The sequence below is a fragment of the Croceivirga sp. ABH4_376 genome (genome assembly GCF_056160685.1).
This window is the reverse complement of the sequence record NZ_JBSWXQ010000004.1, coordinates 1-115,343: the sequence shown is the minus strand read 5'-3', so window position 1 is coordinate 115,343 and position 115,343 is coordinate 1. Positions and strand designations below refer to the sequence as shown.

Below are 115,343 nucleotides of genomic sequence, written 5' to 3'. Positions count from 1 at the left end.
TAATTTGCCAACCTTTTACGTCATGGGAGAAGAAGATTATCTTTTTTTACCTGCTGTAAGAAAAATGGTGACACAGCATAAGCAAACAAAACTAGAAGTTTTTCAAGAAACAGGGCATGTGGTTAATATAGAAAGACCAGAAAAGTTTAATCAGGTTGTTTTGGCTTACCTTACAGCATAAAAACAAAAACCGGTGTATTACACCGGTTTTTAAACTAACTAACTCAAAAAAATGCTAACTCAAATAACTCGAGACAAAATTCAAATTTCTATTACGGTTTAAGGTTAATTAAACTTTAGCAATATGTTATAATTGTTTTGTCTAATAAAGTAACGCATTAATTTGGTTTATATTGTTGATAATCAGGCTAAAATTGAGTAAAAAGTAAGATTTTTTAGGTTTAGGTAAAAATTACGGTCTTGTTGTTGTAGACCATTGTCTTGTGCTTAAGGTGTAGCTTAACCGCTCTTGCCAAAACTATTTTTTCCAAATCCCTTCCTTTGGCTATAAAATCTTTAATTGTATGGGTATGGGATACAGGTACTACATCTTGTTCTATAATAGGGCCAGCATCTAATTCTTCAGTTACATAGTGGCTAGTTGCCCCAATTATTTTAACCCCTCTTTCAAAAGCAGCATGGTAAGGTTTTGCACCTGCAAAGGCAGGCAAAAAAGAGTGATGTATGTTAATAATCCTATTAGGATACTTTGCAATTACCGTTCTACTAACAATTTGCATATATCTAGCCAATACAATAAAATCAACCTTATGTTCTTTTAAAAGTTTTAATTGTTCTGCCTCTGCCTCTTCTCTGTTTTCTTTAGAGAAAGGAACATGATAAAATGGAATACCAAATTGTTCTGCAATAAATCCTAAATCATTATGGTTGCTCAAAATAAAAGGAATATCCGTTTCTAATTCGCCAGAATGGTATCTACTCAACAAATCGTACAGGCAATGATTGTATTTAGAAACAAACAGAGCCATTCTTGGTTTTATCTTTTTAAGATGGCTCTGCCACTTCATATTAAAACGAGGAGCCAGTGTCTCTTTAAATTCAGAATCAAAAAGTTGCTGTGTATATCCGTTTTCAAATTCAGCTTCTAATCGCATGAAAAAAATTGCTGCCTGTTTATCTACGTGTTGGTCTAAGTAAACCACGTTACCACCTTTTTCATGAAGAAAATTGGTTACGGCACTGATGATGCCCTTTTGGTCTGGACAATGTATAAGTACGGTTAAGTTCATTCTTTTTCTGAATAAAATTGCGGTATTCTAAAAACGAACCCACATATTTAAATGATTATTGGATATATTTGAATAAAATTGGCGTTAAATTGAATTTATCGTAAATCAATAGCCAGCCTATTTATTCTTTAATTATGGAGCAAATTACGGCATATTCGCCCAACAATAAAATTAGAATTGTTACAGCTGCCTCTTTATTTGATGGTCATGATGCGGCCATCAATATCATGAGAAGAATTATACAAGCAACTGGGGTAGAAGTGATTCATTTAGGGCATGATCGCAGTGTAGAAGAAGTGGTTAATTGCGCTATACAAGAAGATGCGCATGCTATTGCAATGACGTCTTACCAAGGTGGTCATAATGAGTATTTTAAATATATGTTTGACTTACTGCAGGAAAAAGGAGCCGAACATATTAAAATTTTTGGAGGCGGTGGTGGTGTAATTTTGCCAGAAGAGATTAAAGATTTGATGGATTATGGCATAACGCGTATCTATTCCCCAGATGATGGTAGGCAGCTAGGTTTACAGGGAATGATAAACGATTTGGTTCAAAAATCAGATTTTTCGGTACCCGATTTAACCGTGCAACAAACAACGGAACTAACGCAAAAGTTAAAAGACAAAAATGTTAATGTTATTGCCCGTTTAATATCATTGGCAGAAAATAGACCAGAAGCTTTTGAAACTGTTTTTACCAAAAGCATGATTAAAGATGAGGTACCTGTGCTTGGTATTACCGGAACCGGAGGAGCGGGCAAGTCTAGTTTGGTAGATGAACTTATTAGAAGATTTCTTTTAAACAACACCGGTAAACAAATAGCAATAATTTCTGTTGATCCCTCCAAGAAAAAAACCGGTGGGGCACTATTGGGAGACCGTATTCGAATGAATGCGATTAATAACAATAGAATTTATATGCGTTCTTTGGCTACCAGGCAAGCCAACTTGGCGTTATCTAAACATGTGGATGATGCCATCCAGGTACTAAAGGCGGCGGAGTATGATTTAATTATTTTAGAAACCTCCGGAATTGGCCAGTCAGATACTGAAATTTTGGATCATAGTGATGTATCGCTTTATGTAATGACACCGGAATTTGGGGCGGCAACTCAATTGGAAAAAATTGATATGTTGGATTTTGCTAACGTTGTTGCCATAAACAAATTTGATAAAAGAGGAGCAAAGGATGCCTTAAGAGATGTACGCAAACAATACATGCGTAATCAAAACCTTTGGGATATAGCCCAAGAAGACCTTCCCATTTTTGGTACCATAGCATCGCAGTTTAATGATACTGGAATGAACAGGTTGTATTTAGCTGTTTTAGAACTTCTAAATACAAAGACCAGTGCAGAATTTGAAGTGCCAGACGCATTAATGGTGTCAGATTCTGAAAAACGTTTCATAATCCCACCTGCACGTGGACGGTACCTTTCTGAAATAGCGGAAAATAGTAGGCAGCAAGATGATATGGCTACTTATCAATCTAATATAGCACAACGGCTATATGGTCTGTATACCACTATTAAAGGTTTAATACAACAGTCTGGTAGTACAGAATCATTTATAGGGTTATCTGGTTTGCAAAAGGAAGCGTTACAGCAAGTGGTAATTTCAGAAAATGAAGAATTATTACAACTTTTATTCGCCGAATTTGATAAGGTTTTGATGGATTTGCACCCAAGAAACTGGCAATGGATATGCGATTGGGAAACAACAAAACAGAAATATGCTGGTCCAGAGTTTGTTTTTAAGGTAAGAGATAAGAATATAAAAATGGAAACGCATACCACCTCCTTATCCCATAACCAGATACCAAAAATAGCGTTGCCAAAATACAGGGCCTGGGGAGATTTACTTTTATGGAAATATAAGGAAAACGTTCCAGGGAGTTTCCCGTATACCGCAGGTATATACCCTTTTAAACGAAAGGGTGAAGACCCTACCCGTATGTTTGCTGGCGAGGGTGGGCCAGAGCGTACCAATAGGCGTTTTCATTATGTAAGTCAGGAAATGCCCGCCAAAAGATTGTCTACCGCTTTTGATTCCGTTACCCTATACGGTAATGACCCGGACTATAGACCGGATATCTACGGAAAAATTGGTAACGCTGGGGTTTCTATTTGTTGTTTAGACGATGCTAAAAAGTTGTATTCAGGATTTGATTTGAGTAATCCCTTAACATCGGTAAGTATGACGATAAACGGTCCTGCACCAATGTTGTTAGGTTACTTTTTAAATGCTGCTATAGACCAAAATTGTGAAAAGTACATTAAAGAAAAAGGATTAGAACAGAAGGTAAAAGCCAAAATAGCCGCCATATATAAAGACAAGGGAACCAAAGTCCCAATTTATCAAGGAGATTTGCCCAAAGGTAACGATGGTTTAGGTTTAATGCTTTTGGGGGTAACTGGGGATATGGTTTTGCCAAAAGATGTGTACGATACAATTAAGGCAGCCACCCTTAAGCAAGTTAGGGGTACCGTGCAAGCAGATATTTTAAAGGAGGACCAAGCACAGAATACCTGTATATTTTCTACGGAGTTCGCCATCCGTTTAATGGGAGATGTCCAAGAATATTTTATAGCCAAAGCGGTACGTAATTTTTATTCTGTGTCCATATCTGGTTACCATATTGCAGAAGCAGGTGCCAATCCAATTTCTCAGTTGGCATTTACATTGTCCAATGGCTTTACTTATGTAGAGTATTACTTAAGTAGGGGAATGGATATAGATAAATTTGGCCCTAATCTTTCTTTTTTCTTTTCTAATGGAATTGATCCAGAATATGCGGTAATTGGTAGGGTGGCACGACGTATTTGGGCCAAGGCAATGAAAGAAAAATACGGAGCTGGTCCGCGTGCTCAGATGTTAAAATACCACATACAAACATCGGGCAGGAGTCTACATGCCCAAGAAATTGATTTTAATGACATAAGAACCACGTTACAAGCTTTATATGCTATTTATGATAACTGTAACTCGCTGCATACTAATGCTTATGATGAGGCTATAACAACACCTACGGAAGAATCTGTACGTAGGGCCATGGCTATACAATTAATTATTAATAAAGAATTAGGTTTAGCAAAAAACGAAAACCCATTACAAGGTTCTTTTATTATAGAAGAATTAACAGATTTGGTAGAAGAGGCCGTTCTATTGGAGTTTGATAGAATTACAGAAAGAGGAGGGGTGCTAGGGGCTATGGAAACTATGTACCAAAGAAGCAAAATACAAGATGAGAGTCTGCATTACGAAAACCTGAAACATTCTGGTAAATATCCAATAATAGGGGTAAATACCTTTTTAAGTTCTAAAGGCAGCCCAACAGTGTTACCACAGGAGGTAATTAGGGCCACTAAAGAAGAAAAAGTACAGCAAATAGAAACCTTGAATAATTTAAAGGCTACCTATCAAAAAGAAGCAAAAGAATGGTTGTATCAACTACAGCAAACCGCAATGGATAGTAAAAATACCTTTGAAACCTTAATGGAGGTAACTAAATATTGTTCTTTAGGAGAAATAACCAATGCGCTGTTCAATGTTGGTGGGCAATACAGAAGAAACATGTAAGTAAAACCTAAATTTAAAAAGCTGCGTTTAATGCAGCTTTTTAAAATTTTTATTTTAAAATAGACTTTCGCCAAACCTTGAAAGACTTTCTAAACACTTTAAGTTCGTAACGTAGTAAATTCAAATATTCTCTTTCTTTAACGCCGTCTTTTTCCAGCCCGTTACAATAAGACAATATATTTCTGATGATTATATTTATCTGGCTGGCATTTCTAGCCCTACTGGCAGAGCAAGTTGAGTTAGCTGCGTTTTCAATGGATGCTATAATCAAAGAGGTGTCTGCAATTAAAGAATTCGCAATTACATCTCTTAGGCTTGCGGTTCTAGATAACTTATAGTTGCTATAATCTTTTGCAAAATAATGTGCTACGGCAGCGCTTAAATCTTTAAGTGCTAGCGATTTTTGGTATACCGGTAAATTGCTATACGCTTGTGAGCTCATCTTTATCCTAGTAAATTAGTATGCTAAAGATACAGCTAGATTATCGATGTATATCTTTAAAAATTAAAGTAGAATGTTTAATTTGCTTTGTAAATTAAATTTTTAACATCGTATAAGATTGGAAATTAAATTAGACCCTTTAAGTAAAGAAATTTTAAACTGTTTACAGGAAAACGCCCGAGCTTCTTATGCGGAAATTGGTCGTAAGGTAGGCCTTACCTCACCAGCTGTTGCGGAACGTATTAAAAAACTAGAAGATTTGGGTGTAATAACAGGTTACCAAGCCAAAATTGCCTACGCCAAACTAGGCTATCAGCTAAAAGCAATGGTAACTCTAAGGGCGTTTGTTGGTAAGCTGAAACCTTTTTTAGAACAAGTTAAATCTTATGAAGAGGTAATCAATTGTTATCGTATAACCGGTAATGAAAATATCATAATGGAGGTGGTAATTAAAGACCAAATACATTTAGAAAATTTTATAGACCGTTTAATTGTTTATGGCGAGGCCAGAACGCACATTGTCTTGTCTAAAGTAGCTGGTTCCAATTCATTAATTAATCCTAAAAAATCATAAATAATGGTTTGGCTAGATTTTTGCGGTTTAAAAATTATGATAAAAAACTACATCTTCTGCACATTTTTGTTGGTGCTAACTTTTTCCCTGGCCCAAGAAAATAAGACTACCTTGGTTAAAGGTAGGGTTATAGAATCTTTGGTAATTAATGATTCTTTAAATGAGTCCGTTTCATTGTATTTACCTACTTCTTTTGAAATGAATAAATCTTGGCCGCTTCTGTTGGTTACAGATTTGAAAGATGATGCGGTGGGGACGGTAAAGAGGCTTTCCGTTGCTGCAGAAAAAAACAAATACATTCTAGTGGCTCCCAATTCGTTGAGCGATACAGCATCTATATCCAACAATATTTTAAAAGTTAAGAATGCGTTGGATTTTGTCTTTACTATTTTGCCTATTGACCGTAAACGCTTTTATGCTGGGGGTATAGGCTATGGAGGGCGTTTTGCAAGCTTGGTTCCCGTATTTATTAAAGATGTTGATGGTGTGCTTAGTATCAATGGAACACTGGCTAATATGGATTTATTGAGTGTAGAAAGCAAATTCCATTTTATAGGTTTAACTACAAGGGAAAATTATAGTTATACGCAGATGTTGGTGGACGAGAAGATTCTTAATGCCCGTAAATTTCCCAATAACTTAATTGTTTATGATGGTAGCGAAGGTGCTTTGGAAGTTCAAGAAGTAGTTAGGGCCTTGACTTATTTTGATATGGCTTTGATGAAGAAAGAAGAGGCATACAAAGATTCGTTGCTAATTAACCACCAGTTTCAAGCAGATTTAAATCAAGTCTATCAAAAACAAAAAAAGGGTAACTATTTGCTTGCGCATAGAGATTTACTGGAAATGGAAGAAGTTTACCGAGACTTAGTAAATACAGATGCCGTTAAAAGCTTAAGAAAAGAACTTCGAAAAGACAAGAACTATAGGGTGTTAAAACGCATGCAAGAAGGTATTTTGTTTAATGAAGGTTTAAAAAAAGAAGATTTTGCCTATTATGTAGAAGAAGATTTGCAGACGTATAATTACAATAATTTAGGTTGGTGGAATTACAAATTGAGTGAACTAAAAAAGGATTTGTCCAATGATAATCCGTTAAAAGTACAGTCTGCAAAAAGATTAATTGGATATGTTAATGCGTTGGTAGATGATCAAGTAGATATTATCAAACACGGTTTTGCTGATGATGTAGAGGCGCTGCTTTTGGCTCATATGTTAAAAACCATAACGGCACCAGAAAATTATGATAGCTACTTAAAAGTTATTAGTATCAGTGCTAAAAATGAAGATTTCGGCACCGCTATTTACTATTTAGAAGAATTGCTAAAAAATGGATACAAGGATAAAGACGGATTTTACCAATTAGAAAATACGGCCTTATTACGTATTACTCCAGAATTTAACGCATTGTTAGAACAGTATTTGGGTGATACCATTTATTCCCCGCTAATAAAAGAATAAGCCACATTCTATTTTAAAGAGCAGTTTAAAAGATTGTATTTTTAAGGTATGAATAAAATTGTTTTAGTTTTTTTAGTGCTGTTTATTGCTTGTGGTCAAAAGAAAAAATATCATGATGTTGAGGGTAATTTGGGCGCTGTCCAGGCCGTTGATCCAGCTATCAAATCCATTCTTTCGTTTCAAGAAAACTTGAATAAAGAGTTTAAAGACCCAGATGTCTCTCCTTTACCAGATAGGTACCGTAAAGATTTTAATGGTTTGGATTTTTATGAACCCGATACCAATTACATTGTAACTGCTAATTTGGTGTTTACCCCAGATTCAGAACCTATTTTAATGCCTACAACTACAGATAGGAAAACTTTGGAAAGGTTATATGCTATCGCCCATTTTCAATTAAATGGAAAACAGCATCAACTAGAAATTTATCAAAGTTTAGATTTAATGGAAGAAGAGGGTTATGAAGATTATTTATTTCTTCCTTTTTTAGATGAAACCAATGGGTTAGAAACTTATGGTGGTGGTAGGTATATAGATTTGCGCTTACCAAAAGGAGATTCGATAATTATTGACTTTAATAGGGCCTACAATCCTTATTGTGTGTATAATAAAAAATACTCCTGCCCCTTGGTGCCAAGGCAAAATTATATGAAAACCAAGGTTGCGGCAGGAGTAAAGGATTTTAAAAAACACTAAAAGCCCGGTTATAAAGCCGGACTTTTAGCATAATGTCACTGAACGTGTTCTTGAGTTAGTTGGTTAAGTAGTTCTCAAAGATTTAGTCAAAAGAGTAGATAGCAGCAATAGCAAATGTTGCCAAGCTATTAGTAGCAGCTAAATCATTATCTGTGTAAGGCTCAATATCGTTACCCCAGCTATCTAATCTAATCTCTGGCTTAATAATTAAATTGTCAACGCTGTAGCTTCCTGTTAGAGTTAAAGCTAGTACAGGAGCATCATCACCTTCGTCTTGAGTAAATGCAAAATATTCTCCTCTTAAACCTAATGCAAAGTTTTCAGAAGTAGAGTATTGAGGGTACAAAGCAGCACCGTAAAAGCCAGAACCGTCATTTGTAGCCAAAGCAGCATTAATTCCTAAGAAGAAATCATCAGATAAGTCAAAACCACCTGTATAATCAATTTCAAATCCTAATGCTTCACCACCATCATAGTAAAGGTTAATAAACTGGTCGTAGAAACCTAATTGTGCGCCTAAAGAATAAGCTCCTGTAAGGTTGTTGTTTACATCAGTTACATTCATTACAGCAAGCATTAAGCTCATGTCATCAGACAATCCAAAATCGGCCTTTAAACCAACGTGAGAAAAAGGTCCGTTAGAGAATAAATAAGAAGTACTGTAGTTAAAGTTAGCAGCAGGAGCAATTACTTCATAACCTAAGAAAGTATTAAATCTACCCATGGTTAATGTTGTTCCCTCACTTACATTCCAATATGCATACAATTGATTTAAGTTGTAACCGCCAGTAGCATCGTCACCTCTTGGTCCAAATACTACATCTGCAACCGCACCTACGCTACCTTTTTCGTAAGAAGCAATTAAGTTTGCCATACCTAAAGCAAAACCTGTTTCGTTTGCAAAAGATGTTCCTGGGTCTACTGTACCGTCTGCATCAGAAGTAGTAAGTGCAGTTCTATAATAGGTATCTACGCTTCCACTTAAGCTTAACGGATTAGATTCTTCTTCCTGTGCTGTTGCACTAATTGCAAATAAAGCGGCAGCGGCTAAAACTGTATTTTTTATGTATTTTGTGGAAATAATCGTTTTCATAAAGTTTAATGTTAGGACCACCGTTCAATGTGGTCGGTTAAATTTTAGTTTAATGTTAAATTGAAAATGGTTAGTTCAACGGAGCGTTCTGCCAAACGCTCCGTTTCCCTTAATATTTAATCGTTAGAGTTAGAGATGTGTTCTGGGTAAGATTCCATTCCGTGTTCATGAATATCCAAACCTTCTACCTCTTCTTTTTCAGAAACCCTTAGGCCTAAAGTTTTCTTAAGGATAAACAATAGGATAAACGTGGTTACAACAGCCCATAAGATGTAGGCTAAAGAGCCATATGTTTGTACCCAAAGTAGTTTGGCGCCACCTCCGTAGATTAGACCGCCATCTAAGGCGAAAATACCTACTAGAACAGTTCCTAAGAAACCACAAACACCATGTACGGAAATTGCACCTACAGGATCATCAATCTTAAATTTCTTATCTAAAGTTTCAATGGATAGTACTACTACTATACCACAAATTAGACCTATGATAAGCGAGCCAAAGGCATTAACCGCACCACAACCGGCAGTAATACCTACCAAGCCTGCCAACGCACCGTTTAAGGTCATGGAAAGATCTGCTTTTTTGTAACGCATCCACGTAAAGAACAAAGCTGCAATTGCGCCTGCTGCTGCTGCAATATTGGTGTTGATGATTACACTACCTGCGGCAACTGTATCATCGCCACCCCAAGCTAATTGTGAACCACCGTTAAAACCAAACCATCCTAACCATAGGATAAATACACCTAGGGCACCAAACATCATATTGTGACCTGGAATTACTTGTGGTTTTCCATCTACATATTTTCCAATTCTTGGACCAACCATGATTGCGGCTACCAAAGCTGCACCACCACCAACGGCGTGTACTACGGAAGAACCGGCAAAATCAACGAATCCGGCAACGTTTAACCAAGCATCATCGTCAAATGGCCAGTACCAGCTACCAGAAATAGGGTAGATTATAGTAGTTAAGACAGCAGATAAAATTAGATACGTAGAGAATTTTGTTCTACCAGCTACGGCACCAGATACAATTGTAGCAGCCGTTGCACAGAATACGGTTTGGAAAAATAGGTTGTACCAATCATCTGCGCTAAAAAAGAAGTAGCCTTGATCAGCAGGACTAGATCTAAAAAAACCACCTAATACGGTATCACTTCCATACATAATACCGTAACCTACTGCCCAGAACATAATGGAACCAACGGAAAGGTCCATCAAGTTTTTCATGATTATGTTACCAGAGTTCTTGCTTCTAGTAAAGCCTACCTCTACAAGGGTAAAACCGGCTTGCATAAAGAAGACTAAGATAGCTGCTATGGTTATCCACAAAGCACCCATATCGCCATTAATGGCTTCTATTGCTTTGTCTAAAGTTTCTTGTTCTAATTGAGACATAATTAAATTTTTTGTTGGTTAGTAATTTGGTTAGTTGATTCCTGCGTGTCCAGTTTCTCCTGTTCTGATTCTGTAAGCTTCAGAAACTTCGGAAACGAAGATTTTACCGTCTCCTACATTTCCTGTACTTGCAGTTTTAATTAATGTTTGCACGGTTTTTTCTAAGAAATCATCAGATACTACAATCACCAAGTACCTTCTTTGTATATCCGTGGTACTATAGGTAATACCTCGGTATACGTGACCTTGCTGCTCGTTACCAACTCCTGTTACGTCCCAGTAACTAAAGAAGTTTACCTCAATTCCATGAAGTGCCTTTTTCACCTCATCAAATTTTGATTTGCGAATAATTGCCTCGACTTTTTTCATAATTGATTTTGTTAGTTAACACGTCAAATATATGTTAAAAGAGATGCAACTATATATTTTTAGGGGGAGTTATCTGGTATTTTTATGATATAATAGGTTATACCCCCTTATTGTTTAGGGGTATTAAAATTTAATACCTGTTTAATTTTGAATTCCTTAACAATAAGTTAATTGTATGTCTAGTTTTTGTGTGTAAAATTTAACATGCGGAGGTAAACATGATAAATTATATAACAAATACAGCTAGGAATTGTAAATATGTTAATTAAATGTGTTTGCTAACGTAGATGCCCACACCAACGGCTAGTACGCCAGTAATAATGCTGGATAAGAGATAAAATCCAAAATAGAGTAGCTCTCCTGTTTTCAAAAGATTATATTTTTCAAAAGCAAAAGTAGAGAAAGTGGTAAAGCCACCGCAAAACCCTGTAGCAAGTAAAAGGGTTTGATTTTGGGTCAAGATTCTTTCTTTGGCGCTAAGACCTAATAAGATACCAATTAATAAGCAACCAATGATGTTGGATAGGAAAGTACCTAGAAAAAAATTGGGGTAAAAAGAATTTAGATTTTTAGATACTATAAACCTAAGCGCACTTCCAAAGCCGCCCCCAATAAATACTAGAAGTATCTGTTTCATACCTTATAAAGGTAATAACTTATACAGCCTTCTTGTATTTAGATTCAGAAAAATCATCGGGGGATAGTTTAAGAACAGTTTGCTCTTTGATTTTCTGAAAAGGTTTTTTGATGTTCTCCATGGCTCCGTTAACACTAAATAATAATAAGAAAGCGTTGATGCCAAGTAAAACAAATAAAATGCTAAAAAATGTTACCATCTGGTGTAGGATTAACGGTTACAAAAGTACGTCTTTTCCTATATTTAACGAGAATTTGGCAGTATTTGTTGTGTAATTCTTAAAAAATGTGGTGTAGGAAATATTCTTGTTAATTTTTGAGGAAGTGTTTAACCGCAAACAAAAATATTATGAATATGATAAAGGTCAATAGAATCCATTGTACGCCCTTGTAGTTTTTTTGATGTAATTTTTTGTCTTTACGGTACATGAGAACCATAACTATTACAAAAGAAACAAAAAACAATAACGCAAATATTAACTGGCCCGTACTGAACATATTTAATTCTATATATTCACAAAATTAAGCAAATTAGAAGGTATGCAAGACAAAATTGAAGCGGTAAAATTGTTTCATGAATCTTTTGGTTTAGGTGTTTTAGAAAAACCAAAGGCAGATTTAGGAATAGGTAAAAATAAACTTCGATTCAATTTAATGGACGAAGAGAATAAAGAATATCTAGAAGCGGCAAACAATGATGATTTGGTAGAGGTGGCAGATGCCCTTGGCGATATGCTTTATATTTTGTGTGGTACTATTTTAGAGCACGGTATGCAACATAAAATAGAGGAGGTTTTTGCCGAAATACAAAAAAGCAATATGAGTAAACTAGGGGCGGATGGAAAACCTATTTATAGAGAAGACGGAAAAGTCTTGAAGGGACCAAACTATTTTAGGCCGGATATCAAAAAAATTATGGAACAATAAAAAGGCGCCAATAGGCGCCTTTTATAATTTACTTTACTTCGTGTCTCCAACCAAATTTGTCTTCGGCACGGTTATATTGAATATCTGTTATACGCTTTTTAAGCCTAGCAGAAAACGGTGCTTCCAATTCTGGTAAATCATAATCCTTGCCGTTAAATCCAAAACCAGCTAAAGGGGATATCACTGCGGCTGTACCTGCGCCAAAAATTTCTTTTAAAGTGCCATTGTTGGCTGCAGCTACCAATTCAGAAACTTTAATTTTTCTTACTTCGGTTTTTATGCCTTCGTCTTCCGCAATTTTTAAAATACTTTTTCTGGTTATACCATCTAAAATTCGATCATTGGTAGGCGCGGTCATTAGCGTATCGTTAATTCTTACAAAAATGTTCATGGCACCCGCTTCCTCTATATATTCGTGCGTATTATCATCTGTCCATATAATCTGTTGGTAACCTTTTTCTGCAGCTAATTTAGTAGGATAAAATTGACCTGCATAGTTACCTCCTGCCTTAGCATAACCAACCCCTCCATTAGCAGCTCTGGAATAGGTCTGTTCTATCAAAACTTTGACTTTGCCCGAAAAATAAGCACCAGATGGGGCACAAGCTATTATTAGTTTATAGGCATCTGCCGGAGATGCATGGAAACCAACGCCAGTTGCAAACATGAAAGGCCTAATATATAAGCTACTACCTGCAGTGGTTGGTATCCAATCTTTCTCTAGTTTTAATAAAGCCTCAAGTCCTTCCATAAAATGGCTTTCCGGTATACTTGGCATGGCCAAACGTTCGGCACTTTTATTTAAACGCGCATGGTTGTCCGTAGGTCTAAACAAGAATATTTTTCCAGCTTCATCCTTATAAGCTTTCATGCCTTCAAAAATAGATTGCCCATAATGAAAAATCTTAGAAGCTGGGTCTAGGGAAAGGTTGCCATAAGGAACAATTTTTGGAGTTTCCCATGCTCCGTTCTTGTAATCACAGACAAGCATATGATCTGTATACACGCTTCCAAAGGAGAGATTGTTAAAATCTACATCCTGAATTTTTGTTGTTTTGGACTTCTCAATTGAAATATTGTTTTCCATTACATTCATATCTATAACTTTGCAGTGTTAAAATTAGCTATTTATGGTTAGTTTTAGTCTATAGGAAATATTATTTACGATTCCTTTTTCGTTATATCTATAAAATTGAATAATTATGAGAGTTTTTAACAGTATTAGCACACTTATTGTAATGTTTTTTGTGGTTGCAGGATTTTCGCAAAGAATAGATGGTGAGGCCAGATTCGGTTCATCATTTAAAGTAGAAGAAAATCTTGCACAAAAAAATAATGTCTACGCTACCTTAGGCGCAGGAAATACGACCCAAACCCAGCTTAAGGGTACAATAAAGGAGGTTTGCCAGGCAAAAGGTTGTTGGATGCGAGTAGATTTAAGCAATGGTGAAGAAGTCTTTGTCCGGTTTAAGGACTATGGTTTTTTTGTGCCAACAGATGTTGCGGGTAACCAGGTGGTTATGAAGGGCAAGGCATTTATAGAAGAAATGTCTGTAGAGGACCAAAAGCATTATGCAAAAGATAAAGGCTTAATGACTGCAGAAATAGCAAAAATCACAGCTCCTAAAAAAACACTACGTTTTGAAGCGGATGGTGTTTTAATTACAGAAAAATAGATTGAAAAGAAAAATTATTACTACCGCGGACGGTTCTGCTACCATTCATTTAGAAGATTGGAATGAACAATACCATTCTAAGCACGGTGCAATACAAGAAGCGGAGCATGTTTTTTTGAAACATGGATTGCACCAATTCGAAAAAAAATCTAAAGTAGCTATTTTAGAAATTGGTTTTGGAACTGGCCTAAATGCACTACTAACTTTTAGGGAAGCCATGCGTATGGGTTTTTCAATTGATTATACTGGTGTTGAGGCCTTTCCTGTAGCGAAAGAGGAAATAGCACAACTTAATTATGTGCAGCTGCTAAATCAACCAGAATTGGATGCGGTTTTTAAACAAATGCATTCAATAGACTGGGGAGCCCCAAGAAATATAGTTGCCCAATTCGGCTTAGAAAAGGTAAAAACCAATTTTCAGGAAATTGCGTACCAAGAGAGATTCAATTTGGTCTATTTTGATGCTTTTGGGGCAAGGGTGCAACCCGAATTGTGGACAGAAGAAATATTTCAAAAAATGTTCAATTCACTTAAGGCTAACGGAATTTTGGTAACCTATGCCGCAAAAGGTAGTGTTAGGCGTGCTATGCAAGCTGTTGGTTTTAAGGTAGAACGTTTGCCAGGGCCGCCAGGAAAACGCGAAATGCTTAGAGCTATTAAACCTTAAAATTTAAAAAATTCCGTTAATATTTTCTGCTTAAATTTCCCAATTATAGTTAAAAGTTCAACAGCTATGTTAAATAGGTTTTAACTTCCTGTAAACAGGATAATTAAGCTGTAATTTAGATAAAAAAATTACATGAAGGTTTTAATTACGGGAGCAACAGGATTGGTGGGGGAAGCAATTGTAAGCTTGCTACAAGAGAAAGAAATTCCTGTACATTATCTTACTACCAGCAAACAGAAAATTAGTTCTAAAGAGGGCTATGTCGGATTTTTTTGGAATCCCAAGAAGAACATTATAGACAAAAATGCCTTTGAAGGTGTTACGCACATAATTAATCTGGCTGGCACAACCATTTCTAAAAGGTGGACCCCCAGTAACAAAAAGAAAATCTTAAATAGTAGAATTGACAGCTTAAAAACGTTAAGGCAGGGTCTTGTGGCGTATGGCGCTGAACAAATCAAAGGGTTTGTCTCCGCTTCGGCTATTGGTATTTATCCTAGTTCGTTAACTTCTTTGTATAATGAAACCGAAAGGGAAGTAGATGATAGCTTTCTTGGCGATGTGGTAGTTGCTTGGGAACAAGAGATAGCCAGTTTTGAGCATTTTAATTTTAATGTCGCGGCCATCCGTATTGGTTTGGTTTTATCAGAAAATGGCGGTGCACTTCCGCAAATGGCCAAGCCGGTTAAAAATTATGTGGGCGCTCCAATAGGAACAGGAGAGCAATGGCAGTCTTGGATACACTTAGAAGATTTAGCTAGAATTTTTGTGTTCGCATTAAAAAATAATCTTAATGGTACTTTCAATGGTGTAGCGCCAAATCCGGTTACCAATTCAAAGTTAACCAGGCAACTAGCTAAAACATTGCAAAAACCATTATGGTTGCCCAATGTGCCCAAGTTTACCTTAAAATTGATTTTTGGCGAAATGGCATATCTGTTATTTGCAAGCCAAAGGGTAAGTAGTAAAAAAATTGAAGACGTTGGTTTCAATTTTAATTATACGAATATCTGTAGTGCACTGAGCAAAATTTATAATCCTGAGACAGATAAAATAGAGTCCTTAGGGGCTTATGAGAATACCTATTCTTAATAGAAAGGCATTAAACAAGAGATTTAAATCCGCTTTGGCGGATTTTTTTATGGCTTGCTGTGACATTTTGACATTTTTTAAGATAATGGCAGTACTTTTGCCAACTTAAAATGCATAAATAAATATTAGATACGATGAGCAAAAAAAGTAAGGTTAAAGAAATAGATGAAGAGCTAGATGCAAAAAAATCTGTTGATGAAACTGAGCTTGAGCAAGCTGAAAATATAGATAACGAAACAGAACAAGACGAAGAACTATCTGAAACGGATAAATTAAAAGAAGATTTAGCCAAGGAGAAGGATAAGTTTTTACGTCTTTTTGCTGAGTTCGAAAATTATAAAAAAAGAACCTCCAAAGAACGTATGGAGTTGTTCAAAACAGCAGGGCAAGAGATTATGGTTTCTTTGCTGCCGGTAATGGACGATTTTGACCGTGCCATTAAGGAAATTGCAAAAACAGAAGAAAAAGAACTTCTTAAAGGTGTAGAGTTAATACATGGTAAGTTCAGCGAAACCTTGAAGAACAAGGGTCTAGAAAAGGTAGAGGTAAAGGCAGGAGACGCGTTTGACGCAGAAGTGCACGAAGCGGTAACACAAATACCTGCCCCTGACGAAAGTATGAAGGGCAAGATTATAGATGTAATCGAGAAAGGATTTAAGTTGGGAGACCGCATCATTCGCCACCCAAAAGTGGTTGTAGGAAATTAATAAGCGATTATGAAAGAGGACTTTTACGATATATTAGGTGTTTCCAAAGGGGCAACTGCGGCTGAAATTAAAAAGGCCTACAGAAAGAAGGCAATAGAATTTCACCCAGATAAAAATCCCGGAGATGCCAAAGCAGAAGAAATGTTCAAGAAAGCTGCGGAGGCTTATGAGGTATTAGGAGACGCAGATAAACGTGCCAAATACGACCAATATGGCCATGCTGCTTTTGATGGCGGTGGCTTTGGTGGCGGAGGCATGAATATGGATGACATATTTAGCCAATTCGGCGATATTTTCGGTGGTGCCTTTGGGGGTGGTTTTGGTGGCTTTGGTGGCTTTGGTGGTGGCCAAAGACGTGTAAAAGGTAGTAACCTTAGAATACGGGTTAAGCTTACTCTAGACGAGATTGCAAATGGTGTAGAGAAAAAGATTAAGGTTAAGCGTAAAATGCAGGCCGCCGGGGTAACTTATAAAACCTGTACAACCTGTAATGGAACCGGGCAAGTAACCAAGATAACCAATACCATTTTAGGTAGAATGCAAACTGCTACCGCCTGTAGTACGTGTGGTGGAGCTGGGCAAATGATAGATAAAAAGCCGTCTGATGCGGATGCACAAGGCTTAAAGGTGCAAGAAGAAACAGTATCTATTAAAATACCGCCCGGAGTAGAAGAAGGCATGCAATTAAAGGTTTCTGGTAAGGGTAATGAGGCACCGGGTAATGGTATTCCTGGAGATTTATTGGTTGCCATAGAAACTGTAGAACATGATACCCTTAAGAGAGAAGGAGACAACTTACACTACGATCTTTATATAAGTTTTTCAGAAGCAGTCTTGGGATGTTCTAAAGAGATAGACGCAGTTGGTGGTAAAGTGCGTATTAAACTAGAACCTGGTATACAATCCGGTAAAATCTTAAGGTTAAGAGGCAAAGGAGTGCAGAGTATTAATGGTTATGGTAAAGGTGATTTATTGGTTCATGTTAATGTTTGGACCCCTAAAGAACTAAATCGTGAGCAGAAAGAGTTCTTTGAACGCATGCAGAACGATGATAATTTTGAGCCGAAACCAGAAAAGAGTGATAAATCTTTCTTTGAGAAAGTTAAAGATATGTTCTCCTAAACAAAAACACTTTTTGTTTAAGGAAAAACCGTATATTTGATTTTGATACTGTTAGCGCAGTATCTAATTTTCTTTTTCATAGCAATTTTTTTCCCATCCTTAATTTATTAAGGGTGGGTTTTGTTTTTATAGGAAAAAATAAAATACGGTAACAAATTAATTAGTACCCTTTCAAAATTTTATATTTGATAAAATTCTCTGAATGAATTCAATTCTTGTTGCAGAAAATATCTCCAAAAAATTTGGAGAACACACAGCACTTAGCAACGTATCCATTAATATACCTAAGAACAGCATTTACGGACTTCTAGGTCCTAATGGCGCAGGTAAAACCACATTAATACGTATTATCAATCAAATAACTTACCCAGACCATGGGCATGTATTGTTTGATGGTAAACCCCTTGCGCCAGAGCATATTGCTACCATTGGCTATTTGCCAGAGGAACGCGGACTCTATAAAAGTATGAAAGTTGGTGAACAGGCCTTGTATTTGGCGCAATTAAAGGGTTTGTCTAAGGCAGATGCTAAAAAGCGTTTGGAATATTGGTTTGAGCGTTTGGAAATTGGTAATTGGTGGAACAAAAAAATCCAAGAATTATCTAAGGGAATGGCGCAAAAAATCCAGTTTATCGTTACGGTTTTGCATCAACCAAAATTGTTGATTTTTGATGAGCCTTTTAGCGGATTTGACCCTATAAATGCAAATCGTATAAAAGATGAAATACTCGAGCTAAAAAAGCAAGGTACTTCTATTATTTTTTCTACTCATAGAATGGAATCGGTAGAAGAGCTATGCGAGTACATTGCCCTAATACATAAGTCTGAGAAAATATTGGATGGTAAATTAAAGGACATTAAAAAGGCCCATAAGAATAATGTTTTCCAAATAGGGGTAGCACCCAATAATACGGCCCTAGATTTGGGCAAGGTATTGCAAGAACAATTTATGGTTAAACAGGCCCAATTTAACACAGAAGATAAAAATTGGGAGCTTTCTATACAACTTCCAACTGCAGATACCGCCCAATTGCTTTCTAGTCTTACAACCTATGGTAATGTAAACCATTTTGAAGAAACTATTCCATCGGCTAATGATATTTTTATCCAAACCATAAATGCCAAAAGTAATGAGTAAGCTGGGATTAATTATCAAGCGAGAATATCTGGCAAAGGTTAGAAATAAGTCTTTTGTCATCATGACGTTTTTAAGCCCTATTTTGATGGTAGGGATGATTGTTTTGATTGCCTATCTAACCAAGGTTAACGATAGTGAAAGTAGGGTAATTGCTATTTTGAACCAAAGTGATTATTTTTCTAATGCATTTACGCCAACCGAATCTATTTCTTATGTAACCTTCAAAGATATTACCCTAGAAGAAGCAAAAGATTCCACGCAAAGTTTAGATTATTATGCCTTGTTGCATATTCCTAAAGAAGATAGTTTAGAAGAAACTGCAGAAAACAGCTTTCTATATGCTAAAGATAGCCCAAACAGTAACGTTTTAAACCGTTTAGAGGGTATTTTTGAACAGCGACTAAGACAGGGTAGGTTACAGGATTTGGGTATTTCTAAAGAACAATTTGCTACGGTTGATACAAAGTTTGAAATGCACGCAGGAACCTTTAAGGGAGAGGAAAACCTAAAAGGAATCAATGAGCTTAAAGCAATAATTGGCGGTGGTTTTGGGTATTTAATAATGATGTTCATTATAATTTATGGTGGTTTTGTAATGCGAAGCGTTATTGAGGAAAAAACATCTAGGATTATTGAAGTCATCATTTCTTCTGTTAAGCCCTTTCAGTTAATGTTGGGTAAGATAATAGGAACTTCTTTGGCAGGCATAACCCAATTTACCATATGGATTATTTCTGCAAGTATTCTATTATTTGTAGCACTTTTGTTATTAGATATAGATATGGCTACTTTAACCCAAGGTCAGCAATTAGGACCTGGAGCTATGGCGGGCATGGGCGATTTTGCCGATGCTAAAAACCAAAAAATGCTCTTATATGCAGCTGAGTTCTTTAAGATACCTTGGCTATTAATAGTGGGTTCTTTTTTAATCTACTTTGTATTGGGTTATCTTATTTACAGTTCTATATACGCTGCTATTGGTGCTGCCGTAGATAACGAAACAGATACACAGCAATTTATATTCCCAATTATTTTACCACTGATGTTGGCCATATATGTTGGCTTTTTCTCTGTTTTTAGTAACCCACATGGGCCAATTGCTGTTGGGTTTTCTCTCTTTCCGCTTACTAGCCCAATTGTAATGCTAATGAGAATACCTGGTGGTTTAGGCGAAGGTGGTGTGCCAATTTGGCAATTTGTAACCAGTATTTTATTGCTAATCTTAACCTTTTTGGCAATAGTTTGGTTAGCGGCCAAAATTTATAGGGTTGGTATTTTAATGTATGGTAAAAAACCTACTTACAAAGAACTATTTAAGTGGCTTAAATACAAATAAGATGCAAGGGGCAGAGCCAGTAAAGGAAATATTGGAGAAAGATGTTTGGGGTAGCATAAAAGAGTTTATGAACCTGGGTTTTCATATACCTACAGGAGAAGGTACTATACATCTTACCATTTGGTTATTATTGGTTTTAATTCTTGCCTTTGTAGTTACCAGCTATTTCTTAAAGTTTTTAAGAAAGTTGCTTACCCGTAAAATGGATGGCGAGGATACGCTAAAGTTTATTAGCATATTTAAGTTTATTAAGTACTTTGTTTATCTGGTTGTTATTTTATTAACCATGAGCGCGGCGGGTATTAACGTTACGGTTATTTTAACAGCCTCTGCCGCACTTTTTGTTGGTTTGGGTCTGGCTTTACAAGAGCTTTTTCAAGATATTATAGGTGGTATTTTTATAATTGTAGACAAGTCCTTAAATGTGGGTGATATTATAGAGGTTAATGGTAAGGTGGGTAAAGTATTTGAAATTAAGCTACGTACCACAAGGGCAATAACCAGAGATGATAAAATCATTATAATTCCCAATCACAAATTTATTAGTGATATAATTTATAATTATACACAAAACCACAAACTAACAAGGGAAAAGATAATTGTTGGTGTGGCATATGGTAGCAATGTGCAATTGGTGACGAATTTGTTATTAGAGGCGGTAGACAAACAAAAGAACGTAAGAAAGAACCCAAAACCCTTTGTTACATTTGATGACTTTGGGGATTCCGCTCTTCTATTTTCAGTACACTTTTTTATTAACGATAGTTTTGGAGACCCAAGGATTAAAAGTGATATAAGGTACACCATTGATGCTAAATTTAGGGAAAATAACGTATCTATACCTTTTCCCCAAAGAGATATACACATTATTGGGCATACCAGTACCAAGGAACCTAATACATAGGTAATGGCAAAATCAAAAGGTCAGTTCAACATATTCTTGTTGCTTTTTTTTGTGGGTATTATGTGTAGGGCACAAAGCTCTGATTTAATGCGATTAGAATATTTGCGAATACCGGAAAACAATACTGGCGTATATACCGAACGTTATAAGTTTGCAATAAACTTGCCTTTGAAACTCTCCAAAGAAGACTATTTTGTGGTTGGTAGTGAGTATAATCAATTCAATATAAATTTTTCAAAGGATTTTGGTTTTGATACAGCGCAACTTCAAAAATTACATATTATAGATTTAAACCTTGGGTATATTACAAAATGGAACGATAACTGGCGTTTAATTGGTATACTTACGCCTAGGTTGGCATCTAATCTTACACAAGGAACAACAATAGACGATTATTTTTTTAATGCCACGGCTACCTTCTTAAAAGACAATCCAAAAGCGGACAAACCGTTTAGAATTGTTTTGGGTCTTTCTTATAATAGTACCACCGGTCTACCAATACCACTACCTGTGGTGAGTTACTACAAACGTTTTCATCCCAATTGGTCCTATACATTGGGCATACCTAAATCCAATTTTAAATATCACCCATCTGAGGACCACATATTACAACTGGCACTATTATTGGATGGTTATTTTGTAAATATTCAAAACCCTATTGCTATGCCAGAAGGTGTAGATGCTACTAGAATATCATTATCGGCAGTAGTTGCAACCTTGGGGTATCAATATAAACTAAGTAATATAACGTCCTTTTATGCCTATTTTGGTAAATCTGTTCATCAAGAAGGAAAGTTAAGGGACAACAAAAGGAATGACGTATTTTTATTGAACGGCGAATCCAACTTTTTTATAAGAGCTGGATTTAAAGTTTCCATTTTTTAAAATTAAACACATGTCTAAAATATTAGTAATAGAAGACGAAGCAGCCATTAGAAGGGTCTTGGTTAAAATCTTATCAGAAGAGAGTGATGCCTACCAGGTTTCTGAAGCAGAAGATGGTTTAAAGGGGATTGAAACGCTTAAAAAAGAGGATTTTGACCTTGTTCTATGCGATATTAAGATGCCAAAAATGGATGGCGTAGAGGTGTTGGAAAACGCGAAAAAAATTAAACCCGAGATACCGTTTGTAATGATTTCTGGTCATGGCGATTTGGATACTGCGGTGAATACCATGCGTTTAGGTGCTTTTGATTATATTTCTAAACCACCAGATTTAAATAGATTATTAACTACGGTTAGAAATGCCTTGGATAAAAAGGAATTGGTTGTAGAGAATAAAAAGCTTAAGAAAAAGGTTAGCAAAAATTACGAAATGGTAGGCAGTAGCCCGGCTATTGAAACCATTAAAGAAATGATAGAGAAGGTAGCACCAACAGATGCCCGGGTCTTGATTACTGGTTCTAATGGAACGGGAAAAGAATTGGTAGCCCATTGGTTGCATCAAAAAAGCCCAAGGTCTTCCGCACCTTTTATAGAAGTAAATTGCGCTGCAATACCGTCTGAGTTAATTGAAAGTGAATTGTTTGGGCATGTAAAAGGGGCGTTCACATCTGCTGTAAAAGATAGGGCAGGTAAATTTGAAGCTGCTAATAATGGTACTATATTTTTAGACGAAATTGGCGATATGAGTCTTTCTGCCCAAGCAAAGGTCCTTAGGGCGTTGCAAGAAAATAAGATATCTAGGGTTGGTAGCGATAAGGATATTAAAGTAGATGTTAGGGTTTTTGCGGCTACTAATAAAGATTTAAAGCAAGAAATTGCAGATGGTAAGTTTAGGGAAGATTTATACCACCGTTTGGCTGTTATATTAATTAAAGTTCCTGCTTTAAATGATAGGCGAGAAGACATACCTATGCTTATAAAGCATTTTTCACAAAAAATTGCCAAGGAACAAGGTAGTGCGGCAAAAGTCTTTTCCCAAGACGCTATAAAATTATTACAAGGCTATGATTGGACCGGCAATATTAGAGAACTACGTAATGTTGTAGAAAGACTAATAATTTTAGGTGGAGCAGAAGTTAGTGAAGACGACGTAAAATTATTTGCTAGTAAGTAAAGTAGGGCAACTTACCCTTTGTTTTCACAACCAGCTAGTTCTTTAATGGCATTATTACTAATTTCCAATACCCTTTGGTGGTAATATTTTTTAGCATCAGATAAACCGGGGTCATCCAAGGCAACATTCGTACGGTTTACCGTGGCTTGTATAAATTGTTGGGCTTTTTCACAATCTACAAGTACAATAACGTCTTTTAAAGATTTTTCGAATTTAGATAGGCTTTTTTCAATTACCGAGTCCATTTGCGTTTTGGAGTCAATAGCTATGCCACCTTGTAACTCTATGGCTTCCTTCGTATTCATCACCAAGAACTCATCTCCGTAGGCACTTAAGTGTTCTTTGGTGTACTCTGAAAGATTGGTTTTGGTTAAGTCTAAGTTTTTAGATGCAATTTTAAGAAATAGTCTAGCATCTTCAAGGTCAGCACTTTTGGTAACACTTCTTAGGTTTTTTTCTACCTGGTTTATAGTGCTCATAGCTGTTTCACATCCGCAGTCTCCAAAATTGGTTTTACTATTAAAGGTAGCTTTAAGAGCTCTAAAGGAGTGAAATTTCACCAAATCTAAAGAAGGAGCGTTTAACGCTTCTTGCGTTCGCTCTGCAATGAAAGTGGTATTCTTTTTAGCGAATTCACAAGCATTATAATTAGTAGAAGATACTAATAGGGGTAAGCTTATGATTCCTAGAAAACCAGCTACTTTAAGAAATAGCTTCCTATAGGATTTCATTTTTAATAAGATTTGGTGCTTGCAATATACGTGCTATGGTATAGTAAATAAGATAACATCGGTATAAAACCTTTTTTGTCTTTAAAAAGCAGAAAATTCTAAACCAATTTAGTCAACTATTGCTGCTTTTATTGTTGTTATTGTATCTTGGTGTTTATGGATACAATAGATATTACGTCATACAAGGTTGTTAAACCGGTAGCTTTAAATTCGGTCCCCACCAAGGATAATTTCAATAGCAGTAAAAAAGTATTGGAAAAGCAATTAAAGGTTACTAGTAAAGAACTGGCAGAGTTTCAAGATAAACTTTATGCCCATGGCAAATATGGGGTTTTAGTATGTTTGCAAGGAATGGATACCGCAGGTAAAGACAGTTTAATTCGTGAAGTTTTTAAAGAATTGAACGCCCGCGGCGTTGTAGTGCATAGTTTTAAAGTACCCACCAAATTAGAACTAAGGCATGATTATTTGTGGCGCCACTATATAGCGCTTCCAGAACGGGGCAAGTTCAGTGTTTTTAATAGAACACATTATGAGAATGTACTTGTTACCAAGGTACACCCAGAATATATTTTAGGTGAGAATTTACCAGATATTAACTCGGTAGAAGATGTGGATGAGGCTTTTTGGGAAAAACGTTACAGGCAAATAAATAATTTTGAAAAGCACATTACCGAAAACGGTACGTTGGTTTTTAAATTTTTCTTACACCTTTCCAAAGAAGAACAACGTAAGCGCCTACTAAGAAGGTTAAACTTACCACAAAAAAATTGGAAGTTTTCTCCAGGAGATTTAGAAGAAAGAGAACTATGGGATGCCTATCAAAATTGCTACGAAACAGCAATTAATAAAACATCCAAGGCGCATGCGCCTTGGTATATTGTTCCTGCAGACAATAAAAAATCGGCTAGGTTAATCGTAGCTTCCATTCTATTGCAAACGTTAAAAAAGTACAAAGATGTTAAAGAACCAGAATTAGACCCCAAAATAAAAAGTAACTTGAAAAGCTATAAAGAACAATTAGAAAAAGAAGCTTAATGAGAAAACTAACCTTTTTACTCTTATTTACCTTAATGATTACCGTGGTTAAGGCCCAAACCGAAGATGAAAAACAATTACGAGCAATTTATGACATGGCCCTGACCAAGGGAAAAGCGTACGATTGGTTAAACTACTTATCCAACCAAATAGGCGGTAGATTGTCTGGTTCCGTGCAAGCGCAACATGCCGTTGAGTATACCAAAGCACAAATGGATTCTTTAGGTCTAGACCGGGTATGGCTACAACCGGTCATGGTACCCAAGTGGGTTAGGGGAACGGCAGAGTTTGCCTATTTTGAAACTAGTCCAGGATTAACCACCAATGTACCGGTTTGTGCACTAGGCGGTTCTGTTGCTACTCCAGATGGCGGGTTAAAGGCAGAACTTATAGAAGTACAAGGCTTAGAAGAATTAAAAGAATTAGGCGAGGAAAAAATAAAGGGTAAGATTGTTTTTTATAATCGTCCTATGGACCCAAAACAAATTTCTACTTTCAATGCCTACGGGGGCTGCGTAGACCAACGTTATAGTGGTGCGGCAGAGGCAGGTAAATATGGTGCGGTAGGGGTTATTGTGCGTTCTATGAATTTACGATTGGATGATTACCCACATACCGGTTCTATGAGTTACGGAGATACTCCAGTAGAAAATAGAGTGCCCGCAGCTGCCATTAGTACCAAGGGAGCAGAATTATTGAGTGCTACGTTAAAATTGAATCCGGCTATTAAATTCTACTTTAACCAAACTTGTAAGGTTTACCCAGATGTACAATCGTATAACGTTATTGGTGAAATTAAAGGTTCTGAATACCCAAATGAAATAATGGTAGTTGGTGGCCACTTAGATTCTTGGGATTTAGGAGATGGTAGTCATGATGATGGTGCTGGTGTAGTACAAAGTATGGATGTTTTAAGATTGATAAAAGCTAGTGGTTATAAACCCAAAAGAACCATTAGGGCGGTTTTGTTCATGAACGAAGAAAACGGACTAAGAGGAGGAAATAAGTATGCAGAGGTGGCTAAACAAAAAGGCGAAAATCATGTTTTTGCTTTAGAAAGTGATGCCGGAGGGTTTACGCCTAGAGGTTTTTCTTTTGATACGGACGATGCCAACTTTGAACAGATACAAAGTTGGGAAAAATTATTTAAGCCCTACCTTATTCATCTTTTTGAGAAAGGTGGAAGTGGTGCAGATATAGGCCCATTAAAGGAAGATGCAATTGTTTTGGCTGGCTTGCGCCCAGATAGTCAACGGTATTTTGACCATCACCACGCAGAGAACGATACTTTTGAGCATGTAAATAAAAGAGAGTTAGAGTTAGGTGCCGCAACCATGACGTCATTAATTTATCTAATGGATAAATATGGGCCAATAAAACCCAAAAAGATAAAGGGTTAGCATTCAAGACATCTATAGGTAGCCAACTGTTGCACAAATAGGGTAAACACTTAAAAAGTCTTACTTTTGTGCCTTAATTTAAAATGAAAAAATGCAAGACGGAATTTACGCTAAATTCAATACTTCAAAAGGAGAGATTTTAGTAAAACTTACGCACGATAAAACACCTGGTACGGTAGGGAACTTTGTGGCTTTGGCAGAGGGAAATATGGAGAATGACGCCAAACCACAAGGAACGCCATATTATGATGGATTAAAATTTCATAGGGTAATACCAGATTTTATGATTCAAGGGGGGTGTCCTCAAGGTACTGGAACAGGTAGCCCCGGTTATCAATTTGATGATGAATTTCATGACGATTTAAAACATGGTGCACCTGGTGTGCTTTCTATGGCCAATGCTGGTCCTGGTACAAATGGGTCTCAATTTTTTATAACACACGTTCCTACGCCGTGGCTAGATGGTAAGCATACCGTTTTTGGGCATGTAGAAAGTGGACAAGAAGTTGTTGATGCTATTGCACAGGGCGATGCTATAGAAAGTCTTGAAATTGTAAGGGTTGGTGCTGAAGCGGAGAAGTGGAACGCAATTGAAGCCTTTAGAACGTTTGAAGGGGCTAGAGAAAAACGTATAGCGGAACAAAAGGCTAAAGCAGAGGCTCAAATGGAAAAATTAGCTGCTGGTTTTGAAAAAACAGATTCTGGGTTGCGTTACAAGATAATCCAAAAAGGTAGTGGGGCGCAGGCAGAAAAGGGTAAAACCGTATCTGTACATTATGAGGGTAGCCTAGATAACGGTCAAGTATTTGACTCTTCTTACAAGCGTAATCAACCTATAGATTTCCAATTGGGAGTTGGTCAGGTAATATCTGGTTGGGACGAGGGTATTGCCTTATTAAAAGTAGGAGATAAAGCTCGTTTTGTAATACCGTCTAACTTGGCATACGGTAGCAGGGGAGCAGGTGGTGTAATTCCACCAGATGCTACTTTGATATTTGATGTAGAATTGATGAACGTTAAATAGACGTTCTTATTTGCAATAAATTTAAATCCTCTTGTGTAAGCAAGGGGATTTTTTTATTTAGCCTTATTTACACTAAAAAAGATTAGGCATGCATTTAGAGCTAAAAGCATTAGCAAAATTGAAAAAAATGTAGTCATGGTTAAAGTGTTTACTATTTCTGTTGTTTTCTTACAACAATTAACAAACGGTAATCCCTACCCAGAAATTGTTAAAACTTATTCTTTATTTCTATTTACGCTCACGGCAACAAGTAAAAGGTTGACGATTAGTAAGATAGATAGTACGCTAAAAAATGTGGTCATTGTTAAGTGTTTATCGGTTTAGGTATATTACCTAGATAAACAAAGAAGTAAAGGTTGCGTATAAAATCGAATAAAATGTAAGAATTTTATTATAAACAAAAAAAGCCCTCAATTTTTGAGGACTTTTCATTTTTTTAAGAAAAAATAGCTATACTTGAGTTGCAGCGAATGGGTCTGCCGTAAATCTTAAATAAGGTTTTACTTCTTCTACACCGCCTTCTTTAAATAATTCTTTAGCCTCTTCTGTTGGTATAGAAGGGCTTACCACTACTTTTTCCCCATTTTTCCAGTTGGCGGGGGTTGCTACCTTATGGTAGGCAGTAAGTTGTAAGGAATCTAACACCCTTAAAAGCTCATAAAAGTTTCTACCGGTAGAAGCCGGATAAGTTAGGATCAACTTAATAGATTTATCAGGGGCAATAATAAAAACGGAACGTACCGTAAAGGTGCTATCTTCATTTGGATGAATCATATCATACAAATTAGAAACGGTTCTATCCTCATCACCTATAATTGGAAAATTTATGGTGGTGTTCTGTGTTTCATTAATGTCTTTGATCCAATTATGATGAGATTCAACATCGTCTACGCTTAATGCCATCATCTTGGTATTTCGCTTATCAAACTCATCTTTAAACTTAGCGGCCGTACCTAGCTCAGTGGTACAAACCGGGGTGAAATCTGAAGGGTGAGAGAATAAAATTCCCCATCCATCTCCTAGATAATCATAAAAGTTTAATCTTCCTTGTGTTGTATCTACGGTGAAATCTGGTGCTTTATCACCTAATCTTAACGTTGCCATATTATTTATGTGTTTATTATCCTATAAATTTACTAGATTAAGCTGTCTAATAGAATTAGAAAGGGTTAAATGTCTATTAAAGTTTTACCTTTAAATATGGAGAATAAAGAATTAGAAAAATTACGTTATCCTATTGGGTATTATCAGATTCCGGATACGATTACAGATGCCCAAATTAACCTATGGATAAATGAGTTAGATGAATATCCAAACAAATTGCAAGACTTGGTCAAAAATCTGAATGAAACGCAATTAGATACTGCCTATAGACCAAATGGCTGGACGGTTAGACAGGTAATTCATCATGTATCTGACAGTCACCATAATTCATATTTGCGTTTTAAATGGGCGCTTACGGAAGACAAACCGCTAATCAAGGCATACGATGAACAAGCTTGGGCAGAATTGTTTGATACAAAGTCCGCACCAATAGAACTTTCTTTACAACATTTAGCAGCTGTACATGCCAAATTGGTTTATCTGTTAAGGGGGCTAGATAAATTGTTGTTAGATAGGGAATTTATACATCCAGAAGGTAACGTAGTTACCAATTTAAAAGAAAATGTTGGTCGTTACGTACACCATGGAAACCATCATTATTTTCATATTAAAAATCTAATGGCGCGCAACAATTGGTAATTATTTCCATTTAATATTGCAACCCAAGCTAGGCTTTTGAACTTTATCGAGTGGTTTATTTATAAGTAAGGCATCCATTGCTTCTATAAGGTCTTTACCTGTCAGGGGTTTGCCATTTTGAGGTCTAGAATCGTCTAGCTGCCCTCGATAAAATAATTTTAGGTCGCTATCAAAAAGGTAAAAATCTGGCGTACAGGCTGCATCATAGGCTTTAGCTACTTCTTGAGTTTCATCATATAAATAAGGAAACGGATATTTTTCTTTTAGCGCAACCTGTTTCATAAGGTCGGGTGCATCTTGCGGATAGTTTTCAACGTCATTACTAGATATGGCTATAAAGGCAATTTCTTTTTCTTGATAGGTGTTGGCCAGTTTTACCAACATAGGATTTACATGTATAACAAATGGGCAGTGATTGCAGATAAACATGATTACTGTGCCTTTAGCTCCTTTGTGTTCGGTTAATGCAATTGTTCTGTTAGATATAGTGTCTACCAGACTAAATTTTGGCGCTGTAGTGCCCAAAGGGAGCATATTACTTGGTGTTCTAGCCATTTAAGATAGTTTTAATGATATTCAAATATAATTTGCTTAGCTTCTATGAAGCAAAAAATAAACTATGGAAAAGTCATATACTTCACTATCTATTGCAATTAGCGACTTGCAGCATGAAGGCTTTACAGAAGATTTTAATCTGTGTGATGCCGGAATAGAAAATAAAAATAGAAAAACCATACACCCTGCAGAAACCTTAGATGTGATAAAGTTTTATCGCTTTGAAGGCAAAACCAATCCTGCAGATAATACGGTGCTTTATGTAATTGAAACCAATACTGGAGAAAAGGGTTTGTTGGTAGATGCCTATGGTGCCTATTCTGGCAATATTTCATTAGAAATGGTGCGTAAACTTAAAATTGAATATCCGTAATATCCCTATCAATTTATTTAAAAATACTATCTTCCAAGACTAAGTTAAACTGTATTTTTTTTGGAAGAAATTCTGGATACCGTTAAGGTTAATTTTGATGAGCAAGCACTATGGATACTTAACATTGCCCTAGCCTTTGTTATGTTTGGCGTTGCCTTAGAAATAAAATCGTCAGATTTTAAACGGATTTTTTTAAATCCAAAACTGCTTTTAACGGGTGTGCTAAGCCAGTTTTTGGTATTACCCTTACTAACCTTTTTGTTGGTTTGGATATTACAACCCATACCCAGCGTTGCATTAGGTATGATTATGGTAGCCGCTTGTCCTGGTGGCAATATTTCCAATTTTATAACTCACTTAGCTAAAGGCAATGCAGCCCTGTCTGTTTCACTTACCGCTTTTGCTACGTTATTGGCTATATTTTTTACCCCGTTGAACCTTCAATTTTGGGGTGGCCTTTACAAGCCTACTCAATTAATTTTGCAAAATGTAGCCATTGAACCTTGGCAAATGGTAAAGCTGGTAGCTTTATTATTGGCAGTACCCTTGATTTTAGGGATGTTGTGCAATACCTATTTTCCTATTCTAGCTAAAAAGCTTGGTAAGTTTTTTAAAATAGCCTCATTGTTGTTTTTTATAGTGTTGATTGGTCTTGCTCTAGGCAAGAACAAATCCATATTTATACAATACGTTCCTTATGTTTTTTGGTTGGTATTGTTGCATAATTGCATTGCCCTATTGACCGGTTTTTCATTATCCAAATTAATGGGGCTTAATACGGAAGATACCAAAAGCATTACCATAGAAACCGGAATACAAAATTCTGGTTTGGGATTGCTTTTGATTTTCACTTTTTTTGAAGGCCTAGGAGGCATGGCACTAATTGCCGCCTTTTGGGGTATTTGGCATTTGGTTTCTGGTCTAATTTTAGGTGCGGTTTGGAGTAAAATGGATACGACTAAAAAAAAAGTTTTAAATGGATAAAGTATTGTACTATGCAATTAAGTATTGGATAAAAATTGGCTTACATACCTATTACAAGCAGATAGCGGTAGAGGGGTTGCAACACATCCCTAAAGATAAGCCCCTTCTTTTTTTAAGTAATCACCAAAATGCATTGTTAGATATTTTAATTATAGCTACCCACTGCAGTAGAAAACCTTGGTATTTAACCCGTTCGGATGTTTTTAAAGGAAAAATGCTCAAGGCGTTTTTTCAATTTCTACAGATGTTACCTATTTATAGAATTAGGGATGGTAAAGCAGCTTTAGCTAAAAATGCAGCCATTTTTGACTATTGTGGTCAACTTCTCAATAAAAATGAAGCCATTCTTTTATTTCCAGAAGCAAACCACAATCTGAAACGTAGGGTGAGACCGTTGAGCAAGGGCTTTACCAGACTCATACAAAGTGCATTTGAAGTAAATAAAAAACTGGATATTTACCTACAACCCGTAGGTCAAAATTACAAGAATGCTACCGAGTTTGGGGATAGTTGTAAAATAATCTATGGCGAGCCTATAGCTGTTACGTTAGAAGATGTAAAGGATAAATCTAACATTGAATTAGTAAAGGACAAGGTGAGTACCGCACTTAAAAACCTTACGGTACATGTGCCCGAAGAAGCCAGTTACGAGTTAATTTTAAATCATTTAAATACTGAAAAGGTAGATTACCTTTCGCCCGCTTTGGTAAATAAACGAATACGGCAAGGGTTTATTGGTACGCCTGAACAAGTTGTACGGAACAAAAAAAACAAGGTTATGAAGCTACTGCTGGTAGCTTTAAATTTACCGGTTTACCTATTGTGGAAATTTGTTGTGAAGCCAAAAGCTCCTGAACCAGAATTTATAGACACCTTTAGATTTATGTTTGCTCTTTTGGCATACACTTTAGGGTATCTTATCCTTTTTTGTGCCCTTATTTGGTTTTACCCACCCCTATCTATTCTAATGGCTCTTTTAAGTCATTATTTCCTAAATTTCGTGCTAATCAAATTAATGCCTTAGTCTTGCAAAAGATAGTTCAAAGTGGTGAAAAAATCTTCAGAAACGCTAAAAACGGTGCCATGTTTTAATCCTTCAGGAAAACGTGCCTGATCGGAAATGTCTGTCCAGTTTTCTAGGTCATTAGAACTAACCGCACCATATTTATGATTTATATATTTATCAAAATAGACATACCAGGTGTCTTTGATTTTTATCGCACTTGGCCCTTCTGCCCAGTAATCTCCTGTGATAGGTTTGCTAGCTTTGGAGTATGGCCCAGTTGCATTTTCTGAAAATGCAATTCTCAGGTTCTTTTGTGGTGGTTCCCTGGTTTCGTCTTTTAAGAACATAACATAACCGCTAGGTGTTTTTTGCAGTGTGGCATCTATTACGTTAAAACCTGGTTCATAAAATAATTGCGTTGGACTAAATGTTTTAAAGTCTTTTGTGGTGGTATAATACATTCTGTGATTGTATCCATTATCCATTTTAGACTGGGTTTCCGGAAATTTACCTGGTATTGTAGATGCCCAGTAAAGTATAAATTGTTTTTCTTTTTCATCATAAGTAATTTCTGGTGCCCAGGTATTTCTAGTACCTTTAAATTTCTCCATTACCGGAATAAATTGCTGCTGGCTCCAATTTACTAGGTCCCTACTACTAGCATAACCAATACCCTTGTCGGTCCAACTTACGGTCCATACCATATGAAAAAGTCCTTCCGGACCTTTTATAATGCAGGGGTCTCGCATTAAACTATCTTTACCAACAATTGGTTTTAATAAAGACTGGTCTTTATGCAAACTTTTCCATTCTAAACCATCTTTACTATAGGCCAAATGCAACCCGTCTTCCCCGTTGTCCTTAAAATAAGAAAACAGATAAACCTCTTTTTGGGGTAAGAAATTATTTTGTTGCAACCATTTTTCGCAAGCTTTTGGCCACTGATTATGTGTACCTGTAGTCCCCAAGCCAAAACCGTGACCGCCATCTTGATAAATTAATAATTCTGCTGGTACGTTGGCTTTTCTAAGCGCATTGTAATAGTGTATACTATTCTCTACCGGAACAGCTTTGTCATTGGTTGCATGTACTAACAAAGTTGGTGGCGTATTTTTGGTTACTTGTAGTTCACTCGAAAAATTTTCTACTACGCTTTCTGTCGGATTTTCTCCTAGCAGAGCATTCTTTGAGCCCTTATGGGTAAAGTTGTCTTTAAGGGTAATTACCGGGTAGATTAATATGCTAAAATCTGGCTTAGCACTTACATTATAAGAACTAGTATAGATTTGCTTATCAAATTGAGTGCTTAAGGTTGAGGCGAGATGTCCGCCAGCAGAAAAACCTAAAACACCAATCTTTTGCGCATCAATTTTATAATTTGTGGCATTTGCACGTAAGTAACGGATAGCTTCTTGGGCATCTTGCAGTGGTCCAATGGTTTTGTTGTCCATAGCCACATCTGCAGGCATTCTATACTTTAATACAATGGCAGTTATACCTAAGGTATTTAACCATTTAGCAACCTTAAATCCTTCTTTGTTAATAGCTAAGTGGGTATACCCGCCACCTGGTAAAATAAGTATAGATGTTCCATTTTTTAGGTGCTCTTCGGGTTCAAAAACAGTAATTTCAGGCACGGATACTTTACTTACTCCCTTAATAATACCTTGTGCATCATATTGGGTTTCTTCCTTATAACTCTTTGTTGGTATAGCGTTAGGAGCTCCTTTTGGCCAGAGTTTAAGCGTTTTTTGTGCTTGTACACTAATAGACAGGCAAAAGAAAAGTAATAATAATGGTTTGGTCATTGGTTTTTATTTGAATTATTTAAGTCTATAAACCTCACTACCTGCTAACAAAAAACATCCAAGACCGTAATCTTCAAAATCTGGAATTTTGCTTTTAGATAAGGGCTGACCGTCTTTAGGCTCTTTACCGGTAGATTGTACATACCCTAAGAATCCATTGTCTTGTAAACCATCTTTTATCATGGCGTTCCAGCCTTTTTCAATTACAGGTAAAAAGGTTTCTTTGTCTAAAATATCATTATTTACGCCATAGGCCATGGCATAAACAAAAAGCGCCGTTCCTGTTAATTCCTTTCCGCCATAATTTTTAGGGTCGTGTAAACTTACGTTCCAAAAACCATCTTTACGTTGCAAGGGTACCAAAGCATTGCTCATGGCTTTAAGGTCTTCTATGTATTCTGTCCTATGTGGTGCATTAGTTGGTATTATGGAAAGTGTTTTTGCTAGGGCACCAATTACCCAGCCATTACCACGGCTCCAATAACAATCTTCTCCGTTAGGCTCGGTATAAGGCGGGTCAAAATCTTTATCGCGCCACCAAAGGGCATCTTCTGGATTATAAAGGCCATTATCTCCATGTTGGTTTCTGGTAAACGCATACATTTGATACATTTTTTCAAAGTAATGGGTATCGTTTTCTAAAACACCCATTTTAGCAAATACCGGCATACCCATTTGTATGGCATCAATCCAAGACCAATCATCTAACTGAGGGGTATTTAATAACATGTTTAACGTTGCCTTCGTTTTTCTAAGTTTGTGCGGTTGTGGCTCTAGGTTGTATAAATCTATATAGGTCTGTGCGGCGCAATAATCATCTGCGTTTCTATTAGCGGTTCCGTATCTAAAACCCCATTCATGAAAATTGGCCCAGTCTAAGGCATAGTTATAATATGCTTCTTTTGGCCAAATCTGGTAAAGGGCCATTAATCCTTCATAATAAACCCCTCTGGTCCAAATATTACTAGGCCTTTCTTTGTTGGTTATTATGGTTTTGCCCACATCTGGCCACTTTTTCATAAAATAATCATTGGCTAAAATCATATGATCAAGTACTTCCTTTTTGTCAATTGCTTGACTCGACAATAAAAAGGGAAGTGCAAAAAGTAAACTCGTAAGAAAATATTTTTTCATCGCTATTATTATTTTAATTCGATTAAAGTAACAGGACCTAAAAGTCCAGAAGGTACCGGCTTCCATTTTTCGGTTTCTAAAGGTTTGTAATCCTTGTTAACCATATTTATTTCTTTAAAAATCTGCCATTTTTCGCCGTTAAGTGCCTTTGCCCTAATTCTATTGGCAGGTAAATTGGCAACTTCAATGGTTATGATGTTTGTACCTTGTTTTAGATTGTTTACCGGTAAGTTAAATGGTACGTGCCAAGCAGTTCCTACGTATTCATTATTAACCCAAACCTTTGCACTTTCCCTTACATCCCCTAGGTCTAGCACATAATTTTTAGCTGTTTTTCCGGTCAATTCAAATGTGGTACTATATTTGGCTACTCCGGAAAATTGAGTTGCTGCTTTGCCTAAACCGGTCCATGATTGTAGGGAATCCAGTTTTCTACTAGATGGTAAGGTTGGCCCCCCTTTGGTAAACTCGAGTGACCAATTCTTAAGCTCAATACGTTTTATTTCTTCGGTTTGATATATCCATTGAGGTACATTCTTGTCGTAATTGGTAATTGCAAAAATTGACTGACCGGGATTTAACTGAATACGAAGTTCGTTATTTTTAGATTGTACACTTCCATAAGTGTCTAACTGTGGATCATATAAAACAGTATTTTCCAAATTGTTAGAAAAAGGCACCAGGGTATCCATAGATTTATTGGTATGATTAACCAAATAGTAAATTTTCTGATTGTTATATTTTCTTCGTATAAATTTTAGTCCTGTTTGGGTAAGGGTTTCTGGTTGTATACCCTGTTTTTTTAAAGATGAGACAATACTTTCTTGTGATACCACCGCTAGTTTAGCGGCATTGATATGTTTATCTAAGGCTATTTCTCGCTGCTTATACTCATGAAATCCTGGCACAGATTCTGGTTTGCCCAAAAATATAACCGGAACTCCTTGAGCTTTTAAGTCTAATAACTTTTTTAAAGTCTCTAGGGGCATATGTTTTGTAGCTGGTACAATAATAGCTTTATAGTTTCCTCCAGGTAATTGTGCTAATTTATTAACTGCCCTAACATCTTTTAACCACCTGTCCGATATAAAATCTATACTAAAACCTGCTTTTGCAATTTGGGTGGCAGTTTGGTAAAAAGAGGTGTTTAAAAGCCATTCGTCCAAAGAATGTATTTTAAATTGAAAGAATAATTGATTGTTTAAATTTTTATGCCAAACATCATGTATGGGCCAATACACTAATACATCATTATCAGGGGAGCCTTGTTGCAACAAACGCTGACAATTCTGGATATAGCCAAACAAACCATCTGCGTGTTCCCAAATGGTGTTGTTTCTATTAAAATTTACAGAAGCATAAAACTTATAGCCGGGCCAATCTGCCTCTATGGGAGAATAGGTAGAACCGTGTAAAAAAACATGGTTAATACCATTTAAAAATAAGTCTTCCACTTCTGGTTTACAATGGGCCAAGGCGGTTTTAAAGTGGTCTCTTAACCACGTAAATGTTTCTGAAGAAATGAGTTTTTTATTGGCTATATGTCCTGCTGAAGAAGAGAATTTGAGCATCATGGGGTTTGCATCTCCTTCCCTAATATTTTCTGGCAGCCTTCTAAAATTAGGAATTTCATAAGGCATGGAACCAAAAGTTTCGCATTCAGGAATGTCCGAGGCTGCATATAGATCTAGAAGGTTACCCGGTGATCCATGTGCTTGTAATTTGGTTTTCATCTTATGGTTATTTGCCCATTTTGTCCAAGGCAAATCAAATTCCTCCAATAACAAGTCTCCTAATGTTCTTCTATAATCCGCTTTTACTCTATTAGCTATTTCGTTGTTTGTACTATCTGTTAAATAGAGTAATTGGGCTGCTAAATCATAACCTCTTCTCTTTTTAAATTCTGATAAAAAATTTGGAGTATAATCAGTACCATATACCTCATAACTATCGTTAAAAATTGCACGTGGTTTTAAAGTAATGGTATCAAAAACTGCATTAAAAGGTTTTATGTAATCCAAAAGTGCTTCATTGGCATAATGGTCTAGTGTATACCCGGCAGCACCGGGCGCTGCACGTTTCACAAATTGTCCGGTTTTGGCTTCATAAAAGGCATAAAGGGTATAAGGTTCCTTTTTAGCCTTAAAACGAACTTGATGTTTTTCATTTACTTTTAAATGGATTGTTTTTTTAGATTGTTGTCCATGGGCTATAACCGCAAGTAATTTGGTAGTCTTTTTGTCCGTTAATAATTCCGGACTTAATTCATAAGTATTCTTAGTGTTTTTTGCTATTTCGTATTTTGCGATATGCAATTTGGTGGCGGCATATTCCTTTTCTACCTGTGGTCCTCCATAAGGCCAACCAGTCCCTAGGGTAAAATCTACACCTAATCCCAAACTATCTGCAACATTAATAGTATGTTGTAAGAGTTGTACCCATTTTGGGGATAGGTAATCAATTTCTAGACTGTCTTTTCCTTGAATGCCATAAATGGGAGCTATTTCTACCCCTCCAATTCCTTTTTCTTTAAAGTCGATAAGAGACTGGGTTATGTTGGGTTTATCCACTGCGCTTCCCATCCACCACCATCGGGTCCATGGTTTAGTGGTGTCATATGTAGGGATAGGATTGGTTACCTTTTGTGCCCTGGTAGCGGAACAGAATAGGGTTAGAAAAGAAAGGATGAATATGATTTTGGTATTACCCATAAATACGATTTATCAATTATAAGGAAAGCTAAAAATAGACCTCCATTAAAATTCTACCGTCCTGCAGCATCCTGTTAGAACTAGTACCATATACAACAGGATGCACACCTAATACAGACATCTTAGTTTTAACAAGGCCACAAACTAAAAACTACTTACAAATGGTATTAAAAAAAATTAAACTACTAATATATCTGCAATTAGCACTCGTTTTTGGCAATGTGTTAGCGCAAGAAAATTTAGGTGATTATCAGAATTATCTTAAAACCAATGAATCTGAATATATATTTACAACCACAAGGGGTAAGGTAAGAATTCAAATTCTACAAGATAATTTGGTTAGAATAAGCGCTGCATGGGAGGGCAATTTTAATGAAAGTAACCCTTTAATGGTACCAGATAAAAAATGGCCTAGTATCCGAACGTCCCTTATAGAAAACGATACGTTTATGGAGCTGGTTACCAATGATGTAATTATAAGGATAACCAAAATACCTTTTCAGATTAGTTTCTTAGATACCGATAAAAATAGCCTTATGGGAGAAGGTAATTTGGCCAATGGTGTATTTAAATCTGAGGATAATGTTGGTTTTTCTAAAACTTTAGCGGTAGAAGAACATTTCTTTGGATTAGGAGAACGCATGGACGTGCTAGACCGTAGGGGCACTAAAACCAATTTAAATGTTGGTAGGGGACAAGGATTACCACACATTGTAGGGGCGTACAATATATTAGAAGCCAATTATAGTCCAATTCCGTTTGTAATGAGTACAAAGGGGTATGGATTATTTTTTAATACGGCTTACCCTACGGAATGGGATTTGGGTTATTCAGATACCTCTAAATTTACCGTTACCGCATCTGGTGGTAAGTTAGATTATTATTTTATGGCTGGCCCATCTTTTAAAACTATTTTAAGTGGTTACACCGCCATTACGGGCAGGGCACCATTATTACCAAAATTTGCACATGGTCTGCATGTAGGAACCTATAGTGGAGGTACTTGGGGGCACGAGGCAGAAACATCTGACACCTATGTAATACAATTGGCTAAAAAATTTAGAGCCAACAAGATACCGGTAGATGTGCTGCATTTAGATAGTACTTGGCGCATTTTTGGTGAAAATGGAGGTAAAGGGGCTACTTCTTTTGAATGGAGAGATACGTTTAAAAATCCGCAAGCTATGTTTGATAGCGTTTATGCACTAAATTTTAGCATGGTGGGGGTGCATCTACGGCCAAGATTTGATAATGGAAAAAACATGCGCTTATTGGATAAGGCCAGAGAGTTGAATCATGTGTATCCAGAACCCAATGGTAAAGGGGAGTTTGTTAATTTCTTTGAGCAATCTGCTGTAGATTGGTGGTGGAATAATGGTGTAATGAATGTAGCCAAACAGGGCGCTATGTTTTTAAAAACAGATGAGGGGAGTGCATTTGGGCATAAGGCCAATGAAAGCGATAAAACCGGACCACAGGGTAAAGAAATAGTACCCCTGCACAATTTATTTCCTTTGGCTTACGCTAAAGCCCCTTTTTTAAAATTTCAAGAATTTAATAAAACAAGAGGTTTAAATCTTACTCGAGAGGGTTATGCAGGTATTCAACGTTATCCTTACATTTTTGCAGGAGATTGGCCCAGTGAATGGCAATACTTTGAGCCCGTTATTCTGGCGGGTTTAAATATAGGTTTGTCCGGTGTTGGTTATTGGGGGCATTGTATGGGCGGTTTTGAGCATGTTTCAGATGTAGAGCTTTATATGCGTTGGGTACAATTTGGTATGCTAAGCCCCGTAGCACATTTATTTGGAATGGAGCACCCTAACTACAAAGAACCATGGAATTACGGGGAAGAAGCGCTGGCAAATTTTAAAAAATACGATGAATTGCGTTATAAGTTACTACCCTACATTTACAGTAGTGCTTACCAGCAATACAAGACGGGAATGCCCTTAATGCGAGCTTTGGTATTGGATTATCAAGATGACGAACAAACCTATGGTATAACCGACCAATATATGTTTGGCCCTAATTTAATGGTGTGCCCAGTTACTACTAAAGGCGCACAAACACGAGTAGTTTACTTGCCGGAAGGTAAATGGATAGATTATTGGAGCGGAGAAGAATATGATGGTAAACAGCGAATAAGCGTACTAACCCCTATGGACCATTTACCATTATTTGTAAGGTCTGGAGGTATAATTCCACAGCAAAACTTAGTACAGTACATAGGCAAAGAACCTGTAAAAACTATCTGGTTACATTTTTATGGAAACGATGCAGGTGAATTTAGCTTGTACGACGATGATGGACTGTCCTTGGCCTACCAAACTAAGAACGAATATGCTTTGGCTAATATTAAAATGACCAAATGGCAAGGAGATACAAGGGAAGTTTTTATAGAAAAGCCTATTGGTGATTATAACTTAAATGAGCGAAATTATTGGTTGAAATTCAATTTAGAAGCTGAACCGAAAGAGGTTGTGCTCAACAAAAAATCTTTATCGAATAAAATGAAAAATGATGATAAATCAGCTCATTATTTTTATGAAAACGGGGAACTACAAGTTTTTATTCCAGAAGCAAATTTAAATTCAATTAAATTGAAAATTATCAGGTAAATGGGGCTTTAAATTATTGTATAATCAATAAAATAAAGAATTTACTCAGGATAGTACAGGATAGGTGGCCAATATCAAATCTCTAGTTTCGTCTTGATTGATTAATTGTAATCGATTACACTAAAAACAAACAAATGAAAAAATTATTTAAAGCTAAACTAAGTTCATGGTCGGTTTTTCTGGCTTTACTGCTTTCTCCTTTGTGCTTAATTGCACAATCTGCAGTAACGGGTAAGGTATCAGATGCAAACGGAGAGCCAATCCCCGGGGTTAATATAATCCAAAAGGGGACGGCAAATGGCGTAACCACGGATTTTGATGGTAATTATAGCATTAACTTACAAGCTAATAGTGCTTCAATTCTTGTCTTTTCCTATGTTGGTTTTAAAACTCAACAGGTTAATGCCAACGGAAAAACCGCTGTAAATGTTGTCTTGGAAGAAGACTCACAATTACTAGATGAGATTGTGGTGGTAGGTTATGGTACACAAAAGGTAAAAGACGTAACAGGAGCAATTGCTTCTGTAAAATCTGACGATTTTGTCGATGCTTTACCGGTACAACCAGAACAGTTACTGCAAGGTAAGGTTGCAGGGGTAAATATTGTGCAAAGTAGCGGTATGCCAGGGGCATCTTCTACGGTTCGTATTAGGGGAACAAGTTCTATTTCTGCGGGTAACGATCCACTTTATGTAATAGATGGTGTGCCTTTACAATTTGGTAGTGCCAATAATAATATTTCCGTGGCAACCTCTGGTTCTTCCCCCTTATCAGAAGAAGCTACAAATCCGCTTAGTTTAATAAATCCTGCAGATATAGAAAGTATAGATGTTCTTAAAGATGCATCGGCAACGGCTATATATGGCTCTAGAGGCGCAAATGGTGTTATAGTTATTACTACCAAGAACAAAGGCAAGTTTGGTAATTTTATAACCTATGATGCCTATACAGGGGTTTCAAGTGTACGAGAATATTTACCGGTATTATCTGCAGAAGAATACAGGCAAAGGGCAACAGAGAATGATTTACCTTTCTCAGACCTAGGGGCCAATACCAATTGGCAAAAAGAAATCTTTAGAGCAGCCATAACACACAACCATAACGTTTCTTTTGCAGGAGGCTCAGAGACCACAAACGTAACAGGTTCTTTGGGTTTAAATGATCAAGAAGGAGTCTTGTTAAGTTCTAGACTAAAAAAGTATACCGGAAGATTAAATGCTAACCACTCTGCTTTAAACGATAAATTAAAGCTAGGGGTAAATATGACCTATTCTTATATTGATGAGCAACGTCCTGCTTTAAATTCCAATATAGCAGATGAAGGTGGTAATATTTTAAAAGATGCCATTCGGTGGGCGCCAACACTACCGGTTTATAATGACGATGGTTCTTTTTACCAAATAGGCGCATTGCGTATAAACCCCGTTTCTTGGAGAGATGTAACGGATGAAAGCACCAATACGTTATTCTTAGGGAATATGAATGCTTCATATGAATTAATAGATGGCCTAACCTTAAAAACCAGTTTTGGTTATAGCAATGAAAAGGTAAATAGATATTCATTTATTCCCTCTACACATCCAGCCGGAGAAGGCCAGGGAGGTTTTGGTTCCATTAACAAGTACACCAACAGCAACGTATTATCAGAAACTACCTTAACGTATGATAAAGAGATAAATCCAGATAACCAGATTACATTGTTGGCCGGTTATTCTTATCAACGTTTTGTTACAGAAAACACTTTTACTTCTGCAAATAATTTTGTGTCAGATGCTACCCAATGGAACTTAATACAATCTGGTACTATCCGTGCAAATACCTCATTTAAAGACGCCAATAGGTTGGCATCTTACTACGGAAGGTTAAACTATAAATTAAAAGATAGGTATTTAATGACCTTTACCTTAAGAAGAGATGGTTCTTCTAGGTTTGGAGCCAATAATAAATGGGGTACTTTCCCTTCTGGGGCATTGGCCTGGAATATTATTGATGAGCCTTTTATGCAAAATTCCAAACTAGATAATTTAAAGTTTAGATTGGGATACGGGGTAACAGGTAATCAAGAAATACCCAATAATCTATATTTAGAACAACTGTCAATATCCGGTTCTGCCATTTACGTTTTTGGTGGGCAAGCGGTTCCCAGTGTATTACCTACAAATTTTCAAAACCCAGATTTAAAATGGGAACAAACAAGTCAACTTAACTTTGGTTTAGACTACGGTTTGTTTGATTATAGGGTTTATGGTTCCATAGATTATTACATTAAAAAAACAGACGACTTATTGTTGTCCTTTTCTACCGCAGCCCCATCTGTAGTTACCACCCAATGGGCCAATGTTGGTGAGGTACAGAATAAGGGTATAGAGTTTAGTATCAACGCAGATATTATAGATAACGGTACTGCGTTTTGGAGTACCAATTTAAACCTATCCTCTAACAAAAACGAAGTAATTTCCTTGTCTAATGAGAATTTCCAAAGAGATGAGATAAGAACCTCAAGTGGATCTGGTGTAGTTGGCAACCAAACTTCTACAAAAATAATTAAACCGGGTTTACCCTTGAATACGTTCTACGGTTGGCAGTTTACCGGTTATGATGCAGATGGCATGGAAACCTATTTAGACGAAGATGGAGTAGAGGGAGCCGATGAGGTAGCAATTGGCGATGCCAACCCAGATTTAATTTTTGGTTTTAATAACACGTTTAGGTACAAAAGATTAGATGCCAACGTAAACTTTAGGGGTACAATTGGCAATGATATGTACAATAACACCAGAGCAGAATTTAGTTACACTAGTCAATTTCCAGGAATTAATGTGTTGCGTTCTGCATTTGATACAGGGGCTAGTAGGGAACAAGTTGCTCAATATTCCTCGCAATGGATAGAAGATGCTAGCTTTTTACGATTAGACAATGTTACGGTAGGTTACAATTTTAACACAGATTCTTCCAAGGTGTTTAAAAAAGCGAGGGTTTATGTTTCGGGCAGTAACCTATTTGTAATTACAGGGTATTCTGGTTTTGATCCAGAAGTTAGAACAAGGTCTGTTGGTATAGATTATTTGGTGTACCCAAGACCTAGAACTTTCCAAATAGGAACTAGTTTAACTTTCTAAAAAAAATATGATGAAAAACGATATAAAATTTAAAAAAGCAATTGCAAGATTTCTGGTCTTGTGCGTAATGTTGCCTTTTGCAGGCTGTTCTTTAGAAGAAGAAACGTATTCAATTTATACGCCAGAAACATTCTATGCCAATGAGCAACAAATACTTTCTTCACTTTCTGGTGTTTATAGATTTTTTGCCAGTACCACAGGTATGGGTGTAGAATATAGATGCTTAGAATTGTCTGCGGACCAAGTTGTTGTTCATGAAAAAATCCAAGGATGGTGGGGCGGTGCCAATTTCTCACAATTAATGGAACATGAGTGGGATGCAAGTCATGGTTATATTGGTGGTGCTTGGAACACATATTTTAGAACTGTTGGGCAAACCAATGCCTTAATCAGTTCTTTAGAAAATTCAGGTTTGGATGGCAGCTTGGTAGATGGCCCCATTGCGGAATTAAGGACGTTACGGGCTTATGCCTATTTTTTCTTGATGGATTTATTTGGGAACGTTCCTGTTTTTACAGATCCTAAGGTAGATCCCTTAAATTTACCAACACAGAACACCAGAGATGAAGTTTTTCAGTTTGTAACCACAGAAATGGAGGCAGCCTTGGAGAATTTGCCAACAAAGAGCGAAGCAGGGAATGCTTACTATGGTAGATTTACAAAAGAAGCTGTAAATGCATTACTTTCAATTATTTATTTAAATGCAGAGGTTTATACGGGTAACGCCATGTATGATAAAGCTATTACAAACGCAGATGCGGTTATCAGTTCTGGTGCGTATAGCTTATTACCCAATTACTTTGACAATTTTGTGTACAATAATGATAATAATGCCGAATTTATTTTTGGTGCGGTTTACTCACCAGATATTTCCGGTGGTATTGGCCATCCGTTAGTCCAAAAGGTATTACCCGGTATACAAGGTGGTCTATTTGGTTTACCTTACACACCACAAAATGGTTTTGGTACCAGACCTTCCGTAATGAATAAGTACGAAGACGAAGATGACCGAAAATCTATGTTTATAGGTTATGGACCGCTAACAGATCCAAGAAATGGAGAAGTGGTAATGGTAGAGCGCATTGTTCCAGACAATAATTCCACTTTGTATAATCCTGATACGTCTACCGAAGGACCTGTTCCTTATGAAATAATACCTGCAACCGGTATACGTTTACAACCAATGAATGCTGGTATCAAGTGGGTAAAATGGGGCCTAGATCCTAATACAAATGGTGGTAATGCAGGTAATGATATTGCCTTTGTGCGTTATGCGGATATTCTATTGGTAAAGGCAGAAGCTTTACTAAGAAATGGAGATGCCGGTGGTGCACTTCCTTTGGTAAATCAAGTAAGGGAACGTAGCAACGCAACTTTATTGTCCGCAGTTACCTTGGATGATATTTTGGACGAAAGAGGTAGGGAACTGGCCTTTGAAATGTCTAGAAGAAGAGATTTAATACGTTTTGGAAAATTTGGAGATGCTTGGGAATTTAAAGAAGTTTCCGAAGATTTTAGAACCTTATATCCCATACCTAGGGCAGCTATAGAGGCCAATCCTAACTTACAGCAAAACCCTGGTTATTAAAAATTAAGTTAGTTTTTTCAAGCAGGTGCAGGAGCTTTGGCAACTGCACTTGTTTTTTAATTATGAAGATAAATACTATAAATAGATTAGCAATATTTACCATGTTATGGTGTTTTACCGGGGTAACCGCACAAACTATTAATGGGGTTAATTATGATACGTTAAATCATGTTTCACAAACATTTGATTTGGCAGGAGACGATATTTTTGGGCAAACATTTGCATCGGAAAGTTTTACCTATAAAGACAAAATAACGGGAAAAACGGTAATCGCATTAACTACTTCCAAACATCACAATTCAAAAATGTACCAGACCCATCCGCAATGGACGGCAGATGGCAATTACATCATTTTTACTTCAAATAGAACGGCTACAAAAGAAAATAGGACTAGGCAATACTATGCCATATCTACTAAAACACATAAGATTACCCAAATTACAACGGGTAATACCCATCGTGATTTTCATTTGTCATGGAAATACAATCAAGCATATCGGTTCAGGGAGAATAAGCTAATAAGGATAGATTTGGACCACTTATTAGAAGACAGTTCTTTAAGTTCTGTTAAGCGCCCAGAAGCTTATGAAAAAGTTATAGCTACTATTCCAGATACCTTAAAACCTGCAGGTATGGGGTTAGATGCAGCGGAGAACAAGATTTATTTTGCTTCTAAACTAGCGAACAATTTGTATGGAATATATCAATTGGAATTTAAAACAGGGGTTACCACACAATTATTGAAGGTTCCTTTTTGGGTAGGTCATTTGCAAGGAAACCCATACAAAGCCAACACCTTTATGTATTGCTGGGAAACTAGAGGAGACGCGCCCCAACGTATGTGGCACGTAACGGTACATCCAGATGGTAAGGTTACCAATAAAGCTTTATACCAAGAACGTGTAGATGATTGGGTAACCCATGAGGTTTTTATGGGGCCAAATCAAGTATTGTTTCACCTTATGGGGCATCTAGATAGGTTAAACTCCAATAAAACGGGTATCTTTTCTATTAATACCGTAACGGATAAAACTACTTTTCATGGTCAAACCACTGGTGGTGGCTTTTGGCATTGCAATGCTACCCCGGACGGCAGGTATATTTTAGGAGACACTTTTGATGGTAAGCTGTATAGAATAAACACCAACGATCCAAAGGAACAGGTTCTTCTTACCCAAGGGCATAGAAGAACAAGCGTTAGCCCGTTTTCAAGCGAAGCGCATATGCACCAATCTATTAGCCCAGATGGTAAATGGGTTTTATTTAACTCAAGCAGATTTACAGCTTGCGATATTCTCTTAATGGAAATAGGGCAAAATTAATATGAGACCAAAAAGACTGTAACTTTAGCATATACAGAACCATAAAAGACTAATATGAGAACAATTCGTATACTATTTCTTGCTTCTATTTTAATCATCGGTTTTTCTTGTACTAATAAAGAAACAGATACGGTGTTTACCTTTATAAATTCTTCCTCTTTTAAAATGGAAGATAAACCAGTTGTAATAGCTAAAGACAGTCTAAAATTAGAATTACAAGCGGGTCATTATCCGCTTTTCCTTTTGGGTAAAGATACCTTGGCATATCAAGAGATAGATGTTGATACAGATGGCATAAATGACCACTACTTTATCTTGGCCAATTTTAAGCCAAAAGAAGAAATACAGGTAACCCTAAAGCAAACAAAAGAAAAACCAAAATTTCCGAAACGTACTAGTGTGCGTTTTGGTAAAAGAGATAGCGCTAATGAAGCGGTTTCCGCTAGGACTAGCGATAGTTTTAATGCAAAGGAAGTTCCTAAGTCCTTGGGGTATCAACCTTACCAAACAGATGGTCCTACTTGGGAGAACGATCGGGTAGGCTTTAGGCATTATTTTGATGGACGAAATGCCAAAGATGTATTCGGAAAAAAGACAAAGGACATTTCACCAGAAACGGTTGGTTTAGATAGTCTTGGATCAGTAGTAGATAATTACCATGTAATGGAGCCTTGGGGAAGAGATATTTTGGCTGTAGGTAATTCTGTTGGGTTGGGCGGTTATGGCCTTATGGTCAAAGATTCTTTGTTACGTTTGGGCATTACCGTTACAGATACCCTAAATAATGTTGAGAAAACATCCCTTAAAATTTTAGACGAAGGTCCGGTGTATTCTTCCCTGCAACTAAGTTATCTAAATTGGCAGGCGGCTGGTTGGCCTTATACTGTTTATGAGAAAACTTCTATTTGGCCAGGAATGTATGGCTATAAGAATCAAGTGCTTTTTAATAATCTAAGGGGAGATGAAACATTAGCCATTGGTTTGGTAAATATTAATACAGATAAGAACGTACAGCAATTAAATGTAGGCGATAAGTATACCGTACTGTACACGCACGATAAGCAAACCTATGATAAAGTTTGGTGGTTGGGTATGGCCCTTATTGTGCCAAAGAAAGACTTTTTAGGGATAAAAGAAGCACCAAAAGAAGGTGATTTTTCCAATTCTTTTTTAGCTCAAATGAAGATTGAAAACGGAATGCCCGTTACGTATTATGCTATTGCTGGCTGGGAACTTTCAAATCCTAAATTCACTTCAGAAGATGCTTTTAAAGCCTATTTGGAAGAATTGGCATTAACGTTATCCTTTGAAATACAGGTAAAAATCAACTAACAATAGATTCATGAATAAGACCAAAAAACTATTGCCTTTAATTTGTTTTTGTTGTCTTGCCTTATCGGCCCAGCAAAAAATGAATGATGCTACTGCACCGCTGCATCTAATGCAACCCCAGTACGATTATCCATATGGGGTGCCAGATAAAGCAAAGATTAATTCGGTTTTATCTAAAGTACATACCTATTTAGAGCAAACTACGCCTACAACCATAGTAAATAAGGATAACGGAAAAGAAATTACAGATTTTAGGAAATTAGATAAAGTTGTTAATTTAACTTTTGGTACGGCAGATTTTAGGTTAGTAAGTTATGAGTGGGGGGTAACTTATGCAGGGATGCTTTTAGCTGCACAAGCAACTAAGGATTCTAAATATGCAAACTACACCAATAACCGTATTTCCTTTTTATCCAAGTTGTATCCAGAATTTCAGAAATGGGAGAAAAAACATCCAGAAGGGGAACATCCTATGCACTCTGTTTTGCATCCAAATGCATTAGATGATGCAGGAGCTATTTGTGCGGCAATGCTAAAAGCTAAACGAGAAGGCCTAGAAGCGAATGTAGACCCCATGGTCAACAATTTTATAGATTACATATCTAACAAGCAACTTAGGTTAACAGATGGTACGTTGGCTAGAAATAGGCCTATGAAAAATTCACTTTGGTTAGACGACTTATTTATGAGTGTACCCGCTTTGGCACAAATGGGGGCATATACCAAAAACAACACCTATTTTGATGATGCTACCCAACAGGTTTTACAATTTGCAGACCGCATGTTTGTGCCAGAAAAAGGGCTGTTTATGCACGCTTATATTATGGATATGGAAAGCCACCCTACATTTTTTTGGGGTAGGGCAAACGGATGGGCGGTTATGACCATGGTAGAACTATTGGAGGTTTTGCCTAAAGAACATAAAAACTACAACAAGGTTCTAGAGCTATTAAAAAAGCATATTTCGGGATTGGCAAAATTACAATCGGCAAATGGTCTATGGCACCAGCTATTAGATAAAAATGATTCTTACCTAGAAACCTCTGCATCTGCAATTTTTACTTATGCCATGGCAAGGGCAATTAATAGGGGGTATATAGATGCAAAAGCATATGGGCCAGCTGTTTGTTTAGCTTGGAATGCTGTGGCAGAACAAGTTAATGAAAAGGGGCAAGTTACGGGAACCTGCGTGGGAACAGGAATGGGGTTTGATCCGGCTTTTTATTACTATAGACCGGTAAACGTGTACGCAGCGCATGGCTACGGACCAGTTTTGTTGGCTGGTGCTGAGGTTTTGTTACTCTTAGAAAATACCCATCCTAAAATGAATGACAGTGCCGTTCAATTTTATGATACTCCCATAAAGACTACGGCACCAATATTTAGTGTTGATGAATAATGTGGTTTTTAAGATTCTGGTTTCATTTTTTGTTGGTTTGTGTTTTTGGGGTTGTGATAAAAAGATAAAATCGTCCAACCAATTACCCCAACAACAACCCAATATTTTATTGGTAATTGCCGATGATGCCGGTTGGAACGATGTGGGTTACCATGGTTCTAAAATTAAAACACCGGTTCTAGATAGTTTGGCTAACAATGGGGCTAAGCTAGAAAGATTTTATGTTGCTCCAACATGCTCACCCTCCAGGGCCGCATTATTAACGGGCCTGCCTGCTAGCAGATTGGGAATAGTGGCACCCATTGCCGGAAAGAGCAAAATTGCCCTGCCAGATAGTTTGGTAACCTTACCTAAAGCAATGAAAAAATTGGGTTATAAAACGGCCCTGTTTGGAAAATGGCATTTAGGTCTTACCCCGGAAAATGGACCTCAGGCATATGGGTTTGATACGTCTTATGGGTTTTTACATGGCCAAATAGACCAGTACACCCATGAATATAAAAATGGAGATCCTAGTTGGCATAAAAACGGAAAATTTATAAAGGAAGATGGACATGTAACTGATTTACTAACAGAAGCGGCCATTTCTTATTTTAATAAAGAAACAACAACAAATACACCAAGTTTTGTAACATTGGCTTATAGTGCTCCCCATTTTCCGCTACAGGAAGAGGAACGTTACAAAAAACCATATAGAAATATATTCGCAGATTCTAGTAGGGTAGATTATGCAGCCGCTATGACACATTTGGATATAGCGTTCGGTAGGCTTTTAAATTCCCTGAAGCGTTCTGGAAAGTTAGATAATACGCTAATTATTTTTATGAGTGATAACGGTGCCATGAAAAATTGGTATCCTAAAAATCAATATCAAGGTAAACATGGTCCAAATACTACCTTGGGCGATAATACCCCACTTAAAGATTATAAAACTACCAATTATGAGGGTGCTACACGTGTACCTGCATTTGCTTATTGGAAAAACCATTTTTCTAAACAAACTATAGACGATTTTATTGGAGTCATAGATGTTCTGCCAACTTTGGTGGAAATAGCGGGTGCTTCCGTTAAGCCCAATACTATTGAAGGAACTAGTTTTTTAAACCTACTTTATGGGGAACCGCAGACAAAAAAACAGCAGCTTTACATAAGAGGGCATCTACAAGAAAGTATATTAATACCTCCTTATAAATTAATACGTACTAGATCTAAACAAGATACCCTTTTGGAATTATATAATGTAGAGGTAGACCCAGAGGAAGCATTTAATCTAGCGGCTATAAATACTATTGTTACCAAAAAATTACACGAGCAGTTGATCAGCGAATTTGCCAAGGATGCGGCAACTGTAAATGGTCCAGAAATAATAGATAGATAATTATGAGACAACACGCATTTACCATGAAACTAAAACCAGGCTACGCCCAAGAATACAAAAAAAGGCACGATGAAATTTGGCCAGAACTTGCATCCCTTCTAAACACTTCCGGGATAAGCGACTATACCATTTACCTAGATGAAAATACAGGTACTCTTTTTGCGGTTCAAAAACTAGCCAAAGATTTTGATAGTTCGTTTCTACCCAATCATCCAATTGTAAAAAAATGGTGGGCATATATGGCAGATATTATGGAAACAAATTTGGATAATAGTCCGGTAGAAGGCGATTTAAAGGAAGTTTTTTATTTACAATAAACCATGGTTCTAACAAGATATATAAGCGTAATCCTGTTGGTGTTTACATTAGCCTGCAAGGAAAATAAAGAGACAAAAACAAACACTGGTAGCAAAACTAGTTTGGAGCCAGATTGGACCCATAAAGTAGGGGCTAAAAACGTTACGGTTCCAGAAAGCATATTTTATGCTAATGATTTTGGGGCCCAGAGCAAAGCTGGCTTTACCAATACCAAAGCCATACAAACGGCAATAGATTCTTGTGCTGCTAGTGGTGGAGGTATAGTTAAATTTAGACCAGGCACCTATCTTTCCGGGTCTATATTTTTAAAAGAAAATGTACAGTTGCATTTAGACAAGGGAGTAACCTTACTAGGAAGCCAAAATATTTCGGATTATAAAGAAATAGCTACCCGGGTAGCAGGTATTGAGATGCAATGGCCAGCGGCACTTGTGAATGCCATTGATACGCAAAATGTACTAATTTCCGGTCAGGGTACAATAGATGGTCAGGGTAAGGTTTTTTGGGATATGTATTGGAACATGCGTAAGAACGATTATGAGCCTAAAGGTTTAAGATGGATTGTAGATTATGATGCTAAAAGACCAAGGACCGTTTTAATACAAAACAGTGAAAACGTCATAGTAAAGGATCTTACACTACAACGTGCCGGTTTTTGGACAGTGCAAATACTGTATTCTAAACAAATAACCACGGACGGTTTAACCATTAGAAACAACATTGGAGGGCATGGTCCTAGTACAGACGGAATTGATATTGATTCTAGTAGTTACGTTTTGGTACAAAACTGTGATATTGATTGTAATGACGATAATTTTTGCCTAAAAGCGGGTAGGGATTGGGACGGCTTGCGCGTAAATAAACCAACGGAGTATGTGGTAATAAAGGATTGTAAAACGGGTAAAGGTGCCGGTCTGTTAACTATTGGTAGTGAAACCAGTGGTGGTATTAGACATATTTATGCCAATAATATACAAGGTAAGGGTACGGATGCAGGTTTAAAACTAAAATCGGCTACTACCAGAGGCGGTATAATAGAGGATATTATTTTTGATAATATGAAAATGGATAGCGTGGGTACTTTTTTAAGCATTAGTATGAACTGGAACCCTACCTACAGCTATTCTAAATTACCTAAAGAATATAATATAGACGAAGTACCCGAGCATTGGAAAACCATGTTAAACACAGTTCCAGAGGAAGAAGGGATTCCTCAATTTAAAAACATTGTACTTAATAATGTTTTGGTAAAACATGCCAACAAAGCAATTAGCGTAAGTGGTTTGGAGGTTTCTACCATTAACGAGGTGTATTTAAAAGATGTTCAAATTAATGCTGCAACCGCCGGTAGTATAAACCATAGTCAAAACTGGAAAATAGATAATGTAAGCTTACGTACTTTGGATGCTTCTAAAGTTGAATTGGAAAATTCCGCTAATATCAATTTAAAGGCTATTTATGATTAGTATTACTTCATAAAATAGACTATTTCACAGCCTTTTAATTGTTTTAAACTTTTGGCTGCTATTGAAGCGTTGAATTGTGCCCCTTTAAGGCCCGTATGTGTGTGGTCTTTAGGAAAGAATTCTGCTACCTTACTTTTACCTATAACTTCATAAGCAGTTGCAATACTGTCACTTAAATCTATATACTTTACATTATGGTTTTGGGCTATCTCTCTAGTCCATTTTATGTAAGAATCCGTACGTTGCTCTACATGACCGTTAGGCCATTCGTTTCGCGGAGTTAAACTGAATAGTATTGGTGTGGCCCCTGCAGCTTTGGTGTCTTTTACATACTGCTCTAAATACCAACCAAATGTATGTACTGTTTCTATGGAATCATTAGTAAATGCTACATGGGTTGTATCGTTTCCTATACCAGGTAAAGAGCCACGGTATTTTTCTTTATCAATGTTACCTGCATCGTTGTGGCCAAATTGGATTATAACAAAATCGCGCGGGGTAAGTTTACTTTTAATGGCATTCCAATGTCCTTGGTTCATAAATGTTCTGCTACTGCGCCCGCCAATAGCTTTATTCTGAACATTGACCCGTAAGGTATCTACAAATTGTAAAAATGGAACACCCCAGCCAACGGCATTATCATTATTATTATCTGCCATAGTAGAATCTCCTATTAAGTAAATGGTTCGTTTTGGGGGTAACTGAATGTCTGGATTATTTAGGAGTATATTGTTAAAAAAAGAAACCTTCTGCTGTAGGCTTTTGGCGACTAATTTTGCGGCAACCGCAGCTCCTTTTGCGTTGGTATGTGTGGCATCCCAATCGTAGAAATAAGTATTAATCACTTTTTCCATGCCAAGTTTTTCCATTTCCAAAGCTAGCAGATTGTTCAAGTTTAAGTAAGGAACTTTCTCTTCTTCGGCTACTTGTTTAACCCAACCACCGTAATTGGAGTTATTGCGTATAACCGTATTGTTAACCCATTTGTTTCTAGGTATGGGGGTAATCAAAATAGGTTTACCTCCAGCTATTTTAACATCGTTAACCATTTTTCTTAAGTACCAACCATAAGAATGTACCGTTTCGTGTTTACCAGTAAGTAGGTTGTCTATAGTTTCTGTCTCCTCTCCAACTCCCTTGATAGTTCCTCTAGCCCTTATTGTGTCGTTAATGGGGCCGTCATCATTATGTCCAAACTGTATTAAAACATAATCTCCTTTTTTAATTTTTGGAACAACGGAATCCCAAAGTCCCTTATCTATATACGTTCTAGAGCTAGTGCCGCCTAAAGCATGGTTTTTAACCTTTATTTTGGTGCTATCTAAGTATTGTTCTAAAAAATCGCCCCATCCCCAAAGACCATCCGCACCATCACCACGCCCGTTTTTAACGGTACTATCGCCTACGGTAAATAAGGTGGGTGTTTCTTTTTTAGAAGTACCACAGCCAATTAATATCAATGCGAACAGGCCTGTGATTAGTTGTTTTGATATGTTCATTTTGTTTTGTTGTAATCAATAAAATCGAACCAAAGGCTCATGGTAATTCCTTGATCTCCCTTTTTTATACGAATGTTAGTTGGTTGGCTATTAGGGCCATGGTCCGAAATGGGTTTGAATGACCGCATGGCTGGTATTTCATACATAAAGGAAATATCCCCTTCTGGAAACTCAGGCTGTGGATGGCTTCTTCCTTTAATTGCATATTTGGGATATTCCGGTGTAAATAACCTAAGAAACGTATTTTCATTTTCACTAAAAAACCGAAACGTATTATTTTTGGAATGGAGTGTTCCTGCGTAAAAATTGGCATGATAGCCTTTAAATTCAGGATAAATTAAATTCTCAAAACTCTCTCCGGTAATGGTATTATTATAGGCTTTTTCCCAAAGACCATAATTAACACCTTCCAGCCTGTTTTTCCAAACACGGTAAGGTCCTTTTCCAAACCATTTAAAGCCTAGAACATCAGTCTCTGGATAATCAAAAGACAAACCAAAACTATTGATTTTACCATCAAAAATAGGTCCGTCAAAACCTGTTATGGTTTTGGCTTTTTGTAGTGCTGTCATATTAAGGTTTATCTTACCATCTTGGGTCAATGTCCACCTTATTTTATCTATGGCTCCTGAGTAAAAGATGTCTACTACCGCAGTGCTATCTGTTTTAAAAGACCTTACAGAATCTACAACGGCTTTCATGCCAATTGGTTTAGGTCCGTTAGTTAGTGGGATGCTTTTTTCGCCACTTGTAATTTTAAGAACATAACCAGTAGTTTTATTTAGGATTAGGCTAATAGTGTTGGCCGTCATGGTAATATTTTCACCAATTGTATTTAATTCTATTTTAGATTTATTAGAAGTATTTTTTAGAAATTTGTTGGCGTAAAATTTAGCTTGATGAATGGGCCATGTAAACGTATTTACCGCTTGCCCTTTGTTGTTATACGCCGTTAGTTTTAACCAATCACCTTCAAAGAAATTTGCAGGTAAATTCAAATGGATATTTCTAGTCTCACCCGGAGAAATATCTGGAAATGCATGTGATGCCTCATGAATTACGCTTGCCGAATCTTTGGAATAAAATGAATTTCTAGGAGCTTTTACTACTTGGTAAGTATAGCTAAAGGCATTTAAGTTGGTGAATAAATTAGCGTTGCTAACGGCCAGTTTACCTTTAAACATTTTTGTAACTTGAACAGGTGCAATCTGTACGGGAGAAAAAATAGATTTAATAGCGTAATAACTACCTTCTTTTTCTCTATGGGGCCCTACAATGCCATCTGGGGCCAAAGAACCGGCAGAGTCATACCTACGCGGGCCTTCCCAATCTGTACGTAGAACTGCCTCATCTACAAAAGCCCAAATAAAACCACCAGCAAATAGCGGACTTTTACTATAGTTTTCCCAAAAATCTGCTAGACCTGCTCCGCCACCATTATCATAGGTGCTGTGCATAAATTCCGTAGGAAAAAATACATTTTCACCATTGGTAAATCTATGTAAGCCGGTTTGGTAAGTAGGGTAGTGGTGCGTGTCCCATCCATCATAATCAGACCAAGGGTGTATCACTATCCTATTTTGTAAATCTTTTGTTTTAAAGACCTTGTCCGCACCTGGTCCCCATCCGCCTTCATTTCCATTATCCCAAATAATAACGGCCGGATGATTGGCATCTTTATCGAGTACTTCTTGAGCAAGTTTGGCTCCTAATTTTGTGTCGTACGGGTTTTGCCAGCCAGCCAGTTCGTCCAAGACAAGAATTCCTAAAGAATCACAAACCGAAAGAAAATGTTCCGCTGGCGGGTAGTGAGTGCGTACGGCATTCATGTTCATATCCTTGATCAAGGAGGCATCTAACAAACTAATACGTTTACTAAGGCTACGGCCAGATTCTGGCCATATACTATGCCGGTTAACCCCTTTCATTATTATTTTGGTACCGTTTAGGTAAATACCATCTTTCTTAATAAACGCTAGGGTTCTAAAACCAATACGTTCATTTACGGTATGTAAAATCTCGCCTTTTTCTACTAATGAAACTTTTAAATTGTACAACACAGGATTTTCTGGAGACCATGGTTTAATGTTTTTCCATTGGGTATGGATTGTATCATTTTTACCATTGCCTAACTCAACTTCTTGAGATTGCCTAAAATTTTTAGTGGTAATCTCTTTTACGGACACTCTTAGGGTGGCGTTTTTGGCAACTTTACTTAACTGTGTAGCTAGTTTTAGGCTTCCGTCTTGCTGCGCATCAACTTTTAATTTGGCAATGTGTTTTTTAGGTAATATTTCTAACCAAACCGGTCGGTAAATTCCACCAAATAACCACCAATCTGTATACCGTTCTGCCCTATTAACAGATTCGTTTTTAGAGTGTTTGCTTACCGTAACCTCTAATACGTTTTCTTGACCGTATTTAAGAAACTTAGAAACATCATATTTAAACCTGTAGAAACCACCTTGATGTACGGGGCCAACCTTTTCTCCATTTAAAAATACTTCGGCATCTGTCATAACGCCATCAAACACAAGGTTAATGTGTTTATCCTTATGGTTTGGTTTAAGGTTAAAACGGTATTTGTAAAATCCTTTTTCCTTGCTGGGTTCTTTTAAGTTTAATTCTTTATACCATCTACCGTAGGTATACTCACCAAACCCCTGCAGTTCCCAATTAGAGGGTACGTTAATGGTAGACCATTGGTTACAATTATTTCCGTTACTGCATTTAAATTGCCAAGTAACCGGGTGTTCAAAGTCTTTACCACTTAGGTATATTTTTTCTGTTTCTTGCGCATGCATTACGTGGTAAGCGGTAAAGTTTAAAAGTAATAGGATAAACAGGTTTATTGGTCTATTCTGTTTAGTTACCATAGGGTTTGGTATTTTCAAATCGTGAATTGGTTTTAAATTCAAAAGTTTCATAGTTGTTTGGAAACGCTGCATCATATTTTGGTAAATCTCTTATAAAATACGATGTAGGGATTATATTTAATGCCCTTAAATTATAGGCTACGCATTGGGCAATTTCAAACGCTCCAAAATTGGTAAAATGTGTATCGTCTGCCAGGGCCGCTGTTTGATTTGGGAAACTGTTTTTAGGAAAATGAACATAAGCCTTTTTACTTTCTTCCGGCCCCCAAGCAAGTAACATTTTTGAGGTAAGTTGGGTTAAATCAACTAGAGGTACCTGCATCTCTTTGGCCACAAGTCTTACGGCATTTGGGTATTCGCCATGTGTTGGTTTTAGCTGTTTTTCGTTTTTAAAGAAGCGTCTTTGAATGGGGGTGAACAATACAGGATGCCCACCTTTTTTTTGGATTACTTTTATGTATTCTTTTAAATAGTTGGTGTAAGAGGCGTAGGGCCCAATATTTGGGCCTTTTCGTTTTTCATCGTTATGGGCAAATTGTATAAAAACATAATCTCCCTTTTTTAGATGAGAAAGAATTTTTGTTAGACGATTTCTCGCTTTGAATGAATGTAGCGAAGCACCCGATGCCGCATAATTGGCAATACAGATGTCTTTGGTTAAACTAGGTAAAAATTGCCCCCATGCGGCCCAAGGTTCTAAATCTTGGTCGGTTACGGTTGAATCTCCCGCTAAAAAAATAGTTTTGGAGTCTGTTGGTGTAATGCTAATGGATTTTATGCAGGTAGCTCCTAAAAATTCCAAGGTTAGTTTATGGTCCCAATTTAAAGTTCGTTTTTCCCTCTCTTTTAGATTTACATAAAGCGTATCGTTTATTACCGTATCCATTTTATGAACCAAATATGTTACCTCTTTGTGGTTGCCTTTTTCTATAATTAGATTGTTGCTTAATAAACGGCGAGATTCTGCTTTTATAGTGGTTTGGGTCTGTTTATTGGGGCTAGCCAATACTATTTTAACCAAATAATTACCTGGATTTGCTGTAACCGAAAAGTAGGAAGGTTTAGTTAGACAAACACAATTGTCTAGTTGAGCTATGTGGTTGTCCGTATTTAAATCCCAACCAGCACCACTATCTACGGTGTACGCTTGGCTACCTTCAAAATTATTGGTTGTATTATCTGCTAGGCCAAAAGTATACCTTTGCTCTTGCCCACTTAAGACAGCACCAGAGATAAACAAGAAGAATAATAAAACTTTTTGTACCACCATACTCGTGGTTAAAAGTACTATGCGATAACTTTGTAAGTATCCTGTGGTGTAAGGCTAGACAGAATTCCTTTCTATATAGCTAAAAACGTTCTTTACTTTTTCTCTTTTGTTTCTAAGTACCATGTAGGCAGCAGTTTCGCCCATAGCTGTAAAATCGGTACTTATTACGGTAATACCTAAAAGTTCTTTTAGTGGGGTTTCATTATAAGAAATTATACCAATATCTTTACCTAAGACCAATTGTTTGGCACGTACTTGCCTAACTAGATTTACCAAGTCCATTTCTTCTATGGTAATAAAAACATCCTTGCTTTGTAACTCCATTTCATCATAAATTTCATCTAGGATTTCAAAGTCAAAATTGAATTCTCCACAGAATTTTTGAAATCCGTATAAAATCCGTTTTGGATACGGAAAAACACTTTTGCTAGGGTATACCAAAATAAGTTTATCATATTTACGAAGCCTTTCCAAGGCTTCTTTTAGGGCATTGTAAATATCATTTTCAAAATCTTGATATAAGGCACCATAATTACCGTTTAATTCTAACCTTGCATTATCCAATACTATAAGTTGGTCTTGCGGAATTTTTTTCAATACTTCTAGCACATTTTTGGTTGCACTTACATGCCCTAGGTTCATATTCTTAAAATGTGGCATTATCACATAGTAATCATAGGCTCCTAAATTGCGTTCTATGGCCCTAGTAAATAAGGTTTCGTCGCAGTGGTAAATAAAAAGATTTACATGACCGTTTACCCCTAAACCATTAACAAAAGAATTGTAGATGCGCATCTTGTAAGAGCTGGGTTTATTTATTAAAAAGAAGACATTGATTTTAGAAATCAAATCGGTCTTTGCTACGTAAAACCCCTTGCCTTTAACTGCGGTTATTATTTTTTTTGTTTTTAGCTCAGAATACGCTTTTTCTATGGTGTCTCTAGACAACAAGAGGTTCTCACTAAGTTCATTTATAGATGGAATTTTACTGCCGATGGGTAAATTCCCTTTTGCTATATGGCTTATTAAAGAATCTACTACCTGTTTGTATTTTGGTATTCTAGAATCGTCATTTACAAGAATGTCCGTTGCTTTTATCACAATGGTAAATTTAAGGCTACGTCTAAATTTAGGGACATTTATATAGTAACCCAAGTATATTTTCTTTATTTCTTAAAACCCTTACACTACAGGATGCACTTACTTTTAACTTGGATTATTTTCGATTGCATTTTAGTTTAGTTAATTCTACTAGTAGAGTTAATTTATTCAAAAAAAAAGCCATGGTATTACCATGGCTTTTCCTTCTTTAGTTGGTTACTTGCTACATGCTTGGACCAAAAAATATGGCGTTCATCATTAATTTGTTAGTACCATACCAAAAAGCTCTAAAGTTGGTATTGTCCGTGAACAGGATTACTTTACCACGGCCCAATCTATTTACTTTAAATGGCACGCTACCATTTATTAATGCTTCGTTTTCTTCAGAAATATAGCCGCTTTGTAGTGGATTGGTCGTATACTGGATAGGATTGTCAAAACTATTTTTTTCTGGTTTTAAATAGATGTTGGTATTTCTAAATAAAGATATTTTATCATTTTTATAACCGTATCCAATAGGGTGGGTTAAATCTAAATTGGCTTCAAATATAGCCCCTCCGGTAACTTGGGCTCCATAGAAGTCACGACGCTTATCAAATGGAATGTTTTTGGCTTTTAAGGTAGTATCCTTAAGCATTTCTAAATCTAGAAACCCATTTTTGTTAAACCATTGGGCTACATTTCTGTAACCAATTACGGTACCACCATCTTTTACCCATTCTTTAATTTTTTCTGCTCCGCTTTTGTCCAAGACATTACTGCCATATCCGCTCGGAATAATTAAATCGGTATAACTACTTAAATCAACCCTGTTAAAATAATCAGTATCTATTTTGGTAATTTTCATTTGGTATCGCGTATCAAATAAGTGCCATATTTCGCCGGCGTCATAGGAACGTACGCCGTTACCCACTAAAAGGGCTACTTTCTGTTTTTTAATGGGGTCAAAATCATTACTACCCAAGTCTATACCAACGGTAGAACCTGTACCAACAGCGGTTATGTTTAACATACTCTCTTTTGCTACTGTTTGCAAAAAGGCAAACAATTCTTTACTATCCAAATCTTGCCCTTGTACGGGTATCATGATAGTGCCATAATCATAGTTGTTGCCTTCTACCGTAAAAGGAGATTTTGCAACTTTTGCTCGTAAACCTTTCTGTGTAATTTGGTTAAGTGCTTTTGGTGCATAATAATTATTCCAAGAGAATAGATAAGCATAATTGCTATGGCCACTTACTTTACCTGCTATTGGTTGCAATGCAGTAACCACATTTCCAGCGTTATTTAGTGTGGTAACTTTTTCATAATCTAAATTAAACGCTAGGGGAAAAGTCCAGGCGGATACATCATAAAACAAACTATCTGTAAAAGTGGTTCGTTTTTCGAACATGGCATGTATTAACCTTGGATTTTTTTGATTTAGGGGCACCACATAGGCCGAACCTTTCTTATAGTTTTTTCCGTTGATCTTAGCGTCTTCTTTTAACTCATGAAATTTAATCTGTTGTCTTTCTAAGATTTCTGCTAAATGCCAAGCTTTTGCGGCATCCTTTTCATCACCAAAAACATAGGCGTTATTTTTTTCTTTAGTAGCTTCTTGTGCAAGGTCTTGATAGAATTTTTTCTGATAGTTTAAAATTTTAGCACGCATACCATTTGCTGCCGCAACGGTAGATAAAGCTGTTGTAAACTGATTTCTAATGGTAAAAGGAAAGGTTAATATGCCATTTTCACTTTCTTGAATGTGCCCTCTAGAACTTCCTTGCTCAAACAAGATTCCTATACTCCCATTAACATCTGGGAAGGTAGAACCTTTGCCGTAATAGTAATCGTCGTAATTTTCTTCAGAATAATATAAAGAACCAATTTTATCCAAAGCTTTGGCATGGTAGGTGCCAATTTCTTTGGTAAGTTCTTGGTTTATTTTAGGGGTTAGTGGGTGTACTCTTGTAGGTTCTCCTGGTTGAAAAAAGAAAGTTGAATTAGTTCCCATTTCGTGGTGGTCCGTTAAAATGTTGGGCATCCATTTATGAAAAGATGCTATACGGGCCCTACTTTCCGGTAATTGTACCGGTAACCAATCACGGTTCATATCAAACCAATAATGATTGGTTCTACCACCTGGCCAAACCTCGTGGTATTCCCTTTCGTTCCCATCTGGATTTAGGTTCTGGCTTTTGTGAATGTTGGCCCAATAAGCAAAACGTTGCAAACCATCTGGATTAAAACTTGGGTCCAGTAATATTACGGTATTTTTTAAAATGGCATCTATTTCTTGACCTTGTGCGGCTGCTAAGTAGTAGGCATAGGCTAGCGCGGCGTTAGAACCACTTGGTTCATTACCATGAATGGAAAAACCCTGATACACCACTATGGGCATGTTTTCTACGTTTAAAGCTCCTGTTTGTCCATTGGTTAATGCTAAATGCTCCTTTCTAATATTTTCTAAATTAGAATGATTTTCTGGAGCGGTCACCGTTAATAGTAAAAGAGGTCTGCCCTCAAATGTGGTGCCTCTATCTTCTATGGTAAACCTATTGGTGCTTTTTGCTAGCGTTTGCATGTAAAAACTTAATTTATCATGCGTTACGTGCCACTCACCAACTTCGTGGCCAATTACCTCTTTAGGCGTAGGTATATTGGGGTCATACGTAACGTTTTGTGGTAAGTAGTAATTTAAATTTTCTTGTGCATGGGTGGTTAAGCAAAAAAGTATTGCCGCCAGAATTGAAAGTCTGTGTTTCATTCTCGGATTGGTTTTGAGTTAGTCGAGCCTAAAAATAAAAAAACGACCTGGGTTACAGGTCGTTTTAAAATTTTATTAAGGTTTTTAAGCCTTAAATATCATCAAAGCTTACATCTGTAAAGCTTTCTGCTGTACTGTTTTCTATTGGTTGCTCCTCTTTTTTGAAATCTTTTTGATGTCTTTCAGAGATAACTTCCATTCCTTTTTCATCAATTATGTAGTCCATCATCTCGTTCATAATTTCCCTAAACGACTCAAAATCTTCCTTGTAAAGGTATATTTTGTGTTTTTTGTAGTGAAATGAACCATCATCATTGGTGAATTTTTTGCTTTCTGTGATAGTTAGATAGTAATCCCCCGCTTTGGTACTTCTAACATCAAAGAAATAAGTACGTCTCCCCGCACGCAGTACTTTTGAGTAAATTTCTTCCTGTTCCATTAATCCTTTTTCGTTCATTTTGGTGTAGTGTCTGTTATTGAATTTGCTTACAATATTCTGTCAAAAATGTAAAAAAAATCATAATGTACCAACTTTTATGTTAATCTTTCTCTGTTAATTGATCTTCATAAAGTTGTTTGTAATACCCATTTACACCATTTAGTTCATTGTGGCTACCTTGTTGTTTTATGCTACCATTTTCCATGATAATAATGGTATCTGCATTTTTTGCGGAAGATACCCTGTGGCTTACAATCAAAGTAGTAGTTTGCTGCGCCGCTTTCTTTAAATTCTTTAATATTTTTTCTTCTGTCTCTGTATCTACGGCAGACAAACAATCGTCAAAAAGATAAATTTTAGGCTCTTTAATAAGTGCTCTTGCAATAGAAACCCGTTGTTTTTGGCCACCACTTAAGGTTATGCCACGTTCTCCCAAAATGGTGTCATATTTTTTTGCAAAACCAATAATGTTTTTGTGTACAACAGCTTGTTTGGCTTTAGCTTCTATTTCTTCTTGCGTGGCGTCTTCTTTGCCAAACCTAATATTATTGGCAATTGTATCTGAGAAAAGGAACGCATCTTGTGGTACGGCACCAATACTGTTTCTTAAGCTATCTAGGTTTAATTCTTTAATAGGTGTATCATCTATTAAGATTTCTCCGGAATCTACGTCATAAAGACGGGCAACCAAATCCAGAATGGTAGATTTACCAGAACCGGTTTTTCCTAAAATAGCCATGGTTTTACCAGGCTCTAAAACAAAAGAAACGTTATTTAAGGCCTTTATACCCGTATCTGGATAGGTAAAGCTTACATTTTTAAACTCAATTTTACCAATAATGGGTGTAGTTTTAGTTGTAGTGTTAGTAATAGTTGGCGTTACCTCTAAAAATTCGTTTATTCTTTTTTGGGAAGCTTCTGCACGTTGTACTATAGAAGTTAACCACCCAACTACAGCCACGGGCCAGGTAAGCATATTTACATACAAGATAAATTCTGCAATAATTCCCAAGCTAACTTCTCCTGCCAGATACTGTTTTCCACCAATGTAGATTACAAAAATATTGCTCACTCCAATTAGTAGAATCATTAAAGGGAAAAACCAAGCGTTTACTTTGGCTAAATTCATACTGGTATTTTTTCCTTCCGTAGCCAATTGGGCAACATCTGCGTTTATTTTTGGCTCTAAACCATACGCTTTTATCACGGCAACACCAGAAAAAGATTCTTGGGCAAAAGTAGATAGCGTAGAAAGGTATTCTTGTACTTTGGTACTACGCTTATGTATTATTTTACTTATTTGATAAATTAAAACAGACAAAATTGGTAAGGGTACCAAGGTATAAAATGCTATGGTAGGGGCCTTCATAAACATTAACGGAATAAGACAAACAAAAAGCGTCAAGGTTTGCATGCCGTACATTATTGCCGGGCCACCGTACATTCTAACTTGGGTTACATCTTCACTTATACGGTTCATTAGGTCACCAATGCGGTTTCTCTTATAAAAGTCCAAACTTAGTATTTGGTAATGATCAAATACTTCGTTCTTTAAGTCATACTCAATATATCTAGAAACGTTAATTATGGTCTGCCTCATTAAAAAGGTAAATAGTGCAGATAAAAGGGCGGTTCCTATAATCACCAATATGTATTGCAACAACAAATCATTAGCAGTTGCCTTGTCAATATCGTTAGTGGTCAACTTTTCAATTACGTTAATAGATTTGCTAACGTAAGAGGGCATTACCAAAGAAAAAATTCTAGCAATTATGGTAATTAATACACCCAAAAACAATTTGAGCCAGTATTTTTTAAAGTATTTATTTAGGTGTTTTAATGCTTTCATCAATACCTTTTAAAAGGAAGTTTTGCGCTTGCAAGATGCCAAAGATAGTTTTTACAGGCCAAAACAAATGTTATAAAACTAATAAGATAATGTGGTAACATAGGAAGAGTAAGAATATAACATTACTTTTGCAGCGTGAAAAAGAGTCCTAATCAAGAAAAAGTTCTTTTAAATGCTTACTAGAAGGCACATTAGAGTAAAGGTGATGCAGTGTATTTATGCATTAATACAGTCCAAAGAAGAGTCTTTGGAGAAACAACAAAAGTTTTTAAATGTAAGTATTGCCAACGTGTATAGTCTGTACTTACTAATGTTGAGTTTGCTTTTAGAACTAAGGGAACTTGCGGAACAACATGTTACTGCATCCAACAAAAAATACATTTCAGATAAAAACGATGCCTACCCGGATAAATCCAAATTTGTTAATAATCGTTTATTGGTTCAACTGGCAGAAAATGCCGCTTTAAAAGAAGCCTTAGAAAAAAGGAAGCTTAACAATTGGTACCTAAATGAGGAATATGTAAAAATTATTCTGAAAGATATTACCGAAAGTGAAGTCTATAATAAATACATGAGTGAGCCCTCTTCTAGCTATGCTTCAGACAAAGAATTGATTATAAAACTATACAAAGAGGTTATTGCGCCCAATGACAAGATATATGAATATTTTGAGGACGATAAGCTTACTTGGGTAGATGATATTCCTATTGTGAATACCTTTATTGTAAAGTTGCTAAAAAAGGCAAAAGAAGATGATACCTTCAGCTATTTTCTGCCTAAGTTGTTAAAGGACGAACAAGATATGACCTATGCAAAGGATTTATTGTCTAAAACCTTATTGCATAATGCGGAATGGGAGTCTATAATTGCGGAAAAAACACCAAAGTGGGATACAGACCGTATAGCGGAAATTGATCATATCTTATTAAAAATGGCAATATGTGAGTTTTTGCATTTTGCTTCTATCCCAGAAAAGGTAACCATTAATGAATACTTAGAAATTGCTAAAGAGTACTCTACCCCAAAAAGTAGCATCTTTATTAACGGTATATTGGATAAAGTAGTAAGGGAATTTAAAGAAACCGGTAAAATGCAAAAAATAGGTAGGGGTTTGCTGTAAAAAGGAAATTATTATTTTTGAATATCTAAAATTTAAACCATGAAAAGAGTATTGTATGTTTTTGCCGTAGGGGCAATGTTAATAGGCGCTACTTCTTGTAAAGACAAGGCTAGCACTAAAATTGTAGCAGACAATGTAGAGACGGCCAGTACAAGAGATGAAGCCTCTAAGAAAGTACCTGTAATGCAGTTTGATAAGTCTGAACATGATTTTGGTACCATTGAAAACGGAACACCACAAGAAACAATCTTTAAGTTTACTAATACAGGAGACGCACCACTTATTATTACAGATGCAAAAAGTAGCTGTGGATGTACGGTTCCAGAATACCCAAAAAACACACCTATAGCCCCAGGAGATTCTGGAGAGCTATTGGTAAAATTCAACGGAACAGGTCAAAACCAAGTAACTAAGACAATTACGGTTACGGCCAATACGGCAAAAGGTTCTGAATTGTTGAGAATTAAAGCGTTTGTAACGCCAAAAGACGGAGCTGCTATTTCGGTTCCAATGAAAAACGGATAATTAAATTTAATGGAGCAATTACAACAGTTTTTTCCGCTACTACTAATATTTGTTGTGGCTTATTTTTTTATGATAAGACCACAAATGAAACGTCAAAAAGACGAGAAAAAGTTTGCGGCCGAGTTAAAAAAGGGAGATAAAATAATGACCAAAAGTGGTCTTTATGGTAAAATTGTAGATTTAAACGATAACGATAATTCTTGCATCATAGAAACTATGGCAGGAAGGTTAAAGTTTGATAGAGCAGCAATTTCTATGGAAGCCAGTAAAAAGTTAAACCCTGTAGCTAGCAAGTAGTTCTTTTAGCTCAAAAAAAAAGATAAGCACCTATTTTTTAGGTGCTTTTTTTATGCATTTAATTTTATGTGTAACTTATACACCTGAAAAACAAGACCAAATGCATACTAGAAGAAATTTTTTAAAAAATTCTGCAATGGCTACTGCTGCTACGGGTGTAAGCTTTCTGTTTCCTGTAGAGCTGTTGGCCCATATTAGAAAAAGAATAAGCCCTAATGATCAAATACAAGTTGGTTTAATTGGTTGTAAAGGCATGGGCTTTTCTAACCTTTTATCCTTATTAAAGCTTTCAGAAATACAAGTTGTTGCGCTTTGCGATGTAGATAAAACCGTCCTAGGGCAGCGCACGGCAGATTTAGAAAAGGCAGGACTAAAAAAGCCTAAATGGTATACAGATTATAGGAAACTATTAGAAGATAAAAATGTAGATGTTGTTGTCATTGGAACACCAGACCACTGGCATTGTCTGCAGTTAGTAGATGCACTTGCGGCCGGCAAAGACGTTTATTGTGAAAAACCGATTGCGAATAGTATTGCCGAAAGTAACGCCATGTTGCACGCGGTTAACTCAAATAATAAAATTGTTCAAGTAGGGCAATGGCAAAGAAGCCAACCACACTTTGTAGATGCTATAAACTACGTGCATTCTGGTAAATTGGGTAAGATTAGACTTGCCAAGGCCTGGGCATACCAAGGATGGATGAAACCGGTACTTGTTGTTCCAGATACTAAGGCGCCGGCAGATGTGGACTATAAGATGTGGTTAGGACCAGCAAAAAATAGACCTTTTAACGCCAATCGTTTTCACTTTAACTTTAGATGGTTTTGGGATTATGCAGGCGGGTTAATGACAGATTGGGGCGTACATTTAATAGATTATGCACTGTATGGTATGAAAGCCGGTACTCCAAATTCGGTAATGGCATTGGGCGGCAAGTTTGCGTATCCAGAAGATGCTTCAGAAACCCCAGATACCTTACAAACTGTTTATGAATATGATGATTTTTCTATTCTATGGGAGCATGCCACGGGTATAGATGGTGGTAATTACGGCCGTAACCATGGTATTGCGTTTATTGGTAACAATGGAACTTTAGTCTTAGATAGAGGTGGTTGGGAAGTAATTCCAGAAGATGATAAGCCCGATTGGAGTACTAATTTAGGACCAAAGATTGAAGCTGTACCATTGCAGACCAATCAAGGTAATGGATTGGACTTACATACTAAGAATTTTATTGAAGCGGTAAAATCTAGGGATAAAAGTAAGCTTAACGCTCCAATTGAAGTGGGTTACAATACGGCACTAGTTTGCCATATGGGTAACATAGCCTACAAAACGGGACAAAAAGTTAATTGGTTAGCCACAGATGGTAAATTTACCCAAACCGAAGCAAATACTTTGATTACTCCGGAATACCACAACAATTGGGTCTTGCCAAAATAATACTATCAACGGTATTGGTCGTTAAGTCCAATACCGTTTTCAATCAAAGGTATTATTTTCTCTAGGCGAGCAAGTTTGGTTTTTTCTTGTTTTGCACTGCTAATAAATTCAGAGAATTCTTTCTGTTTGTAAGGCGTAAAAGCATCAAATTTTTTCTGAATATTATTTGTCTTTAGACAGCTTAGTAAAAGTTGTGGTATTTCTAATTTGTTGTTTTTTTTAAAGGCAACCAAAACCTTACCTTGTTTGTGCTTGGCAATTGCCTCATTGAAATATTGTTTAACCAGCGTTTTGTCTATAGAAGAAATATCTGATATTTTCCAATGCCTCATAGCTTTGGTCTTCCCTTTTTGAGCATTTTCTAACAGGTTTTCAGGATCATCCATAAAGGCCCCATTGTAAAACCAGATACCAAAGTGATTTTTAAATCGGCAAATACCAAAGACGTTTTTGTTGTTTATGGTGTAAACTGGCATACCCCATTTGCAACATTCTTCTGCTTCTGTCTCTAGTGCTAATTTTCTAAGAATGGCAATAGCATTAGAAAAATGATGTGGTTCGGCATAATAAGCATCAGCCGTTTTACTTTTATTCATCTTTAGAGAGGTTACGAGCAGTAAGTTCGCAAATTTTTACAATTACTTCTACTGCTTTTTGCATGCTTTCTAAAGGTACATATTCATATTTGCCATGAAAATTGTGTCCGCCAGCAAAAATATTAGGGCAGGGTAGCCCCATAAAACTTAACTGGCTTCCATCTGTACCGCCTCTAATTGGTTTAATTATGGGCGTAATACCAATCTCTTGCATAGCCTCCTCTGCAATGGATACAATATGAAATACAGGTTCTACTTTTTCCCTCATATTTCTATATTGTTCTTCTATCTCAACACTAATAACCTCCTCTGAAAAGTCTGCATTTAACTTTTTGGCTATAGCCATTAGCAAATCTTTTCTGGCATTAAAGTGTTCCAAGTCATGGTCACGAATAATCAATTCAATTTGGGCGTTTTCTATTGTTCCTTCTATATGGTGTACATGAAAAAAACCTTCTCTATCCGTTGTTTTTTCTGGCACTTCGTTTGGTGGCAGTAGGCTTAAATACTTATTTGCAAGAGTAATTGCATTAATCATCTTATTTTTTGCATACCCAGGATGTACGCTTTTTCCCTTAAAGTTTATGGTAGCACCCGCGGCATTAAAGTTTTCATACTCTAGTTCTCCAACTTGGCTACCATCCATGGTATAAGCCCATTCCGCTCCAAATTTGGCCACATCAAATTTATGGGCACCACGACCAATTTCTTCATCTGGCGTAAAACCTATTCTTATTTTTCCGTGTTCTATTTCGGGGTGTTCAATTAAATATTCCATAGCGGTTATAATTTCAGTTACGCCCGCCTTGTCGTCTGCGCCTAATAAAGTTGTACCATCTGTTGTTATCAAGGTTTGCCCTTCATATTGTTTTAAATCTTCAAAATAATCCGGGGATAGAACAATATTCCTAGTGGTGTTTAAAACTATATCCTTACCATCATAGTTTTCTATAATTTTAGGTCTAACATTAAAACCACTAAAATCAGGACTTGTATCAAAATGGGCAATAAAACCAATGGTGGGTACGTCTTTTTCGGTATTACTGGGTAACGTTGCCATGATATAGGCATTTTCATCAATAGTTACCTCTTGCATACCTATCTGGTGTAATTCTGTAACCAATTTCTTGGCTAAATTCCACTGTTTGTCCGTACTAGGCGTAGTGTTAGATTTAGGATTACTTTGTGTATCTATTTTTACATACTCTAAGAATCTGGATAGTAATTTTTCCATTAAGAGGTTTTTCATCAAAAATAAGGTTTATTCGGTCGGATTTCTTCTAGTCAACACTAAAAGTAGTGTATCTTGCCCCACGTTTGAGAACACGTAATTATGAAAGGTCCGTTGGTGGCTTTATCGCTATTTTTTCTTTTTAAACTAAATGCTCAAGATTGTTTATTGGGTATAGGCGGTAAAGACGATATGGTTATTATACAAACATTTAAGCTTACCGAAGAACAACAGGAAAATTTAAAAAACTGGGGTGCGGAATTAAAGTTTAGAAACGAGATGTATACCAATAGGTTAAAAAATGTCTTACGAAACTACCCTACGGAAACCTTGGAAGATTTAAAGGTTCGTGCACAAAAACATAGTGATTTATTAGATAGTATGGAAGCTAATATGCGTTTGTTAGATAAGCGCTTATTGGGTTTGTTCAATGTGGAGCAGTATAATTTATATGTGTCTCTTTGTAATCAAATACAAAGGGTACCTATTTATACCAATGTGTCTCAAAACAAAAATTAAGTTAAAAATAACCTAGCATAATTAGAGTTTCTATTTTTGCAAAAAATTAAGGCCTTAATGTATAAAGTTTTAATACGTCCTATTCTTTTTTTATTTGATGCAGAAAGTGCACACCACATTTCATTTTTCCTGATCAAGATTTTCTCAAAGCTAGGATTGACAAGTTTATATAAAAAACTATTTGTTAAGGAAGATAAGCGGTTAGAAAGGGAGGTCTTTGGTTTAAAATTTAAAAATCCTGTTGGTTTAGCTGCTGGTTTTGATAAAGATGCCAAGTTGTTCAATGAGTTTTCAGATTTTGGTTTTGGTTTTATAGAAATTGGTACCCTTACCCCTAAACCACAACCGGGAAACCCTAAGAAACGCTTGTTTAGACTGGTAGACGATAAAGCTGTGATTAACAGAATGGGTTTTAATAATAAAGGTGTTTTTGATGCTGTAGAACGATTAAAAAAACAACATAAGGTGCTCATTGGTGGCAATATTGGAAAAAATAAAGTAACTGCTAACCAAGATGCTGTAAAGGATTATCTAATCTGTTTTGACGCCTTATTTGATCATGTAGATTATTTTGTGGTAAATGTAAGTTCGCCTAATACTCCTGGTTTAAGAGAATTGCAGGATAAAAAACCGCTTACCGAAATTTTGGCGTCTCTTAAACGTCAAAATGAAAAATTAGCAGTTCAAAAGAACAGTAGTACCAAGCCAATTTTATTGAAAATTGCTCCAGATTTAACCAATGCACAACTTTTTGATATTATAGATATTATCAAGGATTCGCAGATAGATGGTGTTATCGCTACCAATACCACCATTGCAAGAGATAATTTAAAATCTCATTTGACGTTGGTAGAGGAAAAGGGCGGACTAAGTGGAAAGCCTTTGACCAATAGAAGCACTGAGGTTATAGAGTTTCTTCATTACCATAGCAACGGCAGCTTTCCAATTATTGGAGTAGGCGGCATACACTCAGAAGAAGATGCCTTGGCAAAATTGCGGGCAGGAGCTTCATTAGTGCAATTGTACACCGGTTTTATCTATGAAGGGCCTGCTTTAATAAAGCGTATTAATAAAGCTATTTTGGCGCAGGCTAATTAGTAACCCAGTAATCTACTACCAAAACATCTGCTAAATGGTCTTTAAGTAAGGCCCCAAAAGCTTTATGATCAGGATGTGGTAAATAAATAGCACGGTCCGCCTCACTTTTAAAGGTTAAAAAGAAACAATGGGTAAAGCCTTTAGCTAATCCTTCAGGACTATTGTTTGTGCCCCATTCAAAATCTTTTATTACGTGTATTTTATCGGGAAGGGCCTTAAAGGCCTGTTCAATCTCAATTATTTTTTTGGGTGTTGTATCAGGCTTAAATTTAAAAAGTACAACATGTCTAAGCATACTATCTTTTGGTTGGTTCATGGTTTGGGCATTTATGTTGCTTAAGGCACATATAGCAAATAATAAAAAAAGGTTTCTCATGATAAAAAATATTGAGGTTGTTGATAAAGCAACTTTTGTAAATTTAGCTTTTTAAAGTTTTCTATTGAATATTGAAATTTTACTAGCCTTTGCGGCCGCAACAGCCACCCTGGCAATTGCTCCAGGACCAGATAATATTTTTGTCTTGGTTCAAAGTATGACAAATGGTAAAAAGCAAGGTTTGGCGGTGGTAGCAGGTCTTATGTCTGGTTGCTTGGTACATACCACCTTATTGGCATTTGGCATATCTATTATAATAAGGGATAACCCATACTTATTTTGGATTATTAAGTTGTTTGGCGCTGCATATTTACTGTACTTGGCCTATAAAGTATACCGTGCCAAATCAGATATAGTATTAAATCTAAAGGTAAAACAAGCTACAACGGTTTGGCCGTTGTTCAAAAAAGGGTTTTGGATGAATGTGCTTAACCCTAAAGTAACCATATTTTTTCTCGCTTTTTTTCCCGGCTTTTTGTTCAGCGACAATCTTGCGCCATTTATTCAATTTTATATTTTGGGTTTTTTGTTTATACTGGTTTCCTCAATAATTTTTGGGGCCATAGCCATTCTTGCCGGCAGGGTTGGAGCTTATTTAAATTCTCATGAAAAAGCTGGTTTCTATCTTAAATGGATGCAAATAGTGGTATTTGTGGGCTTGGCAATGTATTTAGTAGGTACCGGTAAATAATGGTAATTTTGAAACAATGGAAAAAGAAGTGGTCAAAATTATAGAATGTCCTAGAGATGCCATGCAAGGCATAAAAACTTTTATACCAACGGCACACAAGATTAAATATATACAAGCCTTATTGGGCTGTGGCTTTGACACCTTGGATTTTGGCAGTTTTGTTTCCCCAAAGGCCATTCCGCAAATGCAAGATACTGCTGCCGTTCTAGCTGGTTTAGACCTCTCTAAAACCAAAAGTAAATTGCTTTCTATCGTGGCCAATGTAAGAGGGGCAGAAGATGCTAGTGTACACCCAGAGATTACCTATCTAGGTTACCCATTTTCTATTTCGGAAAACTTTCAAATGCGGAATACCCATAAGACCATTGCACAATCCGTAGATATTTTAAAGGCTATTTTAGATATAGCCGATAAAAGTAATAAAGAAGTGGTTACCTATATTTCTATGGGGTTTGGAAACCCGTATGGAGACCCTTGGAATGTGGATATTGTTGGTGAGTGGACAGAAAAGCTGGCAGATATGGGCGTTAATATTTTATCACTATCAGATACCATTGGTAGTTCTGATCCAGATGTAATTTCCTATTTGTTCTCTAACCTAATTCCAAAATACCCCAATATAGAGTTTGGCGCCCACTTACATACTACACCTGCAAAATGGCACGAAAAGGTTGCTTCGGCTTATGTTGCCGGTTGCCGAAGATTTGATGGTGCCGTGCAAGGATTTGGCGGTTGCCCAATGGCTAAAGATGAATTAACGGGTAATATGCCAACCGAAAAAATGCTTTCCTTTTTTACCGAACAAAAGGCAGAAACCAATGTAAACTGGATGGTTTTTGAGGCAGCTTATAACAAAGCCACCGAATTATTCAGTGCTTACCATTAAGATGAGATTATTTATTTATAATAAATTTTGCAACAGCAGATTTTCCAGATTATGAAAGACAGTCAGATTTTACCTTCCCAAATCTAAATTTTGCCATTTTTGGTGAGCATATTTTTAACCTAACCAATAAGTTTTCTGTTACACCCGGGTTTAGATGGGAGTATATTAATACGAAAAGTAATGGAACGTATAAAAACATTGTAAAAGACTTAGCGGGCAATACCTTACTAAACGAAGAAATTGCTGATAATAGGAATTTTGAGCGTAATTTCTTTTTATTAGGAATGGGCCTCTCCTATAAGCCAAATAACAATTTGGAATTCTACGGTAATTTTTCAGAAAACTATAGATCCATAACCTTTAGTGATATTAGGGTGGTTAACCCAAGCTTTCAGGTAGACCCTAATATTAGTGATGAGTCTGGCTTTACCGCAGATTTTGGTGCACGTGGTAGAATTTCAAATGTTTTAACCTATGATGCTAGTCTATTTGGTTTGTATTATGATGACCGTTTAGGTGAGATATTAGAAGAAGAAACACGTAGCAACTCAGAAGGGGAAGAAGTGCCAACAGGTCGCATTGTTCGTAAACGGGGTAACATTGGTACCGCCTTTATTTATGGTTTAGAGGCTTTTGCGGATGTAAACTTAAAGTCGTTGCTTAATTTTAAATCGGAAAAAATTAAGCTCAACTATTTTGCCAACATGGCATTAACAGCTTCGGAATACATAGATAGTGAAAGAATAGGAGTAGCGGGTAAAGAAGTAGAATTTATTCCAGATGTGAATTTGAAAACAGGGCTAAGCTTCGGTTACGGCAACTTGTTGGGGAATTTGCAATACACGTATTTGGGGCCACAATTTACAGATGCTACTAATGCAGCACAAGATAAAACTGATAATCAAAGAGGAATAGAAGGTGCTATTCCGTCTTATGATATATTAGATTTTTCTTTATCCTATACCTATAAGCGATACAAGCTAGAAGCAGGAATCAATAATGTTTTAGACAACTCTTATTTTACACGTAGGGCAACAGGTTATCCAGGACCCGGGATTATACCTGCTGAACCCAGAACATTTTATACTACCTTGCAAATCAAAATTTAAAATAACCAACCATGTTTAAGAAGTTAGCACTAGCGCTTTTAGTTATACTAATTGCCATGCAATTTTATAGACCAGAAAAAAATACTTCTGAGGGCAATGTAGTTGTGGCATTTGAGGTAGAAACAATGCCTAATGCTGCGGTAAAAACTATTTTAAGGCAAAATTGTTATGATTGTCATAGTAACAATACGATTTATCCATGGTACGCAGAGGTAGCACCAATTTCTTATATGATTGCCGACCATGTGGAGGAAGGCAAAGAACATTTTAATGTGTCTGATTGGTCTCAGTGGAATATCAAGAAGAAAGACCACAAATTAGATGAATTGATAGAAGAAGTGGAAGAGGGGCATATGCCAGAAAACTCATATACTTGGTTGCACGGCAATATGTCAGAAGCAGAAGTAGAATCTCTAATAAGTTGGGCTAAAGAGGCCAGAACAAAATTAAAATAAAGAAAAAGGGAGGTAAAACCTCCCTTTTTGTATTCTAAGCCATTGCCAAAGGTGCCCAACTAGAACAACTCATTTCGGGAGCTGCCTTTGCAGGATGTGCACAATCGGCTGTATTAAATCTTGAGCAAGTACCACAAGTCATATTCATTTTTAAGGCCTGTTGCATGTTAAAACTATCACACGTGTGTCTTTCGGTAACCTTAGTGTGGTGTTGCGTACAGGTATGATCGTTCTGAAAATTGGTGCAATTGGCACAATTGCTTGCTAATCTTATAGGCATAACATTTCTTTTTTAAGTTTCCCTTAAAGTTAATCGCTATTAAAGGCAGAATCAATTTAAATAGTTGTTTCTGAGCAATATGAATTTAGATTGATTAAAAAAAGAAAGCGGCCAAATACCAATGCCGCTTTCTACTAAACCTGTTAAATGAGAACAAAGGTCTAGTTATAATTTAGGATGTAATCAATGTCTGTAGCTTGCAATAGTTTGTTTTTATTAGAAGTTTCGGATAACAATTGCTTTAGCTCTTGTATCTCAGAACGGTTCATAACAATTATAAAATGGTTCTTACCTACCGAAATTGGTATTTTACGGCCGTAGGGTGAATTTTTTAATTGTTGTTCCCAATACAATACATCAATATCATATAAGTATTCAATAAATGTTCGCAATTCCCATTCATACAATTCAAAACAAAGATTATTGAAAACAAATTGAAAAAGTTTGCTTTTATGGCAATAGGTAAACCTGCCATTGGTGGTTGTATTCAAAACTTGTAAAAACGGGCATTCCATAAAACTATTCTATACCCAAATATAATATTATTTATATTAAGTCTAAATAAAATTAATAAAAACCAACTATTCTTTTTTCAAATTATTTTAGTAGGTTTTAATGTGGTATATTTGCACGCAATTAATCCGTAATTGCAATGGAATTTCACCAAAACAAAATTGTTGGCGAAGGTTTAACCTATGATGATGTACTTTTAGTACCCGCCTTCTCAGAAGTACTTCCAAGAGAAGTAGACATCACCTCAAAATTTTCTCGTAATATCTCAATCAATGTACCGGTTGTTTCTGCAGCCATGGATACGGTTACCGAGTCCAAAATGGCTATTGCTATGGCCAGAGAAGGAGGTATTGGTGTGCTACACAAGAACATGACTATTGAGCAGCAAGCGCTTAAAGTAAGAAAGGTTAAAAGGGCTGAAAGCGGTATGATTTTAGATCCGGTTACCTTGCCACAAGATGCTTTGGTAAAAGATGCTAAGGCAGCTATGAAAGAACACAGCATTGGCGGTATTCCTATAGTAGACGAGGCTGGTAAGCTTATAGGTATTGTTACCAATAGGGATTTACGATTTGAAAAGAATAACGAAAGGCCAATTTCTGAAGTAATGACTTCAGAAAATTTGGTAACTGCAGGGGTAGGTACCACCCTAGATCAAGCGGAAGATATTTTACAAGAAAATAAGATTGAAAAGCTACCCGTTGTAGATGAAGATTACAAGTTGGTAGGACTTATCACTTTTAGGGATATTACAAAATTAACACAAAAGCCAATTGCCAATAAAGACCAATATGGTAGGTTGCGCGTGGCAGCAGCTATTGGGGTTACTCCAGATGCAGTAGACCGTGCCGGTGCCTTAGTAAATGCTGGGGTAGACGCTATAATCATAGATACTGCTCATGGGCATACTAAGGGTGTGGTAAATGTGTTAAAAGAGGTAAAGAAAGCATACCCACAAATAGATGTTGTTGTAGGTAATATTGCTACAGCAGAAGCAGCTCGTTATCTGGTAGAAGCTGGTGCAGATGCGGTTAAAGTAGGTATTGGCCCAGGTTCCATATGTACTACCCGAGTAGTTGCAGGGGTTGGTTTTCCACAATTTTCAGCTGTTTTAGAAGTGGCAAGCGCTATTAAAGGCACGGGCGTGCCCGTTATTGCCGATGGCGGTATCCGTTATACTGGGGATATACCTAAAGCAATTGCAGCTGGTGCGGATACGGTTATGTTAGGTTCACTTTTGGCTGGTACCAAGGAATCTCCTGGAGAAACCATTATTTACGAAGGTAGAAAGTTCAAGAGCTACCGTGGTATGGGGTCTGTAGAAGCTATGAAAGAGGGTAGTAAAGACCGCTATTTCCAAGATGTGGAAGACGATATTAAAAAATTGGTTCCGGAAGGTATTGTAGGTCGTGTACCTTACAAAGGCGAGCTCATGGAAAGTATGCACCAGTTTATTGGTGGGTTAAGGGCTGGTATGGGCTATTGTGGTGCTAAAGATATTGCTACCTTACAAGATTCTGGCAAGTTTGTAAAAATTACATTTAGCGGTATTGCAGAGAGTCACCCGCATGATGTTACCATCACAAAAGAAAGCCCTAATTACAGTAGGTAATTAATTAAAACATAGTTGGTTAGTTTTTTTTAGTTAGATTTGATTGGTTGAGCGAATATTTTCTACAATCTCGTTCCTATTTAAATCTAACTAAATACAACCAACATGAATCTACAAATTACAGATTTAAGCAAAACCTATTCCAACGGGGTACAAGCGCTTAAAGGCATTACACTTACCATTCCGCAAGGTATGTTTGGTCTACTTGGGCCAAATGGAGCGGGCAAATCTAGTCTAATGCGCACCTTAGCAACGCTGCAAGAAGCGGATAGTGGGAGCGTAACTTTAGACACATTAGATGTTTTAAAAGATAAAGAATCCGTAAGGAAAATTTTAGGGTATTTGCCACAGGAGTTTGGTGTTTATCCTAAAATTAGTTCTTACAAAATGCTAAATCATATAGCATCTCTAAAAGGAATTACCCACAAGGGGGAGCGTAAAGATTTGGTAGAATCGCTATTGCACAAAACCAATTTATGGAACGTTAGAAATAAAAGTCTAGGCACCTATTCTGGCGGTATGAAACAACGTTTTGGAATAGCCCAAGCTTTGATCGGCAATCCAAAATTGATTATTGTGGATGAACCTACAGCTGGTTTAGATCCAGCAGAACGCGTTCGTTTTCATAACTTACTTAGTGAAATAGGTGAGAATACTATTGTAATATTATCTACACATATAGTAGAAGACGTAGCCAACCTTTGCAGTAACATGGCTATCATATGCCTAGGTGAGGTAGTGTCACAAGGTAACCCCCAAGATTTGACTAGAAGTGTTTCTGGTAAAATTTGGAGAAAAACCATCGATAGAAAGGATTTTGAAGCTCATCAACAAGAATTTAGAGTTATATCTAGTCATTTAAAGGCCGGTAAAACCGTTATTCACGTGTTTAGCGATGACCAACCAGATACATCTTTTGAAAATATAAAGGCCAATCTAGAAGATGTATATTTCTCAGAGATTTCATCTAGAATGGAAGCTTTACCTCATTAATCAATTCTAACTAAAAATATAAGCAGATGTTTAAAGAAATTTTTTGGTTTGAATTGAGTTACCGATTCAAAAGGCCTGCAACTTGGGCTTATTTTGGTATTCTAGTTGCTTTTGGTTTATTTTTTACTATTGGCGATAATGGTCTTGCCTCAGAAAAGGTTTATGTAGATGGTCCCTTTACAATATCACAAACGTTAAATGTTGTGAGTATTTTTGCCATAATGATTGCTAGTGCAATTATGGGGGTGCCGGTTTATAGAGACGTAGAACACAAGACGGACAACTACTTTTTTTCATATCCTATTAGTGAAAATGGTTATTTACTTGGTAGGTATTTAGGGTCTTTAACTACACTATTTCTGGTTAGTTCTGGATTACAATTAGGTTTAATATTAGGCGCTGCAGTAGGTCCTTATTTAGGATTTGTTGAGCCGGATAGGTATTTAGGATTTAATTTTTGGAACTATTTGCAACCTACAATTACACTATATTGGACAAATTTGTTCTTTGCGGGTAGTATTTTCTTTGCATTAGTAAGCTTAACAAAGCGGGTAATGCTTGCATATGCCGGTGGGGCTGTTTTGTTTATCATATACCTTGTAACCTTAACCCTTACTCAAGATATTGAAAACAAAGATTTAACAGCGTTAATGGACCCTTTTGGTTTATCCGCCTTACAAAATATAACTCAATATTGGACACCAGAGGAACAGAACACGCAATTAATACCTTTTAAAGGTGTGCTTTTTTGGAATCGGTTAATATGGGTAGGTTTAGGTTTGCTACTACTAATTTATACTTTGTTCAGGTTCAACTTCACATCTTTCTTAACCACTAGCTATGGCAAAAAAGGTAAAAAAATAGAAGATAGTTCGCTTAAAATTAGGGCTACAGAAAAACTACCTAAGGTGTCTCAGGTTTTTACAATGGGTTTTTACACCAAAACTTTTTTCCAGTTAACTTGGTTGGAGTTTAAGAACATTATAAGTGATAATTTTTTCAAAGCCATATTAATAGCTGCGGTAGCCTTTTTGTTCTTTGACGGTTGGTTTGGTTCTCCAATTTACGGCACACCATCTTTGCCATTAACCAACTATATGTTAGAAGTTAAAGACTATAATTATATCATATTGGTGTTTGTACTTATAGTGTTTATGTCTGGTGAGGTGTTGCATAGGGAACGTAAAGTTAAGTATGACCAAATATTTGGGGCCCTTCCTATACCAAATGCTATAATTTACTGGGCCAAATTCTGTTCTCTAGTATTATTGGCTTTTTTACTTGTAAACATGATTTTGATTAGTGGGGTGCTAAATCAAATTTTTCAAGGCTATTTCAACTTTGAATTTGGCAAATACTTTACCGAATTGTATTTGTTTGAGTTACCCAAATATGTTAGCTACGTATTAATGGCATTTTTTATCCATTCTATCATTACCAAAAAGTTTTTAGCACACGTGGTAGCCATTGGTTTCTGGGTAGTTCTATTTGCTGTTAACAGTTTGGCAGATGTAGATAATAATATGCTTTTATACAGTTATACGCCATACTACATAATTTCGGACATGAATGGTTTTGGCCATTTTACTAAAGGAGCCCTCTACTTTAGGGCATATTGGTTGTTTTTTGGCTTTATTTTATTTGTCATAGGCTATCTATTCTGGAAGCGTGGTTCGGATTCTGGGTTTAAAGCAAGGTTTAAAGCTGCTAAAGGAAGAATAAACTATAAAGTAATAGGCTCAATGTCCGTATTGCTGTTGGGATTTGTTGGCTTGGCTATTTTTATTTATAAAAATATTAAAGAGTACAATACGTATAGAACAGCGGACGAAGGTATAGAGGCAAGGGCAAATTACGAAAAGCAATTGGCTAAATATGATAGGATTGCACAACCCAAGGTGGTAGATGTAAAACTTAAGGCAGATTTGGTTCCAGAAGATAGGACGGCAACAATAAAAAGTGACTATATCATAACCAATAAAACCGATGAGACAATTACGCAACTCCATTTGAATTGGGGAGCGGGTAATTTGTTGAAAAAGGAAGTAAAGGAATTTACTATAAATGGTAAAAAACCTAGATTGTCAAAAGAGTATAAAGATTTTGGTTACAAAATATACGATTTTGATTCGCCTATGAAGCCGGGAGATACCTTACAAATGCGGTTAGAGGTTTTTGCGTATTACAAAGGGTTTCCAAATGAAGGCTTTGGTAATGCGTTAATTGCTAACGGTACTTTTATGAATGATAATTTTTTCCCCTCGTTTGGTTATTCCACTCAAGGAGAACTTTCTAGTGATAAGGATAGAAAAGAACAGGGATTACCGGAAAAGGAATACGCTCTACCCGCTAGGGACGATAAGTGGGGAGTAAGCAACTTGCTATTTAATGATGATGCGGACTATATCTCTTTTGAAGGAACGGTAAGTACTGCGCCAGACCAAATTGCTGTTTTGCCAGGATATTTGCAAAAAGAATGGACAGAAAATGGAAGACGCTATTTTACGTACAAAATGGAAGGAGAAATGGACTTCTTTTATAATATATCATCGGCTGCATATGCTGTTCATAGGGATAAATGGCTTGGTGAAAAGGGAGAAGAAGTTGCCATTGAAATTTTCCATCATCCTACCCATACCTATAATCTAGACCGTTTTGTAAATGGTGTAAAAAAATCCTTTGATTATTTTAATAAGAATTTTGGACCATATCAATACCGGCAAATGCGTATTTTAGAATTTCCTAGATATAACACTTTTGCGCAATCATTTCCTAATACCGTGCCTTTTGCCGAATCTTTTGGTTGGGTAGGAGATTTTAGCAATCCGCAAGATTTGGATTATTTGTTCACGGTTACTTCCCATGAAGTTGCGCATCAATGGTGGGGGCATCAAATAACTCCTTCTGCAACCAGAGGTGCAAATCAGATTTCTGAAACAATGGCAGAATATGCTTCTTTAATGGTGATGAAAAAAGAATATGGTGTAGATGCCATGCAACGTTTTCTTAAAGAAGAATTGGATAGGTATTTGCGCGGAAGAGCTAATGAGAGCAAGTTTGAAAAAACGTTGTTAGATAATGATACACAATCTTATGTCTGGTATAGAAAAGGAGGTTTGGTAATGTATGGATTGCAAGATTTGGTGGGTGAAGATTCTCTTAATTTGCAGCTTAAGAACTACATTCTTAATGCTAAATTTAGACCAAAAGCGCCTTTCACAACTACGGACGAATGGTATAGTTATCTTAAAAAGGCAACACCGGATAGCCTGCAATATTATTTGGAAGATAGTTTTGAAAACATAACGCTGTACTCCAATACGTGCAATTCTGCAACCTATAAAAAGAACGATGATGGTTCTTATGAAGTGAAAATTGAAGTGAATAGTGCTAGAACGCGCTATGATGGTCTAGGAAAAGACCTTGGTACAGTGCAAAAGCCTAGTTTATTAGATATAGGTGTGTTTGAAACCGACACCATTAATGCTAAGGGGCTTACCGTAAAGCGACCTTTGGTGTTAGAAAAAGTTTGGATAAAACCAGGAAAAAATACGTTTACTTATAAAGTGGCCAAGTTACCGAATAAAGCAGGTATAGACCCCTATAATAAAATGATAGACCGGATTCCGGATGACAATTTAATTCCTGTAGAAGAGGAATAAAACAAAAAAGGCGACCAACTGGTCGCCTTTTTTTGTTTTAGGTATTTTATTTGCCCACTCCGGCATATGTTTTCCAATCTTTTTCCTTGTAGATGTTCTCTCCAAAGTATTTAGCTATCTGCATAAACGGTTGTACTTTTTGGTAACCCGGAACAGGAGACAGCATTTTTAAATCTTTATCTAAAAATACAACGGTGGGGTAGCTTAATCTGCCTTGAAGCAAAGCTGCCGCCAGCTCATGATACCCTCTTTTACCAGAAGGAACATACTTAAAGGTTTTACCATCGTATTCAATAGGTTCTTTGCCTTCTGCATTAAATTTTACCATGTAAAAGTTCTCTTGCATATAGGCAGCTACTTCTGGATTTTGAAAAGTGTCTTTATCCATTTTCTTGCACCATCCGCACCAATCTGTATATACATCAATAAATACCTTCTTAGTGTTCCCTTCTTCTTGGGTTAAGCTAACCGCTTCTTCAAAGCTTATCCAGTTAATTTCTTGGGCACTTAAACCCAAGGAGGCTAAAAAGGTAATTGCAAGTAAAAGTTGCTTCATAATCTTGTTTTTATCTATAGTCTGTAGACTATAGTAAAACTAACGAAAATCGTACCAAATTATTTCGCAACGGCAGTTTCTTTCTTGGGCTTAAAAATATCCTTTACATCAACCTGATTTCGCAAAATGTCATCAAAGGTTTCCCTTTCTCTAATCAAATATGCTTTTCCATCGTGCCAAAGTACCTCTGCAGGTCTGTACCTAGAGTTATAATTACTGCTCATAGTAAAGCAATAGGCACCGGCATTTTTAAAGGCTAGTATATCTCCTTCAGATATTTCATTGATTCTTCGGTTACTACCAAAAGTATCCGTCTCACAAATATAACCTACTACACTGTAGTAACGCTCACGTCCTTTAGGATTGGAAATATTTACAATTTCATGACTAGAGCCATAAAGCATGGGCCTAATTAAGTGATTAAAACCAGAATCCACACTGGCAAACACGGTAGAGGTAGTTTGCTTAACCACATTAACTTTTGCTAAAAACTGCCCTGCCTCACTAACTAAAAACTTACCCGGTTCAAAAGCTAAGGTTAAATCTTTGCCATATTCTTTACAGAATTGATTGAAACGTTTGGATAATTTTTTACCCAATTCTTCTACATTGGTCTCTATATCTCCAGCTTTGTACGGTACCTTAAAGCCGCTTCCAAAATCTATAAATTCCAAATCTTTGAAATTTTTTGCGGTCTCAAATAAGATTTCAGATGCGTATAAGAAGACATCAATATCTAAAATATCGCTACCGGTATGCATATGTATACCGTTAATATTCATTTTGGTTAAATCTACAATGCGAAGCAAATGTGGAATTTGATGAATGCTAATTCCAAACTTAGAATCAATATGCCCAACGGAAATATTAGAATTGCCACCAGCCATAACATGCGGATTTATGCGTATACAAACCGGAATATCTGGATGCTTGCTTCCAAATTGTTCTAAAATAGATAGGTTATCAATATTTATTTGAACCCCCAAAGCGGCAGCTTCTTCTATCTCTTCTAATGAAACACCATTTGGAGTATAAATAATAGACTCAGGTTTAAAACCAGCCAATAAGCCTAATTTAACTTCTTGTATGGATACGGTATCCAATCCACTGCCTAAAGAATTCATAAGGCGTAGAACGGATATATTGGATAATGCCTTTACGGCATAATTTAGTCGCAAGTGAGAAACAGATTTAAACGCATTGGTAAGTCTGTTGTATTGAAAAGCTATTTTGTCTGCATCGTACACGTAAACAGGTGCACCATGTTGTTTTACTACATTTAATAAGTCGGAATTAGTCATGCTACAATTTTAGATTCAAAACTAGTTCAATTCTAGTATCAACCAAAAAAATGCAACTCAATTTAAGTAAATTCAACAAAATGTTTTAAATATAACAATCTGCTTGAATGTGAACTTTTTGCTTCTTACCTTTAGTGGATAAACACAGACTATGAAATTACCATTATTTCCATTGCGAAGTATTTTTTATCCGGGAGAGACCGTTCCGTTACACATTTTTGAAGACCGTTACAAGCAACTAATCAACGATTGTAGGGCAGAAGCAATGACTTTTGGTATTCCTGTCTTTTATGATAATAAAATGACATTTGGTACCGAAATACAACTGGTAGAGGTTGTAAACACTTATGATGCTGGTGAAATGGATGTTGTTGGGGTGGGTAGGCAAATTTTTAAGATAGACTCGTTTGCCGATAAGTTCAACGGAAGATTGTATCCGGGAGGATCGGTAACTTTTCTAGATATGGAAAACGATGCCGATTTGCATACTAGACGTGTAGTTTATCGTAAAATCCAAGAATTGTACGATTTAATGGAGATAGAATTTCCAGAAAAGCCACTAGATAAGTTCAATAGCTATGCTTTTGCCCACAAAATGGGATTATCTTTTGAGCAAGAGTTCAATTTGTTGCAAATTGCCAAAGAAAGCGATCGTTTGCATTTTTTAAACCGTCATTTAGATGAGACTATTGCGGTGTTGCATAAGTTAAAACGTACACGGGGCGCTATTGAAATGAATGGTCATTTTAGAAATTTTGACCCTTTAGATTTCGGCGATTTTAAAATATAATTCGTTTTTTTACGCGCAAAACAATAAGTTATTTCAAATAATCCACAGAAATTATAAATTAAAGTAGTGGTTTGTTATTTTTGTGAACTAAAATTTAACAGGATATACCTATGAACCTTCATGAATACCAAGGCAAAGAGATATTAGCAAGTTTTGGAGTAAGGGTACAACGCGGAATTGTTGCACATAATGCAAAAGAAGCCGTAGATGCCGCCAAACAACTAACCCAAGAAACAGGCACAGGATGGCATGTTATCAAAGCCCAGGTCCACGCAGGTGGTCGTGGTAAAGGTGGTGGTGTAAAATTGGCCAAAAACCTTAAAGAAGTAGAGGAGCTAGCAGGTAACATCATTGGAATGAATTTGGTTACTCCGCAGACCTCTGCCGAGGGTAAAAAAGTACACCAAGTTTTAGTTGCAGAAGATGTGTATTATCCTGGTGATAGTGAAACAAGTGAATTCTACGTTTCTGTACTTTTAAACAGAGGTACTGGTAGAAATATGATTATGTACTCCACAGAGGGAGGAATGGATATAGAGGAAGTTGCGGAAAAAACGCCACACCTTATTTTTACCGAAGAAATAGACCCGGCAACAGGTCTTTTACCTTTCCAAGCCAGAAAAATAGCCTTTAACCTAGGTTTGTCTGGTACGGCATTTAAAGAAATGGTGAAATTTGTTTCTGCCTTGTATAAAGCATACGTAGAAAGCGATTCTAGTATGTTTGAAATTAATCCGGTACTTAAAACTTCTGACGATAAAATCATGGCGGTAGATGCCAAGGTTACTATTGATGATAATGCGTTGTACCGCAGAAAGAATTATGCCGAAATGCGTGACCTTAGAGAGGAAAATCCAATTGAGGTTGAAGCTAAGGCAGTAGGTCTAAACTATGTAGATTTAGATGGTAATGTGGGTTGTATGGTAAACGGAGCTGGTTTGGCCATGGCAACTATGGATTTAATAAAAATGGCCGGTGGTGAACCTGCGAACTTTTTGGATGTAGGTGGTACTGCAGATGCCAAAAGAGTAGAAGAAGCTTTCAGGATTATTTTGAAAGACCCTAACGTAAAGGCTATTCTTATTAACATTTTTGGTGGTATTGTACGTTGTGATCGTGTAGCCCAAGGTGTTGTAGACGCGTACAAAAATATGGGAGACGCCATTCAGGTGCCAATCATTGTACGTTTACAAGGAACCAACGCAGAATTGGCTAAGGAAATTATAGATAATTCTGGCCTTGCAGTACACTCTGCAGTACAGTTTCAAGAAGCTGCAGATAAGGTAAAAGAAGTATTGGTGTAAGCCATACCAATTATAAGAATAGAGGGGTAATGTTTTCGTAACATTGCCCCTTTTTTATTTTCGTTACGTTCTAGCTTTTTAATGAGATAGTATTTGCTCTTGCATGGATTTTACTAATTATAATCTGTTAAAAATTACAAACTTCTTGTAATTATACTAAACCGTTTATCTACTACTTAAACTACCTAAAAGATTAGGCAATTGTTATCAATTTTAATCTTGTATTAAATGAGCCAATGCCTCTTTTTTTAAGTTGTAGTCTATGCTAATTTTGACCTGAGAATAGCAATAAGGGATGGAATGCAAAAATTGTGTTAAAAGGTAAAACAACTGTAACATTATCATTTTTGGACCGTCTTTATAGCATATTCATCAATTAATCAATTAATAAAAACGAATTTATCATGAGAAAAGTTAGTTTATTCTTCGCAACAGCAATGTTATTTGCAGTAACCAGTTTATCTGCCAACACTACAGAGCCAATTAGTTTGGCCAAACAATTATCTAACGAAATTCATCAGATGTTAGATTTAAACAATTTCAATATTGAAAATGACCTAACGGCCAATGTAAAGTTTACCATTAATCAAGAAGGTGAAATTGTAGTGTTATCCGTAGATACCAATGATGATAGTTTAGAAAGCTTTGTAAAAAGCAGGCTAAATTACCAAAAAGTGAAGGCAGAAGATGTAAAGGAAGGTAGATATTATACCGTTCCTGTTCGTATTGCGGCGTAAAAAACTGTAATTATTTGAGTTAGCTAGAAAATCCTGATTTATTCAGGATTTTTTTATGTCTAATTATTTGCTAAACACACTATTGAGTGACAAAAAGTCAGTTATTTCGCTTCTAAAACAGACGAAATGTCATTTAAATTTAATTGGTTTGATATTTGACTTGTAGTAAGTGTATTTGAAATTTAAAATGTAAAACCATGAGTTTAGTAAAAAGAAATAATTTGATGTTACCTAATTTAATGAATGAGTTTTTTGCTCCAGATTGGTTTGGGGGTATGGAAACGTACAAAAATGTTCCCGCGGTTAATATTATAGAAAATGATAAGGACTTTGCGTTGGAGCTAGCCTTACCAGGTTTTGTTAAAGATGATTTTAATGTTGAAGTAGATAATGATGTTTTGACCATTTCTTCTGAAGTGGAAAGAGAAACGGAGGCTAAAGAGGACAATTATACCAGAAGGGAATTTAAAAAGACTTCTTTTAAAAGAGCGTTTACGTTGCCAGAAACCGTTAATACGGATTCTATTAATGCAACCTACGAAAATGGTATTTTAAGATTGACTTTACCTAAAAAAGAGGAGTCCTTGCCAAAACCAAAAAGGTTAATTCAAATAGGATAAAAAATTTGTGTTACACCAACTAAAGGTGTTTCATGATGGTTGGTTTGTTTAGTTGGTTAGTTTGGAAAAGCCCTGCGATCGCAGGGCTTTTCTTTTATTCTTTTTCTTGTAATACTTTAATCTCGTCCCTTAATTTTGCTGCTTCCATAAAATTAAGTTCTTTGGCCGCCTTTTCCATGGCTTTTCTCTTTTCTCGTATCAATTTGTCTTTTTGATCAGGCGTTAAATAATCCAAATCTGGTTCCGCGGCTCTCATGGCTTCTTTCTCAAAATGATATGTAGAAACTGAGTTTTTGGCCAGTACATTATCCAAACTTTTGTTCAATGCTTTGGGCGTAATGTTGTTTGTGGTGTTGTAATTTATTTGCTTTTCTCTACGGTAATTGGTTTCGTCAATGGTTTTTTGCATGCTTTCTGTTATCTTATCTGCATACATTATGGCCTTACCGTTTAGGTTTCTAGCAGCCCTACCCACTGTTTGGGTAAGCGAACGGTTGCTTCTTAAGAATCCTTCTTTATCGGCATCCAAAATGGCAACCAACGAAACTTCTGGTAAATCCAAGCCTTCTCGTAATAAGTTAACACCCACCAAAACATCGAACAATCCTTTTCTCAAATCTTGCATTATTTCAACCCGTTCCAGGGTATCCACATCACTATGTATATACCTGCAGCGTACATCTATTCGGGTTAGGTACTTGGTTAATTCTTCCGCCATACGTTTGGTCAAAGTGGTTACCAGGGTACGTTCATCTAACTCTATCCTAGTTTGTATTTCTTCGATTAAATCGTCTATTTGATTTTCACTGGGTCTTACTTCAATAATTGGATCCAACAGTCCTGTGGGGCGTATAATCTGTTCTACATAAACCCCTTCGCTTAATTCTAACTCATAGTCCGCTGGGGTGGCACTAACATAAAGCGTTTGGTTTTGTAAGGCTTGAAATTCCTCGAACTTTAAGGGCCTATTATCTAGGGCGGCAGGTAATCTAAAACCATATTCCACCAAATTCTCTTTTCTGCTGCGGTCACCACCGTACATGGCATGTACCTGAGGTATGGTAACATGGCTTTCATCTATTACCATTAAATAATCATCAGGAAAATAGTCTAATAAGCAGAATGGTCTAGTCCCCGGTTTTCTACCATCTAAATATCTAGAGTAGTTTTCTATACCAGAGCAATAACCCAATTCACGAATCATTTCTAAATCAAAATTGGTACGCTCTTCTAAACGTTTAGCTTCTAATGGTCTACCAATTTCCTTAAAATAATCTATTTGCTTAACCAAATCATCTTGAATTTCCCGTATGGCGTTTTGCAGTACGTCCGGAGAGGTTACAAACATGTTGGCCGGATAGATATTCAAAGATTCGTAGATTTCTAGAACCGTATTGTTATGTGGGTCTAAGGCTTCTATTTCTTCAATTTCATCTCCAAAAAAATGGATTCTAAAAGCATGGTCTGCATAACCGGGAAATACATCTACCACATCCCCTTTTACCCTAAAATTTCCGTTTCTAAAATCGGCCGTTGTCCTGGCATAAAGACTTTGTACTAATTGCTTTAGAAATTTAGTTCTAGAAATTACTTGGTCCCTGTGTATGGTAATTACGTTTTTTTGAAATTCTATTGGGTTACCAATACCGTATAAGCAAGAAACCGAAGCTACTACAAGTACATCCCTACGGCCAGATAGGAGAGAGGAAGTAGTACTTAATCTAAGTTTTTCAATATCCTCATTTATAGATAAATCCTTATCTATGTACGTTCCACTAGTGGGTATATAGGCTTCTGGCTGATAATAGTCATAGTATGATACAAAATATTCAACTGCGTTGTTCGGAAAAAACTGCTTAAATTCTGAGTACAGCTGGGCTGCCAAGGTTTTATTATGTGCCAAAACCAAAGTAGGTTTTTGTACTTCTGCAACTATATTGGCCACAGTAAACGTTTTACCGGAACCCGTAACCCCCAATAGGGTTTGATGCGGGTCTCCAGATTCTATGCCTTTTACCAATTGTTTTATTGCCTGCGGTTGGTCTCCGGTTGGCTTAAATTCGGATACTACATTGAATTTCATATTGTAAAGATACAAAGGGTCTTTGTACTAGTATTCTAACTAAATGTTAGCATTTTAGTTTTTATGATTACAAATCTCTTTTCTTGAGAAGTGCATAAGATCCATAAATAAAAAGTCCACTCCAAACTAGTACAATCAGTACCTCATGAAAATAAACGTGGTAGTCCAATTTAAACGATTCGCCTACTTGGTTAGCAACATTTTGTACGGCACTTAAACGCGTAAAAGGTTCTTTAATTAAGTTGAACATGGCGTTTAAGGGGAAAAAGCCCATAACAAAATCAGTGCCAGTGCCGTCTAATAATTTCCAGCGGATTAAACCTCTTATAATTCCTTCTAAAATTTGCCATAAGAATAGAAAACCCAACGCAAAAGCAGAGCGCTTTACTAATATGCCCAAAAACAAACAAAAACTGAAAAAGCCCACTAGCTTTACAAAAAATGCCAATAAAAACTCCAAATCTGAAAAGATAATAGAAAATTCATTGTAATCTGAATAGGCCAAACCTAGTAACAGGGATACTACAAAAACAAATACTGTGGATATGGCCGCAAAAGTAAGTACGGTCAAAAATTTAGATAGAATAAACTCTTTTTTGGAGAGCCCATCTATTAAATTCTGTTTTATGGTTTTGTTGCTATACTCATTGGCCATCATTGAGACAATAACAATTGCCAAAAACAATTTAAAGAATGCAGTTATAAACGTATTAAAATGCCAGATGTAGGGGAAGTTAAAAATTCCTTGTTCCGCTAGGTGAAATTTAATTGGACCAATGTCAAATTTTATGGCCGCTACTAGCGCAATTGATGTTAACAAAACAAAGTAAGATAAGATTAGCACCTTGCTAGCCCTATTGTTCCATAATTTTATAAATTCTATTTGTAATAAGCGTATCATGATTGGCGGTTTTTGGTTAGGGTTAAAAATTGTTCTTCTAAACTTTCTTTTCGTTTAACCAAATGGGAAAGCAGAATTCCTTGATCCATGACCAGCTTATTTAATTCGCCAGCATCCAATTCTTCTTTTAAATAGGCCGTAAGTAGCCCGTTAAATTCCTCTATTTTGCCAAAACTGGCATGTTTTTCCAAAAATGTTTTCAACTGTATTTGGTCATTGGCGGCCAAAACAAAGTAACCATGACTTGCTAATAGGCCGTCTACAGGGCCGGCATAGAGTTTTACGCCTTTTCTTAAGATAACAACATGGCTACAAACTTTTTCTACCTCATCCAAAAGGTGGGATGCCAATAAAATTGTAGTGCCTTGATTCGCAATTTTTTTGATTATTTCCCTAATTTGATGTATTCCCTCTGGATCCAGGCCGTTGGTGGGTTCATCTAAAATGAGTATTTCTGGGTCGTTAAGTAGGGCAGAGGCAATTGCCAAACGTTGCTTCATACCCAAGGAATAGGTTTTAAACTTACTGTTTTTACGTTCTAAAAGACCTACCAGCGCTAGTTTCTCTTCTATTTTTTCTTCTGAAACTTCTTTGATTTTACAGACTAACCTCAAATTTTGAATTGCTGTCATGTAAGGATAAAAGTTGGGCCGTTCTATTATGGCACCTACTTTTTTTAGTGCTTCATGTGTAGAAGTTTCACCATTAAACCAACTAAAAGATCCGCTGGTCTTATTAACTACATTTAAGATTATGCCTAAGGTGGTAGATTTTCCACTCCCATTTGGACCTAAAATTCCATAAACATTGCCTTTTTCTATGCTGAAAGAAAGGTCGTTTACCGCAACCAAGGGGCCAAATTTTTTGGTGAGGTTGCTAACCGTTAAGATTGTATTCAAAACTCGTTTTATTTTGATTGATTGTACCTACTTGACGAGTCCTGATTAAAATTGTTACAAAACTTTTTAACTTTTGTTTACCCTAACGGTGATTCGTCTATTGGTAATTACGGTTTGTGGAGCTTGAAAGTTTACGGTTATGGTTTCAGATGGATCATCTGTGGTAATATTGGCATCTACTTGGTCTTGGGCATTACTAATGGTATTGGTGTATGTTGCCGTTTTGGTATAAATGTCTGGTAAAGACGCTTTTGTTAATAAAGTCAAGGTTTCCAAATCTCCGCTATTCATAGTACCAATGTTCCAATTAGGATAGTTAAAGCTTCCTTTAGATTGGCTTGCAGACACCAAGCTTATGCCATCTGGCAATAGGTCTGTTAAAACTACATTGGTTATAGGATCCCTACCTAAACTCTCTACGGTAATGGTAAAGGTTACATTGTTACCATTAGTTACCGTGTTTTGATTGGCGGTTTTCCTAATTACTATATCAGGATCACAATAATAAGCTTGTAAGGGTTGGCTATCGTACGTACAGCCACCTTTGGTAACCCTCACATAATAATCACCAGCTCTAGTAGGGGTATAGGTAGATGCGTTGGCTCCAGCTATTAATAAACCATTTTCAAACCATTGGTAATCATCAAAATTTGCATCTACAACTTCAACTTGAGCGGTTGGTAGGCAACCACCACCGGTTACTTGTAAATCTACCTCTGGTACGGTATCAAAACCAGAAAAGTATCCAGCAATACCACGGGCTCCGTTAAATCCAATAAATCCTACTGCTATAGGTCCAGTTGAGTTTACACTTACGTTTCCAGTTAAATTGGGTACATAAAAAGTTTTCCAAAGGCCTGTTCCTGTTACGGTATTTGCAGGGGGTAATGCTACATTACCATTACCATCCGTAACCGTTATGTTGGCATCTGGCGTAGATGTTGAAGCTATTATGGTTACACCACCCGTTACCGTTACGCCCGCAGCGTTTCTTATGTCTGGAATGTTATCCATGGTATCTGGTAGTAGACAGTTTACGGGTGCAACAAAATTTAAGCCTTGCGTGTATGCAGCTGTAGAACCGCCCATACATTGGTAAGCATATGCATCTTTTGAGGTTGTTACATACATATTGGCCCCTACCGTATTAGCAGAATAATTAGAACTAGGAATTTCAAAGAACTCTCCATTGTTTATTGTGGCGATAGGAGTTGTAGCCCCATTAACGTATATAGCAGTATTGTTTTGTGTAGCAATGATTAAGGGAAACTCGGTCCAGCCATTAGAGTTGCCATTACCTCGTATAAAAACATATTCTTTTCCCAATCGGTTTTCTGGTACCGGTTGGTCAATACCAGCATCTCTATTGCTATTATTTGCCTGTCTACCATAGTTCATGGAACCATTGCTAATCACAATATCTTTATCGGAAACTATGGAAGCACCTATCCAACCTTCGCTCTGCGCCAAAGAAAAATTATTTCCTAAGTAGGCTTCAAAAACAAAAGATTCGTTTGCGTTTAATGTAATTTGATAAGAATCATCGGTTAAGGCAGAAACGTTATTTCCAGACCTAAAAACACAATTTGGATCATAACCAAAAATATCAATTGTAGTATTGTCTTCTGTGGCCATGATACCCAAGGTGTTGGATTTTGATGGATGTGTACCTAAGTTAGGAACCCCTCCCCATTTAAATTGCGTTCCCATGGCCGCACGCCCCTTAGAGGTTAAGGATGCCGCTTGGGAGCCAGACCTACCCCTGTAGTTTACATAAAACCGTTCACCACCGGTAGATTCAAAACGAAGACCTGCGTCTGTTATGACTACGCCGGTATGGGCGTTGTCTACCAGGGTTATATTATTATCACCATTTGCCAAATTGTATTCTGCTGGTGCCGTATTTGATATGGTAAAGGAAGTTAATATTGTGGGATTGGTACCCCTATACACGTTAACCGTAAATGGGGTGGTTTCTGGTGTAGATAAATGAATAGCTTGTTGTTGTATGGCTTGGTTGTTCTGTCCTTGCTTTAATGGTGGCAAATAATGCAAATCACTCAATTGAGCGTAGCCATGCGTAATACAAAATATAAATACTGTAAAAAGTATTTTTTGAATTTTCATTTTATGGATTCGTTCTGTTATATCAAAAGAACGAATAGCTACATAAAGAATCAACTTATAGTTGTGAAGTGCTCCTAAAGCGTGGTTAACTGTTAAAAAAGGGCAACCTATTAAGATTGCCCTTATTAACTATTTTATCATTTTAGCGATATAGGGTAAAGTGCCCTACAAATTCCCTGGTGTCCGCTACTCCGTTCAGTCGAATTACATACCAGTAATCACCAGAAGGTAATTCCGTGTTTTGGTAAATACCATCCCAACCATCTTCATTATCTATAAATTTATAGATAGAACGTCCATACCTATCATAGATATTGATGAATATTTCTGGATATATTTCAATATTTCGTGGTTTCCAAACATCATTTCTACCATCGCCGTCCGGTGTAAAGAAATTTGGAATTTCAATATCAATAAATTCCATGAATATTTCTTGGGTAACACTACAACCATTTTCATCTGTTACCGTAACAGAATATGTAGCGGTTTCGGTTATGTAAAAGTCCGTTTCGCTTGTTGGGTCTTGACCGTCAAAACTAAAGGTATAGTTGCCAGATCCACCAATGGCGGTCGCGGTTATCATATTGATATTACCTTCTACGAGTTGCAGCTCTAACGGTTCAAAAACTGATATTTCAAATGGATAGGTATTTAAACAACCATTACTGTGCATTACGGTTATATAATGGTCTCCTGCCGTTAGGTTGGTAAACGTACCGTCCATAACCATTTCATTTGAATCATCCGTATCCAATCCGAAAAGTACTTCAGGTCTAACCGTTTCGTCTTCAAATTCTACGGTTACGGTATGGTAGGCTTGCCCCATATCACAATCGTAACTAACAATTGCCTGCCCTGCTAAGTTGGCACCGCTTTCTACCTCAAATACCTGAGACATTTCGCATCCGTTGGCATCTCTAACAAATACTACGTGCGTACCACTTGGTAAGCTATTGTATTCTATAATACCTTCAGCAAAATCAGCAGCTGAATTAGAATTTAGTGCGGAATAGTAGGGAGCCGTACCACCTTCAATGGTTAATGTTACGATACCATCACTACTCTCAAAGCAGATTTCATCTTGAACGGTAGTACTAAAAGAAAGTTCTTCTGGTTCCGTAATTTCAAATTCGATAACTTCAAAGCATCCGTTATTATCTTGAACTATTATGGTATAGGTGTTAGGCTCCAGTTCATCAAAAACATTTTCATCAAAGAATTGATTTAAATTCGGAGAAATCGCATATTGATAGTCACCGGTTCCGCCAGAAACATCCAAGGTTATGCTACCATCATCTGCACCATTACAAGTAACGTTATTTGCCTGGTAGGCTACCGTTAAAGGTGTTGGTTCTGCTATTGTTACCATTTCACTAGCTTCGCAATCTACACTGGTAACCCTAACGTAATAGGTTCCAGATGGTAGGTCTGTAAACAATCCAGTGGCTTGATTTGCCCTAACTTGATTGGCAAAGGCGGCATCTGTAAATAAAGCATATTCATAGTTACCCAAACCGCCATCTGCACTAGCTTGTATAACGGCCGTGCTGTCTCCAGCACAATTTATATTGGCGGCAGTAGTATCTATTGTTAGTGTTAATGCTTCAATTGCATTAACATTAACCGTATTGGAGACAACCGAAACACAATTAAAACTGTCTCTCACGTAATATTCATAGGTACCTACGGCAACATTTGTGAAAAGGTGAGAATTAGTACCATTAGTCTCGTTCATTGGGCTAAAAGTTACCCCATCTACACTCCAAGAATAAGGCGCCGTACCTCCAGAACCGGTTAATTGTAAAGAGGCTCCATTGTTACACGTCATCATTTGAGCGGTAACCAATTGTCCTTCTACAGAAACAGGTGCAACTATTTCTTCTATTGCGGTTTCAAAAGAACAAGCCATATCATCTTCTACCAAAATACTGTAGAAGCCGGCACCAAGATTAACAAAAGAATTTCCTGCTTGTGAAGGTGTACTATTTAATAAGGTAGTTCCAGTGATATCTGAATATATATTTAATGTATACCTGTAGTTGGCGGTAACGTTTCTTGAGCCAACAGTGGCGGTAACAGATGCGTCTAAATCTCCCTCGCAAACTAGCGTGGTACTAGAAATACTAGCGCTGATAGGGTCAGGTACAACTAGAGTAAATTCATTGTTGTAATTCTGGGTACAACCTAAGGCATCCGTAACGGATATGGAGAAAGTGCCTGCCTCTAAATTTTGGAACAAGAAGCTATTAACACTTGCTTCAGTATAGGTTGTAGCTGTGTTGGTATTGGTTAAACTAATTGTATATGGGGCCAAACCTCCTTGTGGTACAACATTAGCACTGCCTTCATTGCCATTACAACCTACCGCTACAGTGTTAACAGGAGCAAGCGTTAGCGCAGCACTTGGAGTGGTAATACTAAACAAACGTTCTTGGGTACAAGTTGGTAGGCCAACTTGGTTTACACGTACCAAATAATTGCCCGCAGCCACAGGTATTACAGAGGTGGTTCCTGAACCGGTAAAGGTTCCGTTGTCATCCGTTCTTGCGGTTGGCGTACCATCAGCATTAAAAATCTCCCAAGCATAATCACCTGTATAGATAGGATCAGTAAAGCTTAAGGTTATACTGCCGTCATCTCCAAAACAAACCACATCTGAGATTTTATTAACGGCTACATTAAACGTATTTGGAGCTTCAACCGTGTGGTTTACATAGATTTCACATCCGGTTGTAGTATTACGAACGCCAAAGGTATGTGTGCCTACACCAAGATTAGCAAATGTATTGGTTGGTTGATAAGTGACATTTGGTAACTGTCGGAATTCAAAGTTGGTTGGATTCGTTGTGTAATTTGTTACGGTTCCGGTAGCTTCTATGCCGATAGTTTCCCCACCATTAACACAACTTATAGCAGTTATCACATTAATTGCAGGATTCGTATCCAATGCATCAAACGGATCAATATTAACTATATGTGTTACAGGTGAAGCACAACCATTGGTGTCGTAAACGATAACTTCTACATCACCACCAGCGAGGTCCGTAAAACTATATGTAGTGCTATTGCTGTCTTGTAATACATTATTAGTTGCATTATCTATAAATACAAAACGTTCATACAATCCGCTACCACCGGTAATACTAGCCATATCTATAGCGATAATTGCATTATTAGTGTCATTATCTACCGTACATCCAAATTGGTCTACAGTAGGAGCAGCAAAACTTATAACCGAATTTTCTGGTACTGTTACAGCTAAAGGTGTAGAAGCACAACCGTTTGGTCCGGTAGCGATAACTTGATAATTTCCACCGGGTAAGTTTATAAAGGATTGTGTTGGCGCATCCCAAGTTGCCGTTCCAGGCATTGGACTTAACGTATAGCTTAATGGGTTGTTACCATTGTTAACCTGAATTAACGCTATACGGCCGTCATCAGCACCGTTACAACTAACCGCTGTGGCATTGGCCGAAAAGTCAGGTTCTATTGCAGCAGGTACTTCTACTACAAAGGACCTAAAGCATTCTGGATTTGTAGTATCTGCATCGTAAACGTTTACCGTGTAACTATCTGCAGTGGTAAGCTGTACGTTTTGCGGATTTGTAGCAAGGCTTTGGCGTGGAATGGCAATTCCGGAAGCGCTATCTAAAATTTCAAACTCAAAATTTCCAGAACCAGCTGTAGCTTCAATTCTTATTTCTGCTTCATTACCAGGACCACATCCCAGCTGTTGGTCCAATGTTGCCGTAGCTTGCAGGGTAGGGTGTACTGTAATGTTTTCAGTATCTATACAACCTGTTTGGTCTTTTATAACCACATCATAATTACCGGCAGGTATGTTATTGAACACATTAGTAGTTTGGAACGTAACACCATTATCAATGGAGTAGAGTACCATACCATCTGATGTAGCAACATTTATAGTAATAGTAGCATTGGCATTACAATTGTCAATTTCTACATTAGAAATGCTTGGCGCAGGTGTAACTGCCATGGTAACATCGCCTAATGGATAGCTACAACCGTATTGGTCTTCAACACTTATGGTATACAAACCAGCGTCTGAACCAACTGGGATTTCGATTGGGTTGTCATCAGTCGCCATAAGGCTAAAAGATGAAGGTCCGGTAATGGTATAAAAATACTCACCGCCACCACCAGCAATATCTGGGATGGTAATTAGACCTGGATTTTCACAGCTGATGGCTCGTAAAGAGGCTGGTGTTCCGGTAATAATATCTAATTCTTCTAGAATACTATTTTCACTGGCGCTAATACACTGTGGCGTTCCACCGGCATCTACTTGTTGTACAACAATATAGTAATCGTTTGCTGCTAGATTGGAAACTGTAATTGTATTAGCATAAGGTATGTTGCCAGAGCTACTATCAATAACATTATTTGCAACATCATAAAGCGTCCAAGTCATGCTAGGTTCTGTACTACCATCCGAATCAACAATGGTATACGTAATTTCACCCGTAGTCGCACCATTACATGTAGGAGCTACTTCGGCAGTAATTTCCATAGGTAAAAGTACCTCATTATTTACATTTACGTTACTTTCTCTTACACACCCCACAGCATCACGCACATAAAAAACATAGGTTCTACCAGGTGTTAAACCTGGGAATGTGTGTTGTACCCCAGCAGCAAAAGGAGTTGTCCAAGGATTTGTAGGTGTGGAAGGGTCAAAATTAGCGGGGTCCTCAGAATATGTATACTCGTATGGCGCAGTACCATCTTGGCCTCTAACACTTACTTGCAATTCATTACAGTTTATAACAATAGGAAATAAGGTAATATCCAAATCATCTAACGGATATGGAATGGTATACCTAGGTAAATCTGTTTGGCAAATAGTTGTTCCACTACCATCCACCGTTTTAATAGAAGGATAAACTTCATCACCTGATAGATAATCTCTAAATTGATTACTTGTTTGCCAAGTAATACCACCATCATCACTAAACATTAAGGTACCTGCCAGTGTTAATGGATAGTTTTCAAAATTAAATCCATAATCTGTAGAAGGTCCTGTACAGTCTGACGGTGTTACACCAACAATATCTGCTGTAAGCTCGGCAGGTTCATCAATAACCACTCTTTCGGGAGGTGAAACACATCCCGCAGCATCTGTAATAATAACATCGTAATTACCAGCAGGTAGGTTATAGTATGTTCTAGTGGTGCTTGCCACCCCAGATTGGGTCTGACTTTCCACACCGTTATCCACATCTACCAATTCATAGGTAAATGGAGCCATACCGCTAGTAATGTTAACTTCAATGCTTCCTTCGCCACCAAAACAGGCGGCATCTGTAGGTGTACTATTAAAAGCTAAACCTGGTAATGCCTCTACTTCTTCTGTAACCATAGTTTGGCAATAGCCGGGATTACCTAGGTTATCTCTTACATAAATATCATAAAGGCCAACATCAGCTAAAGGTATATTTATGGTGTTACCTAGTGCAAAATCAGAATCGGAAACTGGGTCACCGTTATTTACAAATGCGTATAAATAAGGCATGGTGCCTCCAGCAGCAGTTGCCGTTAAACTACCATCTCCACAACTACTTGCATCTGTTACTGCAACCGAAAGGGTTAGTGCCGGTGCAATAGTAATAGTTTCTACGGTAGATGTACAACCAAATTCGTCCTGAACTTCTACTTGATAGGTGCCATCGCTTAGATTGCCAAAGGTATAGGTTAATGCATTTATTGGGTTCGGCGTTTGCCATGCACCACTGTTGATTCTAAAGGTATAGTTTCCATTTCCATCTCCAGCGGTAGCGGTTACCGTCCCATTATTTTGACCGTCATAACAACTAGTAGCAGATAGATTCAACGTTGGGGTACTTGGTGCTGTTACGGTAATCGTTGTGGTAGAAATAACCTCACATCCTCTATTATCCCTTACACGAACATGGTAATCTCCGGCAGGTACATTTAAGAAAGTAGTAGCAGCGCTAAATGCTCTTACCATAGCGTTTGTAGTTGTTTCCAATTGATATTCGTAAGTAGGAGTACCGCCAACAGCAGAAGCTTCTAATGTAGCACCTGTGTTAAAACAAGTAAATTCCGCAGTTTGTTGTAGGTCTGCCACTACCGCATCTGGTGCGGTAAGTGTAATACTTGTTGGGGCAATAGCCGTACAGGTGTTATCACTTACCTTTCTTACCATTAAACTGTACGTTCCAGCGGCTAATGTTGATGGGGTAGTAAAAACTGAATTTGTCTCAACTGTCCAGTTGGTACCACCGTCCAAAGAATATTCATAACCGGCTGCATCAAAATTTGAAACTTCAAAACGAATACTTCCATCCGATGCCCCGTTACAAGTAGGGTCCGTGCCTCCTAAAATAGCTGTTTCAAATGCTTGCCCGGCTTCTACGTTAACAATAATATCTGTAGTTTGTTCACAAACCTCAGGAATTTGTACCGCTTGTATGTCATCTAAAACAAGGTCGTTACCATCATTACTATTAACATTATTTCTAAAAACAATGTCAAGGCTATTATTGGTACCTGGGTTAAACGTCACGGTACGCTCGTGCCAATCGTTATCGCTAGTGTTTTTAGGAATAGCTGCGGTTGCACTGCTAAAAATTACCGTTCCGGAGGTGTCCAGTATTTCTACCAATACCTCAGGATTATTACCTGCATTTCCGGTTTGCATTAAATTATAAGCCCAAAAACTTAAAGTGATTTCTCGGTTTGGCAATACTTCTATACCTGCTTTAGACCATAATATATTGTTCAAGGATGGGCTACCTGTATCAGAAAAGGTACTAACATCAATAGCAAAGAAGCGACCATTTGCAAGGCCAGTGTGGTCTTGTGGACTCCTAACAAATGGGGCTGGATTAGTCACAAAATTGGTAACTGTATATTCGCCGTTGACCAAAATACCTGCAGGACCTCTATTACAGTTTGTTTGGCTGCCATCTTGGGGTTCAAAACAATATTCTGGACCTGCTTCGGCAATTTGCGTGCTACTACCTGTACCAAAATTTTCTACAAACAACGTGCTTTGGTCTGGAGTAATCGTTGTGGTATATGCCACATTTACAGTGTGTTGTCCGGCAGCAACATTCTCAAAGTAATTTTGGTTGGCCGGTGTGTTTGCAGTACCATCCAAACTATAGGTGTAATTAAAGTCTGTTGTGTTGTCTGTTGAAATGGTTATGATGCCCTCCCCGTTACAATCATAAGTTACAGTGGGTGTTAGGTTAGGGGCATTAACCGGAGCTGGTACCGTAATTTCCATTGGATAGGTACAACCTAGGGCGTCTTGTAATACCAAATTATAATTTCCTGGGCTTAAGCGTTGCTCTGTTAGCGTATTGAAATTTGAACCACCATCAAAACTATATAAATAAGGAGCTTGACCGCCGCTTGGATTTAAAATTTTAACCAAGGCCTCACCAGAAGGGTCACAAGAAGCGTCTTCTATGATACTAGCAGATGCCAATAATCTAAAAGGCTGTGTAATTTCGTGCTCAATGGTAGTAGTACAAGCTGTACCATCTGTACCACCACTTGCATCCATAATTGTTATGGTATAAATGCCAGCGCTTAAATTGTTGAAAAAATTCTCGTTTTGAAAATTAACACCATCTATGCTGTAGCTATAAGGAGCTGTACCACCACTTGCGGTAATAGTTAAGGTAGATGATGCTTCATCCGCACAAGTCATGTCTGTATTAGACGCGGTAGCCGTAATTACGCCTAAATCATCTAAACGTACGCTGTTAGAAAGCTTATAGCAGCCATTATCATCCTTTACTATAAAAACATAATCGCCATCTTCTCCAGAAACATAAGTTGTTGGAGTGCCCGTATAGCCAAATAAGAAATTGGTGTTACTGGTAAAATCAGCTTCTGGGATGCTAGCTTGATCGGAGTAATAAGGAATACCATCTTTGCTCCAAATGGCAAATTCATGACCGGTAGTACCTCCTACAACATCAAGGTCTATTTGTCCTGGCCTACACGAAATATGTTCCTGAACGGTAGCGGTTAAAACTAATTCTGGAATCTCGGTAACCCTAATAAATTGCTCATTTGTACATCCATTGGTAGTTGAGGTAACCACACGGTAATTTCCTGGTGCAACACCCGTAAACGTGTGAGTATTATCCGCAGTAACCAATTCTGAAGTTACAAAACTACCATCTCCGGAATTACTACCATCATCAATAAATAGCTCATAACTATAATCTGGTAATACGTTTAGTGCTTGTATACCAATTGTACCCTGCTCATCACAATCTGCAGGTGTGGTAGTAATGTTAACTTGATAGTCCCTTCTTTGTATACCAATGTCTTCTGTTTCAAAAACACAACTATTTTCTATTGGGGTGTTGGTAGATGGGTTTAATTGGGTTACCTGTACTCTATATGTTCCGTTGGTATCAATATCAAAATTAGGTCCTTGTCCTGCGCTAAATGGTACAGCTATGGCATTGTTGGTAACATCAAACAATTGAAAGCCATATCCGGAGCCTACATTGGTTATTCTTATATTACCGTCTGTATCACAAATAATATCATTGGCAATGTAGTCTATATCTAAAGTGTTTTGAAACACATTAAAATAGAAGCGACTAAAACAACCATTTTGATAAGCAATTACCACACGGTAACTACCACTTTCTGTAATTGTAAAGTTATCTTGAACAGCCAATTGGTCCCATGTACAAGTTCCATTTTTATTAGCACAATCATCTCCAACAGAAGAACAAGAAGATTCATCTAGTTTTTCCCAAGTAATGGAAATTGCATCCGTAATTCCTAATTGGACTGAAGCGGTATCATTGGACCCACACAAGAAAATTTTAGGAAGCAGGTCACCATCCACGGAACAGGTAACTATTTCGCCCTGTAAATCATTATCTGGATTGGTATCTGAGTTTACTTGGTTAAAAAAGTCTACAACCGGATTGGTTTGGGTGGTGCCAAAACGTTCTACGTTAATTCTTTCTATTTGGTCATCGCAACCATTACCAGCAATTTTTTCTACCAAGTAGTTGCCAATATTGGTAACATCCATGGTTCTTGGGTTGCTGTCTGGATCGCCATCGTTTAAGATTGTGTCAGCAGCATCAATTACCCCATTATTGTTGTTGTCTAAAGCCCATGTATAACTAGTGAATCCTTCACCAGCAGTAAGGGTTACATCATCACCACACAGTTGTACGGTTCTTGCAATATCACAATCCAATAAGGCATTTGCTAAATTATTAGAAGCAGTTTCTAATGTGGTAATACAGGCTCCAGCTGGGTTAGAGCCATCTTCGTCTGAAAATGTATTGGTATTTACAATGCCTTGATAGGTTGCAAAAGCTTGGTTTTCTAATTGTGAGGAACAGGCTGCAACAAATTCAGAACAATCACCATCTATCGTAACTTCAATCTTTATTTTATATTCAGGGTCGCCAATTTCTACCAAATTATCAGGAATAGTAAAAGTTACCGTGTTGGTTAAGGCATCATAAGTCTCGGTTACCCCTGGAGCATCCGTATAATCATAATTGTTTATGGTAATATTATTAGGTAGTACGTCTCTAATGGTAAAATTAGTAGCATCATCATCACCGGTGTTTTGGAAACGTATAACATAGTCAAAGGTTTCTCCAAGGCTTAAATCTTGGCCATTGATGTCCGTTCCGCCTAAATCTTCTGAAGTGTTCCCCAATATAATGATAGGAGCAAAAACTTGCTGGTAAGATGCAGCTATAACGGTTCCGTCTGTTGGGTCTACCGCGGGCACACCCGTTCCGTACTCACCACCATCACCACCATCTGCGTTATTGTCTTTGTAGTACTCATTGGCATCACTACAACCATCACCATCGCTATCCAAATCTAAATGGTCTGGAATACCATCTAAATCCGTATCTAGATTGGCACAGAATCCTGTAAAAGATTCCGTATTATATGCTAAAAAGGCCAAATCTGAACTTGAAGAGAGTTGTAGTCTTAAAAAAGCGACATCATTTAACCTACCTGCCGGTATATTAAATTCTGATAGCTCAATTGTTGCCAAACGATAGTCTCTAACCGTATTATCAAAGAAAACACTTCCGTCTGCATGGTAAACATCAAGGTTATACGAACCAACAACGGTACCAAGGGCACCTCCGGTAGATGCTTGAACCTGTACGGCATTACCTATTGGCGCTCCAGTGGCATCATATAAGCTAATAATATGGCCGGCACCTCCTGGTTGTGCAATTTGCGTAAGCATTATATCTGGTATACCATCACCAACCGTAGCCGCAACAATAGGGTCAATATCATAGGTCCAATCATTACCTACATTTGCAATACCAGTACCCAAATCCAAACCATTTAAGCCATTGGTCAATAACGGGTTTAAAGGATCTGTGGTAGGGTCGTTAACAACGGTTAGGCCCAGGGCATTATTTACATCTCCATCATTTAAACTTGCTTCAATGGTTGCTTCTCCATATATATTGCTTGCCGGTGTTAAGGCCATCCAATTAGATTCGGTAATATTTATATCTACCAAACCATCATTATTGGTATCTATACCATCAAAAAGGCTGTTGCCATTGGTGTCATAAACATCATCATCAATTACCCCGGTTGAGAAAGTAGTACCCCCAGAAGTAAATGCTAAAAGTTCATGGGATAGATTTGGTAAGTTTGGATTTAGTGCGCTAGAGGAGCTTCTCCATAAATCGTTAAAGTTCGTGTAAATTTCAGTAACAGGGCTACCTCCTTGAACGGTAGAAGATGGTGTTGTAAATGTTATATCATTAGAAATGGTACACAATTGTTCTACCGTATCTAAGATTCCATCATTGTCATCGTCTAAATCCTCGCTATCTATAACCCCGTCATTGTCGTAATCGTTATGGATTACTATTCGTGCAGACGGAGTATCTGGCGTAATATTGGCGTCTACTTGATCTTGGCTATTGGTTACTGTATTGGTTAGATTTAAGAATGGTAAAATAGCAATTTCATCTGCTCTTACTTCTAAATTTAAAAATGCGTTATCACCACCATCTAATGTTCCAATATTCCAAGTGTTTCCATTAAAACTTCCGGTTATGGTCTGTGCGTTAATTAAGGTTAGACCCGCAGGGATGTTATCTGTGATTTGCAAATTGGTAAGTGGTCCTAAGCCGTTATTGGTAACCTTAATGGTAAAGGTTACCGTTTCTCCTTCTAAAATTTCCGGTTTATCTACGGACTTCTCTAATACCACATCTGGATCACAATAAAGTGCTTGTAGCGGATTACTATCATAGGTACATGGTCCTTTGGTGCCTCTTAAAAAATACTCCCCTGCACCCGGTGGTGCATAACTTGGGCCATTGGCCCCTGGAATTGGTTGTCCGTTTTCGTACCATTGAAAGGCATCAAAGTTACTATTGGTAGCCTCATATATTTCTGAACCTACAAAACAACCCGTACCACCTCTAATGGCAAGTGTAACTTCGGGCAAGGTGTCAAATCCTGAGAAATATCCAGCTACACCTCTTGCGCCATTAAAGCCAAAAAATCCAATAGCCATGGGGCCAGTGGATTGTACGCTTACGTTTCCGTTTAAATTGGCAATGAAAAAAGTTTTCCAATTTGTAGAACCCGCAACAGGTTGGGAGGCAGGCAAGGTAACGGGCCCGTTACCGTCTGTTACTACAATGTTGGCATCTGGTGTATTCACTGCGGCAATAATCGTCATACCGCCAGTTACCAAGCTGCCGGCCATGTTTCGGATATCTGGTATGTTATCCATGCTATCTGGAAGCAAACAGTTAACCGGGGCTACAAAGTTAAGCCCTTGGGTATATGCTTTTCCGTCTCCACCCATACATTGGTAGGCGTAAACATCTTTTGAAGTTTGCACCAACATATTGGCCCCGGCGGAATTTGAAGAATAAAAAGTACTCGGAATCATGAAATACTCACCATTATCTATCGTAGCTATTGGTGTAGTATTTCCGTTTACAAATATTTGTGTATCATCTGCAGTGGCAATAATTTGAGGAAACTCCGTCCAGCCATTAGCGTTACCATTACCACGGATAAAAACGTATTCTTTTCCTAATCTATTTTCTGGTACTGGTTGGTCTATACCTGCATCCCTATTAGCTTGACCAACTTGGCGACCAAAATTTATAGAACCGTTACTAATTACAATATTTTTATCTGCTTCTATAGAGGCACCAATCCAACCGTCTTCATGGGCTTGTGTTGGGCTAGTACCAATGTACGTTTCATAAACAAAAGATTCATTAGCGTTAAGGGTAATAGTGTGGAAATCTGCTGTAATACCCGCTCTATCATTCCCAACCCTGAACTCACATCCGGGGTCAAAACCAAAAAGGGTAACAGTAGTGTTGTCTTCCGTGGCCATTATACCTAAGGTGTTGGATTTAGATGCGTGTGCACCTAAATTGGGTACACCTCCCCATTTAAAACGGGTACCCATTGCTTGTCTACCTTTGGCCGTTAAAGAAGCAGCTTGTGCGCTAGAGTTACCCCTATAATTTACATAAAAACGATTGCCACTGGGCGATTCAAAACGCAAGCCGCTATTGGTTAAAACCGTACCTGTGTTGGCATTGTTAACCAAGGTAATATTGTTATCGCCGTCTGCCAGTGTCCACACAGCAGGAGCTGTATTGGAAATGTTAAAGGTTGCTACAGGCGTAGCGTTGGTACCGCGATAAGCATTTACCGTAAAGGTAGTAGGTTCTGGTGTAGACAAGTAAATAGCTTGATCTCTAATACCCGCATTGTTCTGTCCTTGTTTTAAGGGTGGTAAATAATGAAGGTCACTTAACTGTGCATTGGCGGTCAACCCAAAAGTTAGTGTTAGAAATAAACTGAAAATTAATCTCAGAAATTGCTGTTGGCCCATGTTTGTATTTGGAGATTAGTTATACGTTACCAAAAAAAACACCAAACAATGGACTGTGCAGATTTATGTTGTAAAGTAGAACTATTAGTGGTTAAAACCGAGATTTAATGTTGTTACATACTGAGCGTGATTTTGGTTCGGTTTTGTACCTTTAGACAAAATGTAAGGAATGACCGACGAAAAATTGATGTCTAAAAAGAAGCCAGCTTTTCCTGTAAATGCCAAGCTAGATGCCTATTTGGGTAAATACAGTAGAAAAATTGAAATTCCCATTTTTTATGAAGACTTGCTACGTTTTTCTGGTTCTATAGCGGTAGAAGATAGAGAAGGAAATGATACGCTTTGGGTACGGGTTTATTACTCAGAATTTGAACGAGAAGAGATAGATTTAAGCTTAAAAAAAGTATATTCTATTTTACATTCAGACGGTAGTGAGCGCATTTTGGATTATTTAAATATTGATGCAATTGATTACTGTACTTTTGGTAATTCTAAGCCCTTTAGAATTAAAGTTAGAAATATATTAAACGATAACTACACCCATTTTTATGTAAAAAAGACAGATGCTTCCAGGGTTTATGGTTTAGAATTGGAACATATGTTGTCTCCGTACAACCTTAACTTTTTAGTGTACAAAGATACCCTTATAGAAGAGCATATAGCCGGTATTCCTGGAGATGAGTTTATAAAGGAAAATTTACCCAAATGCACCGAATCTCAAAAAGCGCAATTGGCAAAAGAATTTGTGAAATTCAATGAGCGTTGTATGATTCGCCTACTGGGCGATATGCGCTCTTATAATTATGTTATTGTTCCGGTGCACGATTTTGATCATGTAGTTTATAGGATTAGGGCCATAGATTTTGACCAGCAATGTTTTGAAGGTAAGTTCAAAGTGTATTTACCGCAATTTTTTAAAGAGAATAATGCTATGGTAGATTTGGTAACAAAAAAACTACAAAACTACAGCGTAGAACAGTATAAGATAGAGGAAAGGTCTATTGTTGCCAAGCGTATTTTAAGCTCTGGAAACCGTATAAAAAGATTGGTAAACATAGCCAAAACAGATACTATTTCCATACCGGATAACGTGTCTAGACTGCAATCTGAACTTTATGAATTTACACATGATGTGGAGTTTAAAAAGTGCAAAAAAATGGGGCAGGTATTGGCAACAGCGCTAGAGTTTGTAAAGCGTAATTATCAAGATGTTAGTATGAAACAAATAATGGAAAAGCGGTTTTAAATCCTAGAAATAAAACCGCTTTTTAATAGGATTTAGCTCTTTTGTTCCTTATTAAAGTAGACCAAGTAATAGTACATTTGCCTTTCTTCGTCCCAGCCTTTCTCTACAAATTTCTCTGCAGATTCTGGATTAATAAAATCCATTTTAATCTGTATGTTGGTATCTAGATTAATTACGTTTTTAATTTTTTTACGCGCATCGCTCACCGCTTTATTGGCAATATCAAAATTACTAACGTCCTCAATACTATATTTTGGGCCCTTCTCTACCTTGTAGTGCTTAAACTCCGGGATAAGTTCAGGGTTGTCCATTACCTCGTTTAAGAAGCTGGTTTCCTCAAAATTATCGTTCTTGGCAAAATGGTTTACCGCACGGTTCATGAATAATACCTCTTGCTGTTTATCCTCTGCCGGTAAAACTACATCTTTGGCAAAATTCTGGCAGAATTTTAAGTAGTTCTTAGTGTAAAAATTTTCATCTGTAAGAGGCGAAAGCCCTAAAAAGTTTTCTATCCAATATTTGGCATCGTAGCGATTGCTATCTACGCTTAATACTTTATACCCTTCTTCCTTTTCTTGATTAAAAATAAGACAACCTTTATCTAACTTATTTATGTTTATTCCTTGTCTTATAACAATATCTAAATTTTGTTGGTTTTCTTCAAACTCAAGAAAATCGTGCTTTAGCTCACTTTTAAAGATACCAATGGCGTCCATTTTCTGATTATCCAAAACCACATCTGTAAAGTGTGCAATATAAACTTCTCCATTTTTTATATGTGGATGGTTAGATTGGTCAAACAAATGGGTGGTAATTGTTTTGGACTGTTGGTGCGTTCTACTTGGGTCTTCAAAGATGGCAACAGCGGCCTTATATATTTCGTTAAACTCTACATCTACTTCATTAGTAAAGCGAAAATAATTTTCTTCTTTTTCACGAAAAGGTTTAAAGAAATACTCTTTTAACAAAGCAGAGATTTCATCATTTAATTTATGGGGTCTTTCCGATAAAAAAATTGGTTCGTTTCTACTTTTATTTCCTACGCGGTGTAAAGAAATACTTTCTATTTGAGCCGAATATAAATTGATCATAGGTTATTAGTGCAATAAATAATATGGTTAAACGGGGATTAATTCCAATTTTCGTCAAAATCCAAATCGTCATAACTGCCAAAAGAATCATCAAAATCTACAGACTTTTCAGATTCAAAATTCTTTTCGGGTGGCGAGTCTGGCAATTCCCCAAAACTAAACAGCACGTTAGGATAAGAGCGCCCGTCTTCTTTATCAACAATATCTGCCAATTCTATAAAGAACGTCCACATACTAAAAAAGTCATAGACGTAGATAAGTTTAGGATTATCTTCCGTTAAGACATCATCTAAAGTGGTCTCGTTCATTAATCTAATGTCAGAACCATTTTCGCTCATGTCAAAAAGCGCTATTTCCTCATCTTGGTTCCATTCTTCGTCACAGGTGTAAAAAGATGCCATTTGGTCTCCAAGAAAGCCAAATGCTTGCGTAATAGCATTATGGAAACTCTCTAAGGTAACTTCATGTTCAATCTCTAAGTCTCTAAAGATATCCTCTTCGGCATCTAGGATTATCCTGATTTTATATATCATCCCTTAAAATTTTCAAGGGGGTAAAGTTACAAAGAATTCTTTGCCATCTTAGGTGAATAGACCTTTAAAAACAGATAAAATTGAAGTCCAAAAAGTATAGAGGCCAAGACAAGGTGTACTGGTTGGCTCCCAAAGGGAAAATCCACATAATACATTAAAATCCCACTTAAAACCTCAAATCCAATTAGAACCAAAATCCAAACCGTTGCTGGTAATTTCCAGTTGTTTTTTCTGGTTTGCCAATATATGGCCGCGTTAATTATTAAAACAAGAATAGAAAATGAACGATGTATATAAAAATTAAGGGTAGGAGAGAGCAACCATTGGTCTTTGGCCAATTCTCCCACTAATTTAGCTTGTTCGTCTACAAACTGTCTTACCTGGGTACCCAATGCAACTTGTATAAAAGTTAATACTAATGAGAATAGTACAAGAGATCTAAAAGTTTTGCCAAATGTATAGTTGTCATGATTATCAGAAACCATATACATTACATAAAGAATGGCGCCCACAATTACTAGGGCCATTAACATATGTAGTGTAATCCTAACCGGGGCTAGTAATGAATAAACCACCGTGGCGCCCAACCATGCTTGGAACCCCATGCCCAAAACTATTAACCAAGACAAGATGGTAATCTTTTTATGGTGTTTCCAAAACTTAAAAGAGATAACTGCCATTACCAAGGTAGCCAAACCGGCTAACGCACCCACCAGTCTGTTTATATATTCTATCCAAGTGTGCCAAACATTAAATTTAGCATAATCATGTTTGGTATATGGTGCCCAATTTGCACTATTAAAAATAGTATTGGTCCTAAAATCAGTTTTAGCAACTTGTAGGGTTTCTTGTACAATAATTACTTGCCCTTTTTTAAAATCTCTATTGGGCTGCCATTCCAGAGTTTCAATATCTGTGGGTGGTACGTAATAACCAAAACATTTGGGCCAATCTGGGCATCCCATGCCGCTACCCGTCATACGTACAACGGCACCAGCAACGATAACTAGATAGACGAGTATAAGACTTGTTTTGGCTATAGTATAAAAGCTCCTTTCCATAGTAGTAATTGAGTTACAAAAATACCACACTTTTTACTTTGAAAAGGAGCTTGTTTAAAGGTTTAAACCTTTGATGGATTATTCCATTACAATTAACTCTGATCGTCTGTTTTTATGATTTTCTTCTTTAGAGCAATTGCTCCAAACCATACAATCATTTACCAAATTTTCTTCGCCATAGAAGTTGGTACTCAACCTGCCAGCTGCAATACCATTATCAATAAGGTATTGTCTAGTGGTCTTAGCTCTGTTTTCAGATAATTTAATGTTATAAGATTTACTGGCCAAGGCATCTGTGTAGGAACGTATTTGTAAATCTACCGTAGGATTGTCTTTTAAGAATTTAACCGCCTTATCTAGCTTAGCTATTGCATCTACTGTTAGATTATATTTGTCCAAATCGAATAAAATGTTTTCCAAATTTAAGTACGCCAGAAGATTGTCTCCAGGTTTTGGTAATTGTACCAATGGTTTCAAGGAAATGGTAATTTCTTGCTTTTCTTCATCAGTAACACTATATGTTGTAGTCCCTTGTTCGTATCCTTCTTTTTGCGCTAAAATATCAAGAATCGCTGCACCACATTTAGGGTCAAATATTATATAGCCTTCTTGTTCCGTAACCCCACTAAATTTACGCTCTCCGGATATTTCTACGTTAGCGGCATTTAAATAGTTACCGTTTTCTATATCTATAACCTTAACAACAAGCTCTTTACCACAAGTAAATTCTAAAGGTTTTAATTGCTGTAGGGCATAAATATCATCACTACCCATGCCACCACTACGGTTAGAAGCAAAATAGCCTTTTCCGGATTCATTGTCAATAATCAGGGAAAAGTCATCTTCTATACTATTAACGGGCATTGCTAAATTGATGACATTACTAAAATCTTCGTTTTCCATTTTCACGGCAAAAAGGTCTAAACCTCCTATTCCTGGATGGCCATTAGAAGCAAAATAGAGCACACCGTCTTTTCCAAAATAGGGGTAGGTTTCTGAGCTTTCTGTATTTATTTTAGGGCCTAAGTTTATAGGTTCCCCAAAATTACCGTTCTCTAAGATGGCTACCTTATAAATATCTGAATCCCCGTAGGTGCCTTCTCGGTTAGAAGCAAAATATAACCATTTCCCATCTGGACTTAAGGTAGGGTGGGCGGTAGAAAAATCATCTCCATTAAACGGTAATACTTTTACATTTTTCCATTCACCATCCTTTAAGGTAGCGCTGTATATTTTAAGTCTACTTACACCTTCATCATCCTTGGCAAACCCACCGTTTTTACTGTTATTACGGGTAAAATATAGCGTTTGCCCATCACTACTAACCACAGGTGATGATTCATGAGTCTTTTTATTAATATTTCTGCTTAGTTTTTCGGGACCTTCCTTTTGATTTCCTCCTGTTCTATAAATATCCAAGAACGGTCTTGTATTCCAAGAGTGGGTGTATTTGGTAACCATACCCGTGTCCCTTGCCGAAGCAAAAAGCACTTCTTCACCATAAAACGCTGGAGAAAAATCACTTTCCTTTGAATTAAAACTTACCTTCTCAATTTTGAACGTACCTGCTCTGTTTCCAATTTCTTTTAAATAATCTCTATTGTTTTCAAAATTTTTAGCCCTAAGATCATTTTCTTTTAAACTATAAAACTTTTCCATCCATTGATTGGATTCTTCATATTGTTCAAGAGATTTTAAACTTACCGCATATCTGTAAATATACTCTGGGTCGTTATCAAAAGTTTCTTGCTTTATGAGTTGGCCATACCATTTTGCAGCTTCGTCATAATTAGCAATTAAATAATTAGAATTCCCCAACTTTTTTAGCACTTCCTCGGTAGTATATCCTTTGGCTACTAAATCTTCATAAGAATCTATTGCGTTTACATAGGCAAAAGAGTTGTATTTTTTATCTGCCTTTTTTAAGGATGTTTTTTGCGCATTTGCACAAAAGCCTGTTAGTATTAGGGCTGCGAGGATGTTATAATAGTGTTTAATTTTCATATTATGCTGCTTAAAAGAATCTTGGTGTAATTACTTTCTGAATCTTGTTTCTAAATTCATACCTTAAAAATACTTCAAAAGAACCATCATTGAAACGTTGACTGCCCAAATCTGTAGTTTCTTTATCATATGCCAAGCCTAGCATTAATTGGTCAGATAATTGAAAACCTGCTAAAGCACTTACTGCGGCGTCCCAACGATAAGCGGCACCCGCATAAAATTTATTGTTAAATAGAAAGTTAGCCGAAATATCTGCCTGTAAAGGCGCGCCTTTTACCGCTTTAAATAGAAAAGCAGGTTTAAATTTAGTTCTGGCACCAATATCAAAGACATATCCCGTAATAAAATATAAGTTCATTCTTTCCGTAGCCACATAAGAAGTACTCTCAGCTTCATTATCAAAATGTTCTGTTTGCAGAAAATTAGGTATGGAAAGCCCGGAATAAAAGCGATCGGTATGGTAAAATACACCAGCACCAAAATTAGGGGAGAACTTATTGTCTATTGTTGGCTCGTTACCTGGGTCTGTAGAAGGGTCGTAAACCCTAAGTTTATTAAAATCAATGTTTAGTATATGTCCGCCAGCCTTTAATCCAAAAGACAATTTACCTGAATAAGATACAGGTACCGTATAAGAAGCCGAAGCATCAAAATAGGTGTCTTGGTTGGTACCGTTTCCAATCTCATCATTAACCACAGAGAATCCTAGACCAACCCTTTCAGAAACAGGAGAATGAAGGTTTAATGTTTGTGTACTAGGCGCACCATCTAAACCCACCCATTGAGAACGGTGTAGGGCAGCTATACTAAACACACCTCTATTACCTGCGTAGGCTGGGTTTATAGAAATTGTATTATACATGTATTGTGTATACTGGGCATCTTGTTGGGCCCACAAACCTTGTATTAGTAGACAGGTTATTGCTATTGCTAAATTTATTTTTTTCATGCTATTTATGCTTAAGGGAACTTTTTTATCTGTTAAGGTATAGGTATCCAGTACGACTTCTGGCGCTGCCGTCATTTTCATAATTGATGATGTAATAATATACGCCAGCAGGTAATTCTTCATTGGCTTGGATGGTAACCCTTCCATTAGAAATTCCTTGGAATGAATTACTATCGTTGTCATATCCTTTTGCACTGAACACTTTAACCCCCCATCTATTAAATATTTCAACAGTGTTGTTTGGGAACTGTTCAATGTTGATGATTCTAAAGGTGTTTTGTCCTAAAGTTGGGTTCATCAAATCAGATTCAATTTCAATATCACAAGCAGAACCTGCAGGAGGTGTACCACCAGAACTATTACAACCATCTAGTGGATCAGTTTCATCAATTACTTCCTGACCGTCACTTATACCGTCACCATCAGTGTCCGGATTTTCAGGATCGGTACCAAGATTTGCTTCTTCATCATTGGTCAATCCATCTTCGTCACAATCGCTGGTTCCAAGCGGTGTACCATCAACTGAATCACAATCTTCTAAAGGATTGGTGTTGTCCAATACTTCCTGACCGTCACTTACACCGTCACCATCGCTATCTGGGTTCAATGGGTCGGTATCTAGACTAACTTCTTCACTATCTAACAATCCATCGTTATCGGTATCAGCATTAAATGGGTCTGTTCCTAAACTAGCTTCCTCCGCATTAGTTAGCCCATCTGCATCACAGTCACTCGTAGCAAGTGGCGTACCGTTCACGGACTCACAATCATCTAAAGGATTTGTACCGTCTAATACTTCTTGACCGTCACTAATACCGTCACCATCAGAATCTGGGTTGTTTGGATCTGTGCCTAATGCCGTCTCTTCATTATTGTTTAATCCATCACCATCGGTATCAACAGAAATAGTAACTATCCCGGTATTGCTGTTTCCAGCATTATCCGTAGTAGTAATATCAATTATATCTTCATCACCTAGAGTAGGGAAGGTGCCACTTATAGGTGTAGCACTATCTGTATCAATACTCCAATTACCAGAACCGTCTGTTGTTACGGTGTAGGTAACATCTATGGTACCATCACCATCAGTGTCTAATTCAATAGTCAATTGTTCATTGGCATCACCTTGACCAGTTAAAATAGGAGTAATATCTACAGTACTAAAACTATCTACTTCTGGAGTGTTATTATCCAAAGTAATCGGGTCGTTATCGGTGGCCGGGTTGCCGGCTACGTCCGTAACATCGGCCGTCACGGTAATAGTACCGTTGTCCAAACCTGAGATATCGGCGTCCGTGGCCGTCCAAGTGTTACCAGAAACGGTAGCCGTAGTGGTAACGGTGTTGGTACCATCGGAGAAGGTAACGGTCACGATTTGTCCGTCCTCCACATCTGTAGTGGTACCGGAGATGGTCACGTCACCATCCTCGCTTGCATTTACGATGTTATCGCCTTCGATAGACAAATCAATATCTATAGTAGGGATGGAATTGTCCAAAGTAATTGGGTCGTTATCGGTAGCCGGGTTGCCGGCTGCATCGGTCACGTCCGCAGTCACGGTAATAGTACCGTTGTCCAATCCAGAGATATCTGCATCCGTGGCCGTCCAAGTGTTACCGGAAACGGTAGCCGTAGTGGTAACGGTGTTGGTACCATCGGAGAAGGTAACGGTCACGACCTGCCCGTCCTCTACATCTGTAGTGGTACCGGAGATGGTCACGTCGCCATCCTCACTTGCATTTACGATGTTGTCCCCTTCGATAGGTAAATCAATATCTATAGTAGGGATGGTATTGTCCAAAGTAATCGGGTCGTTATCGGTGGCCGGGTTGCCGGCTACGTCGGTAACATCGGCGGTCACGGTAACGGTACCGTTGTCCAATCCAGAGATATCTGCATCCGTGGCCGTCCAAGTATTACCAGAAACGGTAGCCGTAGTAGTCACGGTGTTGGTACCATCGGAGAAGGTAACGGTCACGGTCTGTCCGTCCTCTACATCTGTAGTGGTACCGGAGATGGTCACGTCGCCATCCTCACTTGCATTTACGATGTTATCGCCTTCTATAGGTAAATCAATATCTATAGTAGGGATGGTATTGTTCAAAGTAATCGGGTCGTTATCGGTTGCCGGGTTGCCGGCTACGTCCGTAACATCGGCAGTCACGGTAATAGTACCGTTGTCCAATGCTGAGATATCGGCATCGGTTGCCGTCCACGTGTTACCAGCAACGGTTGCCGTAGTGGTCACGGTGTTGGTACCATCGGAGAAGGTAACGGTCACGGTCTGCCCATCCTCCACATCCGTAGTGGTACCGGAAATGGTCACGTCACCGTCCTCACTGGCGTTCACGATGTTATCGCCTTCTATAGGTAAATCAATATCTATAGTAGGGATGGTATTGTCCAAAGTAATCGGGTCGTTATCGGTGGCCGGGTTGCCGGCTACGTCCGTAACATCGGCGGTCACGGTTATGGTACCGTTGTCCAATCCAGAGATATCTGCATCCGTGGCCGTCCAAGTATTACCAGAAACGGTAGCCGTAGTGGTAACGGTGTTGGTACCATCGGAGAAGGTAACGGTCACGACCTGCCCGTCCTCTACATCTGTAGTGGTACCGGAGATGGTCACGTCACCATCCTCACTGGCGTTCACGATGTTATCGCCTTCTATAGGTAAATCAATATCTATAGTAGGGATGGTATTATCCAAAGTAACCGGGTCGTTATCGGTGGCCGGGTTGCCGGCTACGTCGGTAACATCGGCGGTCACGGTAACGGTACCGTTGTCCAATCCAGAGATATCTGCATCCGTGGCCGTCCAAGTATTACCAGAAACGGTAGCCGTAGTAGTCACGGTGTTGGTACCA

89 protein-coding genes (1 of these 89 running past the window's edge) are annotated in these 115,343 nt (G+C 37.2%); 50 read left to right on the top strand and 39 right to left on the bottom strand.

What is annotated here, in order from left to right; all coding sequences use genetic code 11:
- On the top strand, positions 1 to 181 hold the end of the coding sequence (locus tag ACXAGS_RS10695) for an alpha/beta fold hydrolase (RefSeq protein WP_474906646.1). 596 nt of this gene lie to the left of the window's left edge; only the last 181 of its 777 coding nucleotides appear in the window; its start codon lies beyond the left edge, outside the window; the stop codon is at positions 179 to 181.
- Between the two features lie 220 nt (positions 182 to 401).
- Here ACXAGS_RS10695 and purU read toward each other — a convergent pair whose 3' ends face one another.
- Entirely contained in the window at positions 402 to 1,250 is an 849-nt protein-coding gene (purU, locus tag ACXAGS_RS10690) for a formyltetrahydrofolate deformylase (RefSeq protein ID WP_474906645.1), read from the bottom strand.
- A gap of 134 nt (positions 1,251 to 1,384) precedes the next feature.
- Between purU and ACXAGS_RS10685 the strand changes: the two genes are divergently transcribed.
- Positions 1,385 to 4,831: a methylmalonyl-CoA mutase family protein gene (locus ACXAGS_RS10685; protein WP_474906644.1), complete on the top strand. Its 3,447-nt coding sequence runs from the start codon at positions 1,385 to 1,387 to the stop codon at positions 4,829 to 4,831.
- A 49-nt stretch (positions 4,832 to 4,880) separates the two neighbouring features.
- On the opposite strand, the gene ACXAGS_RS10680 is transcribed toward ACXAGS_RS10685, so the two are convergent.
- On the bottom strand, positions 4,881 to 5,273 hold the full coding sequence (locus ACXAGS_RS10680) for a hypothetical protein (protein ID WP_474906643.1): 393 nt from the start codon (positions 5,271 to 5,273) through the stop codon (positions 4,881 to 4,883).
- Positions 5,274 to 5,391: 118 nt separating this feature from the next.
- Here ACXAGS_RS10680 and ACXAGS_RS10675 point away from each other — a divergent pair, with 118 nt between their 5' ends.
- The 3 genes from ACXAGS_RS10675 to ACXAGS_RS10665 are packed head-to-tail and all read left to right on the top strand — an operon-like array spanning position 5,392 to position 8,004.
- Positions 5,392 to 5,847, top strand: coding sequence for an Lrp/AsnC family transcriptional regulator (locus tag ACXAGS_RS10675; protein WP_474906641.1), 456 nt, complete (start codon positions 5,392 to 5,394; stop codon positions 5,845 to 5,847).
- Between the two features lie 36 nt (positions 5,848 to 5,883).
- Positions 5,884 to 7,308 (top strand): alpha/beta hydrolase, encoded by a 1,425-nt coding sequence (locus ACXAGS_RS10670; RefSeq protein WP_474906640.1) that lies wholly within the window; start codon positions 5,884 to 5,886, stop codon positions 7,306 to 7,308.
- Between the two features lie 48 nt (positions 7,309 to 7,356).
- A complete protein-coding gene (locus ACXAGS_RS10665) occupies positions 7,357 to 8,004 on the top strand; it encodes a DUF1684 domain-containing protein (RefSeq protein WP_474906639.1) in 648 nt (215 codons plus the stop codon).
- An 82-nt stretch (positions 8,005 to 8,086) separates the two neighbouring features.
- Here ACXAGS_RS10665 and ACXAGS_RS10660 read toward each other — a convergent pair whose 3' ends face one another.
- From ACXAGS_RS10660 to ACXAGS_RS10640, 5 genes are all read right to left on the bottom strand, one after another.
- On the bottom strand, positions 8,087 to 9,097 hold the full coding sequence (locus ACXAGS_RS10660) for an outer membrane beta-barrel protein (protein WP_474906637.1): 1,011 nt from the start codon (positions 9,095 to 9,097) through the stop codon (positions 8,087 to 8,089).
- Positions 9,098 to 9,213: 116 nt separating this feature from the next.
- Entirely contained in the window at positions 9,214 to 10,497 is a 1,284-nt protein-coding gene (locus tag ACXAGS_RS10655; protein WP_010517743.1) for an ammonium transporter, read from the bottom strand.
- 30 nt (positions 10,498 to 10,527) lie between these two features.
- Complete coding sequence (locus tag ACXAGS_RS10650; protein WP_010517742.1) at positions 10,528 to 10,866, bottom strand: P-II family nitrogen regulator; 339 nt, start codon at positions 10,864 to 10,866, stop codon at positions 10,528 to 10,530.
- A 265-nt stretch (positions 10,867 to 11,131) separates the two neighbouring features.
- Positions 11,132 to 11,503, bottom strand: coding sequence for a fluoride efflux transporter CrcB (gene crcB / locus ACXAGS_RS10645; RefSeq protein ID WP_474906636.1), 372 nt, complete (start codon positions 11,501 to 11,503; stop codon positions 11,132 to 11,134).
- A gap of 19 nt (positions 11,504 to 11,522) precedes the next feature.
- Positions 11,523 to 11,702: a hypothetical protein gene (locus ACXAGS_RS10640; protein WP_010517740.1), complete on the bottom strand. Its 180-nt coding sequence runs from the start codon at positions 11,700 to 11,702 to the stop codon at positions 11,523 to 11,525.
- A gap of 340 nt (positions 11,703 to 12,042) precedes the next feature.
- Here ACXAGS_RS10640 and ACXAGS_RS10635 point away from each other — a divergent pair, with 340 nt between their 5' ends.
- Positions 12,043 to 12,429: a pyrophosphohydrolase domain-containing protein gene (locus tag ACXAGS_RS10635; protein ID WP_474906635.1), complete on the top strand. Its 387-nt coding sequence runs from the start codon at positions 12,043 to 12,045 to the stop codon at positions 12,427 to 12,429.
- A 28-nt stretch (positions 12,430 to 12,457) separates the two neighbouring features.
- On the opposite strand, the gene ACXAGS_RS10630 is transcribed toward ACXAGS_RS10635, so the two are convergent.
- On the bottom strand, positions 12,458 to 13,525 hold the full coding sequence (locus ACXAGS_RS10630; protein ID WP_474906634.1) for a branched-chain amino acid aminotransferase: 1,068 nt from the start codon (positions 13,523 to 13,525) through the stop codon (positions 12,458 to 12,460).
- 106 nt (positions 13,526 to 13,631) lie between these two features.
- On the opposite strand from ACXAGS_RS10630, the gene ACXAGS_RS10625 reads away from it, so the two are divergent.
- The 10 genes from ACXAGS_RS10625 (at position 13,632) to ACXAGS_RS10580 (ending at position 23,130) form a co-directional block, all read left to right on the top strand.
- Positions 13,632 to 14,105: a DUF4920 domain-containing protein gene (locus ACXAGS_RS10625; RefSeq protein WP_474906633.1), complete on the top strand. Its 474-nt coding sequence runs from the start codon at positions 13,632 to 13,634 to the stop codon at positions 14,103 to 14,105.
- 1 nt (position 14,106) lies between these two features.
- On the top strand, positions 14,107 to 14,772 hold the full coding sequence (gene mnmC2, locus ACXAGS_RS10620; protein WP_474906632.1) for a tRNA (5-methylaminomethyl-2-thiouridine)(34)-methyltransferase MnmC2: 666 nt from the start codon (positions 14,107 to 14,109) through the stop codon (positions 14,770 to 14,772).
- A gap of 132 nt (positions 14,773 to 14,904) precedes the next feature.
- Positions 14,905 to 15,864, top strand: coding sequence for a TIGR01777 family oxidoreductase (locus ACXAGS_RS10615; protein ID WP_474906631.1), 960 nt, complete (start codon positions 14,905 to 14,907; stop codon positions 15,862 to 15,864).
- A gap of 134 nt (positions 15,865 to 15,998) precedes the next feature.
- The gene (locus tag ACXAGS_RS10610) at positions 15,999 to 16,571 is read left to right on the top strand and encodes a nucleotide exchange factor GrpE (protein ID WP_474906630.1); all 573 of its coding nucleotides are present in this window, start codon (positions 15,999 to 16,001) and stop codon (positions 16,569 to 16,571) included.
- Positions 16,572 to 16,580: 9 nt separating this feature from the next.
- Complete coding sequence (gene dnaJ, locus ACXAGS_RS10605) at positions 16,581 to 17,693, top strand: molecular chaperone DnaJ (RefSeq protein ID WP_474906628.1); 1,113 nt, start codon at positions 16,581 to 16,583, stop codon at positions 17,691 to 17,693.
- A gap of 202 nt (positions 17,694 to 17,895) precedes the next feature.
- Entirely contained in the window at positions 17,896 to 18,831 is a 936-nt protein-coding gene (locus ACXAGS_RS10600; RefSeq protein ID WP_474906627.1) for an ABC transporter ATP-binding protein, read from the top strand.
- Positions 18,824 to 20,167: an ABC transporter permease gene (locus ACXAGS_RS10595; RefSeq protein ID WP_474906626.1), complete on the top strand. Its 1,344-nt coding sequence runs from the start codon at positions 18,824 to 18,826 to the stop codon at positions 20,165 to 20,167. The genes ACXAGS_RS10600 and ACXAGS_RS10595 overlap by 8 nt, the downstream gene beginning before the upstream one ends.
- Positions 20,115 to 21,071 (top strand): mechanosensitive ion channel family protein, encoded by a 957-nt coding sequence (locus tag ACXAGS_RS10590; protein WP_474906625.1) that lies wholly within the window; start codon positions 20,115 to 20,117, stop codon positions 21,069 to 21,071. Before ACXAGS_RS10595 ends, ACXAGS_RS10590 begins: the two co-directional genes overlap by 53 nt.
- Before the next feature lie 3 nt (positions 21,072 to 21,074).
- Entirely contained in the window at positions 21,075 to 21,956 is an 882-nt protein-coding gene (locus ACXAGS_RS10585) for a DUF6268 family outer membrane beta-barrel protein (RefSeq protein WP_474906624.1), read from the top strand.
- A gap of 10 nt (positions 21,957 to 21,966) precedes the next feature.
- Positions 21,967 to 23,130, top strand: coding sequence for a sigma-54-dependent transcriptional regulator (locus tag ACXAGS_RS10580; protein WP_474906623.1), 1,164 nt, complete (start codon positions 21,967 to 21,969; stop codon positions 23,128 to 23,130).
- A gap of 11 nt (positions 23,131 to 23,141) precedes the next feature.
- Here the strand turns inward: ACXAGS_RS10580 and ACXAGS_RS10575 are convergent, their stop codons facing one another.
- The gene (locus ACXAGS_RS10575; RefSeq protein WP_474906622.1) at positions 23,142 to 23,861 is read right to left on the bottom strand and encodes a hypothetical protein; all 720 of its coding nucleotides are present in this window, start codon (positions 23,859 to 23,861) and stop codon (positions 23,142 to 23,144) included.
- Positions 23,862 to 24,017: 156 nt separating this feature from the next.
- Between ACXAGS_RS10575 and ACXAGS_RS10570 the strand changes: the two genes are divergently transcribed.
- The 3 genes from ACXAGS_RS10570 to ACXAGS_RS10560 all read left to right on the top strand — a co-directional run bounded on the left by ACXAGS_RS10570 (position 24,018) and on the right by ACXAGS_RS10560 (position 27,323).
- Entirely contained in the window at positions 24,018 to 24,899 is an 882-nt protein-coding gene (locus ACXAGS_RS10570; RefSeq protein ID WP_474906621.1) for a PPK2 family polyphosphate kinase, read from the top strand.
- On the top strand, positions 24,899 to 26,299 hold the full coding sequence (locus ACXAGS_RS10565; RefSeq protein ID WP_474906619.1) for a M20/M25/M40 family metallo-hydrolase: 1,401 nt from the start codon (positions 24,899 to 24,901) through the stop codon (positions 26,297 to 26,299). The genes ACXAGS_RS10570 and ACXAGS_RS10565 overlap by 1 nt, the downstream gene beginning before the upstream one ends.
- A gap of 91 nt (positions 26,300 to 26,390) precedes the next feature.
- Positions 26,391 to 27,323, top strand: a complete 933-nt coding sequence (locus ACXAGS_RS10560; protein WP_474906618.1) for a peptidylprolyl isomerase — start codon at positions 26,391 to 26,393, stop codon at positions 27,321 to 27,323.
- Between the two features lie 450 nt (positions 27,324 to 27,773).
- Here the strand turns inward: ACXAGS_RS10560 and ACXAGS_RS10555 are convergent, their stop codons facing one another.
- Positions 27,774 to 28,427: a peroxiredoxin gene (locus tag ACXAGS_RS10555; RefSeq protein ID WP_474906617.1), complete on the bottom strand. Its 654-nt coding sequence runs from the start codon at positions 28,425 to 28,427 to the stop codon at positions 27,774 to 27,776.
- Positions 28,428 to 28,496: 69 nt separating this feature from the next.
- On the opposite strand from ACXAGS_RS10555, the gene ACXAGS_RS10550 reads away from it, so the two are divergent.
- On the top strand, positions 28,497 to 29,066 hold the full coding sequence (locus tag ACXAGS_RS10550; RefSeq protein ID WP_474906616.1) for a YfiT family bacillithiol transferase: 570 nt from the start codon (positions 28,497 to 28,499) through the stop codon (positions 29,064 to 29,066).
- Here the strand turns inward: ACXAGS_RS10550 and ACXAGS_RS10545 are convergent, their stop codons facing one another.
- Positions 29,067 to 29,621: a thioredoxin family protein gene (locus ACXAGS_RS10545; protein ID WP_474906615.1), complete on the bottom strand. Its 555-nt coding sequence runs from the start codon at positions 29,619 to 29,621 to the stop codon at positions 29,067 to 29,069.
- A 64-nt stretch (positions 29,622 to 29,685) separates the two neighbouring features.
- Here ACXAGS_RS10545 and ACXAGS_RS10540 point away from each other — a divergent pair, with 64 nt between their 5' ends.
- Genes ACXAGS_RS10540 through ACXAGS_RS10530 form a run of 3 tightly spaced genes read left to right on the top strand, consistent with a single transcriptional unit; the run spans position 29,686 to position 32,002 of the window.
- Positions 29,686 to 29,994, top strand: coding sequence for a phosphoribosylpyrophosphate synthetase (locus tag ACXAGS_RS10540; protein WP_474906614.1), 309 nt, complete (start codon positions 29,686 to 29,688; stop codon positions 29,992 to 29,994).
- Between the two features lie 60 nt (positions 29,995 to 30,054).
- On the top strand, positions 30,055 to 30,978 hold the full coding sequence (locus tag ACXAGS_RS10535) for a bile acid:sodium symporter family protein (RefSeq protein ID WP_474906613.1): 924 nt from the start codon (positions 30,055 to 30,057) through the stop codon (positions 30,976 to 30,978).
- Positions 30,971 to 32,002, top strand: coding sequence for a lysophospholipid acyltransferase family protein (locus ACXAGS_RS10530; protein ID WP_474906612.1), 1,032 nt, complete (start codon positions 30,971 to 30,973; stop codon positions 32,000 to 32,002). The genes ACXAGS_RS10535 and ACXAGS_RS10530 overlap by 8 nt, the downstream gene beginning before the upstream one ends.
- On the opposite strand, the gene ACXAGS_RS10525 is transcribed toward ACXAGS_RS10530, so the two are convergent.
- From ACXAGS_RS10525 to ACXAGS_RS10515, 3 genes are read right to left on the bottom strand one after another with little or no spacing between them, the layout of a single operon-like run.
- A complete protein-coding gene (locus ACXAGS_RS10525; RefSeq protein WP_474906610.1) occupies positions 31,999 to 33,792 on the bottom strand; it encodes a prolyl oligopeptidase family serine peptidase in 1,794 nt (597 codons plus the stop codon). The two genes, ACXAGS_RS10530 and ACXAGS_RS10525, sit on opposite strands and share 4 nt — an antisense overlap.
- Before the next feature lie 15 nt (positions 33,793 to 33,807).
- Positions 33,808 to 34,926, bottom strand: a complete 1,119-nt coding sequence (locus ACXAGS_RS10520) for a glycoside hydrolase family 88/105 protein (protein ID WP_474906608.1) — start codon at positions 34,924 to 34,926, stop codon at positions 33,808 to 33,810.
- 8 nt (positions 34,927 to 34,934) lie between these two features.
- The gene (locus ACXAGS_RS10515; RefSeq protein WP_474906607.1) at positions 34,935 to 37,637 is read right to left on the bottom strand and encodes a glycosyl hydrolase; all 2,703 of its coding nucleotides are present in this window, start codon (positions 37,635 to 37,637) and stop codon (positions 34,935 to 34,937) included.
- Between the two features lie 161 nt (positions 37,638 to 37,798).
- On the opposite strand from ACXAGS_RS10515, the gene ACXAGS_RS10510 reads away from it, so the two are divergent.
- The 9 genes from ACXAGS_RS10510 to ACXAGS_RS10470 all read left to right on the top strand — a co-directional run bounded on the left by ACXAGS_RS10510 (position 37,799) and on the right by ACXAGS_RS10470 (position 52,180).
- Positions 37,799 to 40,258, top strand: a complete 2,460-nt coding sequence (locus ACXAGS_RS10510) for a glycoside hydrolase family 31 protein (RefSeq protein ID WP_474906606.1) — start codon at positions 37,799 to 37,801, stop codon at positions 40,256 to 40,258.
- 134 nt (positions 40,259 to 40,392) lie between these two features.
- On the top strand, positions 40,393 to 43,377 hold the full coding sequence (locus ACXAGS_RS10505; RefSeq protein WP_474906605.1) for a SusC/RagA family TonB-linked outer membrane protein: 2,985 nt from the start codon (positions 40,393 to 40,395) through the stop codon (positions 43,375 to 43,377).
- A 10-nt stretch (positions 43,378 to 43,387) separates the two neighbouring features.
- On the top strand, positions 43,388 to 44,965 hold the full coding sequence (locus ACXAGS_RS10500; protein ID WP_474906603.1) for a RagB/SusD family nutrient uptake outer membrane protein: 1,578 nt from the start codon (positions 43,388 to 43,390) through the stop codon (positions 44,963 to 44,965).
- A gap of 62 nt (positions 44,966 to 45,027) precedes the next feature.
- Positions 45,028 to 46,287 carry an oligogalacturonate lyase family protein gene (locus ACXAGS_RS10495; protein WP_474906602.1) on the top strand — a complete coding sequence of 420 codons (1,260 nt, stop codon included), beginning with the start codon at positions 45,028 to 45,030 and terminating at the stop codon, positions 46,285 to 46,287.
- A 54-nt stretch (positions 46,288 to 46,341) separates the two neighbouring features.
- Entirely contained in the window at positions 46,342 to 47,619 is a 1,278-nt protein-coding gene (locus ACXAGS_RS10490) for a DUF4861 domain-containing protein (RefSeq protein ID WP_474906601.1), read from the top strand.
- Between the two features lie 10 nt (positions 47,620 to 47,629).
- Entirely contained in the window at positions 47,630 to 49,018 is a 1,389-nt protein-coding gene (locus ACXAGS_RS10485; RefSeq protein ID WP_474906600.1) for a glycoside hydrolase family 88/105 protein, read from the top strand.
- Entirely contained in the window at positions 49,011 to 50,396 is a 1,386-nt protein-coding gene (locus tag ACXAGS_RS10480; RefSeq protein WP_474906599.1) for a sulfatase-like hydrolase/transferase, read from the top strand. Before ACXAGS_RS10485 ends, ACXAGS_RS10480 begins: the two co-directional genes overlap by 8 nt.
- A 2-nt stretch (positions 50,397 to 50,398) precedes the next feature.
- A complete protein-coding gene (gene rhaM, locus ACXAGS_RS10475) occupies positions 50,399 to 50,713 on the top strand; it encodes an L-rhamnose mutarotase (RefSeq protein ID WP_474906597.1) in 315 nt (104 codons plus the stop codon).
- 3 nt (positions 50,714 to 50,716) lie between these two features.
- Positions 50,717 to 52,180, top strand: a complete 1,464-nt coding sequence (locus ACXAGS_RS10470) for a glycoside hydrolase family 28 protein (RefSeq protein WP_474906596.1) — start codon at positions 50,717 to 50,719, stop codon at positions 52,178 to 52,180.
- A gap of 2 nt (positions 52,181 to 52,182) precedes the next feature.
- Here ACXAGS_RS10470 and ACXAGS_RS10465 read toward each other — a convergent pair whose 3' ends face one another.
- The 7 genes from ACXAGS_RS10465 to ACXAGS_RS10435 form a co-directional block, all read right to left on the bottom strand.
- Positions 52,183 to 53,679: a rhamnogalacturonan acetylesterase gene (locus ACXAGS_RS10465; RefSeq protein ID WP_474906595.1), complete on the bottom strand. Its 1,497-nt coding sequence runs from the start codon at positions 53,677 to 53,679 to the stop codon at positions 52,183 to 52,185.
- Positions 53,676 to 56,555: a glycoside hydrolase family 2 TIM barrel-domain containing protein gene (locus tag ACXAGS_RS10460; protein ID WP_474906593.1), complete on the bottom strand. Its 2,880-nt coding sequence runs from the start codon at positions 56,553 to 56,555 to the stop codon at positions 53,676 to 53,678. The genes ACXAGS_RS10465 and ACXAGS_RS10460 overlap by 4 nt, the downstream gene beginning before the upstream one ends.
- Positions 56,545 to 57,825 carry a rhamnogalacturonan acetylesterase gene (locus ACXAGS_RS10455; protein ID WP_474906592.1) on the bottom strand — a complete coding sequence of 427 codons (1,281 nt, stop codon included), beginning with the start codon at positions 57,823 to 57,825 and terminating at the stop codon, positions 56,545 to 56,547. Before ACXAGS_RS10455 ends, ACXAGS_RS10460 begins: the two co-directional genes overlap by 11 nt.
- A gap of 54 nt (positions 57,826 to 57,879) precedes the next feature.
- A complete protein-coding gene (locus tag ACXAGS_RS10450) occupies positions 57,880 to 58,926 on the bottom strand; it encodes a GntR family transcriptional regulator (protein ID WP_474906590.1) in 1,047 nt (348 codons plus the stop codon).
- Positions 58,927 to 59,149: 223 nt separating this feature from the next.
- Entirely contained in the window at positions 59,150 to 61,675 is a 2,526-nt protein-coding gene (locus tag ACXAGS_RS10445; protein ID WP_474906589.1) for a M14 family metallopeptidase, read from the bottom strand.
- Between the two features lie 91 nt (positions 61,676 to 61,766).
- Entirely contained in the window at positions 61,767 to 62,132 is a 366-nt protein-coding gene (locus tag ACXAGS_RS10440; RefSeq protein WP_474906587.1) for a PUR family DNA/RNA-binding protein, read from the bottom strand.
- An 82-nt stretch (positions 62,133 to 62,214) separates the two neighbouring features.
- Positions 62,215 to 63,963: an ABC transporter ATP-binding protein gene (locus tag ACXAGS_RS10435; protein WP_474906585.1), complete on the bottom strand. Its 1,749-nt coding sequence runs from the start codon at positions 63,961 to 63,963 to the stop codon at positions 62,215 to 62,217.
- Between the two features lie 172 nt (positions 63,964 to 64,135).
- On the opposite strand from ACXAGS_RS10435, the gene nusB reads away from it, so the two are divergent.
- The 4 genes from nusB to ACXAGS_RS10415 all read left to right on the top strand — a co-directional run bounded on the left by nusB (position 64,136) and on the right by ACXAGS_RS10415 (position 67,349).
- Positions 64,136 to 65,083: a transcription antitermination factor NusB gene (gene nusB / locus ACXAGS_RS10430; RefSeq protein ID WP_474906584.1), complete on the top strand. Its 948-nt coding sequence runs from the start codon at positions 64,136 to 64,138 to the stop codon at positions 65,081 to 65,083.
- A 39-nt stretch (positions 65,084 to 65,122) separates the two neighbouring features.
- A complete protein-coding gene (locus ACXAGS_RS10425; RefSeq protein WP_474906583.1) occupies positions 65,123 to 65,608 on the top strand; it encodes a DUF1573 domain-containing protein in 486 nt (161 codons plus the stop codon).
- A gap of 9 nt (positions 65,609 to 65,617) precedes the next feature.
- Positions 65,618 to 65,905 carry a preprotein translocase subunit YajC gene (gene yajC / locus ACXAGS_RS10420; RefSeq protein WP_474906582.1) on the top strand — a complete coding sequence of 96 codons (288 nt, stop codon included), beginning with the start codon at positions 65,618 to 65,620 and terminating at the stop codon, positions 65,903 to 65,905.
- 100 nt (positions 65,906 to 66,005) lie between these two features.
- Positions 66,006 to 67,349 carry a Gfo/Idh/MocA family oxidoreductase gene (locus ACXAGS_RS10415; RefSeq protein WP_474906581.1) on the top strand — a complete coding sequence of 448 codons (1,344 nt, stop codon included), beginning with the start codon at positions 66,006 to 66,008 and terminating at the stop codon, positions 67,347 to 67,349.
- Positions 67,350 to 67,354: 5 nt separating this feature from the next.
- Here the strand turns inward: ACXAGS_RS10415 and ACXAGS_RS10410 are convergent, their stop codons facing one another.
- Together ACXAGS_RS10410 and pepT are read right to left on the bottom strand one after the other, a co-directional pair.
- Positions 67,355 to 67,945, bottom strand: coding sequence for a YdeI/OmpD-associated family protein (locus ACXAGS_RS10410; protein WP_474906580.1), 591 nt, complete (start codon positions 67,943 to 67,945; stop codon positions 67,355 to 67,357).
- Entirely contained in the window at positions 67,938 to 69,179 is a 1,242-nt protein-coding gene (gene pepT, locus ACXAGS_RS10405; RefSeq protein WP_474906939.1) for a peptidase T, read from the bottom strand. The genes ACXAGS_RS10410 and pepT overlap by 8 nt, the downstream gene beginning before the upstream one ends.
- A 99-nt stretch (positions 69,180 to 69,278) precedes the next feature.
- Between pepT and ACXAGS_RS10400 the strand changes: the two genes are divergently transcribed.
- The gene (locus tag ACXAGS_RS10400; protein ID WP_474906579.1) at positions 69,279 to 69,695 is read left to right on the top strand and encodes a hypothetical protein; all 417 of its coding nucleotides are present in this window, start codon (positions 69,279 to 69,281) and stop codon (positions 69,693 to 69,695) included.
- A 57-nt stretch (positions 69,696 to 69,752) separates the two neighbouring features.
- Entirely contained in the window at positions 69,753 to 70,793 is a 1,041-nt protein-coding gene (locus tag ACXAGS_RS10395; protein WP_474906578.1) for a quinone-dependent dihydroorotate dehydrogenase, read from the top strand.
- Here ACXAGS_RS10395 and ACXAGS_RS10390 read toward each other — a convergent pair.
- Complete coding sequence (locus ACXAGS_RS10390) at positions 70,786 to 71,169, bottom strand: Dabb family protein (RefSeq protein ID WP_474906577.1); 384 nt, start codon at positions 71,167 to 71,169, stop codon at positions 70,786 to 70,788. The two genes, ACXAGS_RS10395 and ACXAGS_RS10390, sit on opposite strands and share 8 nt — an antisense overlap.
- 64 nt (positions 71,170 to 71,233) lie before the next feature.
- Here ACXAGS_RS10390 and ACXAGS_RS10385 point away from each other — a divergent pair, with 64 nt between their 5' ends.
- Genes ACXAGS_RS10385 through ACXAGS_RS10370 form a run of 4 tightly spaced genes read left to right on the top strand, consistent with a single transcriptional unit; the run spans position 71,234 to position 74,310 of the window.
- Positions 71,234 to 71,860 carry a LysE family translocator gene (locus ACXAGS_RS10385; protein WP_474906576.1) on the top strand — a complete coding sequence of 209 codons (627 nt, stop codon included), beginning with the start codon at positions 71,234 to 71,236 and terminating at the stop codon, positions 71,858 to 71,860.
- Positions 71,861 to 71,876: 16 nt separating this feature from the next.
- The gene (locus tag ACXAGS_RS10380) at positions 71,877 to 72,746 is read left to right on the top strand and encodes a hydroxymethylglutaryl-CoA lyase (protein ID WP_474906575.1); all 870 of its coding nucleotides are present in this window, start codon (positions 71,877 to 71,879) and stop codon (positions 72,744 to 72,746) included.
- Between the two features lie 17 nt (positions 72,747 to 72,763).
- Positions 72,764 to 73,855: a TonB-dependent receptor family protein gene (locus ACXAGS_RS10375; protein WP_474906937.1), complete on the top strand. Its 1,092-nt coding sequence runs from the start codon at positions 72,764 to 72,766 to the stop codon at positions 73,853 to 73,855.
- Between the two features lie 11 nt (positions 73,856 to 73,866).
- Complete coding sequence (locus ACXAGS_RS10370; protein ID WP_474906574.1) at positions 73,867 to 74,310, top strand: heme-binding domain-containing protein; 444 nt, start codon at positions 73,867 to 73,869, stop codon at positions 74,308 to 74,310.
- 34 nt (positions 74,311 to 74,344) lie between these two features.
- Here ACXAGS_RS10370 and ACXAGS_RS10365 read toward each other — a convergent pair whose 3' ends face one another.
- Both ACXAGS_RS10365 and ACXAGS_RS10360 read right to left on the bottom strand, forming a co-directional pair.
- On the bottom strand, positions 74,345 to 74,590 hold the full coding sequence (locus tag ACXAGS_RS10365) for a hypothetical protein (protein ID WP_474906572.1): 246 nt from the start codon (positions 74,588 to 74,590) through the stop codon (positions 74,345 to 74,347).
- Between the two features lie 161 nt (positions 74,591 to 74,751).
- On the bottom strand, positions 74,752 to 75,105 hold the full coding sequence (locus ACXAGS_RS10360) for a DUF6686 family protein (protein WP_474906571.1): 354 nt from the start codon (positions 75,103 to 75,105) through the stop codon (positions 74,752 to 74,754).
- Positions 75,106 to 75,242: 137 nt separating this feature from the next.
- On the opposite strand from ACXAGS_RS10360, the gene guaB reads away from it, so the two are divergent.
- The 3 genes from guaB (at position 75,243) to ACXAGS_RS10345 (ending at position 81,370) form a co-directional block, all read left to right on the top strand.
- Complete coding sequence (gene guaB / locus ACXAGS_RS10355) at positions 75,243 to 76,715, top strand: IMP dehydrogenase (protein ID WP_474906570.1); 1,473 nt, start codon at positions 75,243 to 75,245, stop codon at positions 76,713 to 76,715.
- Between the two features lie 105 nt (positions 76,716 to 76,820).
- A complete protein-coding gene (locus ACXAGS_RS10350; protein ID WP_474906568.1) occupies positions 76,821 to 77,708 on the top strand; it encodes an ABC transporter ATP-binding protein in 888 nt (295 codons plus the stop codon).
- A gap of 26 nt (positions 77,709 to 77,734) precedes the next feature.
- Complete coding sequence (locus ACXAGS_RS10345; protein WP_474906567.1) at positions 77,735 to 81,370, top strand: ABC transporter permease/M1 family aminopeptidase; 3,636 nt, start codon at positions 77,735 to 77,737, stop codon at positions 81,368 to 81,370.
- 46 nt (positions 81,371 to 81,416) lie between these two features.
- Here the strand turns inward: ACXAGS_RS10345 and ACXAGS_RS10340 are convergent, their stop codons facing one another.
- Together ACXAGS_RS10340 and lysA are read right to left on the bottom strand one after the other, a co-directional pair.
- Positions 81,417 to 81,926 carry a thioredoxin family protein gene (locus tag ACXAGS_RS10340; protein ID WP_474906566.1) on the bottom strand — a complete coding sequence of 170 codons (510 nt, stop codon included), beginning with the start codon at positions 81,924 to 81,926 and terminating at the stop codon, positions 81,417 to 81,419.
- Positions 81,927 to 81,985: 59 nt separating this feature from the next.
- Positions 81,986 to 83,227 (bottom strand): diaminopimelate decarboxylase, encoded by a 1,242-nt coding sequence (gene lysA, locus ACXAGS_RS10335; protein ID WP_474906564.1) that lies wholly within the window; start codon positions 83,225 to 83,227, stop codon positions 81,986 to 81,988.
- Positions 83,228 to 83,378: 151 nt separating this feature from the next.
- Here lysA and ACXAGS_RS10330 point away from each other — a divergent pair, with 151 nt between their 5' ends.
- The 4 genes from ACXAGS_RS10330 (at position 83,379) to ACXAGS_RS10315 (ending at position 86,678) form a co-directional block, all read left to right on the top strand.
- Positions 83,379 to 84,017, top strand: a complete 639-nt coding sequence (locus ACXAGS_RS10330; protein ID WP_474906562.1) for an LON peptidase substrate-binding domain-containing protein — start codon at positions 83,379 to 83,381, stop codon at positions 84,015 to 84,017.
- 110 nt (positions 84,018 to 84,127) lie between these two features.
- Positions 84,128 to 85,321, top strand: a complete 1,194-nt coding sequence (gene sucC, locus ACXAGS_RS10325) for an ADP-forming succinate--CoA ligase subunit beta (protein ID WP_474906561.1) — start codon at positions 84,128 to 84,130, stop codon at positions 85,319 to 85,321.
- 404 nt (positions 85,322 to 85,725) lie between these two features.
- Positions 85,726 to 86,058, top strand: coding sequence for a hypothetical protein (locus tag ACXAGS_RS10320; RefSeq protein WP_474906560.1), 333 nt, complete (start codon positions 85,726 to 85,728; stop codon positions 86,056 to 86,058).
- Between the two features lie 197 nt (positions 86,059 to 86,255).
- Positions 86,256 to 86,678, top strand: coding sequence for an Hsp20/alpha crystallin family protein (locus ACXAGS_RS10315; RefSeq protein ID WP_474906559.1), 423 nt, complete (start codon positions 86,256 to 86,258; stop codon positions 86,676 to 86,678).
- Between the two features lie 94 nt (positions 86,679 to 86,772).
- On the opposite strand, the gene uvrB is transcribed toward ACXAGS_RS10315, so the two are convergent.
- From uvrB to ACXAGS_RS10290, 5 genes are all read right to left on the bottom strand, one after another.
- Positions 86,773 to 88,761 carry an excinuclease ABC subunit UvrB gene (uvrB, locus tag ACXAGS_RS10310; RefSeq protein ID WP_474906557.1) on the bottom strand — a complete coding sequence of 663 codons (1,989 nt, stop codon included), beginning with the start codon at positions 88,759 to 88,761 and terminating at the stop codon, positions 86,773 to 86,775.
- 67 nt (positions 88,762 to 88,828) lie between these two features.
- A complete protein-coding gene (locus ACXAGS_RS10305) occupies positions 88,829 to 89,662 on the bottom strand; it encodes an ABC transporter permease (RefSeq protein WP_474906555.1) in 834 nt (277 codons plus the stop codon).
- A complete protein-coding gene (locus tag ACXAGS_RS10300; protein WP_474906554.1) occupies positions 89,659 to 90,561 on the bottom strand; it encodes an ABC transporter ATP-binding protein in 903 nt (300 codons plus the stop codon). The genes ACXAGS_RS10305 and ACXAGS_RS10300 overlap by 4 nt, the downstream gene beginning before the upstream one ends.
- Positions 90,562 to 90,627: 66 nt before the next feature.
- Entirely contained in the window at positions 90,628 to 92,688 is a 2,061-nt protein-coding gene (locus ACXAGS_RS10295; RefSeq protein WP_474906553.1) for a DUF11 domain-containing protein, read from the bottom strand.
- 142 nt (positions 92,689 to 92,830) lie between these two features.
- Complete coding sequence (locus ACXAGS_RS10290) at positions 92,831 to 105,532, bottom strand: T9SS type B sorting domain-containing protein (protein ID WP_474906551.1); 12,702 nt, start codon at positions 105,530 to 105,532, stop codon at positions 92,831 to 92,833.
- A 229-nt stretch (positions 105,533 to 105,761) separates the two neighbouring features.
- Here ACXAGS_RS10290 and ACXAGS_RS10285 point away from each other — a divergent pair, with 229 nt between their 5' ends.
- A complete protein-coding gene (locus tag ACXAGS_RS10285) occupies positions 105,762 to 106,838 on the top strand; it encodes a hypothetical protein (protein ID WP_474906550.1) in 1,077 nt (358 codons plus the stop codon).
- Positions 106,839 to 106,870: 32 nt separating this feature from the next.
- Here the strand turns inward: ACXAGS_RS10285 and ACXAGS_RS10280 are convergent, their stop codons facing one another.
- From ACXAGS_RS10280 to ACXAGS_RS10255, 6 genes are all read right to left on the bottom strand, one after another.
- Complete coding sequence (locus ACXAGS_RS10280; protein WP_474906549.1) at positions 106,871 to 107,929, bottom strand: nucleoid-associated protein; 1,059 nt, start codon at positions 107,927 to 107,929, stop codon at positions 106,871 to 106,873.
- Between the two features lie 38 nt (positions 107,930 to 107,967).
- Positions 107,968 to 108,462: an IS1096 element passenger TnpR family protein gene (locus ACXAGS_RS10275; protein ID WP_474906547.1), complete on the bottom strand. Its 495-nt coding sequence runs from the start codon at positions 108,460 to 108,462 to the stop codon at positions 107,968 to 107,970.
- A gap of 26 nt (positions 108,463 to 108,488) precedes the next feature.
- Positions 108,489 to 109,523, bottom strand: coding sequence for a COX15/CtaA family protein (locus ACXAGS_RS10270; protein WP_474906546.1), 1,035 nt, complete (start codon positions 109,521 to 109,523; stop codon positions 108,489 to 108,491).
- A 78-nt stretch (positions 109,524 to 109,601) separates the two neighbouring features.
- Positions 109,602 to 111,527, bottom strand: a complete 1,926-nt coding sequence (locus ACXAGS_RS10265; RefSeq protein WP_474906544.1) for an OmpA family protein — start codon at positions 111,525 to 111,527, stop codon at positions 109,602 to 109,604.
- Positions 111,528 to 111,537: 10 nt separating this feature from the next.
- Positions 111,538 to 112,476 (bottom strand): PorP/SprF family type IX secretion system membrane protein, encoded by a 939-nt coding sequence (locus ACXAGS_RS10260; protein ID WP_474906935.1) that lies wholly within the window; start codon positions 112,474 to 112,476, stop codon positions 111,538 to 111,540.
- 25 nt (positions 112,477 to 112,501) lie between these two features.
- The coding region (locus tag ACXAGS_RS10255) for a T9SS type B sorting domain-containing protein (protein WP_474906542.1) at positions 112,502 to 115,343 on the bottom strand (2,842 nt) is incomplete at its 5' end.

Bases quoted from the DNA above. Each gene is read 5' to 3' on its own strand.
- purU (WP_474906645.1), bottom strand. From the start codon at position 1,250: ATGAACTTAACCGTACTTATACATTGTCCAGACCAAAAGGGCATCATC.
- ACXAGS_RS10685 (WP_474906644.1), top strand. From the start codon at position 1,385: ATGGAGCAAATTACGGCATATTCGCCCAACAATAAAATTAGAATTGTT.
- ACXAGS_RS10680 (WP_474906643.1), bottom strand. From the start codon at position 5,273: ATGAGCTCACAAGCGTATAGCAATTTACCGGTATACCAAAAATCGCTA.
- ACXAGS_RS10670 (WP_474906640.1), top strand. From the start codon at position 5,884: ATGATAAAAAACTACATCTTCTGCACATTTTTGTTGGTGCTAACTTTT.
- ACXAGS_RS10665 (WP_474906639.1), top strand. From the start codon at position 7,357: ATGAATAAAATTGTTTTAGTTTTTTTAGTGCTGTTTATTGCTTGTGGT.
- ACXAGS_RS10660 (WP_474906637.1), bottom strand. From the start codon at position 9,097: ATGAAAACGATTATTTCCACAAAATACATAAAAAATACAGTTTTAGCC.
- ACXAGS_RS10655 (WP_010517743.1), bottom strand. From the start codon at position 10,497: ATGTCTCAATTAGAACAAGAAACTTTAGACAAAGCAATAGAAGCCATT.
- ACXAGS_RS10650 (WP_010517742.1), bottom strand. From the start codon at position 10,866: ATGAAAAAAGTCGAGGCAATTATTCGCAAATCAAAATTTGATGAGGTG.
- crcB (WP_474906636.1), bottom strand. From the start codon at position 11,503: ATGAAACAGATACTTCTAGTATTTATTGGGGGCGGCTTTGGAAGTGCG.
- ACXAGS_RS10640 (WP_010517740.1), bottom strand. From the start codon at position 11,702: ATGGTAACATTTTTTAGCATTTTATTTGTTTTACTTGGCATCAACGCT.
- ACXAGS_RS10635 (WP_474906635.1), top strand. From the start codon at position 12,043: ATGCAAGACAAAATTGAAGCGGTAAAATTGTTTCATGAATCTTTTGGT.
- ACXAGS_RS10630 (WP_474906634.1), bottom strand. From the start codon at position 13,525: ATGAATGTAATGGAAAACAATATTTCAATTGAGAAGTCCAAAACAACA.
- ACXAGS_RS10625 (WP_474906633.1), top strand. From the start codon at position 13,632: ATGAGAGTTTTTAACAGTATTAGCACACTTATTGTAATGTTTTTTGTG.
- ACXAGS_RS10615 (WP_474906631.1), top strand. From the start codon at position 14,905: ATGAAGGTTTTAATTACGGGAGCAACAGGATTGGTGGGGGAAGCAATT.
- ACXAGS_RS10610 (WP_474906630.1), top strand. From the start codon at position 15,999: ATGAGCAAAAAAAGTAAGGTTAAAGAAATAGATGAAGAGCTAGATGCA.
- dnaJ (WP_474906628.1), top strand. From the start codon at position 16,581: ATGAAAGAGGACTTTTACGATATATTAGGTGTTTCCAAAGGGGCAACT.
- ACXAGS_RS10600 (WP_474906627.1), top strand. From the start codon at position 17,896: ATGAATTCAATTCTTGTTGCAGAAAATATCTCCAAAAAATTTGGAGAA.
- ACXAGS_RS10595 (WP_474906626.1), top strand. From the start codon at position 18,824: ATGAGTAAGCTGGGATTAATTATCAAGCGAGAATATCTGGCAAAGGTT.
- ACXAGS_RS10590 (WP_474906625.1), top strand. From the start codon at position 20,115: ATGGTAAAAAACCTACTTACAAAGAACTATTTAAGTGGCTTAAATACA.
- ACXAGS_RS10585 (WP_474906624.1), top strand. From the start codon at position 21,075: ATGGCAAAATCAAAAGGTCAGTTCAACATATTCTTGTTGCTTTTTTTT.
- ACXAGS_RS10580 (WP_474906623.1), top strand. From the start codon at position 21,967: ATGTCTAAAATATTAGTAATAGAAGACGAAGCAGCCATTAGAAGGGTC.
- ACXAGS_RS10575 (WP_474906622.1), bottom strand. From the start codon at position 23,861: ATGAAATCCTATAGGAAGCTATTTCTTAAAGTAGCTGGTTTTCTAGGA.
- ACXAGS_RS10570 (WP_474906621.1), top strand. From the start codon at position 24,018: ATGGATACAATAGATATTACGTCATACAAGGTTGTTAAACCGGTAGCT.
- ACXAGS_RS10565 (WP_474906619.1), top strand. From the start codon at position 24,899: ATGAGAAAACTAACCTTTTTACTCTTATTTACCTTAATGATTACCGTG.
- ACXAGS_RS10560 (WP_474906618.1), top strand. From the start codon at position 26,391: ATGCAAGACGGAATTTACGCTAAATTCAATACTTCAAAAGGAGAGATT.
- ACXAGS_RS10555 (WP_474906617.1), bottom strand. From the start codon at position 28,427: ATGGCAACGTTAAGATTAGGTGATAAAGCACCAGATTTCACCGTAGAT.
- ACXAGS_RS10550 (WP_474906616.1), top strand. From the start codon at position 28,497: ATGTCTATTAAAGTTTTACCTTTAAATATGGAGAATAAAGAATTAGAA.
- ACXAGS_RS10545 (WP_474906615.1), bottom strand. From the start codon at position 29,621: ATGGCTAGAACACCAAGTAATATGCTCCCTTTGGGCACTACAGCGCCA.
- ACXAGS_RS10540 (WP_474906614.1), top strand. From the start codon at position 29,686: ATGGAAAAGTCATATACTTCACTATCTATTGCAATTAGCGACTTGCAG.
- ACXAGS_RS10530 (WP_474906612.1), top strand. From the start codon at position 30,971: ATGGATAAAGTATTGTACTATGCAATTAAGTATTGGATAAAAATTGGC.
- ACXAGS_RS10525 (WP_474906610.1), bottom strand. From the start codon at position 33,792: ATGACCAAACCATTATTATTACTTTTCTTTTGCCTGTCTATTAGTGTA.
- ACXAGS_RS10520 (WP_474906608.1), bottom strand. From the start codon at position 34,926: ATGAAAAAATATTTTCTTACGAGTTTACTTTTTGCACTTCCCTTTTTA.
- ACXAGS_RS10515 (WP_474906607.1), bottom strand. From the start codon at position 37,637: ATGGGTAATACCAAAATCATATTCATCCTTTCTTTTCTAACCCTATTC.
- ACXAGS_RS10510 (WP_474906606.1), top strand. From the start codon at position 37,799: ATGGTATTAAAAAAAATTAAACTACTAATATATCTGCAATTAGCACTC.
- ACXAGS_RS10505 (WP_474906605.1), top strand. From the start codon at position 40,393: ATGAAAAAATTATTTAAAGCTAAACTAAGTTCATGGTCGGTTTTTCTG.
- ACXAGS_RS10500 (WP_474906603.1), top strand. From the start codon at position 43,388: ATGAAAAACGATATAAAATTTAAAAAAGCAATTGCAAGATTTCTGGTC.
- ACXAGS_RS10495 (WP_474906602.1), top strand. From the start codon at position 45,028: ATGAAGATAAATACTATAAATAGATTAGCAATATTTACCATGTTATGG.
- ACXAGS_RS10490 (WP_474906601.1), top strand. From the start codon at position 46,342: ATGAGAACAATTCGTATACTATTTCTTGCTTCTATTTTAATCATCGGT.
- ACXAGS_RS10485 (WP_474906600.1), top strand. From the start codon at position 47,630: ATGAATAAGACCAAAAAACTATTGCCTTTAATTTGTTTTTGTTGTCTT.
- ACXAGS_RS10480 (WP_474906599.1), top strand. From the start codon at position 49,011: ATGAATAATGTGGTTTTTAAGATTCTGGTTTCATTTTTTGTTGGTTTG.
- rhaM (WP_474906597.1), top strand. From the start codon at position 50,399: ATGAGACAACACGCATTTACCATGAAACTAAAACCAGGCTACGCCCAA.
- ACXAGS_RS10470 (WP_474906596.1), top strand. From the start codon at position 50,717: ATGGTTCTAACAAGATATATAAGCGTAATCCTGTTGGTGTTTACATTA.
- ACXAGS_RS10465 (WP_474906595.1), bottom strand. From the start codon at position 53,679: ATGAACATATCAAAACAACTAATCACAGGCCTGTTCGCATTGATATTA.
- ACXAGS_RS10460 (WP_474906593.1), bottom strand. From the start codon at position 56,555: ATGGTAACTAAACAGAATAGACCAATAAACCTGTTTATCCTATTACTT.
- ACXAGS_RS10455 (WP_474906592.1), bottom strand. From the start codon at position 57,825: ATGGTGGTACAAAAAGTTTTATTATTCTTCTTGTTTATCTCTGGTGCT.
- ACXAGS_RS10445 (WP_474906589.1), bottom strand. From the start codon at position 61,675: ATGAAACACAGACTTTCAATTCTGGCGGCAATACTTTTTTGCTTAACC.
- ACXAGS_RS10440 (WP_474906587.1), bottom strand. From the start codon at position 62,132: ATGAACGAAAAAGGATTAATGGAACAGGAAGAAATTTACTCAAAAGTA.
- ACXAGS_RS10435 (WP_474906585.1), bottom strand. From the start codon at position 63,963: ATGAAAGCATTAAAACACCTAAATAAATACTTTAAAAAATACTGGCTC.
- nusB (WP_474906584.1), top strand. From the start codon at position 64,136: ATGCTTACTAGAAGGCACATTAGAGTAAAGGTGATGCAGTGTATTTAT.
- ACXAGS_RS10425 (WP_474906583.1), top strand. From the start codon at position 65,123: ATGAAAAGAGTATTGTATGTTTTTGCCGTAGGGGCAATGTTAATAGGC.
- yajC (WP_474906582.1), top strand. From the start codon at position 65,618: ATGGAGCAATTACAACAGTTTTTTCCGCTACTACTAATATTTGTTGTG.
- ACXAGS_RS10415 (WP_474906581.1), top strand. From the start codon at position 66,006: ATGCATACTAGAAGAAATTTTTTAAAAAATTCTGCAATGGCTACTGCT.
- ACXAGS_RS10410 (WP_474906580.1), bottom strand. From the start codon at position 67,945: ATGAATAAAAGTAAAACGGCTGATGCTTATTATGCCGAACCACATCAT.
- pepT (WP_474906939.1), bottom strand. From the start codon at position 69,179: ATGGAAAAATTACTATCCAGATTCTTAGAGTATGTAAAAATAGATACA.
- ACXAGS_RS10400 (WP_474906579.1), top strand. From the start codon at position 69,279: ATGAAAGGTCCGTTGGTGGCTTTATCGCTATTTTTTCTTTTTAAACTA.
- ACXAGS_RS10395 (WP_474906578.1), top strand. From the start codon at position 69,753: ATGTATAAAGTTTTAATACGTCCTATTCTTTTTTTATTTGATGCAGAA.
- ACXAGS_RS10390 (WP_474906577.1), bottom strand. From the start codon at position 71,169: ATGAGAAACCTTTTTTTATTATTTGCTATATGTGCCTTAAGCAACATA.
- ACXAGS_RS10380 (WP_474906575.1), top strand. From the start codon at position 71,877: ATGGAAAAAGAAGTGGTCAAAATTATAGAATGTCCTAGAGATGCCATG.
- ACXAGS_RS10370 (WP_474906574.1), top strand. From the start codon at position 73,867: ATGTTTAAGAAGTTAGCACTAGCGCTTTTAGTTATACTAATTGCCATG.
- ACXAGS_RS10365 (WP_474906572.1), bottom strand. From the start codon at position 74,590: ATGCCTATAAGATTAGCAAGCAATTGTGCCAATTGCACCAATTTTCAG.
- ACXAGS_RS10360 (WP_474906571.1), bottom strand. From the start codon at position 75,105: ATGGAATGCCCGTTTTTACAAGTTTTGAATACAACCACCAATGGCAGG.
- guaB (WP_474906570.1), top strand. From the start codon at position 75,243: ATGGAATTTCACCAAAACAAAATTGTTGGCGAAGGTTTAACCTATGAT.
- ACXAGS_RS10350 (WP_474906568.1), top strand. From the start codon at position 76,821: ATGAATCTACAAATTACAGATTTAAGCAAAACCTATTCCAACGGGGTA.
- ACXAGS_RS10345 (WP_474906567.1), top strand. From the start codon at position 77,735: ATGTTTAAAGAAATTTTTTGGTTTGAATTGAGTTACCGATTCAAAAGG.
- ACXAGS_RS10340 (WP_474906566.1), bottom strand. From the start codon at position 81,926: ATGAAGCAACTTTTACTTGCAATTACCTTTTTAGCCTCCTTGGGTTTA.
- lysA (WP_474906564.1), bottom strand. From the start codon at position 83,227: ATGACTAATTCCGACTTATTAAATGTAGTAAAACAACATGGTGCACCT.
- ACXAGS_RS10330 (WP_474906562.1), top strand. From the start codon at position 83,379: ATGAAATTACCATTATTTCCATTGCGAAGTATTTTTTATCCGGGAGAG.
- sucC (WP_474906561.1), top strand. From the start codon at position 84,128: ATGAACCTTCATGAATACCAAGGCAAAGAGATATTAGCAAGTTTTGGA.
- ACXAGS_RS10320 (WP_474906560.1), top strand. From the start codon at position 85,726: ATGAGAAAAGTTAGTTTATTCTTCGCAACAGCAATGTTATTTGCAGTA.
- ACXAGS_RS10315 (WP_474906559.1), top strand. From the start codon at position 86,256: ATGAGTTTAGTAAAAAGAAATAATTTGATGTTACCTAATTTAATGAAT.
- uvrB (WP_474906557.1), bottom strand. From the start codon at position 88,761: ATGAAATTCAATGTAGTATCCGAATTTAAGCCAACCGGAGACCAACCG.
- ACXAGS_RS10305 (WP_474906555.1), bottom strand. From the start codon at position 89,662: ATGATACGCTTATTACAAATAGAATTTATAAAATTATGGAACAATAGG.
- ACXAGS_RS10295 (WP_474906553.1), bottom strand. From the start codon at position 92,688: ATGAAAATTCAAAAAATACTTTTTACAGTATTTATATTTTGTATTACG.
- ACXAGS_RS10285 (WP_474906550.1), top strand. From the start codon at position 105,762: ATGACCGACGAAAAATTGATGTCTAAAAAGAAGCCAGCTTTTCCTGTA.
- ACXAGS_RS10280 (WP_474906549.1), bottom strand. From the start codon at position 107,929: ATGATCAATTTATATTCGGCTCAAATAGAAAGTATTTCTTTACACCGC.
- ACXAGS_RS10275 (WP_474906547.1), bottom strand. From the start codon at position 108,462: ATGATATATAAAATCAGGATAATCCTAGATGCCGAAGAGGATATCTTT.
- ACXAGS_RS10270 (WP_474906546.1), bottom strand. From the start codon at position 109,523: ATGGAAAGGAGCTTTTATACTATAGCCAAAACAAGTCTTATACTCGTC.
- ACXAGS_RS10265 (WP_474906544.1), bottom strand. From the start codon at position 111,527: ATGAAAATTAAACACTATTATAACATCCTCGCAGCCCTAATACTAACA.
- ACXAGS_RS10260 (WP_474906935.1), bottom strand. From the start codon at position 112,476: ATGAAAAAAATAAATTTAGCAATAGCAATAACCTGTCTACTAATACAA.